Raw genomic sequence first — 114198 nt, 5'->3', positions numbered from 1 at the left:
TCGGCGACCGGGCACCTCAGGCCGCCGGCCTGAGCACCACCTTGGAGTAGCCCTCCTCGCGGCGGTCGAAGCGCCGGTACGCCTCCGGTGCCGCGTCCAGCGGCAGCTCCTTGCTCACCACGAAGCTCGGCGTCGCCCGCCCCGACATGATCAGGTTCCGCAGGTACTCGTTGTACGTCTTCACGTTGGCCTGCCCGGTCCCCATCCGCAGGCCCTTCTCGAAGAACTTGCCGACCGTGAACAGCAGCTCGCCCCGGCCGGAGTGCTGGTCGGGCGCGCCCGGGTCCTGGGCCAGGTAGAGCCCGACCACGCCGATCGCGCCGGTCGCCCGGACCACCTCGACGAGGCTGTTCAGCACCGAGGCCGGGTGTTCCTCGCCGCCCGCCCCGGTGGCCTGGTAGCCGACCGCGTCCACGCCGTGGTCGGTGCCCACCCCGTCGGTCCGGTCGCGGATCTGGGCGACCGGGTCCCCCTGCGAGAAGTCGACCGGGATCGCGCCGATCGACCCGGCCAGCCGCAGCCGGTCCGGCACCCGGTCCACCACGAACACCTCGGCCGCGCCCATCAGGATCGCCGAGTACGCCGCCATCAGCCCGACCGGCCCGCCGCCCATCACGGTGATGTTCTCGCCGGGACGCAGCCCGGTCATCGCCACCCCGTGGTAGCCGGTGGGGAAGATGTCGGCGAGCATCGCGTAGTCGGTCTCGTGCTCGGTGCCGGGCGGCAGCCGCAGGCAGTTGAAGTCGGCGTACGGCACCCGCAGGTACTCGGCCTGCCCGCCCCGGTACGGCCCCATCGCCACGTAGCCGTACGCGCCGCCGGCGAAGCCGGGGTTGACGGTGAGACAGAAGCCGGTCTTCTGCTCCCGGCAGTTGCGGCAGAACCCGCACGCCACGTTGAACGGCATCGACACCCGGTCGCCGATCTTGATCCGGTTCACCCCGGGCCCGACCTCGACCACGTTGCCCATGTTCTCGTGGCCGAGGACGATGCCCGGCTCGGCGAGCGTACGTCCCTCGTACATGTGCAGGTCGGAGCCGCAGATCGCGGTCGTGGTGATCTGCACGATCACGTCGTTGGGATGCTCGATCCGCGGGTCCTCGACATCACTGACCGTCACCTCGTGCGGCCCCTGGTACACCACAGCCCTCATGTCACCGACGCTAGGCGGGCGCGGCGGGTCGCGCGGGCGGTTCAACCGAGCCGGTCCACCACCTCCGGGGTGAGATCGTGCACCGAGGGGAGCAGCACGGCGGCCCGCGCCGCCGCGTCCGGGTCCAGCGGGTACGCCCCGTGCGGCACCGCGACCACCCGCATCCCGGCGGCGGCGGCCGAGCGGACCCCGTTGGAGGAGTCCTCGACGGCGACGCACCGGGCCGGGTCGACACCGAGCCGTTCGGCGACGGCCAGGTAGACGTCGGGAGCGGGCTTGCCCCGGGGGGTCTCCTCGGTCGACAGGGTCACCCGGAAGGTGCCGGCGAGGTCCGCGGCGGCCAGCGCCGCCGCGATCAGCCGGGTCGGCGAGGAACTGGCCAGCCCCAGCGGCCACCGCGCGGCCAGCCGGCGCACCACCCGGTCGGCGTCGTCGATCAGCGGTACGCGGACCGCGTACCGCCGGGTCATCTCGTCGACCACCTCCGTGGCGACCTGCCCGGCGGACCGGTCGACGCCCAGCTCGCCGCTGAGGTACCCGGCCCACTCGCCGGTGCTCATCCCCATCAGCCGGCGCTGGGTGTCGGGCTGCCAGGTGCCGCCGTGCGCCGCCACGTACGCCCGGCGGACCTCCTCCCAGACCGGTTCCGAGTCCACGATCACGCCGTCCAGGTCGAAGACCACCGCATCCACCGTCACGGGTCCATCCTCCCCGAAGCCCCCTCCCACCCCAGCCGGACCGCTTCCGCCGGCTCCCGACCGTCAGTCGACCCGCGTGCATCCTTTGGAGCGGATGACCCAAACGAGCCACCCGACCACATTACGGACGGTGGTTGGCCGCACCACCGGACCAGCCCCCACCGAAACCCCTGCCGCACCCCCTGCCGTGCCTCCCGGATGGCGCCGATGATCAAGAGAATTGCGTCGGAATCCGACCTCCGGGTGACACAAACCTCTTGATCACCGGGGTTTACGTCATCAGGTCCAAAAGCGTCTGAGAGTGGGTTGGTGTATCGGGGTGTTTCGACCCTTCCCGCCTGCCAGTCGGTTGACCTGCCCGCGCGGTGGCCTGGGGGTTGGTTGTGGCCGCCTGGTTGTCGGTCTCCGCGACGCCGTCGGAGTTGGGCTGCCGCGCGGTGACCTGCCTGCTCGGTCGGGTTGGCTGGTCGGGCGGGTGTCCCTTGGCGAGCGGGGGCCGGTCCGGGGCGTCCTGACCTTGGTGTGGGGTCAGGAGCGGAGGGCGGGGAGGCCGATCGGGCTGTCCGGCGGAATGACCGTGTGGCAGGCGCGGGCGACCGGGTCGAGCAGTTCGCGCAGCCGGTCGGTGCGGTCCGGGCCGAGGGACAGCCAGGGGCGGGCGGCGGCCCGGTCGGTGGCCTCCTCGACGGCCTGGAACCCGGCCCGTCCGGTCTGCGTGGGCTCCCCGTCGGCGGTCAGCCAGCCGCGTTCGACCAGCCGGGCTCGGGCCTCGGCCCACTGCTGCTCCGTCCAGCCCCGGCCGAGCAGGTGCAGCGCCGGCATGTCCACGGCGACCCGCCAGGCCAGCGTCTCCGCCGGGTCCAGGCCGGCGGCGACCAGGGCGGCGACGTGCCCGTCCCCGCGGAGTTCGCGCAGTGTGGTGGCGGCCTGCCAGAGCCGGGCCAGCGGGTACTCGCCGCGCGGCAGGGCGGCGTTGGCCGCGCCGAGCACCCGCCCGGCCGGGTCGGCCCCGGTGGCCGCCGTCTCCAGCAGCTCGGCCGCCTCGGCCAGGTGGGCCTCGGGTAGCTCGTAGGTGAGTTCGGCGAGCGCCTGCACCGCCCCGGTGAGCCGGGCGCGCAGCGCCTCGTCGGGGGTGGCCAGCCGCCAGATCGCCGGCAAGGCGCGGCTCACCATCGGCGGGGCGAAGTTGAAGAAGGCGGCGATCACCGGGGCGGCGTCGGTGGGGCCGAGCGGGGCGGTCCGGCCGGCGAAGTAGCCCCGCCAGTAGCCGCGCAACCCGATCGCCTCGTACGCGGCGCGGGCCCGGGGGTGGAAGTAGGTGACCGCGTGCAGGGGTTCGACGTGCGTCCACATCAGCCGGGCGGTCTTCCCGGGATCGTCCAGCGCCGGCACGTGCACCTCCGCGTCGGTGAGGGGTCACCGTGGCGCGGCGCGACCGCCCACGGTGACCCCGAACCTACTGCTGGTAGGTGTCGGCCGGAAGACCCCTGTGGCCTACTGCACCGCCAGCACGTCGACGATGAAGCGCAGCGGCCCCGCCGGTGCGCCGGGGCGCTGCGGCTTCTCGCCGTACGCCAGGTCGGCGGGGATGTCGAGCTGCACCCGGCTGCCGACGGTCTGCCCCTGCATGCCCTGGTCCCAGCCCGGGATGACGTTGCCCTGGCCGAGCATGAAGGAGAACGGCTCGGACCGCTTCCAGGAGGCGTCGAACTCCTCACCCGTCTGGTACGACACGCCCACGTAGTTGACGGTGATCTGCTGGCCGGCCTGGGCGGCCGGCCCGTTGCCCCGGATCAGCGGGGTGGCCTTCAGCCCGGTCAGCTCGCCCTCGCCCTTGGTGGCCTGCGGCTTGGTGCAGAGCGCCTGGTCGGCCCCCGCCGGCAGCTTGGGGAAGTCACCGGCGCAGCCGGCCGGAGCGGCGGCCGGCTGCGGGTCGTCCTTCTCCCCGTTGCGGACCACCACGAACACCCCGACGATCACCGCGATGACGGCCACGCCGGCGACGGCGCCCAGCCACGCCTGCCGGCGCTTGCGCGCCTCGGCGGCCTTCTGCGCCGCGAGCTGGGCGGCCAGCCGCCGCTCTGCCTTCGTTTCCGGGCCCTGGCCCGACGACCGGTTCTCCGTACGCTCGCTCACGTCCTCGACTCCCTGCTGGTGTGGGTGACCGGCCCGGCGGCCCGGTGCCATGGCCAGCGCACACGGTACCCGGATCGATGCCGTCGGGGTCCCGTCGCCCGCCCGCCGTGCTCGCGGATGGGACGGGCGTCCCTGTTCGTCCCGGTTCCGGCGGGTGCCGGGGCCGGTCCGGCGGTAGGTTCTCGACCATGGCGATCCTCACCGACGAAGACCGGGCCCTGCTCTCCGAGCCGCAGCTCGCCCACGTGGCGACCATCGAGGCCGACGGTACGCCGCACGTCACCCCGGTATGGGTGGACACCGACGGCGAGCACATCGTGTTCAACACCGCCAAGGGGCGGCGGAAGTACGACAACATCGCCCGCAACCCGGTGGTCGCGGTCTCCGTGGTCGACAAGGCCGACGACTTCCGCACCCTCTGGGTCAAGGGCACCGCCGAGTTCGTCACCGAGGGCGCCGACGCGCACATCGACCGGATGGCGAAGAAGTACCTCGGGCAGGACACCTACCCGTTCCGGCAGCCGAACGAGGAGCGGGTGATCGTCCGGATCACGCCGACCCAGAAGCTCGGCCGGGGCTGACCCGCGCGGAGGGGCCCGGCGGGACGGCGGTTCGTCGTCCGGGCCCTGCCGCGCGACGAACGACCCGCACCCGGCCGACCGGGCAATCCGGGCCGGGTCCCGCCCGGCCGGGCAGGGCCCGGAACGCGCCCGGTCAGGCGCTCTTGCGTGGGGCGGCCTTCTTCTCGGCCGGCTTCCGCGCGGGTGCCTTGGTGGCCTTCTTCTGCGCGGTCTTCTTCTCGGCGGTCTTCTTCGCCGGCTCCGCCTTCTTCGCGGGCGTCTTCTTCTCGGCCGTCTTCCTGGCGGCGGTCTTCTTCGCCGGCGTCTTCGCCGCCTGCTGCGCCGACCGGGCCGACGAGATCGGCGTCGGCTCGGCGGCCCCGCCGGACGGCGCCTCGCCCCGGGCGACCCGGGCCCGCTCGACGGACGCCTTCAGCGCCGCCATCAGGTCCACCGCGGCGGCCGGCGCGACCTCTTCCTCCTCCGGCTGCACCACCTCGCGGCCCTCGACCTTCGCGTCGATGACCTCCTGCAACGCCGCCCGGTAGTCGTCGGTGAAGGCGTCCGGCTGGAACTCGCCGGCCATCGAGTCGATCAGCGAGGAGGCCATCGCCAGCTCCGGCGGGCGGACCTTCAGATCCTCGCCGAGGAAGCCGAAGTCGGGGGTACGCACCTCGTCGGGCCAGAGCATCGTGTTGAGCAGCAGCACCCCGTCGCGGACCCGCAGGGTGGCGAGCTGTTCCCGCTGGCGCAGCGCCACCTTGACGATCGCCACCCGCTCCGAGTCGGCCAGCGCGTCGCGCAGCAGCACGTACGGCTTGGTGGCGGTCCCCTCCGGCTCCAGGAAGTACGCCTTGTTGTAGAGGATCGGGTCGACCTGCTCGGCGGGGACGAACTCCAGCACGTCGATCGCGCGTGAGCTGGTCAGCGGCAGGTCGGCGAAGTCCTCGTCGGTCAGGATCACCAGCTCGCCGCCGCCGAGGTCGTACCCCTTGGCGATGTCGTCGTAGGTGACCTCCTCGCCGCAGACCGAGCAGGTGCGCTTGTAACGGATCCGACCGCCGTCGTCCCGGTGCACCTGGTGGAAACGGATGTCCTTCTCCTCGGTGGCCGAGTAGAGCTTCACCCCGATCGAGACCAGCCCGAACGACACCGCTCCCTTCCAGATAGCCCGCATCCCCGTGCTCCTCTCACCGACCTGACCAGGATCGCAAACGATCGAAGCCCACGCACTACCTTCCGTACGCAACTACAGTCAGATAGTGCCCGGCGCGCCGCTGAAGCCGATGCTCGCGATGACCGGGCAGCTCCCGGTGGCTGACGGCTGGGCGTACGAGTTCAAGTGGGACGGGGTCCGGGCGCTGGCCGACCTGGTCGGCGGCCACCCGCACCTGTACGCCCGCTCCGGCGTGGAGATCACCGCCGCGTACCCCGAGCTGGTCACCCTGGCCGAACAGGTCGACGACGCGTTGCTCGACGGCGAGGTGGTGCTCTTCGACCCGGCCGGGCAGCCCTCCTTCACCGCGCTGGCCGAGCGGATGCACGTGCGGGACCGGGCGAGGGCGGCCCGCCTGGCGGCGACCATCCCGGTCACGTACATGATCTTCGACCTGCTGCGGCTGCGCGGCGAGGACCTCACCGGGTGGCCGTACCGCGAACGGCGGGCGGCGCTCGACGGCCTGGGGCTGGGCGCGGCCCGGTGGGCGGTGCCGCCCGCCTTCACCGACGGTGCCGCCACCTACCAGGCGGCCGGCGAGCACGGCCTGGAAGGGGTGATGGCCAAGCGGGTCGACGCGGTCTACCGGCCCGGGGTGCGCTCCCCGGACTGGTTGAAGGTCAAGCTGGAGGTGACCGGCGACTTCGTGGTCGGCGGCTGGCGGCCCGGCGCGCGGAAGATCGGCGGGCTGCTGGTCGGGGTGCCCCGCCCGGACGGGCGGCTCACCTACCGGGGGCGGGTCGGCGGTGGGATCGGCGCGGCGCTGGAACGGGAGTTGCTGCGCGAGCTGGAGCCGCTGCGCACCGGCGGGTCGCCGTTCGCCGGGGACGTCCCGCGCGAGGATGCCCGGGGGGCGATCTGGGTGACCCCGCAGGTCGTGGTGGAGGTCAAGTACGGACAGCGCACCCCGGACGGGCGGCTGCGGTTCCCCCGGGTGCTGCGGCTGCGGCCGGACAAGCCGCCGGAGGAGGTCGAGGATGCCTGAGCGGTTGAGGGTGGAGGTGGCGGGCCGGGCGCTGGACCTGTCCAACCTGGACAAGGTGCTCTACCCGGAGGCCGGGTTCACCAAGGGCGAGGTGATCGACTACTACACCCGGATCGCCCCGGTGCTGCTGCCGCACCTGGCCGACCGGCCGTTGACCCGGATCCGGTTCCCCAACGGCGTCACCGGCGGCTCGTTCTTCGAGAAGAACGCCCCCGCGGCCACCCCCGCCTGGGTACGCACCGAGACACTGCCGGTGCCCGGGTCGAGCAGGGGCCGGGAGACCATCGACTACGTGGTCGCCGACGACCTGCCCACCCTGGTCTGGCTGGCCAACCTCGCCGCCCTCGAACTGCACACCCCGCAGTGGAGGATCGGCGCGCATCCGGACCTGATGGTGGTCGACCTGGACCCCGGCCCGCCGGCCACCCTGCGCCAGTGCTGCCAGGTGGCCCTCCTGCTCCGCGACCGGCTCACCCTCGACGGGGTGACGTCGTACCCGAAGACCTCCGGCAAGAAGGGCATGCAGCTCTGCTGCCCGATCAGCGGCACCCAGTCCGCCGATCTGGTCTCCGACTACGCGAAGCGGATCGCCCAGGAGTTGGAGGGGCAGCACCCGAAGCTGATCGTGTCGAGGATGGCGAAGCAGCTACGGCCCGGAAAGGTCTTCATCGACTGGAGCCAGAACAACGCGGCGAAGACGACGGTCGCGCCGTACTCGCTGCGCGCACAGTCGATGCCGGCGGTTTCCACGCCGCTGACCTGGGACGAGGTCGAGGCGGGGGCGGCGGGTAAGCGGCCGTCGGTGAAGCCGTACGCGGCGGGGGAGGTGCTGAAGCGGGTGGAGAAGTCAGGCGACCTGCTCGCCGCACTGCTCGACGGCGGCCCCGAGTTGGCATAGGGAAGCGCCGGACGGCCCACCGGAGTGATCCCCCTTCCTGCTCCAGCCACAGTAGCGGCGGGCCCGGCGCGGTCAACGCCGCCGGCAAGGACGTGTTGTTCCTCGCCGAGAGCTATCTACGGCCGCAGTCGCGGGCGGCGCTGTACGAGGCCGCGGTAGCGGTGCCGGGTCTGCGCACCGTCGAGAACGCCACGGACGGCGCGAACCGGCCAGGCATCGGAATCGCCTGGCCGTCGACGACCGGAGAGGGTGAGATCGTGCTGGTCTTCGATGCCGAAACCTACGCCTTCCTCGGCGTCTCGGGCTCGTCTGCCGTGCTGGCCCTCACCGTCGTCGACGAGGTCGGTCGGACCGACTGAAATCCGGACCCGCCTGGGCTGGCCGGCACGGGGCGGCCCGCCCAGGCCGGTCGGTCCCGGCAGGGTGGGGGCGGTGTCCGCCCGCCCCCACCCTGCTCGTGCGGCGGTTCCCGTCAGCGCTGCCCGAAGACCTTCCGGAAGGTGCCGAGGCGCAGCAGGACGGTCTCGCCGGTGGCGTCCAGGACGCCGTCGTTGTCGGTGATCGCGTACACCTGGCCGTCGCCGCCCACGGTCAGCCCCTCCAGCTTCTCCTGGGTCCAGCCGTTGGTGGCGCGCAGCGCCGGCAGCACGTCGACGGCGAGGGTCTTCGGCAGCACCCGCAGCGGGCCGGCGGCGGCCGGACCGTCCGGCAGCGACACGGTGTAGATCCGCTTGATCGTGGCGGCCGGCCCGTTGAGCTTGTCCCGCTCGATCACGGCGAGCCGGTCGCCGACCACGGTGATCTCGGAGAGCCCGATCCAGTCACCGGGGACGCTGGTGCTCTCCAACTGGTAGCCGAACCAGCTCCAACTGTCGGCGGTCACGTCGTACCGGCCGATCCGGACGACGCCGGCCGGGTCGGTGGCGACCTCGCGCTGGAGCACCGCCCAGACGGTTTCCCGGCCGTGCCGGTCGGTGCTGGCGGAGACCCCCTCGAAGCCCTGCTTGCCCAGCCCGGCGGCGATCTCCGCCGGCAGCGGCACGGTCTGCCGGGTCACCCCGTCGCCGTCCAGCCGGACCAGCTTGTTCTCGGTGCCCTTGGCACCCTCGACGGCGAGCCAGAAACCGCCCTGCGGGCGGGCGAAGATGCCCTCCGCGTCGTACCCGACCGGCTTGCCGGCGGCGTCCTGCACGGGCAGGGCGTCCGTGACCACGGCCGGCGACTTGCGGGTGTCGACGGTCAGGATCCGGGTCGGGGTGTACGCCGCGTCGGTGACGCTGTAGAGCTGCTGCGGCTGACCCGGTACGGCGGACAGCGCGCCCAACGCCCCCCAGCCGATCGGCGCGCCCTGCGCGTCGTCGCCCGAGACGATGCTCGGGAAGCCGGGAGTGCCCTCACCCAGCTCGTAGAGCGACACCGAGGCGCGGACGCCCACCGAGGCGTCGTCGGTCTCGCTGGAGACCGCGAGCAGGCCCCGGGCGGGGATGGGCAGCAGGCCCTCCGGGCCGTTGGTGGTGGGCAGGACCTGGCGCAGCACCGGGGCGGTCGGCCGGCTCAGGTCGTAGACGGCGACGAAGTTGCTCCGCTCGGAGCCGACGAACGCGTACCGCACGCCGTGGTACTCGGCGATCGCCACGCCCTCCGGCTCGGTGCCCTTCTTCGCGGCCCGGTCGTTGTTGTGCAGCCCGTAGCGGACGGCCAGCCGCTCGAAGGTGTTGCCCGCGTCCCAGGCCACCTGGCCGGTCTTGCTGTCGAAGATCGACCAGCCCCGGGTGCCGCCCCGCCAGTCACCCTCGTTGGCGGTGGCCAGGTAACGGTCGTTGACCCAGGCCACCGCGTCGGGCTCGCGGGGGACGTCGGTGATCGAGCCGGTCAGGTCGATCCTGCCGTCCTTGACCGTGTCGATGCCGCTGACCGAGGCGGTGCCCGCGCTGAAGGCCCGGGTGATCCGGCCGGTGGGCAGGTCCACCAGGACGATGCCGTTGTTCTCCTGGAGGGTCACCGCGAGCTGGTTGCGCTCGTTGATCGAGACGTACTCGGGTTCCGGGTCGGTGGGCTCGGTGATCCCGGCGGCGGCCAGCACCGGCAGCGCCTGGCCGTCGGGGGCGGTCAGTGCGACGGTACGCAGCTTCCACCGCTGCGGCGTCGTCTTGCCGTCGAGGTCGACGATCTGCACGAAGCCGGCGGGGGCCTGGGGCAGGTCGCCCTTCTTCCGGCCGGGCGGGGTGGCCTCCTCGTCCCGCTCGTTCTCGATCGCGATCGCCGCGTACCGCTGGTCGTGGCTGATCGCGATGGAGTCCGGCTGGCCGCCGAGGTCGAAGCTGCGGACCCGCTGGCGGGTGGCCAGCTCGATCACGTCCAGCCGGCCGGACGGGGCGGTGAAGCTGGCGCTGGTGTTCACCACGACCAGGACGTACCGGCCGACGATCGCCACCGAGGTCGGCTCGTCGTCGGCGTCGCCGAGCTGGGCCAGGGAAAGGGTGCCGAGGCCGATCGGCTGCTTCGGCTTGCCGATGTCGAGGAAACCGATCCGCTTGGCCAGCGCGTCGGTGTAGACCAGGGTACGGCCGTTCGGGCTGACCGCGGAGATCTCGGCCACCGTCGCGGTGCTCGGGTCCTCACCGGCGGGCCGGTTCTGGAACACCGGGTAGGTGGCGGTGCGGTCGAAGGCGAGTTTCCGGTCGGGGTACTGCTGGGCGGCGTTCGCGTTGCCCGTGACGGTCAGCGCGGCCACCGTCAGGCCGGCCACCGCCGCCGAGACGAGCACTCTTCTCGCTGTCACTGCTCCTCCGTATGTTCGATTCGGACGGAGGCTGACAGGTACGACCGAGCGCAGGTTGGCCGGCAGGTGAATGGCCGGCAACGGGCCGGCGGTGAGCTGGCTAGGTCGGCTCGTCGTTTCGGCCTGTCCCGGCTGGTCGAAGCGGTGGGTGGCCAGGCCGACGCGGATCAGGTATCGATGATGGTTCCGTTCTCGTCGATGCCGTGGCTCCGCCAGTAGACGTCCCACTCGTCGTCGACCTGCTGCGGGACCTTGCCCTGCGGGTAGCGGACGTACGGGGCGGTGGGCTCCTGCCCGTCCGGGACGCAGGCACTGCCGCCCTGTGCGCCGACCGCGATCACCGGATACTCACCGTCGCCGCAGATGCTCTCCCGGTAGCCGCAGCCGCTGGTCACCATCAGCCCGCTCAGGCCGATCCCGGCAAGGGCGATCATGATTCGAGTTCGCATGGCCCAATCCTTGTCGCGGCGACGACCGCTGTCATCCGTACGGGTACTCAGCGTTCCAGTCCGCCCCGGTGTCGGATCGCCGTTCTGTCCACGGCGGACGCCCACCTGCCGCTCGACGGTGGATGGGCTCGGTAGGGTGAGGCGATCCGCCAGGACAGGAGGCCCGATGGCTGCCAGCCTTGCCGTCACCGCTTCGACCGACGCATTCCACCAGGTCCGGCCGCTGCTGACCTACTGCGACGACGCGACCGGTGAGCGGACCGGGCTGACCGCAGGCCAGCTCGGTGGCTGGGCGGCGCGCGCCGCCGGTCTGCTGCGCGACGGTTGCGGACTGGGGCCGGGCAGCCGGGTCGCGGTGCTGCTGCCGCCGCACTGGCGTACCGCCGCGGTGTTGCTCGGGGCCTGGTCGGTCGGGATGGCGGTGTCGTTCCGGCCCCGCGCCACCGCCGGGTTGCCGGTCCTGGAACCGGGTGGCGACCGGCCGTACGACGCGGTGTTCGTCACCCCGGAACGCCTCGACGACTGGCTGGAGGACGTGCCCGAGGGGGTGCACCGCTACCTCGTCGGCACCGGGCCCGGTCCGCTGGCCGACGTGCCGGTGGGCTGGCTCGACTGGTCCACCGAGGTGCTCCGGCACACCGACAATCCGCCCGACTACGCAACGATCCGTCCGTCGGACCCGGCCACCCCGGACGGCACCAGCTACGGCGCGTACGGCCGGATCGCCACGGAGATCGCCCAGCAGCTCGACCTGCGCGCCGGTGACCGCCTGCTGGTCGACGCGGCCGCGCACGAACAACCGCTGAAGTGGCTGCTCGCGCCGCTCACCGCCGGCGCGTCAGTGGTGCTCTGCGCCAACCTGGACCGGTCCACACTGGCCGCCCGGCTGACCGCCGAACAAGCCACCCGCCTCCTCTAACCCCTCCCCCCCGGCCCCCGGTCCCAACAATGTTGATCAAGAGGTTTGCGTCACCGCCCGGCCCGCCGGTGACGCAAACCTCTTGATCAACGCGGGCAGGGCGGGGTGCGGCAGGGCGCGGCTGGTGGGGTGGGGTGGTCGGGCGGGGACCGGGCCTCAGTCGACCGTGGGTAGCTTCGGGCCGAGGACGTCGTCGGCGTCCACGATGGTGTACGCGTAACCCTGTTCGGCGAGGAAGCGCTGCCGGTGGGCGGCGTACTCGGTGTCGATGGTGTCCCGGGAGACCACCGTGTAGAAGTGCGCCTGCCGGCCGTCGGCCTTCGGGCGGAGCACCCGGCCGAGCCGCTGGGCCTCCTCCTGCCGGGAGCCGAACGTGCCGGACACCTGGATCGCCACCGCCGCCTCCGGCAGGTCGATGGAGAAGTTGCCGACCTTGGAGATGACCAGGGTGCGCAGCTCGCCGGAGCGGAACGCGTCGAAGAGCCGTTCCCGCTCCTTGTTCGTCGTCGAGCCCTGCACGATCGGGGCGTCCAGGTATTCCCCGAGTTGGTGGAGTTGGTCGATGTAGCCGCCGATCACCAGCACCTGGTCGTTCGGGTGGCGGTCGACCAGCGCCTTGACCACCGGCAGTTTCGTCCGGGCGGTCGCCGCCATCCGGTAGCGCTCCTCGGCCTCCGCCGTCGCGTAGGTCATCCGCTCCGCGTCGGTGAGGGTCACCCGGACCTCGGTGCACTGCGCCGGAGCGATCCAGCCCTGCGACTCGATGTCCTTCCACGGCGCGTCGTACCGCTTCGGGCCGATCAGGCTGAACACGTCGCCCTCCCGACCGTCCTCGCGGACCAGGGTGGCGGTCAGGCCCAGCCGGCGGCGGGCCTGGAGGTCGGCGGTGAACCGGAAGATCGGCGCGGGCAGCAGGTGCACCTCGTCGTAGACGACCAGGCCCCAGTCGCGGGCGCCGAACAGGTCCAGGTGGGTGAACGCGCCGCCGCGCCGCGAGGTGAGCACCTGGTACGTGGCGATGGTGACCGCGCGGATCTCCTTGCGCTCGCCGGAGTACTCGCCGATCTCGTCCTCGGTCAGCGAGGTGCGGGCGATCAGCTCCCGCTTCCACTGCCGGCCGGCGACCGTGTTGGTGACCAGGATCAGGGTGGTCGCCTTCGCCTCGGCCATCGCCGCCGCCCCGACCAGCGTCTTGCCCGCGCCGCAGGGCAGCACCACCACTCCCGACCCGCCGGCCCAGAACGCCTCCACCGCCTCCCGCTGGTACGACCGCAGCGTCCACGGCTTCCGGCCGTCCTTGCCGGCCTCGGCCAGCTCGATCGGGTGCGCCTCGCCGTCGACGTACCCGGCCAGGTCCTCGGCCGGCCAGCCGAGCTTCAGCAACGCCTGCTTGAGCCGGCCCCGCTCGGACGGGTGCACGGCGATGGTGTCGTCGTCGATCCTGTTGCCGAGCATGCCGGCGAGCTTCTTGCTCTTGGCCACCTCGATCAGCACCAGCCGGTCCAGCCCGCGCAGCACCAGGCCGTGCACCGGGTCGTTGGCGAGCTGGAGCCGGCCGTACCGGTCCATCGTCTCGGCCACGTCGACCAGCAGCGCGTGCGGCACCGGGTAACGGGAGTACTTGATCAGCGCATCGACCACGCCCTCGGCGTCGTGGCCGGCGGCCCGGGCGTTCCACAGCCCCAGCGGGGTGAGCCGGTAGGTGTGCACGTGCTCCGGTGAGCGTTCCAGCTCGGCGAAGGGGGCGATCACCATCCGGCAGGCCTGCGCGTCGGGGTGGTCGATCTCCAGCAGCAGGGTCTTGTCCGACTGCACGATCAGTGGTCCACCGCTCACGCCAGGTCCTCTCCTCGGCCGGAACACCGTCGACCACCTGGGCGGATCCGCCGCAGGCCGACCATCCAGTGTTGCACGGGGCGGGGTGGTGACAGAAAATCTTCGCAACGGGTGCAACGTTTCCCAGACCGCACACGTCTATCAGAGGGACGACCGATCCGGGGAGGGCACATGAATCTTGTCCGTTGCAGAGTCCGGGTCGTCGCCCTGGCCATGGTCACGCTGGTCGGCGCCGGTGGGTGTGCGTCCGATCCGCAGGCCGACCCGGGTGGCACTGGTGGAGGGCTCGCCCCGGTCGGCAGGGCGGAACAGCTAACGGGGGCGGGTGCTGCCTCCCTGCCCGACCAGCTGACCGGGTCCACCGCGACGAAACCACAGCCGAGGACGGAGGTGGTCCGCGCCACGACCACCCCGAAACCGTCGAGCGGGCGTCGGCAGCCCACCCCGACGAAGGCCAACCTGACCCGCTGCGAGCAGGGCGAACACCAGCGCGAGGTGGAGACGTACCTGGCCCAGTTGGGCGGGTTCGGCAAGGTCACCGTCGACGGCCGGCAGTCCGACGCCGACTGCGTCGCGATCAAGAAGTTCCAGCAGCGGTACGACATCCGCCCCGCCGTCGGCCGGGCCGGCCCGCTGACGTACGAGGTGGCGAAGCGGCTGGCCACCACGGACGTCAAGCGCTGCTCCGCCGGTTCGGGCACCACCTTCTGCGTCGACCTGACCCGGCAGACCACCTGGGTGATGCGCGACGGCAAGGTGGTCGCCGGCCCGACGGTCACCCGCACCGGCATGGCCGGCTACGCCACGCCCGCCGGCACCTACAAGGTCAACTTCCGGAACCTCAAGGAGTGGTCCAACCCGTACGAGGTCTGGCTGCCCTACTGGCAGCGCTTCAACGGCGGGATCGGCTTCCACGAGACCACCACCTATCTGCACAACTCGGCGATCGGCTCGCACGGCTGCGTCAACCTGCTGCACGCCGACGCGGTGCGCTGGTGGGAGCTGGGCAAGGTCGGCTCCCGGGTGGTCCTGATCGGCCGCCGCCCCGGCACCTGAGCCGCCCGCGCGTCGGCATCCCGTCCCGCCGTCCGTCTCGGCCCGTCCCGTCGGTAGTTGTCGATAGGGGCCGGATCGGGGGTTTATCCCCCTGTCCGTCCTGGCGACCGGGTGCCACCCTGGAAGTCAGGGGCCGGACGGGGCGGGAGGGCTGGCATGACCGTCGACCGCGAGATGATCACCGACGATGCGATTCCGGACGAGCGGGCGGCACCGACCGACGAGGTCTCCACGGCGACGATGGTGGGGTACGCCGTCGCCGGGATCGCCGTCGTCGGTTGGTTCCTCTTCGGCTGGCTGGTACAGCGGCAGGGCTTCGTCGACTCGGTCGGCGAGGCCGCCGGCACCGGCTTCGGCCTGCTGCTCATCGTCTCCGTGATCGGCACCGTCCGCCGCAGCCGCCGCTGAAAGCCCACCGGCCGGCCGTCGGCCCACTGGCTGCGGCCGGCCGCGCGTGACGCGCTGCGGCCCGACTGCCGACATGCCATTGCGGCCCGGCTGCCGGCGTGGCGCTACGGCGCGGTCGTCGACATGGCGCTGCGGTCCGGCTGCCGGCGTGGCGTTGCGTCGCGGTCGTCGCGGAGGCGGTGGGGCACTGCCGCCGATCGGGGCTCTCAGTCCTCGCGTACGGCGGCGGTGATCCGGTGCAGGGCGAAGGTGTGCAGCATCTCCGTCCGCTCGTCCTCGGCGCGCAGGTAGCCGGCGCCGATCGAGACCGGCCGGACCAGCCGGGACGCCGTCGCCCCGTGGGCGTCGACGTAGCCGACCCAGACCAGCGCCTTGTCCCGGACCGCCTGCTGGAGCACCGCCAGCGCATCGGTGTGACTGTGCGCGGGCGCCGGGCCGGCACCCGTCCGGGCCGCCCCGCCGCGCACCACCGCCGGCGCCCGCCGGGCCGCCCGGGCTGCCGCGTCGCCCCGCCGGATCTGCTCCACCACACCCAGCAGCCGGGGCATCGCCAGTCGAGGCGTGGCCAGCGGGTCGAGCGCCCGGGTCGTCACCGGCACCCGGGCCGGGGCCCGCCGGGTCTTCGGCCGGGCCAGCACCGTCGCGCCGCTCGCGTCCTCCGGCACCGGGGCGTACCCGGCGTCGCGTAGCGCGGTCAGCATCCGTCCCACCTGGTACGGGGTGGCGAGCACCGTCGGGGCCAACCGGCGGAACGCCAGCGGCTCCAGCCGCCGGTCGGCCAGCACCTCGGCGAGCAACGCCTCGTCGTCGCTGCGCACGTACCCGCCGGCGGAGCCGACCCGCAGCCCGCCGTGCTTGCGCGCCACGTCGTCCACGAGATAGGTCAGCCCCTGCGGAACCGGGGTACGCGACCGGCGCCGGAACAGCTCGTGCAGGTCGTCGGCGGTGTAACCGGCGTCCAGGGCCCGGCGCACGCTGGCGGTGCTGACCCGGTGCACGCTGGCCCCGCCCGCCGACTCGTGCTCGGCCACCATGTCCAGTTCGGCGGCGAGGGTCGGATCGGGCGGGCCGGGCACCACCACGCTCAGGTCGGCCTGCACCAGGAAGTGGTCGACCGGGGCGGGCAGCAGGGCGTCCAGCGCCCGTACCGCGCCGGACGAATCGCCGCTCTCGGTGTCGGCGCGCAGCCCCAACGGGTCGTCCCCGCCCCGCTCGTCGGCGTCGGTGACGTCGCCCAGCAGCAGCCGCCCGTACGAGGTGAGTGCGCCGAGGCCGGTCACCCCGAGCAGGGCCGCCTCGGCCAGCACCTCCCGGTGCGCGGCCTCCCGCCCCCGGCTGCGCCGGGGAGCCCGCCAGTCGAGCAGCGCCAGCACCTCCTCGGCGGTGGGGGCGGTGGCCGGCTCCTGGTCGGCCAGCACCCCGAGCACCGCCCGGCGGGCGGCCGGCGCGCCGGCCCGCTCCGCCTCGGCGGAGAGCGCGTTGATCGGGCGGTCCCGGTCGTCGCGCTGCCCGACCAGGCCGACCTGACGGCTCATCGTCAGCCAACCCCGGGCGAGCTGCTCCCAGCGGTGGGCCAGCGACACCGCCCGCCACACCTCGTACCCGCCGGTGGGCAGCACCTGCTGGTCGGCGCCGTACCGGGTGGTGGTGGCACCGGGCAGGTCCATCTCCCCGAGCAGGCCGGCCGCGTACGCCACCTCGACCAGCAGCGCGGCGACCGGCTCGTCCAGGGCCACCGACCGGGCCAGGCGGCGCAGGTCGCGTACCCCGATCCCGCCCGAGCGGAGCACCGGCGCCGGCTCGGCGGCCAGCGCCTCCAGCAGCGCCTCGGTGTGCCGTACCACCTCCATGGTCTGCCCGGCCCCGGCGGAGTCGGCGGCCTTCGGCTCGCGGGGCGGCGAGCCGACCGGCGGCGGGCTGGTACGCAGCGGGCCGAGCGGGCCGCTGTCCCGGCGCAGCAGCAACCCCACCTCGCGGGGCAGCTCGACGGTGCCGGCGGAGACCGGCACCAGGAGCCGGGCCTCGACCAGCCAGCGCACCGGCGAACCGGTCGGCGCGCCGCCGTTGGTCGGGTCCGGGGGCAGCTCGTCCTCCGCGCCGAGCGCCGGCGCCTGGAGGGAACCGGGAGGCACGCTGCCGACCGGTGGGCCGGCGGCGAGGCGGTCCAGGATCGCGCGGGCCGAGGGGGGCGCGGCGAGCAGCGTCCGGCGCAGCTTCGCGGCGTCCGCGCAGAGGGCCGCCGTGCGCGGGTCCAGCTCGCCGGCCGGCCGGCCCAGCCCCGCCGGGTACGGGGAGACCTCGTCCACGCTGCCGGCGACCCGGAGCGCGTGCTCCGGGCCGTACAGCAGGAAGCGGGCGCGGAGCCGGTCCACCGCGCCCCGGACGGTGGCCGGGGCGGGCGGGTGCGGCCCGGCGGTGGCCATGGCGAGCACCGCCTCGCTGGCGGTGGTGCCGTCCTCGGGGTGCCGGGTGAGCCGGGCGGCGTCGAGAATCTGAAGGGTGAACTGGTCCAGCCCGTCGAGCGCGCGGGCCACCGAGACCCGCGACTCGGCCCGGAGGGCGAGCGCGGAGACGTCGGCCGGCACCGGCACGACGAGGTCGGGCCGCAACTGGAGCAGGGCGGCGAGCGACTCGTCGGGCAGCGCGCGCAGGTGGTCGGCGAGTGAGGTGGTCATCGTCGTTCCACGCTAGCCCGCTGCCGGGCGGTCGTGCCCATCGGACGTCCGGCTCGGTCGGGCCTGTCCGGGTACGTTCTCAGGATGTCCGCGCTGATGGTCGGTTTCGACCTCGACATGACCCTGGTCGACTCCCGCCCCGGCATCGCCGCCGCCTACCGGGCGCTCACCGCCCGGACCGGGGTACCGGTCGACGCCGAGCTGGCGGTCTCCCGGCTCGGCCCGCCGTTGCGCACCGAGATCGCCCACTGGTTCCCGCCCGAGCGGGTCGAGGAGGCGGTGACGATCTTCCGGGAGCTGTACCCGGCGTACGCGATCACCCCGACGGTGCCACTGCCCGGCGCCCGGGAGGCGGTGGACGCGGTCCACGCGTGCGGCGGCCGGGTGCTGGTGGTGACCTCGAAGGTCGGCCGGCTGGCCCGGCTGCACCTGGACCATCTCGGGCTGGCGGTCGACGAGCTGGCCGGGGACCTGTTCGCCGAGGAGAAGGCGACCTCGCTGCGGGAGCACCGGGCCGGCCTGTACGTCGGTGACCACGTGGCGGACATGGCGGCGGCGGGGGCGGCCGGCATCCCCGGGGTGGGGGTGGCCACCGGCCCCTGCACGGCCACCGAGCTGCGGGCCGCCGGGGCCCACCTGGTGCTCGACGATCTCAGCGGATTCCCGGCGGCGCTCCACCGGATCATCGGGCTAGCCTTGGAGCAGTAGACGTATCGAGTGAAGCAGGGGTTCTCAGGTGCCGACGGGTCGAGTGAAGTGGTATGACGCGGCCAAGGGATACGGGTTCGTCACCAGCGACGAGGGTGGCGACGTGTTCCTGCCGAAGGGCGCGCTGCCGGCGGGTGTCACCGATCTCAAGGGTGGTCAGCGGGTCGACTTCAGTGTGGTGGACAGCCGGCGGGGCGCTCAGGCGATGGGGGTCAAGCTGCTCGACGCGCCGCCGTCGATGGCGGAGCTGCGCCGGCGTCCGGCCGAGGAGCTGCACGGCCTGGTCGAAGACATGATCAAGGTGCTGGAGGCGAAGGTGCAGCCGGACCTGCGCCGGGGACGATTCCCCGACAAGAAGGCCGCGCAGAAGATCGCTCAGTTGGTCCACGCGGTGGCACGCGAGCTGGAGGTCTGAGGCACCAGCCCGGCGTCGGCGGCCCGGCCCAGCAGTGCCTCCACGGCGGCGAACCCCGCGTCCCCCAGGTCGGCGGTGAACTCGTTGACGTAGAGGCCGATGTGCCGGTCCACCACGTCGGGCTCCATCTCCTGAGCGTGCGAGAGCACGTAGCCGCGGCTGGCCTCCGGGTCGGCCCACGCCTGGCGTACCGACTCCCGGATCCAGCCGGCGGCCTCGACCGGGTCGACCGCGCCCTTGCGGGCCAGGATCGCGCCGAGCGGGATCGGCAGGCCGGTGTCGGCCTCCCACCACTCGCCCAGGTCGACCAACGCGGTCAGCCCGTGCCGGTGGTAGGTGAACCGCGCCTCGTGGATCACCAGCCCGGCGTCGTACCGGCCGGCCGCGACGCCGGGCATGATCTCGTGGAACGGCACCACCTCGATCCGGGCCGGTGGCCGCCCGGCGGACCAGAGCCGGAAGAGCAGGTACGCGGTGGTCCGGTCACCAGGCACCGCCACCGTGGCCCCGGTCAGGTCGACCCGGTCCGGCCGGCCGGCTTCGGTGGCTCGGGTGGCTTCGGGGAGGGTGTGGCCGGCGCCGGTGGTCTCGGGGGTGCGGCTTGTGCCGGTGACCTCGGTGGTGGTGCGGGTGGTGGTGCGCGTGAGCACCAGTGGGCCGCAGCCCCGGCCGAGCGCGCCTCCGCAGGGCAGCAGGTGGTAGTCGTCGAGCAGCCACGGCAGCGCCGCGTAGCTGACCTTCACCAGGTCGAAGGCACCCCGTTCGGCGGCGGTGTTGGTGACGTCGACATCCGCGTAGGTCACCTCGACCGGTGGTGCGCCGGGCACCCGCCCGTGCACCAGGGCGTCGAACACGAAGGTGTCGTTGGGGCAGGGAGAAATCGCCAGGGAGAGCGCCACGTCCCCACCGTAACCCCGCTCGCCGCCCCCGCTCACGGCCCCGTCCCGCTGCCGCCCTGCCGCGCCCGCCCTCCCGCCCTTCCGTTTCCGCCCTGCCGGCCGGCCGGTCGCGATGGCCCGGGAACGCCCGGTCAGCGCAGCGCCCGGGCCGCCTCGGTCAGCGCGGTGAACGCCTCCCGCATCCGCCAGCCGTCCCGGTCCCGGGGACCGATCGGGTTCGAGACGGTTCGCAGTTCGGCGAAGGGAAGACCGGCCTGGGTGGCGGCGACCGCCACGCCGTACCCCTCCATGGCCTCGGCCACGGCATCGGGGTGACGGGCGGCGAGGGTCGTGGTGCTCGCGGCCGTGCCGGTGACCGTGCTCACCGTCAGCACCGCTCCGACGACCGCCCCGGGGAGGGCGGCGCGCAGCGCGGCCAGTAGCGCCGGATCGGCGTCCACGGTGGGGCCGCCACCCAGCAGTTCCGGGGGCATGCCCAGTTCGTCGACCGGGATGAAGCCCGCCGGTGACTCGGCCCCCAGGTCGGCGGCGACGCTGCGGGAGGCGAGCACCGTACCGCCCACGGGTGCCCGACCGGCGAAGCCGCCGGCGATCCCCGCGCTGAGCACGGCGCGGTACGGGCGGCCGGCGGCCTCGGCCAGGGCCAGCAGCCGGGCCGTGCTGGCGCCGGCCACCGCCGGGCCCACCCCGACCGCCCGGACCGTCACCGTCGGATCGGTCAGTCCGGCCCGGACCGCCTCCGCCTCGGCCGGCACGGCGGTCAGCACCAGCAGCCCCGTCACGACACCGACCCCGGTGACTGCCGTCGCTGGTCGTCGTCCGCGCTGCCGCCACGGGGTACGGCCGACGACGGCCGGTAGATGTGGTACCCGGGCGGCGCCAGCCCGTCGTCGTGCCGGTCGGGGCCGGGCCCGTGCGGCGCGGGCGAGGTCGGTGCGGCCTGGGCGGCGGCCTCGGTCGCCGCGTCGTCCCGGTCGCCCGCGGAGTTTCGGTCGCCCGCGTGGTCCGGGTCACCCGCGTGGTCCGGGTCACCGGCGTGGTCCGGGTCACCCGCGTGGTCCGGGGGGCCCGGTTGGGCCGCCGCGTAGGCGCGGTCCTGCTCGGCTAGTTCCTCGCTGGTCAGCGGCCTGCCCATCAGCCGTTCGGTGCGGAGCCGACCGGCGACGAGGACGCCCCGGACGGCGGCGAGCAGACCCACCCCGGCGGCCACCGCGATGCCGGTCCGGCCCTCGAACGGGACGAGACCGAGCCCGCCGCCGGCCACGAAGGCGAGCATCAGGGCTGTCTCCGAGTGGGCGAAGGAACTGGCCCGCAACCGCTCCGGGATCCGCTCCTGGATCGAGGCGTCCACGGCCAGCTTGGCGATCCCGCTGGTCAGGGCGGCGACCAGGCAGAACAGCACCACCATCGGCAGGGAGAACTTCAGGGTGGCCAGGATCCCCACCCCGGCCACGATGATCATCGTGCTGGACTGGATCGCCACCGGCCGGTGGATGCGCAGCCGGGTGCCCACCGCGGTGGCCAGGAAGCCGCCGACCGCCAGCGCCCCGCCGACCAGGCCCAGCGCCGCCTGGTCGTTGAGTTCACGGCCGAAGAAGGTGGTGGTCAGGTCTCCCTTCTTCAGCGCGAACGCCAGGAAGAGCAGGAGGAAGCCGTAGAGCGCGCGTTGCGCCGCCGCGCCGATCAGGGTGGCGATCACCAGGCGTCCCGCCGGACGGCCCCGGCCCAGCGGCCGGTCCCCGCCCCGGCGCAACGCCCGCAGCGGCCGGGGCACCCGCTCGGGTGGCTCGGAGTCCGCCTTCGGCGGCAGGCGCAGCGCGATCACCATGCCGACCAGGAAGATCACCGAGGCGACCCGCAGCGGCCACTGCGGTCCGAACCAGAACGCCGCCAGCCCGAGCGGGGCCACCAGCGCGCCGGCCAACGTGCCGTAGACGCTGGCCCGCGCCCCCACCTGGGACAGCCCCAGGCCCTCGGGCAGCAGTCGGGGTACGGCGGCGGAGCGGGCCACCCCGTACGCCCGGGAGAGCGCCAGCACCCCGAACGCGGCGGGATAGAGCCCCAGGCTGCCGATGTAGTCCGAGATCAGCCAGGCCAGGAAGGCCCGGCCGAGCATGGTGGTGGCCAGGGCGTACCGCCGGCCGTGCCGGAAGTGGTCGAGCAGCGGGCCGACCACCGGCGCCAGCATGGCGAACGGCACCATGGTGACCAGCAGGTACAGCGCCACCTTGCTGCGCGCCTCGCCGAGCGGCACGTCGAAGAAGATCGTCCCGGCCAGGCCGATGGCGATCAGGGTGTCCCCGGCGCAGGAGACGGCGTGCAGGTCGAAGAGGCGGACCATGCCGACCTCACCGCCGGCGCCTCGGGTCCGGGCCGACCCGGCCCGCCGGGTCATCCAGCGTCCGCCGCTGACCGAACCGCGTAGCAGCAGGCGGGTGGCGCGGATGCCGGTGCCGGCGGTCCGTCCCAGTAGGGACCGCCCGGAGCGGGAGAACAGCGGCATGTGCACCATCCTCGCCCATCTGCTCCAGGTGTGCCGCACCACCGTGGGAAGACTCCCTCGGGGAGTGCCTGTCGGTCCGTGACGCGCATGGGGAACAATGGGCGGGTGACCAGGCCCGCTTCCGCCCGTGCCGCCCGCCTCGACCAGGTCTGCGCCGCCGCCGTCGAGGTGGCTCGCGACGCCATCACCGAGGTGGAGTCCTCCGACATCGGCGACCACCTGCGGGCCGTCGCCGACGGCGACCGGCTCGTCACCCACTACTTTGAATGCCGGCTCGCCGGTTACCGGGGCTGGCGCTGGGCGGTGACCGTCACCCGGGTCCCGCGCAGCCGGCACGTCACCGTCTGCGAGACGGTGCTGCTGCCCGGCTCGGACGCGCTGCTCGCCCCGGGTTGGCTGCCCTGGCAGGAACGGCTCAAGCCGGGCGACCTCGGCCCCGGCGACCTGCTGCCCACCCCTTCGGACGACGACCGGCTCGCCCCCGGCTACCTGCTCTCCGACGACCCCGCGGTCGAGGAGACCTCCTGGGAGCTGGGCCTCGGCCGGCCCCGGGTGCTCTCCCGCGAGGGTCGGGCCGAGGCGGCCCAGCGCTGGTACGACGGCGACCACGGCCCCTCCGCGCCGATCTCGGCCGCCGCGCCGGCCGCTGCCCGCTGCGGCACCTGCGGGTTCTACCTCCCGCTCGCGGGCGCGCTGCGTTTGGCGTTCGGGGCCTGCGGCAACTTCTACGCCCCGGACGACGGCCGGGTGGTCAGCGCCGACCACGGCTGCGGCGCGCACTCGGAGACCCTGGTGGAGGCCGCCGAGACCGCCGTCGACGAGCTGCCCACCGTCTACGACGACAGTGCGGTCGAGGCGATGTCGGTGAGCCGGGCGGCCGGTTCGGTCGAGGCGTCCGAGCCGGCGGAGCCGTACGGGCACTCCTGACCGGGCGGTTCAGCCCTGGCGGGTCGCCTCGCGCCGGTGACGGCGATGGGCGTCGTGTCGCATCATCACGGCCAGACCGGGAAAGCCCCACAGGAAACCGGCCAGGCAGGTCCAGAGCCAGTTCTGGTGCCCGTGGTCGGTGAGCCAGTCGCGGAAGAAGACCAGCAGGACCAGACCGGCCACCGCCCAGGCGATCAGCCCGGCGACCGCGAACGGGACCATCGGCGGGTCGAGGGGCTCGGGTCGTGGCGGCTGCTCCTGTGGCACGGGCAAAGCGTACGCGACCGCCTTTCGTCGCCGGCCGCTGATCTGGGACGATGCGCGCGACAACGGTAGATCACCTGCGAGGACCTGATGGCCATTGCGCCGCCGGACAACGGCACTCCGCCCGATCCCGCTCGCCCCCGTACCGGTTTCGACCGGTACTTCGAGATCTCCGCCCGTGGCTCGACGATGAGCCGCGAGGTACGGGGTGGCCTGGCGACCTTCTTCACGATGGCGTACATCGTGGTGTTGAACCCGCTCATCCTCGGCGGCGCCGCCGATGGCGACGGCAGGAAACTCTCGATTCCCGCACTGGCCGCCGCGACGGCGCTGGTGGCCGGGCTGATGACGATCCTGATGGGCGTCGTCGGTCGCTTCCCGATGGCGCTGGCCGCCGGTCTCGGCGTGAACGCGCTGGTCGCCTTCGAGATCGCCCCCGAGATGACCTGGGCGGACGCGATGGGGCTGGTGGTGATCGAGGGTGTGCTCATCGCGATCCTCGTGCTCACCGGGCTGCGTACGGCGGTGTTCCGCTCGGTCCCGACGCAGCTCAAGACCGCGATCGGCGTCGGCATCGGGCTGTTCCTGACCATCATCGGCCTGGTCGACGCCGGTTTCGTCCGGCGGGTGCCGGACGCGGCGAACACCACCGTGCCGGTGGGGCTCGGCATCAACGGCAAGATCGTCAGTTGGCCGATGCTGGTCTTCGTGGTCGGCCTGCTCGTGACGCTGGTGCTGGTGGTACGGCGGGTACGCGGGGCGATCCTGATCGGCATCCTGGCCTCGACCGTGCTGGCGATCATCGTGGAGGCGGTCGCCAAGGTCGGGCCGTCGTTCGTGAACGGCCAGCCCAACCCGAAGGGCTGGTCGCTCAACGTCCCGAAGCTGCCGGAGCGGATCGTGGACGTTCCCGACCTGTCGCTGCTGGGCAACTTCAACCTGCTCGGCTCGTGGAGCCGGGCCGGCTGGCTGATCCCGCTGATGTTCGTGTTCACCCTGTTGATCACGGACTTCTTCGACACCATGGGCACGATGGTCGCGATCGGCCAGGAGGGCGACATGCTCGACGAGCGGGGCACCCCGCCGCGGGCGAAGGAGATCCTGCTGGTCGACTCGATCGCCGCGGCGGCGGGTGGCGCGGCGAGCGTCTCCAGCAACACGTCGTACATCGAGAGCGCCTCCGGTGTCGCGGAGGGTGCCCGGACCGGGGTGGCCAACCTGGTCGCCGGCGCGCTGTTCCTGCTGGCGATGTTCCTGTCTCCGCTGTCGACGGTGGTCCCGTTCGAGGCGGCCTCGACGGCGCTGGTGGTGGTCGGTTTCCTGATGATGACCGCAGTACGCACCATCGACTGGACCGACTACGAGATCGCCATCCCGGCCTTCCTCACCATCACCCTGATGCCGTTCACCTACTCGATCTCGAACGGAATCGGCGCGGGCATCATCAGCTTCGTGGTGCTCAAGCTGGCGAAGGGCCGGGCGCGGGAGATCCACCCGCTGCTCTACGGGGTGGCGCTGCTCTTCGTGCTGTACTTCCTGCGCGGGCCGATCGAGTCCGCGGTGCTGTAGTCCCACCCGCCCCGCTCCGGGCCGGATGTCCGGCCCGGAGCAGCGGAAACTCCTCGTGAGCGTGGTCATATCGTATGTCGTTAGCCAGGCTCATTAGTTAAGCTAACTACTGTGACGGAGCGGACGGTGACGGCGAAACGCGTGCCACCGGCGCAGCTGGCCCCCCAGCTGCGTGATGCGATCACCCGACTCAACCGGCGGGTCCGGCAGGCCCGCCCGGTCGGCGACCTGACGGTCACCCAGCTCTCCGCGCTCACCAGCCTGCGGCTGGCGGGTGCGCTGACGCCCCGGGAACTGGCCGACGTCGAGCGGGTGCAGCCACCGACGATGACCAAGATCGTCGCGAAGTTGGAGGAGCGTGGCCTCGTGCAGCGCACCCCCCATCCGACCGACGGCCGACAGGTCATCCTGGCGGCGACCGAGGGGGGACGGGCCGTGCTCGACCAGTTCGAGCGGGCCCGCAACGAGTGGCTGGCCAGCCGACTGGCCGCGCTCACGGAGGACGAACGCGACACGCTGCGGCGGGCCGCCGAGATCCTCCAGCAGCTCGCCCGCGCCTGACCGCGCCACCGGGTCCGCGCCGTCCGCCGTCGATGACGCGTACGCGACCCGAGGAGGCGCACCAAGAGTGCAGGCGAAGCTGAGCACGATGTTCCAGTCCCTACGAGTCCGCAACTACCGACTCTTCGCCACCGGACAGCTGATCAAACTCGTCGGCGTCTGGATGATGTTCATCGCCCAGGACTGGCTCGTCCTTGAGCTCTCCGACAACTCCGCCACCGCGCTCGGCGTGGTCACCGCGCTCCAGTTCACCCCGGTGCTGCTGCTCACCCTGCTCTCCGGCCGCCTCGCCGACCGGTACGACAAGCGGATGCTGCTCTTCGTCGCCAACGCCTTCTGGACGGTGCTGGCCCTCGGCATGAGCATGCTGGTGCTCACCGGGCTGGTCCAGCTCTGGCACGTCTTCGCGTTCGCCGCCCTGCTCGGCGTCGCCAACGCGGTGGAGACCCCGGTCCGGCAGGCGTTCGTCAGCGAGCTGGTCGGCACCACCCTGCTGCCCAACGCGCTCTCGCTCAACGCGGCGGTGTTCAACTCCGCCCGGATCATCGGCCCGGCCGTCGCCGGTCTCGCCATCGCCGCCTTCGACGTCGGCCCGGTCTTCCTCTTCACCGCCGTCAGCTCCATCGCCCCACTGGCCAACGTGGTCCGGATGCGCCCGGCCGAGCTGCACCGCAAGGACCTCCTGCCGATCGGCGAACGGGACTCGGCGAAGGTCGTCGACGGGCTGCGCTACGTCGCGCGCCGCCCCGACCTGCTGCTCCCGATGGTGGTCATGTCGGTGATCGGGATGTCGCTGTTCAACTTCCAGCTCACCCTCGCCGCGCTCGCCAAGACCGTCTTCCACACCGGCGCGGCCTCCTTCGGCCTGTTCAGCACCGCGCTGGCGGTCGGCGCGCTGGCCGGGGCGCTCTCCGGCACCGGGCGGCGCAGCCGACCCTCGGTCTGGCTGGTGCTCGGCGCCGCGGTCGGCTGCGCGGTCTTCGGCACCCTGGTCGGGCTCGCCCCGGCGTACTGGCTGGTGGTGACGCTGCTGCTGCCGACCGGCTTCTTCATGGTCTTCTTCGCCCAGGCAGCCAACCAGCGGGTGCAGCTCGGCGTCGACGCCGCGTTCCGGGGCCGGGTGATGGCGCTGTGGGTGCTGGTGTTCCTCGGCACCAACCCGGTCGGCGCGCCGGTCATCGGCTGGGTCGCCGAGACCTACGGCGCCGGCGCGAGCATCTGGATCGGTGGGCTGGTCTCGCTGGCCACCGCCCTGCTCGCGCTCACCTGGCAGCTCCGCCGGGCCGGTGCCCGGCTCCGCTTCCGGGTGCTGCCGATGCCCCGGTTCTACGTCGTCTCCGCCCCGGACTGCTGACCCGGCCCGGGGCGTCCCGCCCGTCCACCGGTCCGTCCTGTCGTCCCACAGGACGGACCGGGGTGGCGTCCGGATACCGGCAAACCGGTGGCGCACCGCTTCGATGGGCCTTAGCGTCGATACGTGGGAGCCGGTAGCGCACTGACCCTGGCACTGGCGTTCCTCGCCGTCGCGTGCCTGCCGGCGGTGATCGCCCTCTGCTTCTGCTTCGACGAGATCGTCGACCGGGCGGCCTGCGGCTGGGCCGAGTGGCGGGAGCGCCGCCGCGAGCGCCGCACCATCGCCCGGCTGGACCGCGCCGTCGAGGCCGACGCGCTCACCCGCGACGTCGACCTGACCGAACTGGACCGGGCCGACCGGCAACCGCTCGAACTCATCGCCGCCGACCTGCGCCGGCTGGGCCGGCACCGGCTCGCCGCCGGTGGTCGCTCGGTGGTCTGGCACGGTTCGGTGATCGACGCGTACGACGATCGGCTCCGCGCCGCGTGCCGGGCCCTCGACCTCGCCGAGCATCTGGGCGAGCTGGCCGGTGTCGACCGGGAGATCGAACGGGTCCGGGTGGAGGGGCTGCTGGTCGAGATGGGGCTCCCGCTGCCGGCCGCCCGTGCCGGCCCCCGCCCCCGCGACCGGCGGGCGTGAGCGGAAATGTCGTTGTCCGGCGGCCACACCGGCGCCCGCCCCCGTGACCGGCGGGCGTGAGACTCTTCGTCGCGGTCTACCCGCCGCCCGCCGCCGTCGCCTCTCTGACCGCCCGGGTCGGCCGGCTACGGGTCGGCACGGCCGCCGCCGCCGGAGTCGACGTACGCCTCGCCGACCCGGCGAACCTGCACGTCACGCTGGCCTTCCTCGGCGAGGTCGAGACCGACCGGCTGGTGGAGGTGGAGAGCATCCTGGGGCTGGCCGCCGAGACCGCCCGCGCCGGGTGGGCCGGCCCACCCCGGCTGTGGCTGGGCGGGGGCGGCTGCTTCGGGCCGGGCCGGTCCACCGTGCTGTGGGTGGACGTGCACGGCGAGGTGGAGTCGCTGCGGACGCTGGCCCGGCTGATCCGCTCCGGGCTGCGACGGGCGGGCCTGCCGTACGACGGTAGGCCGTTCCGGCCGCACCTGACCGTCGCCCGTCCTGGGGACCGGATCGACCCGTCCGACGTGGAGGCCGATCGGCTCGCGCTCGGCGACCACACCGGCCCGGAATGGCCGGCGACGGAACTGGTGCTGGTTCGCAGCATCCCCGGCCCGCACCACGAACGGCTGGCCGCCTGGCCCCTCTGACGGCGGTAGCCGGCGATTCGGCGATGTGGCGGTGTCCCGGCGCTTCGGACACCGCCACATCGCCGTCACGGAGTCGATCAGCCCGGCCACCCAGCCGGGGGTGACCGTCTGATCAGGACGACTCGCGGGCCGCCGGGCCGGTGCCGAAGAGGACGTCGTCCCAGCTCGGCAGCCGCTTGCGGGGCTTGCCGGTGGCGTCGGTCGCCTCGCCGCCCGCAGCCGCCGCGCCCGTGCGGCGCGGCCGGAGCACGGCCAGCGACGGTACGGCCGGGACCTCCTTCGGCGTGTCCGAGTCGTCGTCGAACGCCGAACCCTGGCCCCCGCCGAGCAGGGCGGCGGCCCCACCGGCGACGGCCCGCTGCCGGGGCGCGTCGGAGCCGGCCATCGCGGCCGGGGTGCGCGGGTCGAGCCCCCGCCCGGAGGTGCCGCCCAGCGGCCGGTCGAGCGACGCGAGCAGGGCGTCCCGGCCGGCCCGGATCGGGTCCCGACCCGGGCGGGCGTGCTCGCCGGCGGCCGGCAGGCCGTGCCCGCCCCGGCTCGGCTCGCCGCGCGACGGGCCGGGCAGCGCGTGCCCGCCCCGCTCCGGCGCCGGCTCCTGGCCGAGGATCGGGGTGGGCCGCTCGGCGCAGAGGTACTGCGCCATGTCGTCGTGCGGGGTGACGTTCTGCCGGAGCTTGTCGAGGTCCCAGACCGCCTGCGCGGTGGCCTTGCCGGACGGCCAGGTGGCGACGATCCGCCAGGTGCCGTCGTCGCGCCGGTAGGCGTCCCAGGAGATCTTCTCGGTGTCGATGCCGTGCTGGGCCAGCCGGCCGTTGACCACCTCGGCCAGCGGGGTGGCCTTCTCGGCGCCCTTGAGCCGGGTGCGCCGGGCGTGCTGGGCGAGCATGGCCCGCTCCTGGAGCACCGGGCCGGCGTAGCGCAGCACCCGGTCGACGGGCACCCCGGCGATCCGGGCGACGTCCTCGGCGGACTCGCCGGAGCGGATCCGGGCCTGGATGTCCCGAGGGGACAGTGACGGGGTCGGGTCGGCGGTGGCGGCGGTGACGACGGCGAGCGGCGGCGCACCGGGCTCCGCGTGCAGCACGGTGGCGATGCGTTCGTCGATGGGGAGGGCGAGCAGGCGCCCGACCTCGTCGGCGAGCACCAGCGCCTGGCCGTCCTCGGAGAGGGCGACGAAGCGTACTGGGCGCATGGCGTAGCCTCCGTCCCGCTTCGCTGGCCGTCACGCCACGAGCCGGCCACCCGGGCGTCCTCGCACCACCGTACGCTCATCTGCCCACAGGTGGGGGATGCGACACCCGCATGTCACGACTGAGCTGCGGCGATGATCACGGTGGGTGGCCTGCGGAGGCCGCTGCGGCCACCCACCGTGACACCCGTGACTAGAGTCGCTCGACCACGTAGTCGATGGCGGCGGTCAGCGCCTCCACGTCGGCCGGCTCCACCGCCGGGAAGAGCGCGACCCGTAGCTGGTTGCGACCGAGCTTCCGGTACGGCTCGGTGTCGACGATCCCGTTCGCGCGCAGCACCTTGGCGATCGCCGAGGCGTCCACCCCGTCGGCGAAGTCGATGGTGGCGACCACGTTGGAGCGCAGTGCCGGGTCGGTGACGAACGGGGTGGCGAACCCGGCCCGCTCGGCCCAGCCGTACACGATCCCGGCGCTCTCGGCGGTGCGCTTGGCCGCCCAGCTCAGGCCGCCCTGCGAGTTCATCCAGTCGGTCTGCTCGGCGGCCAGGAAGATGGTCGCCAGCGCCGGGGTGTTGTACGTCTGCTCCAGCCGCGAGTTGTCGATCGCGGTGACCAGGTCGAGGAAGGCCGGGATGTAGCGGCCGGACGACTTGATCTCGGTGGCCCGCTCCAGCGCGGCCGGCGACATCAGGGCCAGCCAGAGGCCGCCGTCGGAGCCGAAGCACTTCTGCGGGGCGAAGTAGTAGACGTCGGTCTCGCCGACGTTGACGTCCAGGCCGCCCGCGCCGGAGGTGGCGTCGACCAGCAGCAGCGAGCCCGGGTCGGCGCCGGCCACCCGGCTGATCGGCACGGCGACACCGGTCGAGGTCTCGTTGTGCGGGGTGGCGTAGACGTCCACCCCGGCCTCGGCCGTCAGGGTCGGGGCGCTGCCCGGCTCGGCCTTGCGCACCGTCGGCTCACCGAGGAACGGCGCGTCCTTGACGGACTTGGCGAACTTCGCGCCGAACTCGCCGAAGCTGGCGAACTGGGCCCGGTCCCGGACCAGGCCGAAGGTGGCCACCTCCCAGAAGGCGGTGGTGCCACCGTTGCCGATGATCACCTCGTGGCCCTCGGGGAGGGCGAAGAACTCGGCGATGCCCCGGCGCAGCCGGGCGACCTCGTCGCGGACCGTCTTCTGCCGGTGCGAGGTGCCCAGGTAGCTCGTCGCGACGTCGGCGAGTGCGGAGACCGCCGCCGGACGGACCTTGGACGGCCCGCAGCCGAACCGCCCGTCGGCGGGCTTGATGTCGTCGGGAATCCGGATGGTCGGTGCGTCAGCCACGGTTTTCTCGATCCTTCCGCATGGGCGAGGGCGGGCCCGTCTCAACGGGCGCGGACCGACGGCGAACTCGCGCGCGGGCGCGGGGGAGCCGGGATCCGAGCCCGGTCCGGCGGCACTGCCGAGCCCCCATCCTCGCACCCGGCCGGGCCGGTCCGGCTGCTGATCCCACCGCCGGAGGCTGAGGTGTGCGCCACACGACCCGGCCGGCGGCGGGATCCCGCACCGGGGGACGGACCCTCCCGGGCCGGGCCGGCCGGTCCCCGCCGCCGGGACCGGCCGCGCTCGATCCGGCCCGTTCCCGGACCGGCCCGGCGTCCGGTTCGGGTGGTGGGACAGACGGGAAGGGCCCCGTCCGTCGGACGGGGCCCTTCCTCGGGTACGCGGATCAGACGCCGTGCGGGATGGCGTCCCACCCCTCGACCTGCCGCGGCTTGCGGGTGCCCGGCCCGACGTAGCGGGCGGACGGCCGGACCAGCCGCTGGAGCTTCTTCTGCTCCAGGATGTGCGCGCTCCAGCCGCCCATCCGGGCACAGGTGAACATCGAGGTGAACATGTGCGCCGGCACCTCGGCGAAGTCCAGCACCACGGCCGACCAGAACTCGACGTTGGTGGCGAGGACCCGGTCCGGGCGGCGGGCCTGGAGTTCGGCCAGGGCGGCCTTCTCCAGTGCCTCGGCCACCTCGAAGCGCGGCGCGCCCAACTCACGGGCGGTGCGGCGGAGCACCCGGGCGCGCGGGTCCTCGGCCCGGTAGACGCGGTGGCCGAAGCCCATCAGCCGCTCACCCCGGTCGAGGACGCCCTTGACGTAGCCCTCGGCGTCGCCGCTGCGCTCGACCGCCTCCAGCATGGTGAGCACCCGGGACGGGGCGCCGCCGTGCAGCGGCCCGGAGAGCGCGCCGATGCCCGAGGAGATGCAGGCCGCCGCGTCGGCGCCGGTGGAGGCGACGATCCGGGCGGTGAAGGTGGAGGCGTTCAGGCCGTGCTCGGCGGCCGAGATGAAGTACGCGTCGACGGCCTTGACGTGCCGGGGGTCGGGCTCACCCCGCCAGCGCTTCATGAAGCGCTCGACGATCGTCTCCGCCTTGTCGATCTCCTTCTGCGGCACGGCCGGCAGGCCCAGGCCCCGGGCGGACTGGGCGACGAAGGACAGCGCGGTGACCGAGACCCGGGCCAGGTCGGCGCGGGCCTGCTCGTCGGAGATGTCCAGCAGTTGGCTCAGCCCCCAGTACGGGGCCAGCATGGCGACCGCGGACTGCACGTCGACGCGGATGTCGCCGGAGTGCACCGGCACCGGGAACGGCTCGGCCGGCGGCAGGCCCGGGCCGAAGCGCCCGTCCACCAGCAGCGCCCAGACGTTGCCGAAGGAGACCTGGCCGATCAGATCCTCGATGTCCACGCCCCGGTAGCGCAGCGCGCCACCCTCGCGGTCCGGTTCGGCGATCTCGGTCTCGAAGGCTACGACGCCCTCCAGGCCCGGTTTGAAGTCGGACATGTCGTCTCCTGGCTTCTGGCTCGGCCGCGGGCTCAGTCCGGCCCGGCACCTTAGGCGACCCTCAGGGATGTGTTCGTGACATCTTGCCTGCTGAGTAACCGAGTGCGCGACCCACTGCGACTGTGCTGCACGCGACATCCCCGCCGGTGGACACCGCCACGGCCTCGGTGAGACTGGTCGGTGGGGGCTGGCCAGCGTCGGGGGACGTGTGGCACCTGACGAGGGAGAGAAGCGACGTGACGGGCGACACACCGGCTCCGGCGGCCATGCGTAACGAGTACGCCGCCGACCTGGGCCTTTCCGAGGCGGCCCTGGCGGCCGACTGGCACACCCAGTTCGACCGCTGGTTCGCCGACGCGATCGCGGCCGGACTGCCCGAGCCGAACGCGATGATCGTCGGAACCGCCGACGCCGCCGGCCGGCCCAGCGCCCGTACCGTGCTGCTCAAGGGGTACGACCCGGCGGGCTTCGTCTTCTACACCAACCACGGGTCGCGCAAGGGCGTCGAGCTGGCCGCCAACCCGTGGGTCAGCCTGGTCTTCCCCTGGTTCCCGATGCACCGGCAGGTGGTGGTCACCGGCCGGGCCGGGCACGTCGACCGGGCCGAGACCGAGGCGTACTTCGCCAGCCGGCCGCGCGGCTCGCAGCTCGGCGCCTGGGCCAGCACCCAGTCCCGGGTCGTCCCGGACCGGGGCGCGCTGGACGAGGCGTACCGGGCGGTGGCCGGGCGCTTCCCGGACCCGACGCCGATCCCGGCCCCGCCGCACTGGGGTGGGTTCCTGGTCCGGCCCGAGTCGGTGGAGTTCTGGCAGGGCCGGGCCAGCCGGCTGCACGACCGGCTGCGGTTCCGCCGGGTCGACGGTGGCGACTGGGTCACCGAGCGGCTGGCACCGTGACCGACGTCCAGCAGGCCCGACCGCGCGGGGCGCGGCGCTGGGCGATCGACCTGCGTCCGCTGCGGGTGCCCGCGTTCCGCCGGATGTGGCTCGGCAACACGGTGGCGATGTTCGGGTTCCAGTTCACCGCCGTCGCGGTGCCGGTGGAGATGTACGCGCTCACCCGGGACTCGTTCTGGGTCGGGCTGCTCGGCGTTGCCGGCTTCGTGCCCCTGCTGCTCTTCGGGCTCTGGGGCGGGGCGGTGGCCGACGCCCGGGACCGGCGTCGGGTCCTGCTGGTCGGCTCGGCGCTGCTCTGGGCGTCGATGCTCGGCCTGCTCGGGCACGCGCTGTCCGGGATCGGCAGTCCGATCCTGCTGCTGGCGTTGGTGACCGTGCACTCGATCGCGTTCGCGATCAGCTCGCCGGCCCGGTCGGCGATCCTGCCCCGGCTGCTCCCGCCGGAGCTGGTCCCGGCGGGCAGCACGCTGAACTACACCACCTTCACCGCCGCCTCGGTCGTCGGCCCGTTGGCCGCCGGCCTGATCTTCGCCGCCTTCGGCACCGGCACCGGACTGCCGGTCGCGTACGCGGTCGACGCGCTGCTGTTCACCAGTCTGGTGGTCGCGACGCTGCGGCTGCCCGCGATGCCGCCCCAGCCGCCCGCCGAGGGAGAGGTCCGCCGGGGCGGCCTCGCCGGTATCCTCGACGGCTTCCGCTACCTCGCCACCACGCCGGTGCTGCTGCTGTCGTTCGCCATCGACCTGATCGCGATGATCCTGGCCATGCCCCGGGCGCTCTTCCCCGAGGTGGCCCAGGAGCGGTTCGGTGGCGGGGCGGCGGTGGGCTGGCTGTACAGCGCCATCGCCATCGGCGCGATGCTCGGCGGGCTGACCTCCGGCTGGATCGGCCGGCTGCGCCGGCAGGGGCTGGCGTTGGTGCTGGCCGTGGTCGGTTGGGGCGTGGCCATCGCGCTGGCCGGGCTGGCCCGCCAGCTCTGGCTGGTGGTGCTGCTGCTCGGGCTGGCCGGCGCGGCCGACCTGGTCAGCGCGGTGCTGCGGCAGTCGATGCTGCTGATCTACGCGCCGGACCGGATGCGCGGTCGGCTCCAGGGGGTGAACACCGTGGTGGTGGCGGGCGGTCCGCGCCTGGGCGACCTGCGGGCCGGCGCGGTGGCCGCCGGGTTCGGCACGGGTGTCGCCTGGGTCGGCGGCGGCCTGCTCTCCGCCGCGCTGGCGGTGCTGCTGGTGGTGGCCTTCCCGGCCCTGCTGCGCTACCGGGCGACGACCGGGTCGGCCCCGGCGGAGGGCGACCGGGCCTGACCAGCAGTGCGGCGGCTCGACGGTGCCGACCGGCCGCCGGGTGCGGCCGACCGGGGTGACCGGAGGGCCGCCGGTGCCGGCGCGCGGGCGGTGTCCGGCGGGTCCGGCGCGAGGCGCGGAGCACCGACTAAGGTCGCCGCATGGACAACGCCGCGCAGCGCCCGCCGTCCGGGACACAGTGGACCATCGCCGCCGACGGCCACGAGGCCGTCATCGTCGAGGTGGGCGGTGGGGTGCGGACGTACCGGCGGGACGGGGTGGACTACCTCGACGGGTACGCCGAGGACGAGATCTGCCCCGGCAGCGCCGGGCACGTGCTGGCCCCCTGGCCGAACCGGATCCGGGACGGCGAATACCAGTTCGCCGGCCGGTCGTTGCAGCTCGACCTGACCGAGCCGGCCCGGGGGGTGGCCATTCACGGCCTGGTCAACTGGGTTCCCTGGCGGCTGGTCGAGGAGTCCGCCGACGCGGTCACGGTCGGCTACGACCTGCCGCCCACCCCCGGCTACCCGTGGCCGCTGCGGCTGCGTACCCGGTGGAGTGTGGGGGCGGGCGGGCTACGTGCCGCGCACGAGGTGACCAACACCGGGGCCGAGGACGCGCCGTTCGGTTTCTCCGTCCACCCGTACCTGCGGCTGCCCGGGGTGGCGGTGGACGACGCCGTACTGCGGGTGCCGGCCCGGACCCGGCTCCAGCTCGACGCCCGGCTGCTGCCGATCGGGGCCACCCCGGTGGCCGGCACCGAGTTCGACTGGACCAGTTCCCGACCGATCGGCGCGGCGCGGCTCGACGTCTGCTTCGGCGACGTGCTCCGGGACGACGACGGCGGCTCGGCGGTCACCCTCGGCGCCCCCGACGGTACGGACGCGGTGCGCCTCTGGGCCGACCGGGAGTTCGGCTGGTGGCAGGTCTTCACCGGGGACTCGCTCACCGGCGAGCGGCACCGCCGCTCGGTGGCGGTGGAGCCGATGACCTGCCCGCCGGACGCGTTCCGGTCCGGACGGGACGTGGTCAAGCTGGGCCCGGGGGAGACCTGGCGGGGCGCCTGGGGCGTCCGGCCCGGGGTCTGAGCATGGAGTTCGGCGAGGTCGTCCGGCGTCGCCGGATGGTACGCAACTACGACCCGGACCGGCCGGTCCCGCCGGAGGTGGTGGACCGGCTGCTCGACCACGCCGTCCGCGCGCCGTCGGCCGGGTTCGCCCAGGGCTGGGGGTTCCTGGTGCTGGAGGAGCCGGCCGACCGGGAGCGGTTCTGGGCGGCGGCCACCCCTGGTGGCGGCGGCCGGGAGCGGTGGCTGGCCGGGATGCGCCGGGCGCCGCTGATCGTGGTGCCGCACGCCAACCGGTCGGTCTACCTGGAGCGGTACGCCGAGCCGGACAAGGGCTGGGCGGACCGGTCGGCCGAGCGCTGGCCGGTGCCGTACTGGTACGTCGACACCGGCTTCGCCGCGCTGCTGATGCTGCTCACCGCCGTGGACGAGGGGCTGGGGGCGTGCTTCTTCGGCATCCCGCCGCAGCGGCTGGCGGCGTACCGGGAGGCGTTCGGGGTGCCGGAGGAGTACCAACCCATCGGCGCGGTGACGGTCGGTTACCGGGCGGCCGACCATCGGTCACCGTCGCTGGGTCGGGGGCGTCGGCCGGTGGGCGAGGTGGTCCGGCGCGGCCGGTGGAGTTGAGGCAGGTTCGTACCGTCCGGGGTGGGTAACGACGGTCTCGAAACCGACATGGGGGAGCAAAACGCGGTGTGGTGGGGGCGGATAGGCTGGCATGGTCATCAGTGCCGCGCGACGCGGCGACTCGGCGTGACCCGGCTCGACGCCGTGGGTCGGCCCGGCCACGGGGAGGGGAGCGTGCCGTGATCTTCAGAGCGGTCCGGGACGGGCGTCCCTACCCGGAGCACAACCTCACGCTCAAGCAGTGGGCGGAGATTCCGCCGCGCCCGCTGCGGCTGGACCAGCTCATCACCACCAAGCGGGAACTGGCGCTGGACAAGCTCCTCGCGGAGGACTCCACCTTCTACGGCGACCTGTTCCCGCACGTGGTGCAGTGGAACGGCGGTCTCTACCTGGAGGACGGCCTGCACCGGGCACTGCGCGCGGCGTTGCAGCAGCGCAACCAGATCCACGCCCGGGTGCTGATGCTCAGTGGCCAGCCCGAGTGACGGTGGCCTGAAGAGTCGTTAAGGTGGCGGTCATGGGCACTGCGCTGGACCTGCTGGACGTCGACGCGTCGCTGAGCGAGGAGGAGCGGCAGATCCGGGCCGTCGTCCGCCGGCTCGTCGACGACCGGGTCCGCCCGCACGTCGCCGGCTGGTACGAGGACGGCCGGGCCCCGGCCCGCGAACTGGCCCGGGAGTTCGGCAAGCTCGGCCTGCTCGGCATGCACCTGACCGGGTACGGCTGCGCCGGCGCCTCGGCCGTCGGGTACGGGCTGGCCTGCCTGGAGCTGGAGGCCGGTGACTCGGGCGTCCGATCGCTGGTGTCGGTGCAGGGCTCGCTGGCCATGTACGCCGTCTGGCGGTACGGCAGTGAGGAGCAGAAGCAGCGCTGGCTGCCGGCGATGGCGGCCGGCGAGGCGATCGGCTGCTTCGGGCTGACCGAGCCGGACCACGGCTCCGACCCGGCCTCGATGGCCACCCGGGCCCGCCGGGACGGCGACGACTGGATCCTCGACGGCGCCAAGATGTGGATCACCAACGCGCCGATCGCGGACGTGGCGGTGGTCTGGGCGCGTACCGACGAGGGGGTGCGGGGTTTCCTCGTGCCGACGGACACCCCCGGGGTGGGCACCCGGGAGATCGGCCGGAAGATGTCGCTCCGGGCGTCCCTCACCGGCGAGATCGCGCTCGACGGCGTCCGGCTGCCGGCGGACGCCCGGCTGCCGGCGGCGATCGGGTTGAAGGCACCGCTGAGCTGCCTGACCGAGGCCCGGCACGGCATCGTCTGGGGCGCGCTCGGCGCGGCCCGCGACTGCCTGGAGACCGCCCTGTCCTACGCCACCACCCGGACCCAGTTCGGCCGGCCGCTGGCCGGCTTCCAGCTCACCCAGGCCAAGCTCGCCGACATGGCCGTCGAGTGGAACAAGGGCCTGCTGCTCGCCCTGCACCTGGGGCGGCTCGCGGACGCCGGAAAGCTCCGGCCGGAGCAGGTCAGCGTGGGCAAACTGAACAACGTCCGGGAGGCGCTGGCGATCGCCCGGCAGTGCCGGACGATCCTCGGCGCCAACGGCGTCTCCGGCGAGTACCCGGTGATGCGGCACGCCAACAACCTGGAGAGCGTGCTCACCTACGAGGGCACCTCCGAGATCCACCAGCTCGTCATCGGGCAGCGGCTGACCGGCCTGTCCGCCTTCGCCTGAGCCGACCCGTCACCCGTTCGGGGCGCTCGCCGCGCGAGCGTCGCACGGGGGCCGTAACGTCATCGACAGATGGACGTGTCTGACGAGGACGGTGAGGGCGATGGCCCGCGACGGTGAGACCCCCAAGAGCGAGTTCCCCGGCTACCCGACCGCCGACACACTGCCCAGCCGGTCGGGCGACCCCACCGAGCCGCCGGCTGGCCGACCGGCGCCCTCCGGCGGCCCGGTGCGGGGGCTGCTCTGGCTGCTCGGCGCGGCGGCGCTGGTCGTGGTGGTGCTGCTCGGCACCCAGGTGACCGGCATCTTCCCCGACTTCCGCAACCCGTTCGCCAAGGAGCAGACCGACCGCAGCCAGCCACCACTGCTCAAGTCGATCCAGGACCTCAGCCGCTACGTCGCGGCCGAGGGCAACTTCCAGGTCGTGGTCGACCTGCAGAACGACCGCAACAACGTGCCGGAGTTCCTGCTCAACCAGCGGACCCTCTTCGTCGGGGCGGGCAGCGTCGAGGCGTACGTCGACTTCGGCAAGATCTCCGAGGGGGCGGTAGTGCCGTCCGCCGACGGCAAGTCCGTCGAGATCAAGCTGCCCGCGCCGCAGCTCGGCCAGACGAACCTCGACATGGACAAGAGCTACGTCTTCGCCGAGGAACGTGGCCTGTTCAACCGGATCGGCGAGCTAGTCAAGGGCGATCCCAACCGGCAGCAGCAGGTCTACCGGATGGCCGAGGAACGGATCACCGCAGCGGCCCGGGACAGCGGGCTGACCCAGCGCGCCGAGGAGAACACCCGCAAGATGCTGGAGGGGCTGCTCCACTCACTCGGCTACGAGAAGGTGACCATCACCTACACGGCCCCCTGACGATTCAGTTGCCGATACCCCCGGTCTCGGAGACCGGGGGTATCGGCAACTGGCGGCGCTACTGGATGGCGGCGCCACTGCCGGTGGCGGTGACGCCCACCGGCGCTGCCCGCTCACGCGCGGTCGGCCGGCGCGGTCAGTGGTTGGTCGCCGCGTACCGGTCCTCGTTCGGCATCAGGATCCACAGCACCAGGTAGACGATCACCTGCGTGCCGGGCAGCAGCAGCGACAGCAGGAACAGCAGCCGGATCAGGTTGGCCGAGGTGTTGAACCGGCGGGCCAGGCCGGCGCAGACACCGGCGAGCATGCGCCCCTCGCGGGGTCGGACCAGTTTGCGACTCATCGTCTGTACTCCCACTCTGCGGCGATCCGCCGCGCTGCGTTCCACGGTAGGAAGGAGCGACCACCGTGCCCTCCGTCCCGAGAGTGATCCGGTGACCCCGTACCCGTAGGTGGTTACCCGCCTCGGCCTCAGCCGACGCCCCAGGGTGACTCCGCGCCGTACCGTGCCGTGCCGTGGGGTCGTGCCGTGCAGCCGTGCCGCCGCGCCCGTACGCCCGGGACTGGTGGTGATGTCGCCGTTCGCACGGTCGCGGGTGATCCTGGCGCTACCAAGATCGCGCTCGATCGTGGAAGTAGTGGCCTCGCGGCGTGTCGGATGCCACCACTTCTTGGAAGTAGCACGATCTTGACGCGGGGCACAGGGCACAGGACGATACAAGGGGCGTGAGCTGGGCGGGTAGGCTCGCCGGTCGACATCCGCCCACACCCCGGGCGGCATCAGCAGGTCGCCCGGAACCCGGGCGGCCACGAACCGGGCCGGACCCCGCATCATCGGGCTGACGGCGAGGAAGTGCAGCCATGATCAGTGTTTTTGACCTATTCAGCGTCGGTATCGGGCCGTCGAGTTCGCACACGGTGGGTCCGATGCGGGCGGCGCGGATGTTCGTGGCGGGGCTGAAGGCGGATGGGTTGTTGGCTGATGTGGTGCGGGTACGGGTGGAGTTGTTTGGTTCGTTGGGGGCGACGGGCCATGGTCACGGTAGTGATCGGGCGGTGTTGCTGGGGTTGGAGGGTGAGTCGCCGGAGGTGGTGGACACCGATGGTGTGGGCGCTCGGGTGGCGGCGATTCGGGCCGCCGGACGGTTGTCGCTTTTCGGGGTGCGGGAGGTGGATTTCGATTTAGGTCGGGATCTGGTGCTGCATCGTCGTCGGTCGTTGCCATTCCATCCGAACGGGATGACGTTCGTGGCGTGGGATGTGGCGGGGGTGGTGGTGCGGGCGCGGACGTACTACTCGGTGGGTGGTGGGTTCGTGGTGGACGAGGAGGCGGCGGGGGCGGACCGGATCAAGGCGGACGGTACCCGGGTCCGGTATCCGTTCGGTACGGGTGCCGAGTTGCTCGGTGTGACTGCTGCCACCGGTTTGTCGATCAGTGGGGTGATGTTGGCCAACGAGTTGTCGTGGCGGGGTGAGGGGGATGTGCGGTCGGGGTTGTTGGATATCTGGCGGGTGATGCGGGAGTGCGTGGCGCGGGGCGGCGAGCGGGATGGTGTGTTGCCGGGTGGGTTGAGGGTGCGTCGTCGTGCCGCCGAGTTGCGTCGGAGTCTGACGGCGGAGGCGGGTTCTGCTGATCCGTTGCGGGCGATGGACTGGGTGACGCTGTTCGCGTTGGCGGTGAATGAGGAGAACGCGGCCGGTGGGCGGGTGGTGACGGCGCCGACGAATGGTGCGGCGGGGATCATTCCGGCGGTGTTGCACTATTACACGCGGTTCGTGCCGGGTGCCTCGGATGAGGGTGTGGTGCGGTTTCTGTTGGCGGCGGGGGCGATCGGGGTGTTGTTCAAGGAGAACGCGTCGATCTCGGGTGCCGAGGTGGGTTGTCAGGGGGAGGTGGGCTCGGCGTGTTCGATGGCGGCTGCGGGGTTGGCGGAGGTGTTGGGCGGGACGCCTGAGCAGGTGGAGAACGCGGCGGAGATCGGTATGGAGCACAATCTCGGGTTGACGTGTGACCCGGTCGGGGGGCTGGTGCAGATCCCGTGTATCGAGCGGAACGCGGTGGCTAGCATCAAGGCGATCACGGCGGCCCGGTTGGCGTTGCGTGGTGACGGGGTGCATCACGTCTCGTTGGACAAGGTCATCAAGACCATGCGGGAGACGGGCGCGGACATGAAGGTCAAGTACAAGGAGACGGCACGCGGCGGCCTGGCCGTCAACGTGATCGAGTGCTGAGGGGCGTTCGTTCACCGACTGCTAACCTGTCGTCCGTTCGGCGAGGCGGGAGGCGACGGTGACCACAGGCGTCACGACGTTGTGGTCGCACCGTAACTCGTTGCGCATCCTGGTCAGGCGCGATCTCGCGGTGAAGTACCAGCAGTCGGTGCTCGGCTACTTCTGGTCGCTGATCGAGCCGCTCGGCATGGGTGCGATCTACTTCTTCGTCTTCGGCGTGCTCTACTCCGGGCCCACCAACCGGCACCTCGGCGAGGCCGCCGGGTCGTACCCGCTGTTCCTGATCACCGGGATCTTCGCCTGGATGTGGACCAGTTCGGCGCTGAGCGAGGCGACCAACGCGCTGACCGGGCAGTCCCGCCTGATCACCACGATGAACGTGCCCCGGCAGGTGTTCCCGATCGGCCGGGTCACCGGCCGGTTCGCCGAGTACGTCGCCGGCCTGCCGATCCTGCTGGCCGTCGCCGCGGCCTACGCCGCGCACGGCCGGATCCAGCTCGGTTGGTCGCTGCTGAGCCTGCCGTTGGCCGTCGCGGTGCAGGCCGCCCTGCTGGTCGGGTTGTCCCTGCTGCTGTCCGCGGTGAACGTGCTGATGCGCGACGTCGAGCGGTTCATGCGGCTGGTCATCCGGGTGCTCTTCTACGCCACGCCGATCATCTATCCGCTGAGCCTGGTGCGGGAGTCCGGGATGCCGGGCTGGGTGAAGGTGGCGTACGAGCTGAACCCGCTGGTCGGCATCTTCCAGCTCCAGCACGCCATCTGGTACCCGGACGAGTTCCCGGACGCCCGCCTGCTGGTCACCACGATCGCCGGCAGCCTGCTGGTGCTGGTGGCCGGCTGGTGGGCGTTCCGCCGGCTCGAACCGGCCGTGCTGAAGGAACTGTAGGTGGCGCCGATCATCGAGGCGCAGGGCCTCGGCATCCGTTTCGTCCGCAACCGGCGTCGGCAGCTACGGCTGCGGGAGTTCTTCATCCACCGGGGCGGGCGGGCGGCCGCCGCCGGGCAGTTCTGGCCGCTGCGGGACGTCTCCTTCACCGTCGAGCCGGGCGACACGCTCGGCGTGATCGGCCGCAACGGCACCGGCAAGAGCACCCTGCTGCGGCTGATCGCCGGGGTGCTCATCCCGGACGAGGGGCGGATCCGGGTCTCCGGCGACGTGGCCCCGCTGCTGGAACTCTCCGCCGGTTTCTCCAACGACCTGACCGGGCGGGAGAACCTCTACCTGGTCGGCGGGCTGCACGGGCTCTCCTCGGGCTACCTCAAGCGGCACTTCGACGACATCGTCTCGTTCGCGGGCGAGCAGGTGGAACGGGCCATCGACACCTCGGTCCGGCACTACTCGTCCGGGATGAAGGTCCGCCTCGGGTTCGCGATCATCTCGCACCTGCCGCACCCGATCCTGCTGATGGACGAGGTGACCGCGGTGGGTGACGCGGAGTTCCGCAAGAAGTGCTATTCGACGATCGACCGACTGCTCGCGGAGGGGCGCACCTTGGTGCTGGTGTCACACAACGAGAAGGACCTGACCCGGTTCTGCCGTCGGGGGCTCTACCTCGACGGCGGGCGGCTGACCGTCGACGGGACGGTCGCCGAGGCGCTCGACGCGTACCACGCCGCGGTGCCGCGGTGACCCTCGCGATCGTGCTCGCCGCCGGTGCGCCGGCCGCGGGCCTGCCCACCGGCACGGGTGAACCCCTCACCGACCGGCTCGCCGACCAACTGCGCCGGGCCGGGGCGGACCGGGTCGCGGCCGTGGCCGACCTGGACGAGCTGGCCGCCCTGGTCGACACCGTCACCGGACCGGTCGTCGTGACCGGCGCCGACCTGGTGGCGCACACCGCCGTACTGAGGCATCTCGCGACCAGCCCGGTCGGTCCCACGGTGGCCCTGGTGCTCACCGACCCGCCGGCCGCCGGCCGGACGGCGGTGCGCGAGGAGCGCGGCCAGGTGGTCGAGGCCGGTCCGGCCCTGGCCGACGCCACCGGCGTCTTCGGCGGCGCGCTGCGGGTCGGCGCGGACGACCTGCCGGCGCTGGCCGCCGCCGCGCGGGCCGCGAGCAGCACCGCGCCGGCCCGGGACGCGAGCGGCACCGCGCCGGCACGGGACGCCAGCGGCACCGCGCCGGCACGGGACGCGAGCGGCGCCCCGGCGGCCGGGCCCGCCGTGGACCGGCTCTTCGCCGCGCTCACCGACCTCGGCACCCTGACCTTCGCCCAGCGGGTACGACTGCTCGTGGCGCACCGGGTCACCGAGCCGGCCGAGCTGGCCGCCGCCGAGGCGGCCGTGGCCGGGGTGGACGAGGACCGGGCGGAGCTGCGGCTGTCGGTGAAGGAGCGGGACGACTTCTTCACCAGTTACTTCGTCAGCACCTGGTCGCCGTACGTGACGAAGGGGTGTGCCCGGCTCGGCCTGACGCCGACCGGGGTCACCATGGTCTCGGTGCTCTTCGCGCTGGTCGCGGCGGTGCTCTTCGGCGCGGGTGGTCGGCCCGCTCTGGTGGCCGGGGCGGTCCTGCTCTACCTGGGCTTCGTGCTGGACTGCGTGGACGGCCAGTTGGCCCGCTACACCCGGCACTTCAGCGCCTGGGGCGGCTGGCTGGACACGATGGCCGACCGGGCGAAGGAGTACCTGGTCTACGCGGGCCTCGGCTACGGCGCCACGCACGCCGGCTTCCGGTACGGCTGGGCGCTCGCCATCGCCGCGATGACGTTGCAGACCGTCCGGCACATGACCGACGCCTGGTACGGCGTGCTGCACGACGAGGCGGCCCGGCGACCCCGCCCGGCGGCGTCCGGCGGCGGGATCGGCGGGAAGCTGAACGCCGCCTCCACCCGGGTGCAGGCGGACACCGGCTCGGTGTCGTACTGGTTGAAGCGGACGGTGGTCTTCCCGATCGGCGAGCGGTGGGCACTGATCGCGGTCACCGCCGCGCTGTTCGGGCCGCTGGTCAGCCTGGTCTCGGTGCTGGTGTGGGGCGTGCTGGCGTTCGCGTACACGGGTGCGCTGCGTACCCTGCGGGCGCGCTGGATGTGGGTGCCGGTGCTGGACACCGTCGACGCGACGCTGCACCGCGACGACGGGCCGCTGGCCGCCCGGCTGCCGGTGGTCCGCCCGATGGGCCCGCTGACCCTGGCGGTGATCGGGGCGCTCGGGCCAGCGGCGCTGCTGGTGGTGGGGCTGCTCCGGCTGGCCGGGGACGGCGACCCGGGCGGGCTGCGCTGGTGGTTGCCGGTGGCGTTGCTGGTGCTGCTGGTCGCCGGGCTGGGGGCGGGCGCGGCGCACAACGGGCCGCTGGACTGGCTGGTGCCGGCGGCGCTGCGGGCCGGCGAGTACCTCTTCGCCGCCGTGGTCGGGGTGGTCGGCGGGGTGCCGGCCTGGCTGATCTTCGGGTACGTCTTCGTGCTGACCGTGCACCACTACGACCTGACCGCCCGGTTGGAGAAGCGGCAGGCGGCACCGCCGCTGCACCCGTGGACGCTGGGTTGGGAGGGGCGTTCGGTGCTGCTGACGATGGCGGCGATTGCCGGATTTGCCGCCCTCGGCATGGCTACACTCGGTACGTACCTTCTTGTGGTTTTCGTGGCGAGTGTCGTCCTGGCCTGGGTCGTCCTGCCGGCCCGGGCCACCCGGACGGCGGCCGTGCCGGTGCGGGGTGGTTCGCCGGGCTGACGACAGGGGCGGCCGGATGACGCTGATCAGCTTCGTCGTACCGGCCTTCCGGGTGCAGGGCTACCTGCGTGAGTGCCTGGACTCCCTGCTCGACCAGCCGTACCGCGACATCGAGGTGATCGGCGTCGACGACGCCTCGCCGGACGCCTCCGGCGACATCCTCGACGAGTACGCCGCCCGCGACCCCCGGGTCCGGGTGCTGCGGCTGCCGGAGAACGTCGGGCTCGGTCCGGCCCGCAACGCCGGGCTGGACCGAGCCACCGGCGCGTACGTCTGGTTCCTCGACGGCGACGACTGGCTCGCCCCGGACTGCCTGCCGGAGGTCGCCGACCGGCTCACCGCCACCCGCCCGGACGTGCTCCTGGTCGACCACGTCCGGGTGCACTGGGACGACGTCGTCACCCACAGCGCCCTGCCGGAGGTCTTCCCCGAGCCGCCCGGCCCGGCGACGTTCCGGTTGCCGGACCGGCCGGAGAGCCTGTGCCTGCTGCACACCGCCTGGAATCGGCTGGTCCGCCGGGAGTTCCTGGTCGACCTCGGGCTGCGCTTCGCCCCCGGCTGGTACGAGGACGTGTCGTTCAGCTACCCGGTGCTGATGGCCGCCGGGCGGATCGGCGTGCTGGACCGGGTCTGCGTCAACTACCGGCAGCGGCGGGCCGGTGCGATCACCCGGACCCGGGGCGACCGGCACTTCGAGGTCTTCGCGCAGTGGCACCGGGTGTTCCGGTTCCTCGACGACCGACCGGAGCTGGCCGGGCTGCGCCCGGCGGTCTTCGAGCGGATGATCTGGCACTACCTGACCGTGCTCGGCAACGGCGAGCGGATCGCCCCCGAACTGCGGGCGGCCTTCTTCCACCGGATCACCGCCGATTACCGGCGCTTCCGCCCGGCCGGGGACCGCCCGCCGCCGGCCGGCCTGGAAGGGCTCAAGCACCGGCTCGTCGCGGCGGGCCGGTGGCGGACGTTCAGCGCGCTGCGCGCCGCCAACCAGGCCAGGGAGACCGCGCGGGCGGCCCGCCGACGGGCGCTGCCGGTGACCCGGCGTACCGCCCGGCTGACCCGGGACGTCCTGCTGCGCCAGTACTACCGGGCCGAGCTGCGCAAGCCGGTCGACCCGACGCTGGCCCTGTACGCCGCCTACTGGTACCGCGGGTACGCCTGCAACCCGGCCGCGATCGACGCCGCCGCCCGCCGGCTGGCCCCACACCTGCGCGGGGTGTGGGTGGTCCGCCGGGACCGGGTCGACACGCTGCCGCCCGGCACCGAGTACGTGGTGGCCGGCACCCGCGACTACCTCCGGGCGCTGGCCCGGGCCCGGTTCCTGGTCAACAACGTGAACTTCCCCGACTTCGTCCGCAAGCGACCCGACCAGGTGCACGTGCAGACCCACCACGGCACGCCGGTCAAGGTGATGGGCCTGGACCAGCAGCGCTACCCGGTCGGCGCGGTCGGGATGGACTTCGCCGGGCTGCTGCGCCGGGTGGACCGGTGGGACTACAGCATCACCGCCAACAGCTTCTCCACCCAGTCGTGGGACCGGGCCTACCCGGCGGACTACGTCCGGCTGGAGGTCGGCTACCCGCGCAACGACCGGCTGGTCACCGCCACCGCCGAGGAGGTCGCCGAGGTGCGCGGGCGGCTCGGGGTCGCCCCGGACGAGCGGGTGGTGCTCTACGCGCCAACCCACCGGGAGCACCTGCCGGGCTACCACCCGCCGTTCGACCCGCACCGGCTGCTCGACGTGCTCGGGCCGGCCGGGCGGCTGCTGGTGCGCAGCCACTACTTCGACGACCGGGACGGCCGGGCCCGCCGACGGACCGGTGGGCGGGCGGTCGACGTCAGCGACGTCGGCTGCGTCGAGGACCTCTACCTCGCCGCCGACGTGCTGGTCACCGACTACTCGTCGGCGATGTTCGACTACGCCGTCCTGGACCGGCCGATCGTGCTCTACGCCCCGGACCGGGACGCCTACCGGCTGGCCCGGGGGGTCTACTTCGACGTGACGGCCGAGCCGCCGGGAGCGGTCGCGCTCACCTTCGACGACCTGCTGGAACTGTTCCGCTCCGGTGCGGTGACCGGGGAGCCGGCCAACCGGGCCCGGCAGCGGTTCCGGGACCGGTTCTGCGGCTGGGACGACGGGCACGCGGCGGAACGGGTGGTCCGGCGGGTCTTTCTCGACGAACCCGGCTGATCCGGGACGGCCTTCGTACTGGCGCGTAATAGACCTGTCATGAGCCGAACATGGCACGTTTACCCGATGTGCTAACCGGATGATCCTCGTCACAGTCAACCCGGGGTTCGGCCGAGCTGGGGGAGGAGACGGTGACCACCGTCGCGCTCAAGGATGTCACCAAGGTTTTCCAGGACGGGACACTGGCCGTCGACAACGTCAGTCTCGACGTCAACGACGGCGAGTTCATGGTGCTGCTCGGCCCGTCCGGATGTGGGAAATCCACCGTGCTGCGGATGGTCGCGGGCCTGGAGGACCCGACCATGGGCGCGGTGCTGCTCGACGGTGAGGTCGCCAACGACCTGCCGCCTCGGGAGCGCAAGATCGCCATGGTCTTCCAGGACTTCGCGCTCTACCCGCACATGACGGTCGGTGACAACATCGGCTTCCCGCTGAAGCTGTCCGGCGTCGAGCCGTCGCCGCGCGGTGAGCGGGTGCAGGACGTGGCCAGCGCGCTCGGTATCGGTGACGTGCTCGGCCGCAAGCCGAGCCAGCTCTCCGGCGGCCAGCGCCAGCGGGTCGCGATGGGCCGGGCGATCGTCCGCCGCCCGGGGCTGTTCCTGATGGACGAGCCGCTGTCCAACCTGGACAGCGGTCTCCGCGCCGAGCTGCGTGCCGAGATCTCCGGGCTCACCCGCGAGCTGGGCGTCACCACCATCTACGTCACCCACGACCAGGCCGAGGCGCTGACCATGGCCGACCGGGTCGCCATCATGCGCAAGGGTGTCCTCCAGGACGTGGGCACCCCCACCCAGGTGTACGGCCGGCCGGCGACCCTCTACGTCGCCGCCTTCCTGGGCAGCCCGCGGATGAACCTGCTGGAGGCGTCGGTCTACGTCCACCTCGACCGGTACGTCACGCTGACCCTCGGCGATCAGGCGATCTACCTGCCCTGGGACGACATCCGCAGCCGGGCGGTGGCGCACTACCACGGCGAGCGGATCGTGGTCGGGATGCGCGCCGAGGCGCTCACCCCGGTCGCCCCAGACACCCCCGGCGACGTGCTCCAGGGTCGGGTGCGCTACCTGGAGCACCACGGGCACGAGTCGTTGGCCTTCCTCGACATCGGCGCCACCGCGATCATGGTGGACGAGATGAGCACGCCGGCCGACGACGCGACCTCGGGGCAGCGTGGGCTGCGCCGGTTCGGCCAGGTCATGCAGCGGCTCACCGGGCGGGCCGCCGATTCCGGGCCGACCCTGCCCGTGTCGGGCGGTAACCGGACCAGCGTGCTGAACGATCCCGGCCGGCACCACCGACGCCCGGCCGAGTTGGCGGTCCGGCTGGCTCCGTACCCGGCGATCTCGGCGGGGCACCCGATGTCGGTCGCGGTGCGGATGGACGCGCTGCACTTCTTCGACGAGCGCGGTGACCGGATCGACGTGGGTTGGCGCTGATCAGGGTGCCCCTTGCCGGAGAAGTTACCGGCTAGTAACGTCGGGGCATGTCCATCGACTCGCGCCAGGTGGCGGCCGGGATGCTCCGGGCCGTACCGTTCGCCCGCACGCTCGGCTTCGAGTTCGTCGAGGTCGCGCCGGAGGCCGAGGGTGGGGTCCGGGCGGTCGTCCGGCTGCCCGACTCGCCGGCCACCCACAACCACGTCGGCGGCCCCCACGCCGGGGCCATGTTCACCCTCGGCGAGACCGCCTCCGGAACGGTGGTGATGGCCGCGTTCGGGCCGGTGCTCGACCGTGCCGTGCCGCTCGCCGTCCGGGCCGACATCGCGTACCGGAAACTGGCCGTCGGGCCGGTGCTCGCCACCGCCCGGCTCGGCCGCACCCCGACCGAGGTGCTCGCCGAGCTGGACGCCGGGCAGCGCCCGGAGTTCCCGGTCGAGGTGGAGATCAGCACCGAGGACGGCACCGTCACCGGCACGATGACCGTCGTCTGGACGCTGCGCCCGAACCACTGACCCAGCACGCCACGCCCGGGAAACGGGTTTGCCCGGCGGGTCCGGTGGATAGATTCGTACCGTGCTGGGCCTACCTGCTCATGTGACCGCCTGTCTCTTCGACCTGGACGGTGTGTTGACGCAGACCGCCAAGGTCCACAACGCCGCCTGGAAGCAGACCTTCGACGACTTCCTGCGCCGGCACGCCACGGCCACGGGTGAGCCGTTCCGGCCCTTCGACCCCGGCCCCGACTACAACCGGTACGTCGACGGGCGACCCCGGGCCGACGGGGTGCGCTCGTTCCTCGCCTCCCGGGGCATCACCCTGCCCGAGGGGAACCCGGACGACCCGCCGGAGGCGGACACCGTCAACGGGGTCGGCAACCGCAAGAACGTCGTCCTGCTCGACCGCATCCGGCACGACGGCGTCGAGGTCTACCCGGGTTCGGTGCGGTACCTGCGGGCCGCCGAACAGGCCGGGCTGCGCCGCGCGGTCGTCTCGGCCAGCGCCAACTGTCGCGCCGTGGTCGCCGCAGCCGGCCTCGAACCGCTGTTGGAGGCCCGGGTGGACGGGCTGGTCGCCCGCGCCGAGGGGCTACGCGGTAAACCGCACCCGGACACCTTCCTCGCCGGGGCGGAGCTGCTCGGGGTCGCACCGGCCGACGCCGCCGTCTTCGAGGACGCCCTCGCCGGGGTGGCGGCCGGTCGGGCCGGCGGCTTCGGCCACGTGGTCGGCGTCGACCGGGTCGGTCAGGCCGCCGAACTGCGCGCCCACGGCGCCGACGTGGTGGTCGCCGACCTCGCCGAGCTGCTGACGGAGCCGGCCGCATGATCCGCGAACGCGCGTACCCGGTCGAGCCGTGGCACGTCCGGGAGACCCGGCTCGACATGGACGTGCTGGCCCAGTCCGAGTCGGTCTTCGCGCTCTCCAACGGCCACGTCGGGCTGCGCGGCAACCTCGACGAGGGTGAGCCGCACGGGCTACCCGGCACCTACCTGAACTCCTTCTACGAGCTGCGCCCGCTGCCGTACGCGGAGGCCGGGTTCGGCTTCCCCGAGTCGGGCCAGACCATCGTGAACGTCACCAACGGCAAGCTCATCCGGCTGCTGGTCGACGACGAACCCCTCGACCTGCGGTACGGCGAACTGCTGAGCCACGAGCGGATCCTCGACCTGCGCGCCGGCACCCTGCACCGGGAGATGCACTGGCGGTCGCCCGCCGGCCGCGAGGTGAAGGTGCGCAGCACCCGGCTGGTCTCCTTCACCCAGCGGTCGGTCGCCGCGATCCACTACGAGGTGGAGGCGGTCAGCGGGCCGCTGCGCCTCATCCTCCAGTCCGAACTGGTGGCCAACGAGAACCTGCCGGCGCAGAGCCGCGACCCCCGGGTTGCCGCCGTGCTGGAGTCACCGTTGCAGGCCGAGGAGGAGCTGACCACCGCCGACGGCGGGCTGCTCATCCACCGGACCAAGGTCAGCGGGCTGCGGGTGGCCGCCGCCATGGGGCACGACGTACAGGCCCCGACCAAGGCCACCGTCGAGTCCGAGGGGTACGAGGACTGGGTGCGTACCACCGTCGGGTGCGTGCTCAAGCCCGGCGAGACGCTGCGGGTGGTCAAGTACCTGACGTACGGCTGGTCCAGCCGGCGGTCGCTGCCGGCGCTGCGCGACCAGGTCGGCGCGGCGCTGACCGCCGCCCGCCTGGACGGCTGGGACGGGCTGCGCCGGGAGCAGCGGCGGTACCTCGACGAGTTCTGGGACGCCGCCGACGTGCGGGTGGAGGGCGACCCGGAGGTGCAGCAGGCCGTCCGGTTCGGGCTGTTCCACGTGCTCCAGGCCGGTGCCCGGGCCGAGCGCCGGCCGATCTCCGCGAAGGGCCTGACCGGCCCCGGGTACGACGGGCACGCGTTCTGGGACACCGAGATGTTCGTGCTGCCGGTGCTGACCTACACCCAGCCGAGCGCGGTCCGGGACGCCCTGTACTGGCGGCACTCCACGCTCGAACAGGCGCACGACCGGGCCCGGACGCTCAACCTGGCCGGCGCGGCCTTCCCGTGGCGGACCATCGAGGGCGCGGAGTCGTCGGCGTACTGGCCCGCCGGCACCGCCGCCTTCCACATCGCCGCCGACGTCGCCGACGCGCTGCGCCGCTACGTCCTGGTCACCGGGGACGAGCAGGTGGAACGGGACATCGGCCTGGAGCTGCTGGTGGAGACCGCCCGGCTCTGGCGGTCGCTGGGGCACCACGACCGGTACGGTCAGTTCCACATCGACGGCGTCACCGGCCCGGACGAGTACACCGCCGTCAAGAACGACAACATCTACACCAACCTGATGGCGCAGCGGAACCTGCTCACCGCCGCCGAGTGCGCAATGCGGCTGCGGGACCAGGCCCGCGACCTCGGGGTGACCGACGAGGAGGCGGCCGCGTGGCGGGACGCGGCGCAGTCCATGAACGTCCCGTACGACTCGGACCTCGACGTGCACGAGCAGGTGGAGGGCTTCACCCGGCTCCAGGAGTGGGACTTCGCGCACACTCCGGCGGAGAAGTACCCGCTGCTGCTGCACTACCCGTACTTCGACCTGTACCGCAAACAGGTGGTCAAGCAGGCCGACCTGGTGCTGGCCATGCACTGGCGGGGGGACGCCTTCACCGACGCCGAGAAGCTGCGCAACTTCCTCTACTACGAGCGGCGCACCGTGCGGGACTCCTCGCTGTCGGCCTCCACCCAGGCGGTGCTGGCGGCCGAGGTGGGCCACCCCGAACTGGCCCACAGCTACCTGCGCGAGGCCGCGCTGATGGACCTGCACGACCTCAACGAGAACACCCGCGACGGCGTGCACATGGCCTCGCTCGCGGGTGCCTGGATCGCGCTGGTGGCCGGCTTCGGTGGGCTACGTGACCACGACGGCACGTTGTCCTTCTCGCCCCGGCTGTCCAGCCGGCTGAGCCGACTGGAGTTCTCGTTGCAGTGGCGGTCGATGCGGCTGCGGGTGGACGTCCGGCCGCACCAGACCACGTACTCGCTGCGCAACGGCGGCCCGGAGACGGCGATGGAGCTGCGGCACCACGGCGAGACGGTGCGGGTCACCTCCGCCGTGCCGGTGACCGTGCCGGTCCCGGAGGCGCACCCGGGCGGACCCGCCCCGGAACAGCCGCCCGGCCGGGCCCCGCTGCTCCGCCTCCCGGAGACCCGCATCTGACTCCGGCGTGGCCCGTCGACCGACCCGGAACCGGCCGGAGGGTCAGAACTGGCGGCCGTTGGAGGGGCGGCCCGCGGCGTCGCGCGGAGTGGAGGCGCGCGGGTCGTCCGCCGTACGGGCCTGCGCCGCCTCGTCCGCCCAGTCCGGGCTGCGCTCGGCGTCCTGTTCGCGGTTCTCCTGCTCGGCGGTCCGGGTCTGCTGACGGGCCTTCTGCTTGGCCATGGCGATCCTCGCGATCTGTCGGGGCGCGGCTGCGCCCTTGGTCACCCCGGCCTTCCCGCTCGTCCCCGGGCACAAACGGCCCCGGCGTCACCCCGCCAGGTGGCGGGCGAAGCTGAGCCGCAGGTGGCTCTTCGGCCGGGAGCCGACGGTCGACCCGACCAGCGCGCCGCCGGAGAAGACCAGCAGGGTGGGCAACGACATCACCCCGTACGTCCTGGCGGTCGCGGGATTCTCGTCGGTGTCGAGGGTGGTCACCAGCAGCCGGTCGCCGAACTCCCCGGCCAGCTCGGCGAGGCTGCGGGAGACCGCCACGCAGGGCGGGCACCACCGCGCCCAGAAGTCGACCACCACCGGCCGGTCGGCGGCCAGCACCGTGTCGGCGAAGGTGGCGTCCGTGACGACGGTCAGCGTTCCGTCCGTGGTCCCCTGAAGCATGTTTCCTCCCGTTGTGTGATGGCTTGGGCGAGTTGTTCGTGCAACTGCCGCCGCACCGTGCCGAGCCGGTCGAGATAGGCGTCCACCTCGGCGAGCTTGCGGCGCAGTACGGCGACCGAGTCCGGGCAGACGTCCCCGGAGGCGTGGCCGGCCCGTAGGCAGGCCACGAACGGCCGGATGTCGTCCAGGCCGAACCCGACCGCCAGCAGCGCCCGGATCTCGTGGACGACCCGCAGCTCCGCCTCGTCGTAGACCCGGTAGCCGTTGGCCGAGCGGCGCGGCCGGACCAGCCCGTGCGTCTCGTAGTACCGCAGCGTGCGGGTGCTCGTGCCGGCCCGTTCCGCCAGCTCGCCGATCAGCATCCGACCTCCTCGGCCCGTTCCTGGCGTCACGCTAGACCTTGTCGCCGGTGTCAAGGCAACGGGTGAGGGAGGCCACCCGGTGGGTAACCGGGCACCGGGCCGGCCGTGAGCAGGTCGGCGACCGCCGCCCACCGGACGAGCAGGGAGGGGAACACCATGGGGGTACGCGCGGAGGTGACCGTCCCGCTGGGTGCCGCCAGGTTGCCGGCGGACGTCGACGGGCCGGACGACGCGGCGGGCGTGGTGCTCTTCGCCCACGGCAGCGGCAGCTCCCGGCACAGCCCACGCAACGTGGCGGTGGCCCGGGTGCTCCAGCGGCGCGGACTGACCACCGTGCTGGCGGACCTGCTCACCCCCGAGGAGGACGCGGTGGACGCCCGTACCGCCGAGCTGCGCTTCGACATCGGACTGCTCGCCGGGCGGCTCGCCGGCATCATCGACTGGCTCGCTGCCAACCCGAGACTGGGACGGATGCCGTTCGGCCTGTTCGGGGCGAGCACCGGCGCGGCCGCCGCCCTGGTGGCCGCCGCCGGACGTCCGCAACGGATCGCCGCGGTGGTGTCCCGGGGTGGCCGGCCCGACCTGGCCGGCGCCGCGCTGTCGGGGGTACGCGCCCCGACCCTGCTGCTGGTGGGCGGCCTGGACGAGCAGGTGATCACGCTGAACGAGCAGGCCACCGACGCGCTCACCGCCCCGCACGAACTGCGGATCGTGCCCGGCGCCACCCACCTGTTCGAGGAGCCGGGCACCCTCGACCAGGTCGCCGCCGACGCCGCCGACTGGTTCGCCCGCCACCTCCCCGTCCCCGCCTGACAGGTCGCCGGCACTGCCCCGGCGGTGTCCACGCCGTGCTGGCACGGCCCCGGGCTGACCATTCCGGCGATCGCGCTGGCCTCCATCTGGCTGCCTCCCGATCTTGCGGGTGCGGGGTGGAGGGTGGGGGTGCGGGGTGGGGTGGGTGGGTCAGGCTGGGGTGGCCCGGCGTGGGCCTGGTCGGTCATCCGGCGGCGGTGCGGCGGCCTGGTCGCGGTGTCGTTGGACGGTGTCGACCACCCGGTAGGTGACGGCCGCGACCGGTACCGACACGAACGCGCCGGCGATGCCGGCGATCAGCGTGCCGGCGGTCACCACCACCAGGATCACCGCCGGGTGCAACTGCACCTGCCGCTTCATCACCAGCGGCTCCAACAGGTTGCCCTCGATCTGCTGTACGGCGATCACCGCGGCCAGCACCAGCAGTGCCGTGGTCGGGCCCTTCGCGGCCAGCGCCACCAGCACGGCGACCGCGCCGGCCACCGTGGCCCCGATGATCGGGACGAAGCCGCCCAGGAAGGTGATCAGTGCCAGCGGCAGCGCCAGTGGCACCCCGAGCAGGACCAGCGCCAGCCCGATGCCGATCGCGTCGATCGCCGCGATGATCATCGTGCCCCGGCTGTACGAGCCGAGGGTGCGCCAGCCGACCCGGCCCGCCTCGGCGGTCACCGTACGGTTCGGTCCGGTCAGCCGGCGCAGCACCCACTGCCACATCGACCGGCCGTCCTTGAGCAGGAAGAAGAGCAGCACCAGGGCGAGCAGGGCGGAGCCGGCCACCTCGGCGGCCGTCCGGGCACCGCCGACCGGGTCGGGGGCGCTGCCGCCCAGACCGTCCCGGAGTTGCCGGACCAGCTTGTCGAGCTGGGCGTCGCTGACCGGCAGGGTCCCGGTGGCGAAGTCCCGGCTGCGTTGCAGGCCCTCGTCGAGCTGCTGACTCAGCTCGCCGAACTGGGCGGCGGTCAGGTTCCACACCAGCGCACCCACCCCGACCAGGATGCCGAGCAGCAGCAGGACGGTCAGCAGCGCGGCCGGGGCGGCCGGCACCCGCAGCCGGCGCAGGCCCAGCAGCACCGGGTCGAGCAGCGCGGTCAGGAAGAGGGTGACCGCCAGGGCGATCGCCAGCGGCGCCAGCAGCATCGCCACCCGCCCCAGCAGGTAGAGCCCGAACACCACGACCACCAGGCAGGAACTCCACACCACCGCCGTACGCACCAGCCAGGGCAGCGCCGCCCAGGCCTGCCGTGGCGTCGTGCGGGCACCCGCCGCGGTCACCTCGGGCGTACGCCCGTCACCGTCCTCGACCACGTCGATCCTCCTCGGTCTCGGCGGGATCGATACCCGACCGGTGTGGCCACGACACCCGATGGCTCGATGTCGGGTCGGCCCGCCGCTGCCGACCAGGACAGACCCGGCCAGGTGGCAGCGCCTGCGCGCGCCTGCCCGCCCGGCCGAGCCCGGCCAACGCTGCCGGGCACCTGGATCGGGCGACTCGGCGGCACTGTGTCAATGGACGCTCACCCCTGGTCACCATTGAGATCTGTCGCTACTATCCGCAGTCGGGGCATGACTCTTTGTCGGGTCGTGCGGAGTGGACCGGCCCGCCGGGCACCGCGGGCCGCCGACGAGAGGAAGCCACCCCGGTGACCGAGACATCCCAGGCCGCGATCCCGCAGCAGTACCCGTTCACTGACCCGCACCGACTCGACGTCGACCCCCGCTACGCACGGCTGCGCCGCGAGCAGCCGCTGACCCGGATCCGGCTGCCGTTCGGCGAGCCGGCCTGGCTGGCCACCCGGTACGCCGACGTGCGTACCGTGCTCGGCGACCCCCGGTTCAGCCGGGCCGCGTCCGTGGGGCGGGACGAGCCGCGCAGTACCCCACGCCGCCAGGAGAGCGGCATCCTCGCCATGGACCCGCCGGAACACAGCCGGCTGCGTCGGCTGGCGGCGAAGGCGTTCACCGCCCGCCGGGTCGAGGAGCTGCGACCGCGTACCCGGGCGCTGGCCGAGGAGTTGGTGGGCGGCATGGTCGCCGCCGGGTCCCCCGCCGATCTGGTCGCCCACCTCGCCACCCCGCTGCCCATCCGGGTCATCTGCGACCTGCTCGGCGTGCCGGTGGCCGACCAGGACCGGTTCCACACCTGGTCGGAGGCGATCGTCTCGACCACCTCGCTCAGCCCCGAGGTGGCGCAGAGCTATCTCGACCAGCTACTGGCGTACATGGCGGGGCTGATCGCCCAGCGGCGGGTGACGCCCACCGACGACCTGATCGGGGCGATGGTCCGGGCCCGGGACGACAACGCCGACCGGCTCACCGAGGACGAGATGGTGCGGCTGGCGGCGGGGCTGCTGGCCGCCGGTCACGAGACCACCGTGACCCAGATTCCCAACCTGGTCTACGTCCTGCTCACCGAGCCGGGCGCCTGGGGCCGGCTGTGCGCCGACCCGACCCTGGTGCCGTCCGCGGTGGAGGAACTGCTGCGCTTCATCCCGCTCGGCGCCACCGCCGCGTTCGCCCGGTACGCCCTGGAGGACGTCGAACTCGGCGGGGTGCTGGTGCGGGCCGGCGAGCCGGTGATGGTCTCCATCCCGTCGGCGAACCGGGACGAGACGGTCTTCCCCGACGCCGACCGGTTGGACCTCGGCCGGCAGGCCAATCCGCACCTCGGCTTCGGGCACGGCCCGCACCACTGCATCGGCGCACAGTTGGCCCGGATGGAACTCCAGGTGACCCTCCAGACGCTGGTGGCCCGTACGCCGGGACTTCGACTGGCGGTTCCGGAGTCGGCGCTGACCTGGAAGAGCGGACTACTGGTACGGGGTCTGACCGCGCTGCCGGTCGGCTGGTAGCGGAGGGAGCGGGGACATGGGGGAGAACGGCTGGCGGGTCCACGTGGACCCGACCAGGTGCATCGGGTCGGGGATCTGCGCGAGCTATGCCCCGGCCCACTTCGTACTGGTGGACGGCCTCTCCCGCCCGCTGGCGGAGCGGATCGACCCGGCTGACGCGGTGCTGGACGCCGCCGAGTCCTGCCCGATGGAGGCGATCGTGGTGTCCGACGCGGCGGACGACACTCGGATCGCCCCCGAGCCGTGACCGGTCGACGGGGCCACCTGCGGCGGGGCCGGCCTCCCCGGGTGGGGAGGCCGGCCCTCGGTGCGGTCGTGCCGGATCAGGAGCTGTAACCGCGGCCCGCGATCCAGTTGGCCAGCTCGGTGACGTCCATCCAGTACTCCTGGTGCACCGGGTCGGCCGGGTCGGCGATCTTCACCGTGTTGCCGCCGTCCTTGTACTCCACCACGGTCAGGTAGTGGCCGGGGTAGCTGTGCGCGACGCCGTCGACGTCCAGGGCGCTGCCCAGGATGTTGGCGACCACCGGGTCACCCGCGTCCACCGCGGCCTGCACGTCCGCCCGTAGCCGCTCGATCTGCTCCTTCGAGGCGACGTCCGAGCTGATCTCGGTGGTCTTGTACCGGCCGCCGGTGTACTCGTTGAGAACCCGGGTGATGTCGACGGCCGAGTCGGTGCCGTTCTCGGTGGTGCCCAGCTTGTCCGCCAGTTCGTCCTGGCTGACCGTCTTGCCCTCGGCCGACAGCGCGATCCGGGCCGACGCCGGGCCGCAGTAGTAGAAGTTCGGCTGCGCCTGGTACTCGTAGCTGGCGCTCCGCTCGCCCCTGTCGGCGACGGCGGCGGTGGTCGGCGTGGCCGGGGCGGCGTGCGCGGCCACGGCCGGGCCGGCGACGGCACCGCCGGTCAGGACCAGGCCGGCGACGGAGAGGATGCTGTTCCGGAAGATCGTGTTCATGGTCGAAGCTCCGTTCGGGGGTCTGCCGCCCGGTCGGGGACACGGGCGCAAGCACCGGGAAGGGGCGCTCGGCTCACTCGGGTGACCGGGGCCTGCGGCTCCTCGGCTCACCGCCGTACGGAGGGTGTAACGAGCGGGACCACCCGTCGATTCCGCCCGAGGGGTGTCGCCGGTCACCCGACTGATCGGGACGAAACGGGTCTAACCCGGCAATCAGGTCAAGTCAGCCAATAGGGATGAACCGGACGGACGGCTCCGACTGGGCGGTCGACCAGACCGGCCACTGCCGTGACGGCCGTGGCGACGCGCGGTCGCCGACCAGGTCCGACCCCCGTCCGGTGGGCGGCGCGCTCCCGGTCCGGCCCCGATCACGACACCGGCCGGCGGACCCGGTCCTGGTCAGGGGGAGTGCCGGGCAGCCGCCGGTCGGCCGTACGGCGCTGGTGGGCCAGCCGGGTCAGGTAGATCAGCGCCCCGGCGAGCACCCCCATGTCGTCCAGGTAGATCGGGTCGGGCAGCACGTCGACCGGGAGGATCGTGTAGATCAGCGCGCCGTAGAAGGCCACCTTGCCGCCCATGCCGAGCGTGCCCAGCAGCCGTCGGGTGCGGACCACCCGTACCGCCAGCACCACCGCGCCGACCAGCGTCGCCAGCGCCAGGATGCCGCCGACGACGACCACCACCCACATCTCCCGGGACATGCCCGCAACGCTAGCCCAGCCCCGCCCGCTCCGCCGGAAACGTGACCGCCCCGCTCACTCCAGCCCTGCCCGCGCCGCTGGCCCGGCGGGGCGCGGGCCGGTGCTGCCCGGTCGGCTGCGCTGCCGGTGACCGGGCCGGTGGCGGGTCAGACGGCGGCGACGGCGGCCCGGCCGCGCGCCGCGCCGGTCGTCTCCCGGGCCGGCTCCGGCGTCGGGCGGCGGTTCTCCGGCATCGGCACCACCGAGTCCGTCTGCTCCGGACGCCGGTCCAGCGCGGCGAACGCCTCGTCGCGCAGGCTGCGGGCCGCCGTACCGGCGAGGTCGGCCGCCCGCCAGGCCGCCTGCTCCCGCTCGACCGCCGCCCGGTGCCGGGCCGCCAGGTGGTCCCGCGCCGCCCGCCGCAGCACCAGTTCCTGCTCCACCGGGTGCCGGCGCGGGTCCCAGCCGTTGCGGTGCGCGAACACATCGTCGAGTTGCGTGTTCGACAGCTCGCCCCGCCGGTGCGCGGCGACGGCCGCCTGGTGCAGCCAGCGCTCCCGGTCGGCGTACTCGGCCGGGGTCCGTACGGTACGTGGCAGCGGCATGGTCGCGGCGGCGGCGAGCCGGCGGACGTCCGCCTCGGCCGACTCCAGCGCCTGCCAGGCCGACTCGACCTCGTCCTGGACGGCCAGCCACTCGGCGCGCAGCCGACCGGCGGTGGCGGTGGCCCGGTCGGCGGCCACCGCGACCTCGCCGGCGTACCGGGCGCGTTCCCGGTCCTGCTCGGCGCGTTCCGGGTCGGCGGGGAGCGCGGCCTCCCGGAACCGGCGGGCGACGGCCAGCCGCAGCCGGTCGGGGCGGACGACCAGGGCCGCGACGGCGATCGCCGCGACGGCGAGCAGGACCAGCCAGATCAGGGCGGCGGCGGGGACGTCGGGCAGGACGGCGGAGAAGACGGTCTGCATCACCAACACCTCACGGTGGGAACGATGTGGACGGAGGGGAGCCCGATGGGCGGCGGAGCGGGTGGGCGGCGTACCCGGGGAGGTCGGCGCGGGGCGGGCCGGGACGGCCCCCGACACCTCGACGGTGCGGCGCGGCTCAGCTCCGGGGTGGACCGCGCCGGCCGGTGCCGTCCCGGGCCGGGTCCGTGGTCGCCGGGCCAGCCGGCGTGGCGGGCCGGGCGGCGGGGACGGCGGCGCGCCGGGCCGGGACCGGCCGGGCGGGTGCCTCGACGGCCTGCTCGGCCTCGGGCCGGGTGCCGGCGGGCAGCTCGGCCACCCGGGAGGCCACCACGTTCGGGCGGCCGGCGGACGCGGCGGCGGCCGGGCCGCCGCTCGCGGCGAACAGGCCGCCGATGCCGACCGCGAGGACCAGCGCGGTGACCGCCAGCCGGGTCAGGTCGCGCAGCCTCGACACCCAGACGGGCCGGGTGGAAGCTGCCGGGATCACCCGTCCAACCTATCCCCGTCCGGCCGTCCGCGCAGCGTCACCGACCCGACCGGGCCGGTGACCCGGGCCACGGTGTGCCCTGTGGACGAACGACTTCCGACCCGGACGCGCCCGCTGACCTGCCCCGGGATACCGCGCCGATGTCGGGCACGATCGGCCGGCGGCGCGCCCCGACAGCGGCGGCCCGCGCTGACCCACCACACCCGACAGCCCGCGCCGCGCCGCCCGGCCGGGCCGCCAGGTTCAGGCCCCCGAGTCGGCGGGTTCGGGGGTGAAGAGGGTGAGCAGGTCGCCGACCTGCCGGTCGGCCTCGGCCGGGTGCCGGAAGTGCCCGCTCGGGTTGATCGTGTACTCGTTGCGCCGGCCGACCCGGGTACGCCGCAGGTAGCCCCCGGCCTCCAGGTCCGCGACGATCGCCTGGGCGGCCCGCTCGGTCACCCCGACCTCGTCGGCGACGTCGCGCAGCCGGGCGGTGGGGTTGCGGGCGATGGCGAGTAGTACGTGACCGTGGTTGGTGAGGAAGGTCCAGTTCCGGGTGCTCCCGTTCTCGCCTGTCGTCGCCATGCCCGCCATCGTATGGCCCCTTCCGGTCCGGACGGACCCCCGGCCGACATCGCGCCGACCAAAGCCTGAAATCTGTATCACGAAATCTTGACGCACCTTTCGCAGCGTGTGACCGTGGGATCACGGCCGTCGCCGCTGTTCGGCGGGCGTGACCAGGTGCGATCACGGACCGAGGTGAGGCAATGGCCCAGATCACTCCCACCCAGGCGCTCGCCGAGCTGCACGCCGGCAACCGGCGTTTCGTCACCGGGGTGCCCCGCCACCCCAACCAGGACGCCGGCCACCGGGCCGCCGTCGCCGACGGCCAGCACCCCTTCGCGGCGATCGTCGGCTGCTCCGACTCCCGGCTCGCCGCCGAGATCATCTTCGATCGGGGGCTGGGCGACCTCTTCGTCGTCCGGACCGCCGGGCACACCGCCGGCCCCGAGGTGCTCGGCAGCGTCGAGTACGCGGTGACGGTCCTCGGCACCCCGCTGGTGGTGGTGCTCGGGCACGACTCCTGCGGCGCGGTGCAGGCCGCCCGGGACGCCGCCCGCACCGGCACCCAACCCCCCGGGCACCTCTACTCGGTCGTCGCCGCCGTCGGCCCCAGCCTGCGCCGCGCGGCCCAGGAGGGCGTGCACGACATCGACGGGATCGTCGACATCCACATCGCGCAGACCGTCGAGGTGCTGCTCGGCAACTCCCCGGTGATCGCCGCCGAGGTCGCCGCCGGGCGGTGCGCGGTGGTCGGCATGTCGTACCGGCTCGCCGCCGGCGAGGTGCGGACGGTGGCCTCCGCCCCGGACCCGGCACCGGCTCCCGCCCCGGTCGACGGCCCGGCCGTGACGCTGCCCGGCCCCGTCGGCCAGCCGGCCGCCGTCGCCGGCTGACCCCGCTGACGACGAGGGCCGCCCCGCGAGACGCGGGACGGCCCTCGATGCGGCGCGGGGGTGGTTACAACAGCGACACGTGTACGTGGTCGGTGTGGTTCGACGGTCCGGAGTACGACTTCCAGCCGCTGGCCGGGAACCAGATCTGCCGGTTCCAGATGACGTAGTAGATGCCCAGCCGGTCCGCGTTGCGGATCAGGAACGCGGCGAGGTTGTTGCCGTACATCCGGGTGTCGTTGTTGTGCCACGGGCTGAAGCCGCTGTTCTGCAACGACCAGTCGCAGGCTTTGCCCTTCGGGTGCTCCCACGGCCCACCCGAGCGGTAGCAGCCGACGAAGCGGCTGAAGCCGGCCCGCTTGACCTCCCTGTACATGTGCAGCGTGCGCGGCGTGACGCAGCCGGAGGTGGTCGGGTCGTTCTCGCTGCACGACTCGCCGCGCCACTCGCCGTCGGACGTCCGGCCCGGGGCGACCCGGGCCACCGGCGAGGTGGCGTTGACCAGGCCGCCGGTGAAGCCCTTGCCCCCGACCAGGGCGAGCGCCTTGTCGGCCTCGGTCTTCTTCTTGGCCATGATGTTGGTCTGCTTCTGCTGCTCGCGCACCTCGGCGTCGAGCGCCAGCTTCGCCTGCTCGGCGCGGGTCTTGACCTCGTTGACCTCGGCCAGCTTGCCGGCGTTGACCATGTTCAGCTCGTCCAGCGCGGCGGCCCGCCGGACGAAGGCGTCCGGGGCGTCACTCTCCAGCAGCGCGGCGACCGGGCCGACCCGACCCGTCCGGTACGACTGGGCCGCGATTTCGTTGACCTGCGGGGCCAGCGCGTCCAGCTCCTGCTGTGCCTTCGCCACCTCGATGGCGAGCTGGAGCTGGCGCTTCTTGGACTTCTCCAGCTTGGTCTTCGCCGCCGAGTACTCACGGTTCGTGGTCTCGATGACGTCGGTGAGTAGCTGTGGCTCCTCGTCCTCCTCGTGCCCCGAGGGGGTGGGGGTGTTGGGCGCGGCCGTCGCCGGGGCGGCCGGCCCGGTGACGATGGCCAGGGCGGCGACTACGGCCACCACCGGTGTCAACCAGCGGCGCAGGGGTGCCGTCACAGTTTTCCCTTCCGTCGACCGCCGACCGGGTTAGCTGACGGGTTCGGGGCGGAAGTGGCCCCTACCGCTGGTGCGGATTCACCCCAGGTGCTCGGTTCCCCGGTTCGCCGTACGGCGATTGGGCGGTGGCCCCGCTGGCGCCGGTGCGCGCCTTCGGCGGTGACCGGCAGCGAGGTTACCCGAGAGTCGTCCCGAGGATCTACGTCCAGAACCCGACTAAATGCGTTATTTCCCGATGGCGGTGCGTGACCAGTGACGCGGCCGACAGCCGCGAACTCGCCTCTGGTCACGCAGAGGAGTGTCACCATGCGGTGTCCGTGCTCCTTTCCGGATCTGGCCACCCTGCGGGGGCCGGGGTGGACGGACCGCCGTGCCGGGGGGCGCTCAACGCCTCAAGCGCCGTGGCACGGTCGGGGGCGGGGCGAGGGGTGGGCGCCGGCCCGCCCGGCGGGGCGTCGGCGGGGCCACGCCCGGCGGTGCTGACCAGGGCGGCCAACCCGGTGGTCAGCGGCACCGCCGCCACCAGGCCGAGCGTCGCCACCGCGCTGCGGACGATCTCCTGGGCCAGGAACTCGCTGGTCAGGATCTCGCCGACCGGCCGGCTGTCGGCGGTGAGCAGGAGCAGCAGCGGGAGTGAGGCGCCCGCGTACGCCAGCACGATGGTGTTGACCGTCGACGCGATGTGCGCCCGCCCGACCCGGGTGGCGGCCCGGTAGAGCTGCAACCGGGACAGCCCCGGGTTGGCGTGCGCCAGCTCGGTGACGGTGGCCGCCTGGGTGACGGTGACGTCGTCCAGGACGCCGAGCGAACCGATGATGATCCCGGCCAGCAGCAGGCCGTGCAGGTCCACGTCGCGCTGGTACATCGACAGTGTGGTGGCCTCCTCGCTGCCGTACCCGGTCAGGTGGGTGGCGGCCGTGGCCAGCGTGCCGAGGACGCCGGTCAGCACCAGGCTGCCCAGGGTGCCGAGCACCGCCACCGAGGTCTGCGCGGTGATCCCGTGGGTCAGGTACAGCACCACGAACATGATCAGCGCGGAGCCGGTGACCGCGATCGGCAGCGGCGAGCCGCCCGCCGAGATGCCCGGCACCACGAAGGTCAGCAGGATGGCGAAGCTGGCCCCGAGGCCGGCCAGCGCGGCCAGCCCGCGCAACCGGCCGAACGCCACGATCGCCGCCGCGAAGAGGGCGACCAGCCAGAGCAGCGGCTTGCCGCGCTGGTGCTCGGCGATGTTGTAGCTGCTCGCCGAGGGATCGGTCGGGTCGGTCAGCTCGACCAGCACCACCTCGTCGCCGACCGCCACCCTGGGCGCACCCGGACCCGACGGGACCGGCGTCTCGACCTGCCGGCCACTGTCCGGCCCCTGCTCGACGGTGACCGTCACCGTGCCGCACGGGCCGTCGGCGGCCCTCGGCGTGCCCTCGGGCGTGGCCGGGCCGGGTGGGCAGGGCTCGGTCACCACCCGGGTCACCGTGCCGTGGAAGCGGGGCACCTGCCCGCCCTGGTCGGGCTCCCGGGTGTGCCGGGGCCAGAGCACCAGCGCGGCGATCACCGTGACGACGATCAGCGGGACCACGGTCACGACGAGGATCCGTCGCACCCCGGGCGGGGTGGACGGAGCGGGACGGGTGTGGTCGGCGCCCATGTGTGCGAGTTCTCCCAACGATCCGGGACGGGATACGTGTCAACCGGCCGGCCGGTTCACCACCGGGCGACGACGGCCGGGACCGAAGCCCCGGTGTCGTCCCGGGGTGCCGGCACCGTCACGTACGGCGAGCGGGCGACCCGGGCGTCCACCCCGGCCCGGCCCTGACGGGGCGCACGGTGGTGGCGGCGGACGGCGGGTCATCGTCGGACGATGGTAGCCAGCACCCCGCCCGCCCCGCGCGGTTCGCCGTGCCCCGGCGCGCGAACTTACCTTCAGCGGCCGGTCGGGGAGCGGTGCCGACACGCCGTGCCCGGCGCGTGCGAGCCCACCGGTCCCCGCCCGCCGGTCGGCGGGGCCCGCTAGCGTGGAACCGTGCGGCTGGCGAGGACGATGGCGACGACCGGGTGGTGGCTCCGGCTGCTGCTGCTCGTCGGCACCCTGTTCGGCCTGGCCGCGATGCACACCCTCGGCCACGACGCGCACGTCGTCGGCGGTCACCGGGCCGGGCACGGCGCGTCGACCGGGACCGGCCACACGGTCGGCCGGTTAACCATGGTGCCGGATGTGGGCCAGGGGTGTGCCGGGGACGGCTGCGCCACGGCCCGGCCCGCCGGGCAGCCCGGTGCGCCGTCGCCAGGCTGGAGCGTCTGCCTGGCGATGCTCGGCGCGCTCACCGTGGCGGTGCTGCTGGTCCTGCTCTTTGCCGTCCGGACCAGGCCGGCCGCGGTGGCCCGCCCACCGTCGCGCCCCCGGGAGCCGCGCGCCCCGCCGCCCCGCCCGGTCGGGCTCCGCCTCGCCTCGGTGTCGGTACTGCGCAGATAGGACGCCCCGGCGCGGCTCCGCCGCGTCCGCCGTCCGTTCGCGTACGTCCCCACCCACCGAAAGGTCCGATCGTGTCCACTCGTACCCTCGCGCGCCGTGCCGCCCTGGCCGGCGTCAGCCTGACCGCCGCCCTCGCCCTGGCCGGCTGCGGCGGTGACCACTCCACCGGCGCCGGCCACGGCAGGCCCGCTGCCGGCAGCACCGGTGGCACCCCGGCGAACGCGTCCACCGGCGTCGCCGACGCCGACGTGATGTTCGCCCAGATGATGATCCCGCACCACCAGCAGGCGGTACGGATGTCCGAGCTGGCGGAGAGCCGGGCCCGGGATCCCGAGGTCAAGCAGCTCGCCGCACAGATCAAGGCCGCTCAGGCCCCGGAGATCGCCACCATGACCGGCTGGCTCACCGCCTGGGGGCGGCCGGTGCCGTCCGGCAGCCCGGCGGACGGGCACCGACCCGGCGGGATGGACCACGGGATGCCCGGCATGATGTCCGACGCCGACCTGGTGAAGCTGGAGAGCGCGGCCGGTCAGGAGTTCGACCGGCAATTCCTGACCATGATGATCGCCCACCACGAGGGCGCGGTCAGCATGGCCCGGACGGAGTCGACCGACGGCGCGCACCCCGACGCCAGGGCCCTGGCGGAGCGGATCGTCACCGGTCAGCAGCGCGAGATCGACACCATGACCAGACTCCTCGCCCGCCGCTGACCCCACCCCGCCCGCGTGGTCATGAGGTTGACGGCACGTCGAGCTGTTCCCCTGCCGTCAGCTTCATGATCACCGGGCCGGGGCCGGCCGGTGGGTCAGCCGCGCTTCATCAGGCGGCCGACGGCGGCCATCATCTCGCCGGCCATCTCGTCGGCGCGGCCCTCGGCGGCGCCCTCGTGCATGCAGTGTCGGGCGTGGCCGTCGAGCAGGCCGAGGGCGACCTTGTCCAGGGCGGCCTGGATGGCCGAGATCTGGGTGAGCACGTCGATGCAGTACCGGTCCTCGTCGACCATCTTCTCGATGCCCCGGACCTGCCCCTCCACCCGGCGCAGCCGGGCGAGCAACTGGTCCTTGCTGGCGGTGTAGCCCCGGATCGGGCTGCTCGGTGTGGTCATGGCGACCAGGATAGCGTACCCCTGGGGGGTATGCTACGGTCGCTGGGCGACGTACCCCAGGGGGGTATGGATCCGGATCGGAAGGGGAGCTGCCATGGTCAGCACGTACCAGGTGAAGGGCATGACCTGCGGGCACTGCGTCAACGCGGTGAGCACCGAGGTGGGCGCGATCGAGGGCGTCACCGCCGTCCAGGTGGACCTGGCCTCCGGCCGGGTCACCGTCACCAGCGACAGCCCGTTGGACACCGACTCGGTGCGCGCCGCGGTCGACGAGGCCGGCTACGACCTCGTCGAGGCGTGACGGGCCGCCGGCCCCGCAGGGAACGAGGTACCCGATGAACACGGCGACGAAGCTGAGCGGTTTCGCCCTCGGTCTCGCGGCGGTGTTCGGCGCGGCGTACGGGGCCGGCCACCTGGCCGGCCCCGTCACCCCGACCGCCGAGACCCGCCACGACCCCGCCGGCACCCACGACCCCGGCGACCCCGCCGGCACCCACGACCCCGGCACCCAGGGTGCCACCGCCCACCTTCCCGGCGGCCTGCTCGTCTCCGACCGGGGCTACACCCTGCGACCGGTGGACGCGCCGGCTGGGCAGTTCGCCTTCCGGATCACCGGCCCCGACGGTGCCCCGGTGACCCGGTACGACGTCGCCCACGACAAGCGGATGCACCTGATCGTCGCCCGACGCGACCTCTCCGGCTTCCGGCACGTGCACCCCGAACTGGACGCCGGCGGCACCTGGCGGGTCGACTCGCCGCTCGCCGGCCCCGGCGTGTGGCGGGCCTTCGCGGACTTCACCCCGTCGGGCGGGGAGCCGCTCACACTCGGGGTCGACGTGACCCGCCCCGGCGCGCTCGCTTCCCGGCCGCTGCCCACCCCGGCGACCAGCACCACGGTCGACGGCTACACGGTCAGCCTCGCCGGCACGGCGCAGCCCGGCCGCACCAGCCCGCTCACCCTCACCGTCAGCCGGGACGGCCGACCGGTCACCGACCTGGAGCCCTACCTCGGGGCGTACGGGCACCTGGTGGCGCTGCGCCAGGGCGACCTGGCGTACCTGCACGTGCACCCGGAGGGCGGGCCCGGTGACGGGCGGACCCCGGCCGGTCCGGCGGTCACCTTCTCCGCCGAGGTGCCGTCGACCGGCACCTACCGGCTCTACCTGGACTTCCGGCACGGCGGCGCGGTACACACCGCCGAGTTCACCGTGGTCGCCGGTGACCCGATCGATCCCACCCCGACCGCCGGCCCCGGCGGGCCCGGTCACACCCACGGCTGACAGGAGGTGCCGCGATGACATCGACCGCGAAGTCCCTGCCGACCGCACCGCACCGGATCGAACTCGCCATCGGCGGGATGACCTGTGCGTCCTGCGCGGCCCGGATCGAGAAGAAGCTCAACCGGATGGACGGCGTCGAGGCCACGGTCAACTACGCCACCGAGAAGGCCACCGTCCGGTACGTCGACGAGGTCACCCCGGACGACCTGATCGCCACCGTGGAGCAGACCGGGTACACCGCCGTCGTACCGCCCCCGCCCGGTCCGGTCGGGGCGGCACCGGCCGCCGAACCGGTGGACGAGCTGCGCGGTCCGCGTACCCGGCTGTGGGTGTCGGCGGCGCTGACCGTGCCGGTGATCGTGCTGGCCATGGTGCCGGCCTGGCAGTTCACCTACTGGCAGTGGTTGTCGCTGACGCTGGCCGCTCCGGTGATGGTCTACGGTGGGCTGCCCTTCCACCGGGCCGCCCTGGTCAACCTGCGGCACGGCGCGGCGACCATGGACACCCTGGTCTCCCTCGGCACCCTCGCGGCCTTCGGTTGGTCGCTCTGGGCGTTGTTCCTCGGCGACGCCGGGATGCCCGGGATGACCCACCCGTTCCGGCTCGACATCACCCGTACCGACGGCGCGGGCAACATCTACCTGGAGGCCGCCGCCGGGGTGACCGTGTTCATCCTCGCCGGCCGATACTTCGAGGCCCGGTCCAAGCGGACCGCCGGGGCCGCCCTGCGTGCCCTGCTGGAACTGGGCGCCCGGGACGTCGCGGTGCTGCGCGACGGTCGGGAGACCCGCGTCCCGGTGGACCAGCTCGCGGTGGGGGACCGGTTCGTGGTCCGCCCCGGCGAGAAGATCGCCACCGACGGGGTGGTCGACGAGGGCACCTCCGCGGTCGACGCCAGCATGCTCACCGGGGAGTCGGTGCCGGTCGAGGTCGGCCCGGGCGACCGGGTGGTCGGCGCGACCGTGAACGCGGGCGGCCGGCTGGTCGTCACCGCCACCCGGGTCGGCGCGGACACCCAACTCGCCCAGATGGCGAAGCTGGTGGAGGCGGCGCAGACCGGCAAGGCGGCCGTGCAGCGGCTCGCCGACCGGATCTCCGGGATCTTCGTGCCGATCGTGATCGCGTTGGCGGCCGGCACGCTGGGCTGGTGGCTGGGCACCGGGGCCGGCCCGACCGCCGCGTTCACCGCCGCGGTGGCCGTGCTGATCATCGCCTGCCCGTGCGCGCTCGGTCTGGCCACCCCGACCGCGCTGCTGGTCGGCACCGGGCGCGGTGCCCAACTCGGCATCCTGATCAAGGGGCCGGAGATGCTGGAGTCCACCCGGCAGGTCGACACGGTGGTGCTGGACAAGACCGGCACCGTCACCACCGGCCGGATGACCCTGGTCGACGTCCGCCCCGCCGAGGGGCAGGACCGCGCCGAACTGCTCCGGCTCGCCGGGGCGCTGGAGGCCGGTTCGGAGCACCCCATCGCCCGGGCCGTCGCGGCCGGTGCCGCCGAGGCCGGCGAGCTACCGCCGGTCACCGGTTTCGCCAACGCCGAGGGGCTGGGCGTCGCCGGCACCGTCGACGGCCGGGACGTGGTCGTCGGCCGGCTGCGGCTGCTCCGGGAGCGGGGTATGGACGTACCGGGGGACGTCGCGCGGGCGGTGACCGACGCGGAGGCCGCCGGGCGGACGGCGGTGGTGGCCGGTTGGGACGGCCGGGTCCGGGGCGTTCTCGCGGTCGCCGACGTGGTCCGGCCGACCAGCCGGGCGGCGATTGCCGGGCTGCGCGGCCTGGGCCTCACCCCGGTGCTGCTCACCGGCGACAACGCCACCGTCGCGGCGGCGGTGGCCGCCGAGGTCGGCATCGACGAGGTGACCGCCGAGGTGTTGCCGGCCGACAAGGTGGACGCCGTCCGGCGGCTCCAGGCGCAGGGGCGGACCGTCGCCATGGTCGGCGACGGGATCAACGACGCCGCCGCGCTGGCCCAGGCCGACCTGGGCCTGGCCATGGGCACCGGCACCGACGTGGCGATCGAGGCGTCCGACCTGACTCTGGTCCGGGGTGACCTGACCGCCGCGGTGGACGCGATCCGGCTCGCCCGGCGCACCCTCGCCATCATCAAAGGCAACCTGTTCTGGGCCTTCGCCTACAACGTGGCCGCCCTGCCGCTGGCCGCCGCCGGCCTGCTCAACCCGATGATCGCCGGGGCCGCGATGGCCTTCTCGTCGGTCTTCGTGGTGGCCAACAGCCTGCGGCTGCGGCGCTTCCGTACGGCCGCCTGACCGGCGGGCGCGCTGGCCTCCCGGCACCCCGGGGGGCCAGCACCGTGCTCACCGTCGGTGATCTCTGGGGCCGGGTGTGTTTCCGCGACGAGGGGCGGGGGTACCACTTCGATGTCGGAGGAACGTGTAATCCAGGAGGCTCTCATGGGGTTCGACGAGAAGATCGGCAACACGACCGAGAACACCACCGGCAAGATCAAGGAAGGCGTCGGCCGGGCTACCGACAACGAGCGGCTGGAGGCCGAGGGTAGGAGTGACCAGGCCAAGTCCAACCTCAAGCAGGCCGTCGAGAAGGTGAAGGACGCCTTCAAGAGCTGACCTACGCCGTACCGTCACGCCGGGCCGACCCACCGTCCGCCCGGCGTGCCGGGCGTCCGGGCCGGTACGCCCGGCAGGCTCGTCGTCGCCGCCGGCGTACCCCGCCCCGGGCCGGTCCGTCGACTACCGATGGTGACCACCGGCACCCGCCCGACGGGAGTTCACCCGGTCGGACCGGGTCGACGACGGTCGCCCAGCCGGGCGGCCCGCAGCTCCAGGTAGCGCTGCTCCGGCCGGCTGGTGGTGCGCCGCGCCGCCAGCCGGTACGCCTCCCGCGCCGCCGCCGGCTCCCCGGCCAGCTCCAGCAGGTGGGCCCGGACGGCGGCCAGCCGGTGATGGCCGGTGACCCGCTCGTCGGCGTCCAGCGGGGCGAGCAGCGCCAGCCCGGCGCGCGGCCCGTCCACCATGGCCACCGCGACCGCCTGGTTGAGGGCGACCATCGGGCCGGGGGCGACCGCCGCGAGCACCCGGTACAGCGCGACGATCTGCCGCCAGTCCGTCTCGGCGGCCGACCGCGCCTCGGCGTGCACCGCCGCGATCGCCGCCTGGAGCTGGTACGGCCCCGGCGGCGACCAGGTCAGCGCCTCGGTCACCAGGGCCACCCCCTCGTCGACGGCCAGCCGGTCCCACCGGCTGCGGTCCTGCTCGGCCAGCGGCACCAGTTCCCCGTTCGGCCCGGTCCGGGCCGCCCGGTGCGCGTCGGTGAGCAGCATCAGCGCCAGCAGACCGGCCACCTCGCCGTGGTCCGGCAGCAGCCGGCGGAGCTGCCGGGCCAGCCGGATCGCCTCCCCGGTCAGCTCGACCCGGTGCAGGTCGCCGCCGCTGGAGGCGGTGTGACCCTCGTTGAAGATCAGGTACAGCACCTGGAGCACGGCGCGGAGCCGGCCGTCCCGTTCGGCCGGTGTCGGCAGCGCGAACCGGGCCCCGGCCGCCTCGATCCGCTGCTTGGCGCGGCGGATGCGCTGGCTCATCGTCGCCTCCGGCACCAGGTGGGCCTGGGCGATCTGCGCGGTGGTCAACCCGCCCACCGCGCGCAGGGTCAGCGCCACCTGCGCCGACCGGGGCAGCGCCGGATGGCAGCAGAGGAAGAGCAGGGTGAGGCTGTCGTCCCCGGTGGACGGCTCGTCGTCGGCCGGCGGCGCGACCCCCGCGTACGCCGGCTCGCGCAGCGCCACCGCGACCTCGCGCTCCCGGCGGGCGCGCTCGCTGCGCCACTCGTCGGTGAGCCGGCGGCCGGCGACGGTGAGCAGCCACCCCCTCGGCTGCTCCGGCACGCCCTGCGTGGGCCACCGGGTGGCCGCCGCCAGCAGCGCCTCCTGCACGGCGTCCTCGCAGGCGGCGAAGTTGCCGTGCCGGCGGACGAGGACGCCGAGGACCTGCGGCGCGAGGGTACGCAGCAGGTCCTCCACCGCCCGGCTGGTCACATCTCGGTCCCGGCCTGGTTCATCAGCGGACGCACCTCCAGCACGCCGAAGCCCCGGTGCACGTCGGGCCAGCGGCCGGCGATCTCGGCGGCCCGGTCCGGGCCGTCGCAGTCGATCATCAGGTAACCGGCGAACTGCTCCTTGCTCTCCAGGAACGGCCCGTCGGTGACCTCCGGCCGGTCGCCGGCCAGCCGTACCGTCCGGGTCTGCGACGGGTCGGCCAGCGCCTCACCGCCGACCAGCTCACCGGACTCGGTCAGCTCCTTCATGATCTCGTCGACCTCGCCGAAGAGGGCGGTGCGTTCCTGCTCGGTGAGCCCGTCGACGAACCCGGGCCGGTTCCAGATCAACAACATGTACTTCACGACTGACGCTCCTCGGGCGCGGCCACGGCGTGGCCTCTCGGCAGGGGATCGGAGCCGGCACGGCCGATCCGACACCCGTACCGGGATCTTCTCCGACTCACCGTCGGCCGGGGATCGACCGGGCCGGCGGCACGCCGACGCCCAGCGACGCCCGGTCGGCGGCGGAGGTGCCGGAGTGCCAGCCCTCGGCGTCCCGGACGGTCAGCCGGGCCCGGGTCACCCCGGGGAAGAGGGTCTCCATCCGCTCCCGCACCGCGCCCGAACGGGCGGCGAGCACCGGCAGCAGCCGCTCCGGGCCGGCGGCCTCCACCGCCTGCCGGTTCGCCTCGTCGGCCGCGCCCCGCAGCCGCTCGCCGATCCGCAGCGCGAACGCGTGCAGGAACGACTCGTCGTACGCCTTCGTCCGCCGGCCGCCGCCCCGGCGTTCCCGGCGTCCGCGCAGCATCCCGGCGGTGGCCTGCACCAGCAGCGAGGTGTGCAGCAGTTCGACGGCCTCCAGGTCGGCCGGGAAGCCGAGCACGGTGGCGAAGCCGAGGTCGTCCGACCAGACCGACTCGCACCGGTTCGCCGCCGCCACCTCCTGCACCAGCAACGCCTTCGCGCCCGCGTACGGGGCGTCGGTGCCGATCCGCACCCCGCCCGGCCGGTCCGGGTGGGCGGCGGTCGCCTCGACCAGCGCCCGTTCCAGGCTGTGCCGGGCGATCAGCTCCTGTGCCTTGCCGGTGAGCGCCTCCGCCTCGGCCGGGAAGGTGGTCGACTCCGCCTTGGCCAGCAGCGCCCGGACCCGGTCGAGGATCCGGGACCCGCTCGGCCCGGCCGGGCCGGTCGCCACCGCGCCACCCGGGCCGCCCGGCGGCGGACGCAGCACCGCGACCGGCGGCAGGCCGGCCAGCAGCGCCAACACCTCGACCGCGTCGCGCAGCGCGGTGATCCGGTCCTCGCCCTCCCGGGCCGCCCAGCCGACCAGCCAGCCGGCGTCGTCGTTCCAGCGGACCCGAGCGTCCAGGCCGGCGAGCTGGTCGTCCCACCACTGCGGGACCGGACCGGCCTGGTCCCGCCGCTGGGCGGCGAGGGCGTCCACGGCCAGCCGGCCGGGGCGCGCGCCGAGCCGGCGGTCCACGATCCGGGCCACGTCGACCGGCTGCCAGCCACGCGGCCAGAGCCGGCCCAGGCCGGCGGCCAGGCGGCCGAGCAGGGCGGCGTCCACCACCCCCGGGCCGTCGACGGTGCCGACGACCAGCCGGTCCAGCTTCCGCTCCGCGTCGCGTACGTCGGTGCCGCGCACCGCCGCGACCGCGTCGGCGATGAGGGCGTCGGCGTCCGGCACGGGTGGTCCTTCCTCGGGGGCTGACGGCCGGGTGGTGTCCGGATCGTCGGGAGTGTCTGCCGGGCAACGGTACCCGGGCGCGGATTGCCCACCCGGACCCCTCATCCGTCCACGCCCCACGCCCGTACTCCTGCCCGGAGCGGACCGAGGCGGGACGGAGGCGAGGGTGGGCACCATGACGGTGAGTGAGGTCACCGACCGGGGCCGGTACCGGGGACGTCGCCGGGGCGCGGGCCGGTTCGGCGTCCTGACGGCGGCGCTGGTGGCGGTGGGCCTGGGCGCGGGCGGCCTGGTGCTGGCCCAGCGCGGCGGCGTCGACCTGGGCGACCTGGTCGGCGACGTACGCCGGGACCCGGCTCGCCCGGCCGCCGCCGCGGTGCCGCCCGTGCCGTCCCGGTCCGCCGGGCCCGCGCCGGCCGCCGCGCCCGGCTCGGCGGTGCTGCGCTACCCGCAACGGGGCACCGGCACCTGGCGGACCGCCACCGCCCGGGGTGCGGTCGCCGGGCGGGGCGGTGAGCTGCTGCGCTACCGGGTGGCCGTGGAGGGCGGCATCGACGACGTCGACGTGGAACGGTTCGGCCGGGAGGTGGCGGTGGTGCTCGCCGACCGCCGGGGCTGGACCGCCGACGGCCGGTGGCGGCTGCAACGGGTCGGCGCTGCCGACCCGGCCGACTTCACCGTGCTGCTGACCACCCCGGTCACCCGGGGTGAGCTGTGCGGGGACATCTCCGACCGTTACACCTCCTGCCGTAACGGCGACCGAGTGGTGATCAACGTGGCCCGGTGGGCGCGGGGCGTACCCGGTTTCCGGGGCGACCTCGCCAGCTACCGGTCGTACGTGCTCAACCACGAGGTGGGGCACCGGCTGGGCCGGGGCCACGAGCGCTGCCCGGCGGCGGGCGGGCCGGCGCCGGTGATGCAGCAGCAGACCCTCGGCCTGCACGGCTGCCTGCCCAACGCCTGGCCCCGGATCGGTGGTTCCCTGTTCAGCGGCCCGGCGGGCGAGTACGACGACCCGGTACCGGCCGGCGACTGAACCCGGCGGGAGCGGCGGGGATCGGGGTGGCTTCCCGTCCGGGGCCGGTCAGCGGCGGGCGAACGACGCCCAGATGTTCTTGGTGCGGTCGGTGGCGTACCAGCCGACCTGCAACGAGACCGCCGTGGCGATCTGCAGGCCCCGTCCGCCGGCGCCCAGCGGGCGGGTGTCGGCCAGCTCGGGGATGGAACTCAGGTCGTGGTCGGCGACGTCGAGGATGAGCGCGTCGTCGGCGGCCAGCAGCCGGATGATGGTCGGCGGGATGCCGTGCCGGAGGGCGTTGGTGGCCAGTTCGGTGGCGACCAGCACGATCAGTTCGGGGACCTCGCCCATCCGTTGCCCGTCGATCAACCGCTCACCGGTGAGCGCCTGGTGCAGCGACGCGCGCAGGGCGCGTAGGCCGGCAGGGTCGGCCAGCTCCCACCGTCGCAGCTCGGTGGCCTGCGGTGAGGGTGGGGAGGTGCGCAGCTTTCCCATGATCCCGCTTTACCCTGCGTAGCCACTTCCTATGCCGCCCCGGCGTGTCGGTGATCCGTCGGCCCGGGACGGTGACCGCCCAGGTGGCGCGGGTGTCCCACCCGGACCGACGGCAGGGGTCGGGTAGTCACCCGATTCGGGGTCTGCGTCAGGGCCTGCCGTCGCGTAAAGTCCGCACACTGAACGGGCCATGTCGGCGACGGGTCCGCCCCGCAACGGGCACCTGTCCGCCACGGTTTTGGGCGCATCCCCGCGCCGGCTCACGGACCGCCGAGGAAGAGCGATGACCACCAGTACGAATGCTCCCAAGGTGACCGTCGTGGTCCCCGCGTACAACTCCGGGCCGCACATCGAGAAGCTGGTCACCTCGCTGCTGCACCAGTCGCTGCCGGCCGGCGAGTTCGAGGTCATGTTCGTCGACGACGGCTCGACCGACTCGACCGGTGCGCGGCTGGACGAGCTGGCCGCCGCCCATCCGCACTTCCGGGTGCTGCACATCGAGAACTCCGGCTGGCCGTCCCGGCCCCGCAACCTCGGCGTCGACCACGCCCGGGGCGAGTACGTCTTCTTCGCCGACGACGACGACTGGTTCGGCGAGGAGGCGCTGGAGCGGCTGTACGCCTGCGCGACCGCGCACGACGCGGACCTGGTGGTCGGCAAGATGGCCGGGCACCGGCGGTCGGTGCCGCGTGAGCTGTTCCGGCGGAACCGGTTCCCGGCGACGCTGGAGAACTCGCCCCTGATCGACAGCCTCACCGCGCACAAGCTGTTCCGGCGTTCCTTCCTCGTCGACCACGAGCTGCGGTTCCCCGAGGGCAAGCGGCGGCTGGAGGACCACGTCCTGGTCACCCGGGCCTACTTCCTGTCCCGGCGCACCTGCGTACTGGCCGACTACGTCTGCTACCACCACCAGCGGCGGGTCGACGCCGGCAACGTCACGGCCACCGCGCTGGAGCCGGCCGGCTACTTCGTCAACCTGCGCGAGGCGCTGGACATCGTCGACGCGCACACCGAGCCCGGCCCGCTGCGGGACCGGCTGCACCGGCGCTGGCTGCGCAACGAGATGGTCGCCCGGCTGCGCGGCCGGCGGCTGCTCGACGCCCCCACCGCCTGGCTCGACCAGCTCGTGGCCGAGTCGCAGCGGGTGATCCGGGAGCGGTTCGGCCCCGGCGTCGCCGCCGGCCTGCCGCCGCTGCAACGGATCATCACGCACCTCACCGAGCAGGGCCGGACGGCCGACCTGCGTCGGCTGGCCGGCTGGGAGGCGGCGGTCCGGGCCGAGGCCACGGTGGAGCGGGTCGAGTGGGACGGCGCCACGCTCACCGCCACGCTCACCGCCGGCCTGCGCTTCGGCGAGCAGCCGCTCACCGTCACCGTCGAGGGTGAGCGACACCTGCTGGTCGTCCCGGTCGACGACGTGCCGGCCGAGCTGCGCGACGCGACCACCCGGATCACACAGTCCAAGCTGGACGTGGTCGCCCGGCAGCGGGACACCCGGGAGGAGTGCTTCGTACCGGTCTCCGGCACGATCGAGCTGGTCCCGGCGGGCGACGGCCGGCTCCGGGCCGTGCAGCGCGGCACCGCCCGGCTCGACGTCGGTGTGCTCAACGGCGGCCGGAGCAAGGGCACCTGGGACCTGAAGGCCCGGGTCACGAGCTGCGGCTGGACCGAGGACGTCCTGCTCCCGCTGGCCTTCCGGTGCACGTCCGACGGGGCCCACCCGGTCACCGTGCCGCACGCGGGCAGCCTGCGTTTCCGGCTGCGGAGGGCGGTCGCCCGCCGGGTGCCCGAGTCGATCCGCCGAGCCATCCACCGCTGACCTCCCCGCCGGCCCGGCTGTCTCCGGCCCGGCTGTCTCCGGCCCGGCTGTCTCCGGCCCGGCTGTCTCCGGCCCGGCTGTCTCCGGCCCGGCTGTCCCCGGGCCGGCCGTCCCCGGGCCGGGGCGTCGCACGCTTGCGTCCCTGAGACCGCGTGCCGGTCCGTCCTTCCCGCTTCCCGAGGTCCACGACCGGTCGCGGGACGACGCCGTCGCGACACGTCCGCCCGGCGTAGCGGTTCCGTGGCTGCCGTCGACCCGGTGACCGCCGTCACCCCGGTCGGTGGGCAGCGTGAAGAACGCGTCAAGAAACGGCCGCCCGCCGTCACGGTCGCGTTATGGACCCTGTCCGTCCGCGTACCGGGGCGTTGTGATTGCTCGGCGCGGCCGGAAGGCGGTCGCGGCGGTCGGGTCCGGTAAGAGGAGTCAGCGTGTCTGACGTGGTGTTCGTGCTGGTGACGGCGGCGCTGTTCGCGGTGCTCGCCCTCGTGGTGAGGGGCGTGGAGAAGCTGTGAGCGCCGTCAACGCCGTCGGCCTTGTGCTGGCGATCGGCCTGGGAGTGTTCATGGTCGTCGCGCTGTTGTTCCCGGAGCGCTTCTGATGACCACGACAACAGCCGGCGTCGTCTTCGTCCTGTCGCTGGCGGTGGTGCTGGTCGCCGTGCACCGCCCGTTCGGCGACTACATGTTCCGGGCGGTCGCCGGCACCCGGCAGTCCCGCGTCGAGCGTGGTGTCTTCCGCCTGGTCGGGGTGAACCCGGCGGCCGAGCAGTCCTGGGGCGTGTACGCCCGCAGCCTGCTGGCCTTCTCCGCCGTCTCGATCCTGTTCCTGTACGCCTTCCAACGGGTGCAGAACCACCTGTGGCTGTCGCTGGGCTTCGACCCGGTGGTCCCGCACGGGGCCTGGAACACCGCCGTCTCCTTCGTGACCAACACGAACTGGCAGTGGTACTCGGGAGAGTCGACCATGGGTCACCTGGTGCAGATGGCCGGGCTGGCGGTGCAGAACTTCGTCTCCGCGGCCGTGGGCATCGCCGTGGCGGTGGCCCTGGTCCGGGGGTTCGCCCGCAGCCGTACCGGCGAGCTGGGCAACTTCTGGGTCGACCTGGTGCGGATCACGCTGCGGATCCTGCTGCCGATCGCGGTGCTCGGCGCGCTCGTGCTGATGGCCGGCGGCGTGGTGCAGAACCTCTCCGCCGGCACCGACGTCGGCACCCTGACCGGCGGCGGCCAGACGATCACCGGCGGCCCGGTGGCCAGCCAGGAGGTCATCAAGGAGCTGGGCACCAACGGCGGCGGCTTCTACAACGCCAACAGCGCCCACCCGTTCGAGAACCCGACGGCCTGGACGAACTGGATCGAGATCCTGCTGATCCTGTTGATCCCGTTCAGCCTGCCCCGCGTCTTCGGCCGGATGGTCGGCCAGACCCGGCAGGGCAACGCGATCGTCGCGGTGATGGCCGTCCTGGCGCTCGCCAGCATCACCCTGACCAACGCCTTCGAGCTGGCCGGACACGGCACCGTCCCGCAGGCGGTGGGTGCGGCCCTGGAGGGCAAGGAGGTCCGGTTCGACGTGTCGAACTCGGCGACCTTCGCCGCCGCCACCACGCTCACCTCCACCGGCGCGGTGAACTCGTTCCACGACTCGTACACCGCGCTGGGCGGGATGATGACGCTGGGCAACATGATGCTCGGCGAGGTCGCCCCCGGTGGGGTCGGCGCGGGCCTGTACGGCCTGCTGATCCTCGCCGTGATCACGGTGTTCGTGGCCGGCCTGATGGTCGGCCGGACCCCGGAATACCTGGGCAAGAAGATCGGCTCCCGCGAGATCAAGTTCGCCTCGCTGTACTTCCTGGTCACCCCGGCGCTGGTGCTGATCGGCACCGCCGCCGCCTTCGCCAGCGGCAACAACTCGACGGCGTTGAACGTCGGTCCGCACGGCCTGTCCGAGGTGCTGTACGCGTTCACCTCGGCGAGCAACAACAACGGTTCGGCGTTCGCCGGGATCACGGTGAACACGGCATGGTGGAACACCGCGCTCGGACTGTGCATGCTGCTCGGCCGGTTCCTGCCGATCATCTTCGTACTCGCCCTGGCCGGCTCGCTCGCCCGCCAGGCACCCACCCCCGCCTCCGAGGGCACCCTGCCGACCCACCGACCGCTCTTCGTCGGGATGGTCGTCGGCGTCGCGGTGGTCCTGGTGGCGCTCACCTTCCTGCCCGCGCTCGCGCTCGGCCCGCTGGCCGAAGGGCTGTGACCAGCATGAGGAACGAGGACATGTCCCTCACAACCGTGACAACCGGCAGCGGCGACCAGGCGACCGCCGGTACCCCCGCTACCCAGGGCAACCGGGTCGGCGGCGGCCTGCTGGACCCGGGGCAGCTCGTCCGGTCCCTGCCCGACGCGCTGGGCAAGCTCGACCCGCGCACCCTGTGGCGCAACCCGGTGATGCTGATCGTGGAGATCGGCGCGGCCTTCACCACCGTCCTCGCGGTGACCGACCCGTCGGTCTTCGCCTGGGCGATCACCGGCTGGCTCTGGCTCACCGTGCTGTTCGCCAACCTCGCCGAGGCGGTCGCCGAGGGCCGGGGCAAGGCGCAGGCCGCCACCCTGCGCCAGGCCAAGCGGGACACCATCGCCACCCGGCTGGTCGGCTGGGCTCCGGGCGCCGCCGCCAACACCTACACCGACGAGGCGGTCCCCGCGCCGGACCTGCGCCAGGGGGACGTCGTCCTGGTCTGCGCCGGCGGCGTCATCCCCGGCGACGGGGACGTCGTCGAGGGCATCGCCAGCGTCGACGAGTCCGCGATCACCGGTGAGTCCGCGCCGGTGATCCGGGAGTCCGGCGGCGACCGCAGCGCGGTCACCGGCGGTACGAAGGTGCTCTCCGACCGGATCGTCGTGCGGATCACCCAGAAGCCGGGGGAGAGTTTCATCGACCGGATGATCGCCCTGGTCGAGGGGGCGAACCGGCAGAAGACCCCGAACGAGATCGCGCTGAACATCCTGCTCGCCGCGCTCACCGTCATCTTCCTGCTGGCCGTGGTCACCCTCCAGCCGTTGGCGATCTTCTCGAAGGCGTACCAGGCCGCCGCCCCCGACACCGGGGCGATCACCGACGCCGGGGTGACCGGGGTGGTGCTGGTGTCGCTGCTGGTCTGCCTGATCCCGACCACCATCGGGGCGCTGCTGTCGGCGATCGGCATCGCCGGGATGGACCGCCTGGTCCAGCGCAACGTCCTCGCCATGAGCGGCCGGGCCGTGGAGGCGGCCGGCGACGTCAACACCCTGCTGTTGGACAAGACCGGCACCATCACCCTCGGCAACCGGCAGGCCGCCGAGTTCCTCCCGGTCGAGGGGGTCACCGCCGCCGACGTCGCCGACGCCGCGCAGCTCGCCAGCCTCGCCGACGAGACGCCCGAGGGGCGGTCGGTGGTCGTCCTGGCCAAGAACGGGTTCGGCCTGCGCGAACGGGAGCCGGGCCTGATGCCGCACGCCACCTTCGTGCCGTTCACCGCCCAGAGCCGGATGAGCGGCGTCGACCTGGACGAGGCCCCGGGCCATGCCGGACCTGCCCGGCGGATCCGCAAGGGCGCGGCGGCGGCGGTGATGAAGTGGGTGCGGGAGAACGGCGGCCACCCGACGGAGCAGGTCGGCCAGGTCGTCGACGAGATCAGCGGGATCGGCGGCACCCCGCTGGTGGTGGCCGAGCACGTCGACGGCCAGCCGGCCCGCGCGCTCGGGGTCGTCCACCTCAAGGACGTGGTGAAGGCCGGCATGCGGGAGCGGTTCGACGAGATGCGCCGGATGGGCATCCGGACCGTGATGATCACCGGTGACAACCCGCGTACCGCGAAGGCGATCGCCGACGAGGCCGGGGTGGACGACTTCCTCGCCGAGGCCACCCCGGAGGACAAGCTCGCCCTGATCCGCAAGGAGCAGGAGGGCGGCCGGCTGGTCGCGATGACCGGGGACGGCACCAACGACGCCCCGGCCCTGGCCCAGGCCGACGTCGGCGTCGCGATGAACACCGGCACGTCGGCCGCCAAGGAGGCCGGCAACATGGTCGACCTGGACTCCGACCCGACCAAGCTGATCGAGATCGTGGAGATCGGCAAGCAGTTGCTGATCACCCGGGGTGCGCTGACCACCTTCAGCATCGCCAACGACGTGGCGAAGTACTTCGCGATCATCCCGGCCATGTTCGCCGGCATCTACCCGAGCCTGGACACCCTCAACGTGATGCGGCTGGCCAGCCCCGAGTCGGCGATCCTCTCGGCGGTGATCTTCAACGCCCTGGTGATCATCGCGCTCATCCCGTTGGCCCTGCGCGGCGTGCGCTACCGGCCGTCGGCCGCGTCGAAGCTGCTCGGCCGCAACCTGCTGGTCTACGGCCTCGGCGGGATCATCGTGCCGTTCGTCGGCATCAAGCTCATCGACCTGCTCATCCAGTTCGTCCCGGGGATCTCGTGATGCGCCTACCCACCTGGCTCGCCCAACACCTCGCCGCCCTGCGCGCCCTGCTCGTGTTCACCGCGCTGCTCGGCGTGGCCTATCCACTCGCCCTGGTCGCCGCCGGCCGGATCCCGGGCCTGGACGCGAAGGCCGACGGGTCACTGCTGACCGTGGACGGCCGGACCGTCGGCAGCGCCCTGATCGGGCAGTCCTTCACCGACCCCGACGGCAATCCCGTCCCGCGGTACTTCCAGTCCCGTCCGTCGGCCGCCGGCGACGGCTACGACCCGACCGCCACCGCAGCCGCCAACCTCGGCCCGGAGAGCGTGGTCGACACCCTCGCCGCCGACCCCGGGTCCTCGACGCGGAGCCTGCTCACCCAGGTCTGCGCGCGCAGCCGGGCCGTCGGGGACTTCGACGGCGTCGACGGGCGGCGGCCGTACTGCACGCCGGACGGGGTGGGCGCGGTGCTGGCCGTGTTCCGCGCCGACGGGCTGACCGGCCGGATCACCCGGGTGGTCAGCGTCAACCAGACCGCCCCGGCCACCCCGTTCGTCACCTCCTGGCAGGGGGTGCCGGTGGAGCTGGCGACGCCGGGCGAGGACTACGTCGCCGCCGGTGGGCTGGTCACCCCGGTCCGGGGGGACGCCCCGGCCCGGCCCGCCGTCCCCGCCGACGCGGTCACCGCCAGCGGCAGCGGCCTCGACCCGCAGATCAGCCCGGCGTACGCCGAGATCCAGGTGGCCCGGGTGGCGCGGGAGCGCGGCGCGGACCCGGCGGCGGTCCGTCGCCTGGTACGGGAGCACACCACCGCTCGGACGCTGGGCTTCATGGGCGCCCCCGGGGTGAACGTGCTGGAGCTGAACCTGGCCCTGGACGAGCGGTTCCCCGCCCGCTGACCGGTACGGCGAGAGGATGGTCCCGTGCCCCGTGGAGAACTGCGCATCTACCTGGGGGCCGCCCCCGGTGTCGGCAAGACGTACGCGATGCTGGAGGAGGCCCGGCGTCGCGCCGAGCGCGGCACGGACGTGGTGGTCGGCCTGGTCGAGACGCACGGTCGTCCGCACACCGCGGCGATGGTCGGCGACCTGGAGGTGGTGCCCCGCCGGCCGATCACCTACCGGGGCACCGGGTTCACCGAGATGGACCTGGACGCGGTCCTGGCCCGCCGCCCCGAGATCGCCGTGGTCGACGAGTTGGCCCACACCAACGTGCCCGGCTCCCGGCACGAGAAGCGCTGGCAGGACGTCCAGGAACTGCTCGACGCGGGCATCTCCGTGCTGTCGACGGTCAACATCCAGCACCTGGAGTCGATCAACGACGTGGTCGCCCAGATCACCGGCACCACCCAGCGGGAGACCGTCCCCGACGCCGTCGTCCGCGCCGCCGAGCAGGTCGAACTGGTCGACATGACCCCGGAGGCGCTGCGCCGCCGGATGGCGCACGGCAACATCTACCGGTCCGACAAGATCGATGCCGCGCTGGGCAACTACTTCCGGATCGGCAACCTCACCGCGCTGCGCGAGCTGGCCCTGCTCTGGCTGGCCGACAAGGTCGACGACCAGCTCGACCGGTACCGGGCCCAGCAGGGCATCTCGGCCACCTGGGAGGCCCGCGAGCGGGTCGTGGTGGCGCTCACCGGCGGCCCGGAGGGGGAGACGCTGATCCGCCGGGCGGCCCGGATCGCCGCCCGGAGCAAGGGCGCCGACCTGCTCGCCGTGCACGTGGCCCGCAACGACGGGCTGGCCGGCGCGGACCCGGCCCAACTCGCCCGGCAACGGATCCTGGTGGAGAGCCTCGGCGGCACCTACCATCAGGTGCTCGGCGGCGACGTGCCGGCGGCCCTGCTCGACTTCGCCCGGGGGGTGAACGCCACCCAGTTGGTGCTGGGGGCCAGCCGGCGCGGTCGGTTCGCGCAGCTCTTCTCGCGCGGGGTCGGGGTCACCACCACGGCCCTGTCCGGGGCGATCGACGTGCACCTGGTCACCCACCCGCAGGCCGGGCGGGGCCGGCAGGGGGCCGGCATGCCGGCGGCGCTGTCCCGGCGGCGGCGGCTGCTCGGGTACGCGCTCGCCGCGTTCGGCATGCCGCTGCTGACCCTGCTGCTGGCGACCCTGCCGGACCTGATGCTGACCAACGACATCCTGCTCTTCCTCGCCGGGGTCGTCGGGGTGGCGCTGGTCGGCGGGCTGTGGCCGGCGCTGGTCGCCGCGCTCGGCGGTTCGCTGCTGCTGAACTGGTTCTTCACCCCGCCCTTCCACACGCTGACCATCGCCGAGGCGGACAACCTCCTCGCCCTCGGCGTCTTCGTCGGGGTGGCGGTCGCGGTGAGCTGGGTGGTCGACGTGGCGGCCCGGCGTACCCGGGAGGCCGCCCGGGCCGCCGCCGACGCGCAGACCCTGGCCACCGTCGCCGGCAGCGTGCTGCGGGGCGAACGGCCGCTGCCGGCGCTGCTCGACCGGCTCCGGGAGACCTTCGCGCTGCGGGCGGTCAGCGTGCTGGAACTCGTCGCCGACGCCGAGGGGCGGCCCGGCCGGGCCCGCGAGGAGGGCGCCTGGCGGCGGGTGGCCAGCGTCGGCGACGCCCCGGCGGGCAGCCCCAGCGCGGGTGAGACCGCGGTACCGGTCGACGACCGGTTGACCGTCGTGCTCAGCGGTCGCCGGCTGGAGGCCGCCGACCGGCGCATCGTCGAGGCGTTCGCGGCCCAGGCCGCCGTCGCGCTGCGCCAGGAACGGCTCGCCGAGGAGGCGGCCACCGCCCGGCCGCTCGCCGAGGCCGACCGGATGCGCACCGCGCTGCTCGCCGCAGTCAGCCACGATCTGCGTACGCCCCTCGCCTCGGCGAAGGCGGCGGTGAGCAGCCTGCGCAGCCCCGACGTCGAGTTCGACCCGGAGGACCGGGCCGAACTGCTGGCCACCGCCGACGAGTCCCTGGACCGGCTCGGCCGGTTGGTGGCGAACCTGCTCGACATGAGCCGGTTGCAGGCCGGCGCGCTCGGCGTCAGCCGGACCCCGATCGGCCTGGAGGACGCCGTACCCCGGGCCCTGGACGAGCTGGGACCGGTGGCCGCCGACGTCCGCACCGACATCCCCGCCGACCTGCCGGCCGCCAGCGCCGACCCGGGCCTGCTGGAGCGGGTGCTGGTGAACATCGTCGCCAACGCCCTGCGGCACAGTCCGTCCGGGCAGCCGCCCACGATCACCGCCAGCGCCCACGCCGGGCAGGTGGAGCTGCGGGTCATCGACACCGGCCCGGGCATCCCCGAGGACCAGTGGGAGCACGTCTTCCTGCCGTTCCAGCGGCTCGGCGACCGGGACAACCAGACCGGCGTGGGCCTCGGACTCGCGCTGTCCCGGGGGCTGGCCGAGGCGATGGGTGGCAGCATCACCCCCGAGACCACCCCCGGCGGCGGGTTGACCATGGTGCTGCGCCTGCCCGCCGCCGGGCAGACCGCCCCCGGAGGGCCGCCGCAATGACCCGCATCCTGGTCGTCGACGACGAACCGCAGATCCTGCGCGCGCTCCGGATCAACCTGCGTGCCCGGGGGTACGACGTCGAGGTCGCCGGGACGGGTACCGCCGCGCTGAAGGCCGCCGCCAGCCATCCGCCCGACCTGGTGGTGCTCGACCTCGGCCTGCCCGACCTCGACGGCACCGACGTCATCCGGGGCCTGCGCGGCTGGACGACCGTCCCGATCATCGTGCTGTCGGGCCGGGCCGGCAGCGAGGACAAGGTCGCCGCCCTCGACGCCGGTGCCGACGACTACGTCACCAAGCCGTTCGGCGTGGACGAACTCCTGGCCCGCATCCGCGCCGTCACCCGCCGCCTCGCCGCCTCGCCGGTGGACGCCACGGCCGCGCCCCGGGTGGGCCGGCACACCGTCGACCTGGCCGACCGTACCGTCACCCGGGACGACGGCACCGAGGTCCGGCTCACCCCCACCCAGTGGGCGATGTTGGAGAAGCTGTTGCGCCACCCGGGGAAGCTGGTCAGCCAACGCCAGCTTCTGCACGACGTGTGGGGGCCGGGGTACCAGCACGAGACCAACTACCTGCGGCAGTACATGGCGCAGCTCCGGCGCAAGCTGGAGGACGACCCGGCCCGGCCCCGGCACCTGATCACCGAACCGGGCATGGGCTACCGCTACCGGCCGTAGCCCGGAGCGGCCACGGTCGGGCCGCCGTCAGGTGAGGTCGGGGCGGCCGGGCAGGATCGGGTCGACGAGCTTCGGTTGCGGATGAGGCGGCGGGCCACCCGGGACGACCCGGGTGGCCCGCTCTCAGCGTCATCACTGTCAGAGGGTCAGGGTCCAACTGTTGAGGTAGCCGGTGTCGAGGCTCGCCGCGTCCTGGACCCGCAACCGCCAGCTCCCGTTCGCGGCCTCGGTGGAGAGGTTCACGGTGTAGATCTGGTCGATGTTGTCGGTGCTGGAACCGGTGCGGTTGTGCAGCACGTACGTGCTGCCGTCCGGTGCGACCAGGCTGACCACGAGGTCACCGATGTAGGTGTGCACGATGTGCACCTCGACCTTGCTCGCCGTGGAGGGGGTCGCCGCGCAGCCGCTGATCACGATCGTGCTCTCCACCGTCGTGTTGTCGGCGATCGGCACGTCGGTCCCGTTGGTGCCGGAGCAGCCCGGCAGCCCGTTCACCGTCAGGCTCAGGGTGGTCGTCCGGGCGACCGACGGGGAGGTGCCGACCACGGTGATCGCGAAGGAACCGCTGCCGGCCGTGGCCGAGGCACTGACCGTGAGGGTGGTCGACCCACCGGCGGTGACCGACGGCGGGTTGAACGAGACGGTCACGCCCGCGGGCAGCGGGCCGGTCGAGAAGGTCACCTGCTCGGCCGTGCCCCGGACGACCGTGGTGCCGACCGTGGCGGTGGCCGAGGTGCCCGGGTCGACGGTCACCGTCGCCGGGGCGACCGAGACGGAGAAGTCGTTGTCGGCGCAGGACTCGGAGCCGACCACGTTCACCGCGGTCCAGGCGGCCTGCACCGCCTTGTACTCGGTGCTGCAGAGGCCGTACAGGTCGGTGGCGGCCGACAGGGTGTGCAGCCGCGCGGTGTTCGTCGGCTGGGCGGTGTTCACGTAGCGGGTGTTCGAGACGAAGTACACGTCCAGGGCGCGGAACCAGATCTTCTCCGCCTTCTCCCGGCCGATCCCGGTCACCGGGGGAGCGGATCCGCAGAGCGGCGAGTTGCCGTACGGGGTCGCCCCGGTGCCCACGGCCAGGTTGAAGAAGAAGTGGTTGGCCGGGCCGGAGGAGTAGTGCACGTCGATGCTGTTGGTGCTGGTCGACCAGCAGCCGTGCGACGAGCCGTCCAGCGTCGGGTTGTACATGTAGCGCAGCGGGACGCCGGTGCCCCGGATGTCGATCTTCTCACCGACCTCGTAGTCACCGGGGTCGGCGGTGGTGTTCGCGTAGAACTCCACCATGTTGCCGAAGATGTCGCTGGTGGCCTCGTTCAGGCCGCCGGACTCACCGGAGTAGGTCAGGCCGCCGGGCACCACGTTGGCGGTGACGCCGTGGCTCATCTCGTGGCCGGCCACGTCGAGCGAGACGAGCGGCTTGGTGTTGCCCGCGCCGTCGCCGTAGGTCATCTGCGCGCCGTCCCAGAAGGCGTTGACGTAGGCGTTGCCGTAGTGCACCCGGCTCGGCACGCCGGTGCCGTTGCCGAAGATGCCGTTGCGGCCGTGCACGTTCTTGAAGTAGTCGAACGTCTTGGCGGCGCCGAAGTGGGCGTCCACGGCGGCGGACTGCCGGTCGGAGACCGTGCCGTTGCCCCACACGTTGTCGGCGTCGGTGAAGGTGGTGCAGGTCGAGGTGCCGTTGTTCATGTCGCAGGTACGGCCGCTGCCGCGCGTCGGGTCGACGAGGCTGTACGTCGAACCGGACTGGGTGGTGTCGACCACGACCGGGCCGGCGTAGACGCTGTTGCCGGTGCCGACGACGGACTCGACCTCGTCGTACGAGCCGATCAGCGAGCCGGTCAACGCGTCACTGATGACGTGCAGCTTCGAGGGGGTCTGCCCGTCCGGTGCCCAGCCGGCCACCACGGTCTCCCAGGCGAGCCGCCCGGTCCCGCTGCTGGCGTCGACGAAGAGTTCCGCCGGGCCGGTGCCGGTGATCTTGCCGGAGAACTCGGCGGTCGCCGCCTTCCGGGCCCGTTCCGCGCTGACCTTCGGGGTGGTGCCGAGGCTCAGCGGGGCCGCCAGGCCGACCGAACTGCCGGCGAAGTCGCCGTCGGCCTCGGTGCGGATGACGAAGTCCCCGCCGTGGACGCGCAGCCCGTCGTACGTCCGGCTGTAGCGGACCACGCCGCCGCCGTTCGCGTCCCGCTTGCTGCTGTGGACGGCGTACCGGTCCTTCGTCGAGGCCTTGACGGTCCGGGCGTTGGCCTTCAACGCCGCGTCGGCGGCGGTGACCAGCGCGGGCCCCGGTGTGGGTGGCGGGGCGGCGGACGCGCTCGTGGCGGTGACCACGAGACCGCTGCTGGCAAGCATGGTGATGCCGGCCAGCGCAAGGGCTGATCTCAAGTTGACCTCCCCAATCCGAGATGCTTTCGCATCGATCGATATCGAAATCTTCGTCCTCATTGGAGAGTCTGGGAAGGAGCCTGGTGGCGGGATTCCATATCGAGTTCCTCATGCCCTCGCCGATATGGAAACCGAGATTCCGTAAAAGATGTTCCACTCGCGTTACGAACGCAACACATTGACAACGATCATCTAACATGATGACCGATATCGATGGGTCTCCGAATCCCCCGCGATCGGGTCGGAGCGGCGTCGTCGACACCGGGTCCGGGGCACCCACCAGGGCCCGGGACCCACCGGATCAGGCGGCGGCGCGCAGCTCACCGAGGAGTCGCGCGACCCGGGCGCGGATCTCGTCGCGGATCGGGCGGACGGACTCGACGCCCTTGCCGGCCGGGTCGTCCAGCTTCCAGTCCTCGTAGCGCTTGCCGGGGAAGACGGGGCAGGCGTCGCCGCAGCCCATGGTCACGATGACGTCCGAGGACTGCGCCGTCTCGTACGCGAGAAGCCTGGGGGTCTGGTCGGTGATGTCGATCCCGACCTCCCGCATCGCCTCCACCGCGGCCGGATTGACCGACTCGGCGGGGGCGGAGCCGGCGGAGCGGACCTCGACGGAGTCGCCGGCCAGGTGGCGCAGCCACCCGGCGGCCATCTGCGACCGGCCGGCGTTGTGGACGCAGACGAACAGGACGGAGGGCCTGGTGCTCATGGGCTGCCTTTCGGGCCGGACGGGTCGCCAGGCCGGCTGGCCGGCGGCTGGTCGACAGGTGGGTCAGGGGTGACCGGCGGGGGATCCCGGGCGTTGGTCGACCGCCGTCTCGTCGGTGGGCACGACGACCCGGTCGGCGGCCTGCCCGACGTCGGGGTAGAGGGCCCTCAGCAGCCCCGCGCCGACGGCGAGGCCGGCGAGCTGCGCGACGACGAAGCCCGGCACCGAGCCCGGGTGGATCCCGGCGAAGGTGTCGGTGAACCCCCGGCCGATGGTCACGGCCGGGTTGGCGAACGATGTCGACGAGGTGAACCAGTACGCCGCGCCGATGTAGGCGCCGACCGCCGCGGGTGCGGTGGCGGCGCGACCGGACCGGGCCAGGGCGAAGATCAGCAGGATCAGGCCGGTGGTGGCGACGACCTCGCCGAGCCACAGGTGCCCGGCCGCCCGGTGTCGGGTCGACCAGGTCACGGCGGGCAGGTCGAACATCAGGTTCGCCAGGATCGACCCGCCGACCGCCCCGAGGATCTGGGCGGCAACGTAACCGCCGAGGTCCCGGCCGGTCAGACCGGTGTGGGTGCGGCGGCCGAGGAACCAGTCCGCGACGGACACGACGGGGTTGAAGTGCGCTCCGGAGACCGGGCCGAAGATCAGGATCAGGGCACCCAGGGCGAGGGCGGTGGCGATCGAGTTCTCCAGCAACTGCAGCCCGACGTCGTTCGGGGAGAGCGTGCTGGCCATGATGCCGGAGCCGACCACGGCGGTGACCAGGAGGGCGGTGCCGGTGAACTCGGCGAGCAGGCGACGCCAGGGTGCGACGGTCATCGGTGGGTTCTCTCCGGGTCGTGGTCCGGCCGACGGCAGGAGCCGTGACCGGGCGGCTGGCGGGCGACGGCGGGGGTGAGGCGGTCGACGCGGTCGGCGAGGTCGGTGAAGGCGGCCTCGAACGCGGCGTCGGTGTCGACGCGGACCGGGTCGGGCACCGACCAGTGCAGCCGTGGCCGGATCGGGCCGGTGAGTTCCTCGTGGGCGTTGTCGCAGACGGCGATCAGCAGGTCGTCGTCCCGCGCGACGTCCGCGACCTGTGCCGTACCGGTCGGATCGAGGTCCAGGCCGTGCCGACGAGCCACCGCGACCGCGCGGGGATGGACGCGGCGAGCCGGCCTCGTCCCCGCGGAGGCCGTTGCGCTGTGGGTGCGGTCGGACCAGAGTGCGGCGGCGAGCTGCGAGCGGGCGGAGTTGTGGGTGCAGACGAACACCACCCGGCCCACCCCGGCCAGTGGCGGCGGGTTCAGCGTGGCGAGCGCCTCGGGCCGCAGCCGCAGGTAGGTGCGGCGGCGGTCCCCCTCGGAGCGGCCTCGGGTGACCAGGCCGGCGTCGGTGAGGACCTTGACATGGTGGGCGACCAGGTTGGTGGGCATCTTCAGGGTGCCAGCGATCTCGCCGGGGGAGGCGTCGCCGAGGGTGAGCGCGTCCACGATCGCCAGGCGCGCCGGATCGCCGAGCGCGGCGTGGATCCGGGCCCGCCCCGGCAGGGAGGAAAGCTCAGCATTCATTGAGTCAACTATCGCTGAGTGAAAGCCGGATCGTCAAGCCAGGGGGCCTGCTGGCGACGCGGGCGAGCCGACGTCAGTCCGTGGCGTCGTCGACCGTGAGCAGTGCGGCGAGCTGGCGTAGGACGGCCGGCCGGGCCCGGTAGTAGACCCAGGTGCCCCGGCGCTCGGCATCGACGAGGCCGGCCTCGCGCAGTGTCCTGAGGTGGTGGGAGATCGTCGGCCCGGTCAGGTCGAACGCCGGCGTCAGGTCGCACACGCATGCCTCGCCGCCCTCGGCGGAGGCGATCATCGACATCAGCCGCAGGCGTACCGGGTCGCCGAGGGCCTTGAACGCGGGGGCGAGGACGGCGGCGGTCTCGGCCGGTACCCGGTGCCGCGCCAGCGGCAGGCAGCAGGACGCCTCGGCGTCCAGGTCGAGGACGGGGAGCGCCACCGATTGCTTCGACATTCCTCTAGCTTCACAGATGTCAAATCAGCGGGCAACCGGCTGACCCGACGGGCGTCGCGGCAGGTGACGCGTGCTGCGGCAGCCCGGCCCAGGTGTCGTACCGGCTAGGATTCGATGGTCTGTCGGCGATCGACGATGAGAGGTGCGGTGGCGGACGAGTTGCCCGCTCCGGTGCCGACCGGAGCCTGCTGATGGCCGACATCACCGTCCGCCCCATGCGCGCCGGCGACGCCGACCGGGTCCTGGCGATCTACCAGGCCGGCCTCGACGGTGGCAACGCCAGCTTCGAGACCGTCGCGCCCACCTGGCCGGCGTTCGACGCCGGCAAGCTACCCGACCACCGCTTCGTCGCCGTCGACCCCGGCGGCACGCTGGTCGGCTGGATCGCCGTCTCCCCGACCTCGACCCGCGCCGTCTATGCCGGAGTGGTCGAGCACTCCGTCTACGTCGACCCCGCCGCCCACGGGCGCGGCGTGGCCCGGCTGCTGCTCGACGCGCTGATCGCCGCCACCGAGACGGCCGGCATCTGGACCATCCAGTCCGGCGTGTTCCCCGAGAACACCGCCAGCCTCGCCCTGCACCGCCGGGTCGGGTTCCGGGTCATCGGCGTCCGGGAACGGGTCGGCCGCCACCACGGCCGGTGGCGCGACGTCGTTCTCCTCGAACGCCGCAGCCCCGCCATCACCTGACCAGCGGCGGCCACCCGACGCCGCCTCACCGCAGGTGGAACCGCTCGTCCACGGCGAGGGACGCAAGCTGCCGCACCGAGAACGGCAGCCCGGTCAGGCTCGGCCGCTCGTCGCCGAGGTCCGCGCCCTGCGCCACGAACACCACCACACCATCCGGGTGCCGGTAGGCCGCCCACTGGTCGAACCGGTCGTCGAGGCCGGGTCGGACCACCACGCCGACCTGCGCCGCCCCGACGGTCACCAACTGGCACTCGCCCTGCATGCCCCAGAACCGGCGGGCCAGCGCGCACGGTTCGGCCGGTAGCTGATTGCCCGCGGTGTGCACCTCGACGAGCAGACGCCCCATCCGGTCCCCCTCGGCCAGGGTGGCCGACGACAGGTAACTCCACACGTCGACGCCGTTCACCCTCTCCTCGAACTGGGCCTGGTGCGACCGCAGCGGCATGTCGCCAGCGGGCTGGTCCGCCCGGTTCTCCGGCGCGGTGTAACCGGCCGGCACCACGGACGTGATCTCGTCGAGTAGCCGGACTCCCTGGTCGTACCGGGAACCCGCCCGCGCGGTCCGGTCCTCCTGCGGGTGGCCGTCCGGGCCGGTCGGCCACGGCTGCGCGGTGTCCTTCGCCGACGGATGCGGGGTCACCTGCGGCGCGGGGCCCGCCGGCTGGTAGCCGCCGGCACCGGGGGTGATGGCCGTGGCGATGCCGACCACCGCCAGCACTGTCGCCGCCGAGCCGGCACAGGCCCCGATCGTGCGGCGACGGATGCGCGCGCGCCGGGCGGTGCTCAGCATGGCGGTCGCACTCAGCGACGGCGGCGGGCTGGTCGCCGCCATCTCGCTGTGCAGCGTGTCCCGCAACTCTTCTCCGTTCATCGTTCCCCCTTCGTGGTCCCGCTGTGTGTGGGTGACAGGAGGCCCCGCAGCGTGTCCAGGCCACGAGACGCCTGGCTCTTCACCGTCCCCGGCGAGCAACCCAGAAGGGCCGCCGTCTCCTCGACCGACAGGTCCTCCCAGTACCGGAGAACCAGCACCGCCCGCTGGCGTGGCGGTACGACGGCCAGCGCCTGGAGCATCATCAACCGGTTCTCCGGTGAGTCGGGCGGTGTCGGCCGCTCGGCGTCGTTCCCGCCCACCCGCTCCCGCCGCCACCAGCCCCGGCGTCGCTCGTCGAGGAAGGCCCGGATCAGGATCTGGCGTACGTAGGCGTCCAGCACCTCGTGCCGCGAGACCCGGTTCCAGACCAGATAGAGCTTGGTGAACGCGGTCTGGACCAGGTCCTCCGCCCGGTGCCAGTCGCCGCAGAGCAGGTACGCGGTGCCGCGCATCGCGTCCGACCGTGCCGCAAAGTACTCCGCGAACGCCGTGTCGCGATCGCCCATCCAGGCCTCCGATCCCCGTTTCGAGATAGTCACGTGGGGCCCGGCTCCCAGGGTTGCTCCCGGCGACGAACTTTCTTGTGACCCGCCCTACCACCTGGAGCGTCGCGTATCGGCCACACCGCGATGCTGGCGGGCCGCCGTAACCGCAGGGACAACCGCGCCGGCGCCGTTCGTCGCCACGCAGGCCGCGGTGCGCCAGATGTCGGCCGGCGGGCGGATCATCAACATCGGCAGCAACGTGGCCGAGCGGGCGGTCTTCCCCGGCTTCTCGCTGTACGCGATGAGCAAGACCGCCCTGATCGGCCTGACCAAGGCGCTCGGACGCGAACTCGGCGGCAGGGCGATCACCGTGAACCTGGTAAATCCAGGGGCCACGGACACCGGACTGAATCCCGCCGACGGCCCGAACGCCGACACGATCAACGGGTTCACCGCCCTCGGCCACTACGCGGAGCCAGCCGACGTGGCCGCCGTGGTGGCGTTCCTCGCCAGCCCGGACGGGCGTCACCTCACCGGGGCGACGGTCAACGTCGACGGCGGCTTCACCATCTGATCGTCGCCTCACCGCCGTTCTGTCCACCCGTGCGCACAGCTACGGCCGCGCCTTGCCGCGATTCGGTCGATCGGGGCGGGTGTTCCATCGGAAGCCCAGCGGCGGCGGTGGCGCGGGGCGCGCGGCCCGCGCGGCCACCCCAAGGGATGCGTCGCGAGCGACGGCCGCGAGCCACCGCCTCAACTTCCCGCAGGTTCACGCACTCTGGAGGGTGCCGGCAGTCGATCACCTTCGGCAGTCTCGTGGCGTGGGCCTCTCCCATCGCATTCCGCTGACGGCTTACCAGTCTGAACTCTGGTTTGCCAGCTCGCTGCATCCCGATCTTCCGCAGTTCAACACGTTTGTCTACGAGCGACTGACCGGAAAACTGGATCTGCCTCTCCTGAAGGCGTGTGTCGAGCGGGTCGTACGGCGCAACGACGGGCTGCGGCTTCGGTTCGACGAGGCGGACGGGACGCCGTACCAGTGGGTGGATGACGACGTCCCGGACATCGAGGTCGTCGACCTGTCCGGTGACCGGGACCCCCGTCAGGCGTGCCTGTCGTGGATGCGGCGGCCGTTCTCCCGCGCGTACTCCCTCAAGCGCGCCAGGATGTTCGACGTGGCTCTGCTCAAGGAGGGCGAGTCCAGCGTCTACGTCTACCTCAACGTGCACCACCTGGTGTGCGACGGGTGGGGAATCTACCTGCTGATCAGCCAGATCAGGGCGGAATACCAGCAGGAGTCGGCCAATCGGGCGCCGTCGTACCTGGATTTCGTGACCGAAGCGGGCCGTTACCTGAACTCCGACGAACGTGCCGCGGACATCGCGTTCTACCGCCAAGAGCTCGCCGGAGTCCAGCCGGCGTTGTTCACGAGGAAGGCACCGGGTGGCTCGTACCGGACCGGCCGCCACACGTTCACCGTCGAACGGGCCCGGACCGGCGAGTACGGCTCGATGTTCGCCATTGTCGCCGCCGCGTTGACGATCTACCTGTCCCGCATTCACCGCACCGACGACGTCGTCTTCGGCGTCCCGCTGCTGAACCGGCGCAGCGATGCCGAGCGGAACACCGTCGGGCACTTTGCCAACGCGATGCCCCTGCGGATGAACACCACCGGGCGGGACACGTTTCGGGAGTTGGTGACGCGCCTTCGCGGCTCCACCCGCGCCATGCGCGCACACGAACGCCTGCCGGCCGGCGAACTGCTCCGGGAGCTCAAGCCTGCCGACTCCGGGCCGCGCCACCTGTTCGACGTGACCCTGTCGTCCATGCGGTGGCCCAGCTCCGCGGAGATTCCCGGAGTGGTACGGGAAACCATGGTGTACGGCCACGCCCACGAGACCGACGCGCTGGCGATCGTCGTCAACGAGTTCACCGCGGACGGCCCGGTCGTCATCGACATCGACTACGCCGCGGACGTGTTCGACGACGACTTTCCCATCGAGTCGCTGGCCGGCCATCTCACCACGTTGATCGGCAACGCGTTGGACGCGCCCGACGCGCCGGTGTCGAGTCTCCCGATGCTGGCGCCGGCCGAGCACGCACGCCTCGTACAGGCAGCGAACCCGGCGCGGATCGGGTACCCGAGGCACCAGACGTTGTGCGGCCTGTTCGAGGAGCAGGCCGCACGCACGCCCGACCGGACAGCGGTCGTGACCGGCGCCCTCACCTACGCGGAGTTGGACGCTCGCGCCAACCAGGTGGCCCGGGCCCTGCGCCAGGACGGGATCCGGCCGGACGACCGGGTGGCCGTGCTGATCGAGCGTGACGCGACGATGCTCACCGCCATCCTCGGCGTGCTCAAGGCCGGCGGTGCCTACGTGCCCATCGATCCCAGCTACCCGGCCGACCGCATCCGGTTTCTCATCGAAGACAGCGGCGCCACGGTCGTGCTCGTGTCCGGCGCGACCAGGCCGCCCGCCGTGGACGCGGCGGTGCGCGACGTCGACGCGCTGACCGGTTCGCGAGCGCCGGTCGAGCCGCTGGCGACCGCCGACAACCTGGCGTACGTCATCTACACCTCGGGCTCGACCGGCAAGCCCAAGGGCGTGATGGTGGAGCACCACTCGGTGGTGAACCGGTTGGTGTGGATGCAGCGGCGCTATCCCATCGGCGGCGCCGACGTGGTGCTGCAGAAGACACCCATCTCCTTCGACGTCTCGGTGTGGGAGCTGTTCTGGTGGACCATCGCCGGAGCGGGGCTGGCGCTGCCACCCGCCGGCGCGGAGAAGGATCCGGAGGCGATCCTCGGCGCGATCGCCGCACACGGCGTCACCGTGATCCATTTCGTGCCGTCCATGCTCGGACCGTTCCTCGACCTGATCGAGCGTTCGCCACGGCTGCGCGACTCCGCCGGCACGCTGCGGCTGGTCTTCTGCAGCGGCGAGGAGCTGACGCCGGGCAGGGTCGAGCAGTTCACCCGGATATTCGGTGCCGGCGGCCCGAAGTTGGTGAACCTGTACGGGCCGACCGAGGCCACGGTCGACGTGTCTGCCTTCGACTGTCCGCCGGGGCCGGTGTCCCGGGTGCCGATCGGCCGCCCGATCGACAACATCCGGCTGTACGTGCTGGGTCGTCACGGCGAGGCTCAGCCGGCCGGGGTCGCCGGCGAGCTGTGCGTGGCGGGTGCCGGTGTCGCCCGGGGTTACCTGGACCGCCCGGAGCTGACCGGGGAGAGGTTCGTCGAAGACCCGTTCCACCCGGGCGAGCGGATGTACCGCACCGGCGATCTCGCGCGCTGGCTGGCCGACGGCAACCTTGAGTTCCTGGGCCGTATCGACGGTCAGGTGAAGATCCGGGGCAATCGTGTCGAGCTGGGGGAGGTGCGCGACAGCCTTGCCACGTTCCCCGGTCTGCGCGACGCGATCGTGGTCGACCACCGGTCCGAGGCGCGGGGCACCTATCTCGTCGGGTACTACGTCGCCAGCGACGAGGTCGACCCGGCGCGGCTCCGGACGCACGTGGTGAACACGTTGCCGGAGTTCATGATTCCCGCGTTCTTCGTACGGCTCGATCGGATCCCGCTGACGCCGAACGGAAAGCTGGACCGGGCCGCGCTCCCGTCCCCGGCGGCCGTGGACGTGCCGGACGAGCCGCCGCGCACCGAGATCGAGGCGGCGCTCGCGGCGATCTGGTCGGATGTGCTGGGCGTCGGGCGGATCGGCATCCACCGGAACTACTACACCATCGGTGGTGACTCGATCCTCGCCCTGCGGGTCAGAGCCGAGGCCGAGAAGCGGGGGCTCTACTTCGAGCTGGCCGACCTGGTGCGGTATCCGACCATCGCCGCCCTGGCGCACCGCGTCTCGACCGGGGCGCTGACGGACTCGATCCCGGACCTCGCCCCGTTCCAGCTCGTATCGGGGTTGGACAGGTCGCGATTGTCCGGCGTCGAGGACGCCTACCCGGCTACGCAGCTCCAACTGGGCCTGCTGTACCACAGCACGGAACACGACGGGTCGGCCGTCTACCACGACGTCTTCCGTTACACGGTCCGGATGCCGTGGCGCGAAGAGCCGTTGCGGGAGGCGTTCGACCGGCTTGTCGAGCGGCACCCGGTGCTGCGGTCCTCATTCGACGTGGGCAGCTTCTCCGAGCCCCTCCAGTTGATCCACCCGCGGGCGCACGGCGGGCTGGAGGTAGCCGATCTCCGCGCGGCCGGCGAGGACGCCGCCGAGGCTGAGGTCGCCGCGCACATCGAGCAGCGCTGCCGCCACCGGTACGAGTTCGACCGGGCCCCGCTGTACCTGATCCGCGCGCACGTCCGGCAGACCACGGTGGACCTGGTGTTCAGCTTCCACCACGTGATCCTGGACGGCTGGAGCGTCGCGAGCCTGATCAGCGAGCTACTGCGCGACTACCTGCACCTGTCCGGTGTGGCCGTCGCACCGGTCCCGGCCGCCGCGCCGCCCTCGGCGGCGGCGTACGTGCTCGACGAGCGCCGCACCATCGAGTCGGCCGCCAGCAAGCGCTTCTGGCGAGAGGCACTCAAGGGTGCCGAGCTGACCCAGCTCGACGGCTTCCGCCAGTACGAGCCGCCCGGTGACGACCAGGTGAATACCCGCTGGGTCAGCTTGCCGGACGGGCTCGACACAGGGGTGCGGCAGTTTTCCGGATCCCACGAATTGCCGGTGAAGTCCGTACTGCTCGCCGCACACTGCCTGACGCTGCGGCTACTGAGCGGGACGGACGACGTCACCACGGGCCTGATCACGCATGGCCGCCCGGAGCGACCCGGAGCGGAGAGCATAGCCGGCCTGTTCCTCAACACCGTGCCGCTGCGGGTCGGCCCGGCGTCGCAGACCTGGCTGGAAGTGGTGGGCCAGGTCTACCGCCAGGAGCGGGAAATCCACCCGCACCGGCGCTACCCGCTGCATGCCATCCAGCACGACCGGGGCGGCGCACCGGTGCTGGAGACCGTCTTCAACTACGTCCACATGCACGTGCTCACGCCGATCTTCGAACTGCCCGGCATCGAGCTGCTGGATTTCCAGACCCGGGAAGAGACCAACTTCACGCTGCTGCTCAACGCCGTCGTCAGCCCGACGGACGGGCACATCTCGTTGCGGGTGGACACCGACGGCCGCACGATCACGCCGGCCCAGACCGACCTTTTGATCGACTACTACCTCGCGATCCTGCGCCGGATCGTCGACGACCCGCACGGCGCGCTGGACTTCGCGTTCCTGGCCGACCCGCCGGCCAAGCCGCTGCCCGCCATCGAGCCGCCGAGCGACATCGTGCGGCGGCTGGAGCGCCATGCGGCGCGCACCCCGGACGCCATCGCCGTGGCGCATGGGACCGAGCGGTGGACGTACGCCGAGTTCGACCGGATCGTCAATCGGGTGGCCTGGCGGCTGGTGTCGCTCGGCGCGGGTCCGGGCACGTGTGTCGGGATCGCCATGGACAGGTCGCCGGAGATGATCGCGACCATCTACGGCATTGCCAAGTCCGGTGCGGCGTGCGTGCCGATCGACGTCACCTACCCGCAGGAGCGGATCACGGCGATGGTCGAGCAGGCCGCACCCGTGCGGATCGTCGGGCATGCCCAGCGTGCCGGCCTGATCGTGGATCCGGCCCTGCTCGTGACCTACGAGTCCATCATGGCGGACGCCGATCCGGTCGCGCTTCCCGCGATCCATCCGGAGAGCCTCGTCTACATCCTGTTCACGTCCGGGTCGACCGGCACCCCGAAGGGGGTGGCCCAGCCGCACCGCGCGCTGGACAACTATCAGGCCTGGCAGACGAACGTGCCCAGCGGCGCGGTCGGTGGCACGACCCTGCAGTTCGCGCCGCTCAGCTTCGACGTGTCGTTCCAGGAGATCTACACGACGATCAGCGGCGGCGGCACCCTGCGGATCATCGACGAGGAGCAGCGGCGAGACATGCCGAGCCTGCTGCGCCTGCTCGACCGCGAGGGGGTCGAGCGGATCTTCCTGCCCTACGTCGCCCTCCAACAACTCGCCGAGGCCGCGACCATGCTCGGCATCGTTCCGAGCAGGCTTCGCGTGGTGATCTCCTCGGGCGAGCAGCTACGGGTCACGGCCGAGATCCGGCAGTTCATGGCCGCCCTGCCCGGTGCCGTTCTCGAAAACCAGTACGGCCCGACGGAAACGCATCTCGTCACGGCGTACCCGCTGGCCGGCGACCCCGCGGAGTTCCCGAATCTGCCGCCGATCGGTCCGGTCATCAACGACGTCGGGCTCTACCTGCTCGACGAGCGGCTGCGCCCGGTGCCGCGCGGAGTGCTGGGCGAGCTGTACTTCGGTGGAATCGCGTTGGCCGACGGGTATTACGGTCGGCCGGAGCTGACCGCGCAGCGTTTCGTCGCGAACCCGTACGGCGAGCCGGGCAGCCGGCTCTACCGCACCGGTGACCTGGCCAGGGTGCTGCCCAGCGGAGACCTGGTCTGGGCCAGGCGGACCGACACCCAGACCAAGATCCGTGGCTACCGGGTGGAGCCGCTTGAGGTCGAGGTCGCGATCATGGCTCTGGCGCAGCGCTTCCCGGGCATCCGGGAGGCCGCGGTCGTCGCGCGGCGGCGGGATGGCGCCGACTCGTTCCTCGCCGCGTTCCTGGTCGGTGACGCGGGTGCGGTCGACCTGAACAAGGTGCGTGCCCTGCTGCGTGAGTCGTTGCCGGACCATTTGGTGCCGTCGCACATCACCTGGCTGGACCGGATGCCGCTGACGTCGAGCGGCAAGCGCAACGACGCGGAGCTGCGCCGGATCCCGTTGGCTGCCGTCAGTGCCGCCGAGCAGGTCGCACCGCGCGACGCCTACGAGCGTTCCCTGGTGGAGATCCTCACCGAGCTGCTCCACCTGCCCTCGCTCGGCGTGCACGACAACTTCTTCGAGATCGGCGGTACGTCGCTGACGGCGATGCGGCTGGTCGTGGTGCTGGAGAAGCGGTTCGGGGTGAGCGTGCCGCTCTCCGCGTTCGTCGCCACGCCCACCGTCGCCGGGCTGGCGGCGCTGCTGCGTTCGGGCGGCGCCAGCCTGACCTACGACCCGCTGGTGCCGATCCGCGCGGGCGGCGACCGAACACCGCTCTTCCTCGTGCATCCGCTGGGCGGCAACGTGCTCTGCTACCTGCGCCTGGCCAAGCACCTGCCGGCCGGGCAGCCGGTGTACGGATTGCAGGCGGCCGGCAGCGACCCCGGGTCCACGCCGCTCGGGTCGATTCCCGAACTCGCGGGTACCTATCTTGAGGCGATCCGGCGGGTCCAGCCGAGCGGCCCGTACCGCATCGGCGGCTGGTCCTTCGGCGGTGTCGTCGCATTCGAGCTGGCGCGCCAACTTCGGCGCGAGGATCCAGCAAGTGTCGAGCAGCTCATCCTGCTCGATCCCATCGCCCGCCGGCCGGGCAAGCGCGACCCGGTCGCCGACAACGCCTTGCTGGAATGGTTCTTCTGGGAGCTGATCTGGCTTGAGCGCAGCGGCAACGCACCCGTCGAGGCCATCCCGGACGGGCTCGCCGAGGAGGAGAAGTTCGACTTCATCATGGCGCGCGCGACCGCTGCCGGGGTCTTGCGGCCGGGCAGCTCGCGGGCGTCGGTACGCCGGCTGTTCCGGATGTTCTCCGCGCACTGGGAGGCGCTCATGGCCTATGAGCCCGGAGTCCTCGACCAGGACCTCACCCTGGTCCGGGCCAGCGACCGGCTGCCGATGGTGCTGCTGCCCATGCACACCGCCGCCGGGACCCTCCACACCGACCCCGCCAACGGCTGGGCGAGGCACACCAGCGGGCGGATCGACGTCGTCGATGTGCCGGGCGACCACCTCGTCCTGATGGAGGAACCCTACGTGGCCGAGGTCGCGCGGCGGATCGCCGAGGCGTTGGACAGCCGGGAGGCGGCGGCGTGAAGGCGATCATCATCGGCGCCGGCATCGGCGGCCTCGCGGCGGCGGCGAGCCTGCGCCAGGTCGGTGTCGACGCCGAGGTCTACGAACGGGCCGGCGAGCTGCGCCCGGCGGGGTCGGCACTCTCGCTGTCGATCAACGCGCGGACCGCCCTGCGTACCCTGGGGATTGAGCTCGACGTCGAGCGGCGGGGCAGCGTCTACCACAGGTTGGACTTCCGCACCGCCCGGGGTCGTCGGATCCGGCGGGTCCCGTTCGGGCACATCGGCGAGCGGCTCGGCGCGCAAAACGTCGCCATCCACCGCGCGGATCTGCAGCAGGCGCTGCTGGAGCACCTCGACGCCACGGCGGTCCGGCTCGGCGCCACCGCGACCGGGTTCCAGGTGGACGCCGACGGTGTCCGGGTCGACTTCGCGGCCGGCGGTGTGGCGCGCGGTGACGTGCTCATCGGGGCGGACGGCTTCCACTCGGTGATCCGGCGGCAGCTGGTGGGACCGGAGGAGGCCCGGGAGCCGGGCTACGTGTGCTGGCTCGCCACCGTGCCGTTCCGACACCCCACCGTGACCGATGGGTACTGCGCCCACTACTGGGGCCGGGGGCAGCGGTTCGGGCTCGTCGACATCGGCGGCGGGCGGATCTACTGGTGGGGCACCAGGAACGTCCCGGATGCCCGCGGATGGGCCGGGGGCAAGGACGAGATCCTCCGCGCCTACGCCGGGTGGGCACCGGAGGTGCGGGCCGCGATCGCCGCGACACCGGCGGCGGCCATCATCAGTGTGCCGGCCCAGGACCGTCCGTTCCTTGAGCAGTGGGGGACCGGGCCGGTGACGTTGCTCGGTGACGCGGCACACCCGATGCTGCCGAGCCTGGCGCAGGGGGCCGCCCAGGCCGTGGAAGACGCCGTCGTCCTCGCGCACCACCTCGGCGACGCCGCCGATGCGGACAGGGCCCTGCGGGGGTACGAGGCGGAGCGCCGGGAACGGGCCAGGCTCATGGTGGACGGCTCCTTCGCGTTGAGCCGCGTCGAGCAGCTCGACCGGCCGGTCGCCAGCTTGCTCCGCAACCTCTACATGCGATTCGTGCCGCGATCGGTGCTCGACGGCCGCAACGAGGCGGCGATGACTTTCGACGCGCGACCGCCGGCGGTGCATGATCATGGCCATTGAGGCTTCGCCCCGGGCTGTGCTTCCGGTGGTCCGCCGGCCGTTGAGCCCACTTGAGCGCTGGTACTGGATCGCCGACCAGGTGTCCCCGCTCAACGTCATCGCCCGCGTCCGGGTCACCGGCCGGCTGACCCCGTCATTGCTCCGCCAGGCGCTCGACGCGTTGCGGGTGCGTCACCCATTGCTGCGCGTCGCGATCGAGGCCGGTGCGGACGGTCCCTGCTTCGTGCCGACCGACGCGCCCATCCCGCTCCGCCGGGTCGCGGGCACAGCCGACGACGACTGGCTTCGCCAGATCAACGAGCACGAGGTGGTCCGGGCCGTCGACTGGCGTACCGGCCCGCTGTGCCGCACGGTCGTCGTGACCAACGACGACGTACACGACCTGATCCTGACGCTGCCACACTGCATCGCCGACGGCACGACGGTCTTGTCACTCGTCAAGGACTGGCTCACGCTCGCCGCCGGCCTGGGGTCGGAGGTGCGCGAGCCCGGTCTGCCGGCGTGCGAGGAGATGTTTCCACCACGGCACCGTGGCCGGGCCGGTGCGCGTCGCCTGCGGTGGCAACGAAGTCGCGACGACCGCCGGCTGCGGCGCCTGCGGCCCGCCAGGGTGGAGCCGAGCGAGTTCGTGCCGTTCCCCGCCCGCCGGACCCGCGTGGTGCACCGGTCGCTCTCGGCGGACCAGGTCGACGCGCTGCTGCGGGCCTGCCGCCGCGAGCGCACCACCGTGCACGGCGTGCTCGCCGCCGCCATGGTCGCCGCCGTGGCCGGCGACGGCCCGGAAAGCCCCGCCGGCGTGGCGATCGGCTCGCCGATCAACTTCCGCGACGGGCTCGTGCCACCGGTGCCGGACACCGCCGTCGGCACCTATGTCGCCACCGTCGGATCGCTCGTCCCAGTCGAGACGTCGCTCTGGTCGATGGCCAGGACCATCAGCCGGGACCTGGTCAGGCGTAAGCGCCGCGGTGAGCACTTCGGCATGGTCAACCTGGTCGGCGGCTCGTGCCCGATGACCATCGAGGAGAGCGCGCCGCTGTTCGAGTTCATCGAGACGCAGGGCCCGGTCAACCTCTGCATCTCCAACATCGGACGGTACGACTTCCCGGCCAGCATCGGGCCGTGGCAGCTATCCGGCGCCCAGTTCCTCGCCGGCCTGTCGGTGGTCGGGTACTTCGTCGCCACGGTCAACACGAGCCATGACCGGCTGCACTGGAACTTCAGCTACGTCGACGGCGGGCTGACGCGGGATCGGGCCGAACGCCTCGTCGCGGCAAGCCTCGACGCGGTCCTCGGTGCACTGGGAGAGGAGTAGGGCGTGTTCAGAAGGCCAAAACCGCTGTCGCCGAACGGAAAGTCGGTGGTCATCACCGGTGCGTCCTCCGGGCTCGGCCGGGCCGGAGCCGCCCATCTGGAGCAGCGCGGCTTCCGGGTGTTCGCGGCCGTACGGCGCACCGAGGACGGCCAGAAGCTCCTCGCCGAGTCACGGTACGACCGCATCTCCCCGATCATCCTGGACGTCACCAAGCCGGACGAGATCAGCTCGGCGGCCGACGAGGTGTCCGCCGCGGTGGGTTCCCCGGGGCTGTGGGGTCTTGTCAACAATGCCGGCATCAGCGTTCCCGCCCCGCTGGAGTGCCTGCCGGCCGAGCAGTTGCGGCTGCAGTTGGAGACCAACCTGGTCGGCCAGCTCGCGGTGATCCAGGCGTTCCTGCCGCAGCTTCGCGCCCGCCGGGGCCGGATCGTGAACGTGACGTCCGGCCTTGGCCGCATCGCCCTGCCCTACCTCGGCGCGTACGCCGCCTCCCAGTTCGCCAAGGAAGGCATGAGCGACGCGCTGCGCCGCGAGCTCGCGCCGTTCGGGGTGTCGGTGTCGGTGGTCCAGCCGGGTGCGATCCGGACCCCGATCTGGGAGAAGATGGCCAGCGCCGGCCGGGACATCATGGCCACGGCCCAACGACGTGACCTGTACCGGGGATCGTTCGACCGATTCCTCGCGATCAACGCGCATCAGCTCGAGGTTTGCCGGACCACCCCGGACGACTTCGCCGCGGTGGTGGCCGAGGCCCTCACCGCGCAGCGGCCCAGGACCCGCTATCCGGTCGGTGCGGACATGCGCAGGACGCGGGTGCTGACCCGGCTGCTCCCCGACTCCGCGCTCGACAGGCGGCTGTCCCCACTTGTCTCGACCGACTGAGGAGGACCCATGAGTGACCAGGAGATCCGTACGCGGGCGCAGGAGGCGTTCGCTCGAAACCTGGAGTACATCGAGGCCGACAAGATCCGGGAATGGGTCGATCTGTTCACGCCGGACGGTGTGCTGGAGTTCCCGTACGGCCCGCCGGGTGTGCCGTTCCGCTTCGCCGGCCATGACGCGTTGTACGCGCACATGAAGAACTTCCCGGAGCTGCTCCGGGTGCGCTTCGCCGACCTGGTCTTCCACGACACGGTCGACCCCGAGCTGGTGATCGCCGAGTTCCGGGCGGACGGCAAGGCGGTCCCCACCGGCCGCGACTTCCACCAGACCTACATCTCGGTCGTACGGACCAGAAGCGGGAAGTTCGTCCACTTCAAGGACTTCTGGAACCCAATGCCGGTCATCGAGGCGCTGGGGTTGGACACGATCGAGCAGATCGACGCCGCGTAGGCCGGCCCGCGCGACCGCGTTCCGGAGTGGACACGCGAGGAAGAGAACCCGTTGCTGTCGCCGTGCGGGCCGGACGGGATCCGGTTCCGGCCGGCACCCGCCGGGTCCCGGGCCGAGTTGGTCGAGGCAGTCGACCCGGGCCGGGTACCGGCCCGGCTGTCCAACGAGGTGCTGGAAGTCGCGGCCTAGGGAGGGGCACCAATGCGGTTGGCCGACAAGATCATTATCGTTACCGGCGGCACCCGAGGCCTCGGCCGGGCCATCGCCGAGCAGTTCCATGCCGAGGGCGCAACCGTGATCTGTGCGGCCCGCAACCCCTACGACATCGGGGAGGTGACCACCGACCGCCTTGTCTACCAGCGGGTCGACGTGACGGAGGAAGAGTCCGTCCGCGACCTCATGCGGTCCACGGTGGATCGCTTCGGACGCATCGACGTGCTGGTTGCCAACGCCGGCGTGAGTCGGGACGGCAAGATCGTCAGGCTTCCCCTCGACGACTGGGACACCACCGTCCGCACCAACCTCACCGGCGTCTTCCTCTGCACCAAGGAGGCCGCCGCCCACATGACCACCCGTGGCGAGGGCAGGATCATCACGGTCTCCTCGTGCGTCGCGACCAAACCCGTCCCCGGCGCCGCCGCCTACAGCGCCACCAAGGCCGCGGTGGAGGCATTCACCCGCACCGCGGCCATCGAGCTCGGGCCCAAGGGTGTCACCGTCAACTGCCTGGCCCCCGGCTACATCAACGGTGGGATGGGTCGCCGGCTCGCCGCCGTACCCGAACGCTGGCAGCGCTACCAGTCCCGGCTCGTCCTCGACCGGCTCGGCACCCCGGAAGAGGTCGCCGCCGCCGCGATCTTCCTCGCCTCCCCCGCCAGCTCCTACATCAACGGCCACATCCTCGAAGTCAACGGCGGCCTGCGGTGGATAGCCTGACCGCCGGTCGGCACGTCCGGCTCGACGGGCGGCGGTCACGGCCTGCGCGCCCAGCTCCACCCGGGTCAGTGCGGCGACCCACCGCTCCCGGGTGGCACCGAGCCGGGCCCGGGCCTGCTCGACGGCCTGCTCCGCCTCGCTGATTTCGTGGGCGGTGCGGCCACGTCGGCCAGCACCGCGTCGGCGCCGACACTGTCGCGCAGCGTCCGGTACGCCTCCGCCTTTGTCCCGATGCCGGGAACGGGCAGTACGGGCGGCGTCCTGTGCGGCGGTCAACCGGTCGACCGCCTCGTCGTGCCGCTGCCGCGCCTGGTCCTCCTGCTCGGGCGGCGGCCGGCCGCGCGCTCCAGGCGTACGCCGCGCTTCTCGAAACGGTCCACCGCCTCGGCGGTGTCGTCGACCCGGTCGACCGGTAGCGACCGATCCGCAGCCGTCCGGCGCAGGGCGGTCGCCGTGGCGGCTCGCGCGGCGAGGGGTCTGGTGTGCGCTGCTACGCCACGAACGAGGAGGCGAGCGCCGGTCTGGCTCCTCGCGCGTCGCGCGGCGTCGACGCAGCCCCGTCGCCCAGACCTGGGCGAGCGTTGGCACCCGAACGCGCCCGCTTCCTCAACGACGAGTCTTCACATCTTGGCAGCGGCGCGCGGCTCCACTACCGTCCATGGAAACGCTCCCATAAACCTAGAAACATCGATGTGATCAGGAGGCAACACGTCGTGGCTATGCTCCCCTCGCTCCGCCGCAGATCGGCGGCCACCAGCGTGGCGGCCGTCGCGGTCGCCACCGCCGTCGGCGTCTGCCTCGCCGTCGGCAGCGCCTCCGCCGGCACGCTGTCCGGATCGCTCTACCGCGATCCGAGCTCGGCCGTCGTCCGCTGGGCCGCCGCCAACCCCGGCGACTCGCGTACCGCCGTCATCCGCGACAAGATCGCGAGTCAGCCGCAGGCCCGCTGGTTCGCCAACTTCAACCCGTCGACCGTGCAGTCCGAGGTCTCCGGGTTCATCGGCGCCGCCAACGCGGCGCAGCAGATCCCGGTGCTCTCGGTGTACGAGATCACCAACCGGGACTGCGGCGGAGCCAGCGCGGGTGGGGCACCCGACCTCAACCAGTACCAGACATGGGTGTCCAACTTCGCCAGGGGGCTGGGCAACCAGACCGTCGTCATCATCCTGGAAACCGACTCGCTCGCCCTGCTGACGTGCCTGAACAGCAGTGAGATCAACGCGCGCAACCAGGCGATCACGACGGCCACCCAGACCATCAAGTCGGCCAACCCCAACGCCAAGGTGTACCTCGACGGCGGCCACTCCACCTGGAACAGCGCGGGCGAGACGGCCAACCGGCTCCGGGCGGCCGGCGTGCAGTACGCCGACGGCTTCTTCACCAACGTGTCGAACTTCAACTCCACCTCCGGCGAGGCGAACTTCGGTCGGGCGGTCATCTCCGCCCTCGCCGGCATGGGCATCCCGGGCAAGCGCCAGGTCATCGACACCAGCCGCAACGGGGGCGCCAGCGGAGACTGGTGCGGCGACGACAACACCGACCGGCGTATCGGGATGTACCCGACGACCAACACCGGCGACAGCAACATCGACGCCTACCTTTGGGTGAAGCCGCCGGGAGAGGCGGACGGCTGCCGCTACACGGCCGGTTCGTTCCAGCCGGACCTGGCCTACAGCCTGGCCAACGGCGCGCCCAACCCGCCCACCACCGCGCCGCCCACCACCGCTCCGCCGACCACGACCCCGCCGACCACCGCGCCGCCGACGACCCCGCCGCCGACCACGGCTCCCCCCACCACCACGCCGCCGCCGACGGGTAACGGCTGCTTCGCGTCAGTGTCGGTCAACCAGTGGTCCGGCGGCTTCACCGCGAGCGTGACGGTGACCGCCGGCTCTGCGGACATCAACGGCTGGACCGTGACCATCACGCTGCCCGGCGGCGCCACGGTCACCAGCGCCTGGAACGCCCAGGCCAGCGGCACCAGTGGGACCGTCCGGTTCACCAACGTGAGCTACAACGGACACGTCGGCGCCCGGCAGTCGACCAACTTCGGCTTCCAGGGCACCGGCACCGGCCCGGGCGCGACGGCCACCTGCGCGGCCGGCTGACCCCACCCGATGCCGCAGGCCCGGCGCGGAGGACCACTCTCCGCGCCGGGCCTGTCCCCGCCATGCGGTACGGGCCGGCCGGCACCGGAATGACGGGTGAGCAAACGTCACCGTCCGGCGGCCAGGACGACGGCCGCGACGGCCATGGTCAAGCCGATCCTGCCAGCGCGGGTGTCCCACTCGCGCTGGCGGTAGCGGTCGGACGCCGTGATCGGACGGCACCGCAGTACGCGGTGTGTCGCGCAGGGGCACTCGTGGCAGGCGGGCTCGTGCGGGCTCACCTCCGGGATTTCAGCAACGTCAACCTCGCAGCCTGGCGCGGCTGGGTCGAAGCCGTGTGCTACCAGCGGCCGACCACCGGGCGCGGTCGTGTGGTCGACGGGTGGTCGGCAGCCGCCCGGACGAACGGTGCCACCGCAGGTGAACGTGTGCCACTCCCTGCCACTCCGTACCAACCCGCAGGCCGCTAGACTGGGCCCTCGCGCCCTCGTAGCTCAGGGGATAGAGCATCGGTTTCCTAAACCGTGTGTCGCAGGTTCGAATCCTGCCGGGGGCACCACCGCGAGTCTCTGACCAGCCACTACCCCAACCCGGTGTTAGATCTCTGCCTATGAGGTTTTGAACCGTCCCCCGAAAACCCGGTAACACGTGTAAGCGATCAGGTTTTGGTGGATCCGCGCTGTGGGGTGTCGATGGCTATCCCTGCGTGTCTATCCCACGCCAGTGCTGGCCTGCTACCACGCCGGTGGCCTGGTAGCAGGCGGCGATGACATGCTGGCCAGTGGTGTCGGTAGTGCGGGAGCCCGCGCCGTGTCTCGCCGTCCTCGGCGATTCGCGGCGTCGGTGGTCCGCTCTGTCCGCTGCCAAGCGTCGCCCATCACGCCCTTCTTCCCCTTCGAAGCTTGACGGGACCGACTCGCGGCGGACCTCGCCCGGATCTTTGGACCTCTGCGCGGACACCCCAGGCGGTCGGGGTTGGCGCGACGACGGGGCCAGGACGACGACGGGCCGGGCGGTCAACCGCCCGGCCCCTCGAGGACCGCTCAGGCCCGTTCTCGGTCAGCCGAAGGACTTCACCGTTCCCCAGTCCTGCTCGATGACGATCTTCACCGGTCCGCCGGTGTTGGTGCTGGACGGGTGGTAGATCCGCAGTTTCCCGTCGGAGGAGAACCGGGCCCAGAAGTCGGGCACCCGGTCCCCGTTCACGTCTGGAATACCGATGAGCGTGTCGATGGCCGCCTCTGTCCAGCCCGTCCCGTACGAGACGTCTCCGTCGCGGGAGTTGACGGCGGTCTTGAGTGAGTCCAGGTTGACGCTGCCGGGCACCGTGCCCGGCTTGCCGTGCCGCACGTACATGTTGCCGTTGTCCAGGTTGCGCCAGAGCAGGTCCGGCGTGCCGTCCAGGTCGATGTCCGCCATGTTGACGACCTCTCGGCGGGACCAGGCGGTGCCGTCCATGAGGGTCGCGGACTGGAAGCTTCCGCCGGTGTAGCCGTTCAGCACCCAGAACTGGGTCCCGGAGCGGACGACCAGTTCCGGCAGCTTGTCACCGTCGAGGTCGCCGACCGCTTTGATCTGCGTCCAGGTCGCCGGGGCTGGGAGGGTGGGCGTGCCGGTCGGCAGCAGCACCCGCAGCCGACGGTCCACCGGGAAGCTGCCGTACCCGTCGCCGGGGTAGAGCCAGAAGCCGCCGTCCGGGGTACGGGCGAAGAGGTCGGTGGTGCCGTCGCCCGGGTAGGTGTCGCCGTACTTGGTGATTAGCGCGGCTGGGCCGACGCGGAGTTGCCAGTGTCCCGGCGGGTTGAGTGTGCCGTCGGCAGCGTACGAGCTGGTGAGGGATTCGTGTAGCTCGCCGCCCTCGTCGCCGGGGTAGGGTGCGCAGCTCACCGCCGAGGGTGATCGTGAGCAGGTCGGGGATGCCGTCGCCGCCGGTGTCGCCGGGCCCGTCGGCCTGGTCCGACGGCGGCAGGTAGAAGGTGTAGCGAGTAGGTTCGCTGCGATTGCCGGCCGCGTCGTAGGCGTACACCTCAAGCATGTTCGGACCGGTGTGGCGAGGTTTGAGGTCGGGCACCTCGGCGACGCCGTTGGTGGCGGTCACCGGGACGCTGCCGACGCCGCCGAAGGAGTAGGTGAACCGGGTTGCGCCGGTAGCACTGAACTTGACCCTGCCCGTTTCGCCGAACTTCACCGTCGCCCAGGTCGCCCCGTCGTCGGTGGCCTCCTTGAAGACCTCGCTGGTCACCTCCGGTGCCGGCGGCGCGGCGGCGTCGACGGTGAGCCGGCAGGGCTCGGCCCCGGTCGGGAAGTACGCCGACTCCGCGCCCGAGGTGTCCTCGGCCCGGACGTTCCAGGAATAGACGGCCTTGTCCTCCAGCGTGCCGGCGACGACGGTCAGGGTGGCCTTGCCGGCGCTGTTGGGGGTGACCAGGGTACCGGCGGGCACGGTCGTGCCGTTCTTCCAGAATCGGAAGCGCAGCGACTTGAGGTTGCCGTCGGGGTCGGCGGCGGTCGCCGAAAGCACCAGGTTGCTTCGAGCGACGGTGACGCCACCGCCCGGCCCGGGCACGCAGTTGCCACCGGGGGACGAGGTGACGTTCGTCGGGATGCCGGGCGGCCGGTTGTAGACGACGGTCAGCTCCGCCGAGGTGGCCTTGAACTTGCGCCAGGTCAGCGTGTCGGACTCGCTGGTGGCCTGCATGCCGAAGGTGAGGTTGGCCAGGCCGTTGTCGGCACCCTGCTGGGCTGCGTTCCGTACGTCGAAGCTGACATAGTCGTCGGCGCAGTTGCTGCCGTAGCCATACGCGAACGACTTCTTCTGCTGCAACGTCTGCCAGCTCGGCTGGGAACTCCAGGTGGTGCCGGAGGAGATCGCTCCGGTGAGCCAGAGCTGCATCTCCCGTGTGGTGCAGGACCACGAGTGGTTGTTCAGCACCTTGAAACTGGCGGAGCTGATCGCCGCGCCCCTCATATCGGTGCGGTACTGCATCCGCCAGAACGAGCGGGTTCGCAGTGGGGTCTGCTGCTCGTAACCGACTCGGGCATCGGAGGTGCCGGAGTTGAAGTTGGTGCCGTTCCAGGTGTTGGTCTTGGGGTGTTGCGAGTAGACGGTCGCCCAGGCGAGTGTGCCGCTGATCAGGGTCGGGTCGAGGAAGACGGGGAAGGTGACGGTCGGATCGGTGAGCAGACCGGTGCCGGCGGCGTCCAGGTGCAGCCGGGCGTTACCGGTGCCGTCACCGTCGAGCCGGGTGCGGATTGGGGCCTGCCGAGCGCCCGGTTCACTGCCGGCGAGGCCGGACAGCCGCAGCACGTCGGCCGGGGTGTCCACTGCGGTACGCGGCACCGCCTGGGGATTCTCGGCGTCCCGCCCGGCGGAGTCCCAGGCGAAGGGGGAGGGAACCGAGGCGACCTCCCGACCGTCGGCCGGGTCGAGGGCCTGGACGCCGCCGGTTTTCGGGTCGTGCCGGAAGATCGCCGTCGTGGAGCGGAGTCCGTAGCTGAGCGCACCGACGGCCCGGACTGTCTCGGGGGCGTCGTTCTTGACTATCAACAACTGACCGAAGCCGCCTGCCTCGCGGGCGACGACGAGCAGGTCCACCCCGGGCAACACTTCGGGGTAGAGGGCGCGCGGGCCGTCGAGCACCGGCTCCGGCAGCGGGCCTGGCCAGGTGTAGGTGAGGGTATGTCCGTCCGTCTCCAGCTCGGCCAATACGCTGGTGACGTCCGCGCTACCGGCTGTACGAACTGACCGGTGAGACGAAGTCGGTCACCTCGAACAACGGTGACGAGCAGGCACTGACCTGGACGTACGACGGCAAGGTCGAGCGGATCACCGGCCTGGGCAGCAAGGGACGGACCCCGTACGTCGGCCTGGCCGACAAGTGTCTGGACCTCAGCTCCGGCCTCGCCCAGGCCAACCAGCCAATCCAGCTCTACTCGTGCAACGGCTCGCCCGCCCAGAAGTGGACCTTCGCCCCGGTGCCGGGCATGAACCAGAACGATCCGAACCTGGGCACCCTCGCCGGTCCCGAGGGCTGGTGTGTCCAGCCGGCGGCCACCACCGCCGGGTCGACGCTGCGCCTGCAGAAGTGCGACCGGTCGGCTGCCCAGCACCTGGTGCGCTCGTCGACCGGCCAGCTCAGGCACGTCGCCTCCGGGCTGTGCCTCGCCGTGCAGAACGCGGCCCCGACCAACGCCACCCCGATCGTGCTGGCCGCCTGCGACGGCGTCCCCGCGGCCCAGCAGTGGGAGGCACAGTCGGAGACCCGGCACGTCTACGGGCCGGGCGGCAACCGCCTGCTGACCATCCAGGGTCGGCAGGCCACCCTCAACCTGGGCGAGTCGCAGGTCACCGTCGGCAGGGGCGGCGCGCTGGTGAACACCCAGCGCACGTACGCCGCCCCCGGTGGTGCGGTGGTTCGCTACGCCCACGGCGTCAACGCCCCCGGCCTGGTCGCCCTCGCCGGGGACCACCAGGGCAGCCCGTATGCGGAGGTGGGCCTGTCCAGTGGGATGCCGGTGCGGATCCGTAAGCAGGACCCGTTCGGCAACCAACGTGGCGCGGCCGATCTGGGCGCGAACATGCAGACGAACACGGGTTTCCTCGGCGCGACCCGGGACGACGCCTCCGGGTTCGTGCCACTCGGCGCGCGCCTGTACGACCCGTCGGTGGGTCGGTTCCTGTCGGCTGACCCGGTGCTGGACTTGACGGACCCGCAGCAGAACAACGGCTACACGTACGCACACAGCAATCCGGTGACGCATTCGGACCCGTCGGGTCTGTCGGTGGCGTTGACGGCATCGGAGATGGCGGCGGCGCTGGCAGGTGCGGGTCTGTCGGCGGCGCAGGTGTCGCAGGCGCAGGCCAACATGGGCCGGTCGTTGATGTCGGTGATCCTTGACTCGGCCTGGTACATGCTGAAGGAGTTCATCGGCATCAATGACGCCCTGAACTGCTTCGGTGGCGACATGTGGGCGTGCGGCAGCCTCATCATCGGGGCGATCCCCTGGGCCAAGCTCGGCAAGATCCCCGCCGTGATCAGAGCTATCGACCGGACGATCGCCGCGATCCAGGCATGGCGGACAGCGAAGCGGGCCGCCGAGGTGGTCCTAGCGGCGGCGCGAGCGGCCGAGACGGCGGCGTTGAACGCGAAGAAGCTGGCGATCGAGCGGGCGAAGAAGGCCGCGCAGGCGGCGGCGAAGAAACCGGTCGACAAGGTCAACACGACAAGCAACGCGGCGGCGCAGGCGGCGCGGAAGACGGGTAACCCAGTTCAGAAGCAGGCGCAGGCCAAGGGCAACCCGAAGGCGTCCTCGGCCGCCGCGTCCGGCGGTGGTGGCAAGAAGCCGTCCTCTTCTGGCGGGGGCGAATCGAAGTCGGGTGGTGCGTCGGGTGCGACCGCACGCAGCAACGGCGGAGCCAGCGGTGGCGGCGCCGGCGAGGCCTGTACTCGGCCCAGTAGTTTCCTTCCCGGTACCCGGGTGTTGATGGCCGACGGGTCGACCAAGCCGATCGAGCAGGTCAAGCCGGGAGACAGGGTCAAGGTCACCGATCCGCAGACGGGTCGGGTCGAGGTGGAGACGGTCACCGCGGCGGTCACCAGCCAGGGTGTGAAGAACCTGGTGAGGATCACGGTCGACGCCGACGGCAACGGGCCGGAGCCGGCCGACCTGATAGCGACCGAGGCGCACCCGTTCTGGGTGCCCGAGCTGGGTGAGTGGATCCACGCCACGGACCTGCGGTCGGGACAGTGGCTACGGACCAGCGCCGGCACCCTCGTCCAGATCACCGCCATCGAGCGGTGGACCGTCCTACAGACCAGAGTCCACAACCTCACGGTCGCCAACACCCACACGTACTACGTGGTCGCAGGGGACACGCCAGTCCTGGTCCACAACTGCGGGGACAACGTAACCGTTTATCGAAAGCAGGACACTTCGATCCCAGAAACGATGCGACTGTCGGTCGGTGCCGATGGCAACATTTCTCATTCTGGCTCGGGCCAACTGTATTTGAACATGACTGGGGATATTTCACATTCAGCAGCGTTTAAGGGTGACCAGCTCGTAGCATTCGATGTTCCGCGATCCTATGTCGATCAGATTGCTAGCGAATCACTGCCTCAACGCATGCCGCGCGGATGGCCTGGGACGAGAAGAGACTGGAACCAGGCGCGTAAGATGGCTCCTGATCAATCTGATGGCCCTGGGCTCTTGGGCTCCCGGACCCACTATATCGACGGATTGCTGGATGCGGTTATTCCTGGATCGGGTCGACTGATATGACGGAGTGTTGAGGATGAATCGTTATGATCTAGCCAGTGAGGCAGCCCGCGTCATGCATCGGCCTGGCGAGGGGCCGGTTAGATCATTAGCCCTGCTAGTGGTCGTGCCTGCGGCGGGTCCGGAGGCATACGCTCAGCGTCTCCGCACCCTTATCGGAGCTGCCATCGATATTGTGCGGTCGGCTGACTTCGATCAGGAAGATGTGCCAGTTGATGCCTTGCCTCAATGGTTCATAGAGTTGTCAAATGAGGAGTCGGTAACCGGTGGAAACGATGACGCTGGCAACGAAGGAAAACGGCGATACCTGCTGACGCGGGATAGTCGTCCCTGGGGAAGCGGGGATTGGATTTATTGCTTTGAGCCTGGTCTTCGTGCATGGTCATGGTGGGATGTGACCCTGGGCGTGGACGGCCGAGTGAATGTGTGGGTTGACACGAAAGGCGAGGCCCATATTGCATGTGAAGAGCTGTGGTGGGCCGTCCATGTTTCTGGTGCATTGATGGTGGAGCCAATCGTTTTGGAGTCTGCCGAAGTTTGGCGCGGACAGGAGAGCCTTCCGGCAATTTCGTAGACCCAAAGGACGACTCCGAAGCGTATTTGGCTCGTCACGTTGTGCATCGACGGGCGTGACAGTTCGCTCGGGTTGCCGTCACGGTTGCCGTCAGGCAGGTCGCATCTATGTAAGATCGTCGATGTGATTGCCCAATGTGGACAGGGGGCTGTCGCGCCTGGCCGCTGGCGTTCGCTGGGGGACTGGGCGAAGGTGTTCGGTGGCGTGCCGCGTAGCGGTGCGGCGTCGATCGCCAGTAGCCGCCGCTCGGCCTGACCGTCGAAGCGATCGTCACGGCCGTGCGCGCGAGATGGTGCCGCTTCCGTCTTCAAGCGTTCGTTGCGTGGGCGCGTGCGCGCGGGGCCGGGACGGCTGTAGCGCGTGCGCGTGCGTCCGGCGTAGCCGGGCGCTCTTGATCCTGTAAAGCAGTTTTGAGCCAGTCGGATCTTGGTCGAGGGCCTTGGTTCGGCTGGCTCACTGCTTTGGTGCGCGGTTGCGGCTGCTGCGGGGGCGCTTGTCGGGTGGCGGGGCGTGCTCGTCGTTGCTGGGCCTACGGAGGTGTTCGGGCTGTTGGGCGAAGTTGCCTCGGTCGGCCTGGTATTTGATCACTTCGTTGATGAGGTCGCTGTTGGTGTCGGTATGGCGCAGCAGGTCGTGTAGGGCTGCGTTCTTGTCGTCGGCAGTGCGGGCACGGTGGTAGCGCATGGTGATGGCCTGCTGGTCGGCGAGGTAGGCGGTGACTCTGCGGCGCAGGTCGGGGTCGTCGATGGGTTCGCGCAGAACGCCG

At 72.5% G+C, this 114198-nt stretch carries 100 protein-coding genes, 1 tRNA gene, 3 pseudogenes and 1 riboswitch; of the genes and pseudogenes, 62 read left to right on the top strand and 42 right to left on the bottom strand.

All coding sequences use genetic code 11. The annotated features are described in order from the left end of the window. Positions 1-16 precede the first annotated feature (16 nt). The 4 genes from ACIQG9_RS22270 to ACIQG9_RS22255 all read right to left on the bottom strand — a co-directional run bounded on the left by ACIQG9_RS22270 (position 17) and on the right by ACIQG9_RS22255 (position 4038). Positions 17-1153 (bottom strand): glutathione-independent formaldehyde dehydrogenase, encoded by a 1137-nt coding sequence (locus tag ACIQG9_RS22270; protein ID WP_400405456.1) that lies wholly within the window; start codon positions 1151-1153, stop codon positions 17-19. 41 nt (positions 1154-1194) lie between these two features. Further along, the gene (locus ACIQG9_RS22265; protein ID WP_400405453.1) at positions 1195-1851 is read right to left on the bottom strand and encodes an HAD family hydrolase; all 657 of its coding nucleotides are present in this window, start codon (positions 1849-1851) and stop codon (positions 1195-1197) included. Positions 1852-2379: 528 nt separating this feature from the next. Further along, positions 2380-3204: a hypothetical protein gene (locus ACIQG9_RS22260; protein WP_400405645.1), complete on the bottom strand. Its 825-nt coding sequence runs from the start codon at positions 3202-3204 to the stop codon at positions 2380-2382. Positions 3205-3345: 141 nt separating this feature from the next. Further along, on the bottom strand, positions 3346-4038 hold the full coding sequence (locus ACIQG9_RS22255; RefSeq protein ID WP_400405451.1) for an FKBP-type peptidyl-prolyl cis-trans isomerase: 693 nt from the start codon (positions 4036-4038) through the stop codon (positions 3346-3348). Positions 4039-4175: 137 nt separating this feature from the next. Between ACIQG9_RS22255 and ACIQG9_RS22250 the strand changes: the two genes are divergently transcribed. After that, positions 4176-4568, top strand: a complete 393-nt coding sequence (locus tag ACIQG9_RS22250; RefSeq protein WP_400405448.1) for a PPOX class F420-dependent oxidoreductase — start codon at positions 4176-4178, stop codon at positions 4566-4568. 133 nt (positions 4569-4701) lie between these two features. On the opposite strand, the gene ACIQG9_RS22245 is transcribed toward ACIQG9_RS22250, so the two are convergent. Continuing rightward, positions 4702-5724, bottom strand: coding sequence for a Ku protein (locus ACIQG9_RS22245; protein ID WP_400405445.1), 1023 nt, complete (start codon positions 5722-5724; stop codon positions 4702-4704). Between the two features lie 85 nt (positions 5725-5809). Between ACIQG9_RS22245 and ligD (ACIQG9_RS22240) the strand changes: the two genes are divergently transcribed. The 3 genes from ligD (ACIQG9_RS22240) to ACIQG9_RS22230 all read left to right on the top strand — a co-directional run bounded on the left by ligD (ACIQG9_RS22240) (position 5810) and on the right by ACIQG9_RS22230 (position 8005). Beyond that, complete coding sequence (gene ligD, locus ACIQG9_RS22240) at positions 5810-6748, top strand: non-homologous end-joining DNA ligase (protein ID WP_400405442.1); 939 nt, start codon at positions 5810-5812, stop codon at positions 6746-6748. Beyond that, positions 6741-7646: a non-homologous end-joining DNA ligase gene (ligD, locus tag ACIQG9_RS22235; protein ID WP_400405439.1), complete on the top strand. Its 906-nt coding sequence runs from the start codon at positions 6741-6743 to the stop codon at positions 7644-7646. The genes ligD (ACIQG9_RS22240) and ligD (ACIQG9_RS22235) overlap by 8 nt, the downstream gene beginning before the upstream one ends. A gap of 92 nt (positions 7647-7738) precedes the next feature. Next, positions 7739-8005 (top strand): hypothetical protein, encoded by a 267-nt coding sequence (locus tag ACIQG9_RS22230; protein WP_400405437.1) that lies wholly within the window; start codon positions 7739-7741, stop codon positions 8003-8005. Positions 8006-8118: 113 nt separating this feature from the next. Here ACIQG9_RS22230 and ACIQG9_RS22225 read toward each other — a convergent pair whose 3' ends face one another. Both ACIQG9_RS22225 and ACIQG9_RS22220 read right to left on the bottom strand, forming a co-directional pair. Then, a complete protein-coding gene (locus ACIQG9_RS22225) occupies positions 8119-10428 on the bottom strand; it encodes an esterase-like activity of phytase family protein (RefSeq protein WP_400405434.1) in 2310 nt (769 codons plus the stop codon). A gap of 167 nt (positions 10429-10595) precedes the next feature. Beyond that, the gene (locus ACIQG9_RS22220) at positions 10596-10877 is read right to left on the bottom strand and encodes an SCO0607 family lipoprotein (RefSeq protein WP_400405432.1); all 282 of its coding nucleotides are present in this window, start codon (positions 10875-10877) and stop codon (positions 10596-10598) included. 166 nt (positions 10878-11043) lie between these two features. Here ACIQG9_RS22220 and ACIQG9_RS22215 point away from each other — a divergent pair, with 166 nt between their 5' ends. After that, on the top strand, positions 11044-11796 hold the full coding sequence (locus tag ACIQG9_RS22215; protein WP_400405430.1) for a TIGR03089 family protein: 753 nt from the start codon (positions 11044-11046) through the stop codon (positions 11794-11796). Positions 11797-11952: 156 nt separating this feature from the next. Here ACIQG9_RS22215 and ACIQG9_RS22210 read toward each other — a convergent pair whose 3' ends face one another. Continuing rightward, on the bottom strand, positions 11953-13632 hold the full coding sequence (locus tag ACIQG9_RS22210) for a DNA repair helicase XPB (RefSeq protein WP_400405427.1): 1680 nt from the start codon (positions 13630-13632) through the stop codon (positions 11953-11955). Between the two features lie 390 nt (positions 13633-14022). On the opposite strand from ACIQG9_RS22210, the gene ACIQG9_RS22205 reads away from it, so the two are divergent. Both ACIQG9_RS22205 and ACIQG9_RS22200 read left to right on the top strand, forming a co-directional pair. Then, positions 14023-14688 (top strand): L,D-transpeptidase family protein, encoded by a 666-nt coding sequence (locus ACIQG9_RS22205; protein WP_400405424.1) that lies wholly within the window; start codon positions 14023-14025, stop codon positions 14686-14688. Between the two features lie 174 nt (positions 14689-14862). Beyond that, complete coding sequence (locus tag ACIQG9_RS22200; protein ID WP_400405642.1) at positions 14863-15096, top strand: hypothetical protein; 234 nt, start codon at positions 14863-14865, stop codon at positions 15094-15096. 206 nt (positions 15097-15302) lie between these two features. On the opposite strand, the gene ACIQG9_RS22195 is transcribed toward ACIQG9_RS22200, so the two are convergent. After that, entirely contained in the window at positions 15303-17771 is a 2469-nt protein-coding gene (locus ACIQG9_RS22195) for a helicase-associated domain-containing protein (protein WP_400405422.1), read from the bottom strand. An 84-nt stretch (positions 17772-17855) separates the two neighbouring features. Here ACIQG9_RS22195 and ACIQG9_RS22190 point away from each other — a divergent pair, with 84 nt between their 5' ends. Beyond that, the gene (locus ACIQG9_RS22190; protein WP_400405419.1) at positions 17856-18479 is read left to right on the top strand and encodes an HAD family hydrolase; all 624 of its coding nucleotides are present in this window, start codon (positions 17856-17858) and stop codon (positions 18477-18479) included. A 28-nt stretch (positions 18480-18507) separates the two neighbouring features. Continuing rightward, positions 18508-18894, top strand: a complete 387-nt coding sequence (locus ACIQG9_RS22185; RefSeq protein WP_400405416.1) for a cold-shock protein — start codon at positions 18508-18510, stop codon at positions 18892-18894. On the opposite strand, the gene ACIQG9_RS22180 is transcribed toward ACIQG9_RS22185, so the two are convergent. The 3 genes from ACIQG9_RS22180 to ACIQG9_RS22170 form a co-directional block, all read right to left on the bottom strand. Continuing rightward, entirely contained in the window at positions 18855-19733 is an 879-nt protein-coding gene (locus ACIQG9_RS22180) for a 1,4-dihydroxy-6-naphthoate synthase (RefSeq protein ID WP_400405639.1), read from the bottom strand. The genes ACIQG9_RS22185 and ACIQG9_RS22180 overlap by 40 nt on opposite strands. Positions 19734-19924: 191 nt before the next feature. Beyond that, complete coding sequence (locus tag ACIQG9_RS22175) at positions 19925-20575, bottom strand: futalosine hydrolase (RefSeq protein WP_400405413.1); 651 nt, start codon at positions 20573-20575, stop codon at positions 19925-19927. Beyond that, positions 20572-22296, bottom strand: coding sequence for an MFS transporter (locus ACIQG9_RS22170; protein ID WP_400405410.1), 1725 nt, complete (start codon positions 22294-22296; stop codon positions 20572-20574). The genes ACIQG9_RS22175 and ACIQG9_RS22170 overlap by 4 nt, the downstream gene beginning before the upstream one ends. Positions 22297-22383: 87 nt before the next feature. On the opposite strand from ACIQG9_RS22170, the gene ACIQG9_RS22165 reads away from it, so the two are divergent. Continuing rightward, positions 22384-23223: a DUF3027 domain-containing protein gene (locus ACIQG9_RS22165; RefSeq protein ID WP_400405408.1), complete on the top strand. Its 840-nt coding sequence runs from the start codon at positions 22384-22386 to the stop codon at positions 23221-23223. Between the two features lie 9 nt (positions 23224-23232). Here the strand turns inward: ACIQG9_RS22165 and ACIQG9_RS22160 are convergent, their stop codons facing one another. Beyond that, positions 23233-23490: a DUF2530 domain-containing protein gene (locus ACIQG9_RS22160; RefSeq protein WP_400405405.1), complete on the bottom strand. Its 258-nt coding sequence runs from the start codon at positions 23488-23490 to the stop codon at positions 23233-23235. An 87-nt stretch (positions 23491-23577) separates the two neighbouring features. On the opposite strand from ACIQG9_RS22160, the gene ACIQG9_RS22155 reads away from it, so the two are divergent. The 5 genes from ACIQG9_RS22155 (at position 23578) to thpR (ending at position 28239) form a co-directional block, all read left to right on the top strand. Further along, on the top strand, positions 23578-25056 hold the full coding sequence (locus ACIQG9_RS22155; RefSeq protein WP_400405402.1) for an NCS2 family permease: 1479 nt from the start codon (positions 23578-23580) through the stop codon (positions 25054-25056). Between the two features lie 111 nt (positions 25057-25167). Next, complete coding sequence (locus ACIQG9_RS22150; RefSeq protein ID WP_400405399.1) at positions 25168-25617, top strand: MarR family winged helix-turn-helix transcriptional regulator; 450 nt, start codon at positions 25168-25170, stop codon at positions 25615-25617. 67 nt (positions 25618-25684) lie between these two features. Beyond that, positions 25685-26971, top strand: a complete 1287-nt coding sequence (locus tag ACIQG9_RS22145) for an MFS transporter (RefSeq protein WP_400405396.1) — start codon at positions 25685-25687, stop codon at positions 26969-26971. A 123-nt stretch (positions 26972-27094) separates the two neighbouring features. Continuing rightward, positions 27095-27610, top strand: a complete 516-nt coding sequence (locus ACIQG9_RS22140) for a hypothetical protein (RefSeq protein ID WP_400405393.1) — start codon at positions 27095-27097, stop codon at positions 27608-27610. A gap of 56 nt (positions 27611-27666) precedes the next feature. Next, on the top strand, positions 27667-28239 hold the full coding sequence (gene thpR / locus ACIQG9_RS22135) for an RNA 2',3'-cyclic phosphodiesterase (protein ID WP_400405390.1): 573 nt from the start codon (positions 27667-27669) through the stop codon (positions 28237-28239). Between the two features lie 112 nt (positions 28240-28351). Here thpR and sepH read toward each other — a convergent pair whose 3' ends face one another. From sepH to ACIQG9_RS22120, 3 genes are all read right to left on the bottom strand, one after another. Then, entirely contained in the window at positions 28352-29431 is a 1080-nt protein-coding gene (gene sepH / locus ACIQG9_RS22130; protein ID WP_400405387.1) for a septation protein SepH, read from the bottom strand. Positions 29432-29621: 190 nt separating this feature from the next. After that, positions 29622-30749: a phosphoserine transaminase gene (gene serC, locus ACIQG9_RS22125; RefSeq protein WP_400405385.1), complete on the bottom strand. Its 1128-nt coding sequence runs from the start codon at positions 30747-30749 to the stop codon at positions 29622-29624. A gap of 385 nt (positions 30750-31134) precedes the next feature. Further along, positions 31135-32241: a citrate synthase 2 gene (locus ACIQG9_RS22120; RefSeq protein WP_400405383.1), complete on the bottom strand. Its 1107-nt coding sequence runs from the start codon at positions 32239-32241 to the stop codon at positions 31135-31137. A 266-nt stretch (positions 32242-32507) separates the two neighbouring features. On the opposite strand from ACIQG9_RS22120, the gene pdxH reads away from it, so the two are divergent. The 7 genes from pdxH (at position 32508) to ACIQG9_RS22085 (ending at position 38653) form a co-directional block, all read left to right on the top strand. Further along, positions 32508-33137 (top strand): pyridoxamine 5'-phosphate oxidase, encoded by a 630-nt coding sequence (pdxH, locus tag ACIQG9_RS22115; RefSeq protein WP_400405637.1) that lies wholly within the window; start codon positions 32508-32510, stop codon positions 33135-33137. After that, positions 33134-34438 (top strand): MFS transporter, encoded by a 1305-nt coding sequence (locus tag ACIQG9_RS22110; protein WP_400405380.1) that lies wholly within the window; start codon positions 33134-33136, stop codon positions 34436-34438. The genes pdxH and ACIQG9_RS22110 overlap by 4 nt, the downstream gene beginning before the upstream one ends. Positions 34439-34578: 140 nt before the next feature. Beyond that, positions 34579-35508, top strand: coding sequence for an aldose 1-epimerase family protein (locus ACIQG9_RS22105; protein WP_400405378.1), 930 nt, complete (start codon positions 34579-34581; stop codon positions 35506-35508). Between the two features lie 2 nt (positions 35509-35510). Continuing rightward, positions 35511-36113 carry a nitroreductase family protein gene (locus tag ACIQG9_RS22100; protein WP_400405375.1) on the top strand — a complete coding sequence of 201 codons (603 nt, stop codon included), beginning with the start codon at positions 35511-35513 and terminating at the stop codon, positions 36111-36113. A gap of 179 nt (positions 36114-36292) precedes the next feature. Further along, a complete protein-coding gene (locus tag ACIQG9_RS22095; RefSeq protein WP_400405372.1) occupies positions 36293-36598 on the top strand; it encodes a type II toxin-antitoxin system VapB family antitoxin in 306 nt (101 codons plus the stop codon). A 32-nt stretch (positions 36599-36630) separates the two neighbouring features. Beyond that, positions 36631-37794 carry an acyl-CoA dehydrogenase family protein gene (locus tag ACIQG9_RS22090; RefSeq protein ID WP_400405370.1) on the top strand — a complete coding sequence of 388 codons (1164 nt, stop codon included), beginning with the start codon at positions 36631-36633 and terminating at the stop codon, positions 37792-37794. A 100-nt stretch (positions 37795-37894) separates the two neighbouring features. Beyond that, complete coding sequence (locus ACIQG9_RS22085) at positions 37895-38653, top strand: DUF4230 domain-containing protein (protein ID WP_400405367.1); 759 nt, start codon at positions 37895-37897, stop codon at positions 38651-38653. Between the two features lie 136 nt (positions 38654-38789). Here the strand turns inward: ACIQG9_RS22085 and ACIQG9_RS22080 are convergent, their stop codons facing one another. Beyond that, positions 38790-38996 (bottom strand): PspC domain-containing protein, encoded by a 207-nt coding sequence (locus tag ACIQG9_RS22080; RefSeq protein WP_400405364.1) that lies wholly within the window; start codon positions 38994-38996, stop codon positions 38790-38792. 518 nt (positions 38997-39514) lie between these two features. On the opposite strand from ACIQG9_RS22080, the gene ACIQG9_RS22075 reads away from it, so the two are divergent. From ACIQG9_RS22075 to ACIQG9_RS22035, 9 genes are all read left to right on the top strand, one after another. Beyond that, positions 39515-40885 carry an L-serine ammonia-lyase gene (locus tag ACIQG9_RS22075; protein ID WP_400405361.1) on the top strand — a complete coding sequence of 457 codons (1371 nt, stop codon included), beginning with the start codon at positions 39515-39517 and terminating at the stop codon, positions 40883-40885. 58 nt (positions 40886-40943) lie between these two features. After that, positions 40944-41771: an ABC transporter permease gene (locus ACIQG9_RS22070; RefSeq protein WP_400405358.1), complete on the top strand. Its 828-nt coding sequence runs from the start codon at positions 40944-40946 to the stop codon at positions 41769-41771. After that, on the top strand, positions 41772-42515 hold the full coding sequence (locus tag ACIQG9_RS22065; RefSeq protein WP_400405355.1) for an ABC transporter ATP-binding protein: 744 nt from the start codon (positions 41772-41774) through the stop codon (positions 42513-42515). Next, positions 42512-44554, top strand: coding sequence for a DUF5941 domain-containing protein (locus tag ACIQG9_RS22060; RefSeq protein WP_400405352.1), 2043 nt, complete (start codon positions 42512-42514; stop codon positions 44552-44554). Before ACIQG9_RS22065 ends, ACIQG9_RS22060 begins: the two co-directional genes overlap by 4 nt. A 16-nt stretch (positions 44555-44570) precedes the next feature. Continuing rightward, entirely contained in the window at positions 44571-46745 is a 2175-nt protein-coding gene (locus ACIQG9_RS22055; protein WP_400405350.1) for a CDP-glycerol glycerophosphotransferase family protein, read from the top strand. A 131-nt stretch (positions 46746-46876) separates the two neighbouring features. Next, positions 46877-48181, top strand: a complete 1305-nt coding sequence (locus ACIQG9_RS22050) for an ABC transporter ATP-binding protein (protein WP_400405348.1) — start codon at positions 46877-46879, stop codon at positions 48179-48181. Positions 48182-48228: 47 nt separating this feature from the next. Further along, on the top strand, positions 48229-48696 hold the full coding sequence (locus tag ACIQG9_RS22045) for a DUF4442 domain-containing protein (protein WP_400405346.1): 468 nt from the start codon (positions 48229-48231) through the stop codon (positions 48694-48696). Between the two features lie 61 nt (positions 48697-48757). Further along, positions 48758-49507 (top strand): beta-phosphoglucomutase family hydrolase, encoded by a 750-nt coding sequence (locus ACIQG9_RS22040; RefSeq protein ID WP_400405343.1) that lies wholly within the window; start codon positions 48758-48760, stop codon positions 49505-49507. After that, positions 49504-51876 (top strand): glycoside hydrolase family 65 protein, encoded by a 2373-nt coding sequence (locus ACIQG9_RS22035; protein WP_400405341.1) that lies wholly within the window; start codon positions 49504-49506, stop codon positions 51874-51876. The genes ACIQG9_RS22040 and ACIQG9_RS22035 overlap by 4 nt, the downstream gene beginning before the upstream one ends. A gap of 42 nt (positions 51877-51918) precedes the next feature. Here ACIQG9_RS22035 and ACIQG9_RS22030 read toward each other — a convergent pair whose 3' ends face one another. From ACIQG9_RS22030 to ACIQG9_RS22020, 3 genes are all read right to left on the bottom strand, one after another. Next, positions 51919-52098, bottom strand: coding sequence for a hypothetical protein (locus tag ACIQG9_RS22030; protein ID WP_400405635.1), 180 nt, complete (start codon positions 52096-52098; stop codon positions 51919-51921). Between the two features lie 87 nt (positions 52099-52185). Next, positions 52186-52533, bottom strand: coding sequence for a thioredoxin family protein (locus tag ACIQG9_RS22025; protein WP_400405338.1), 348 nt, complete (start codon positions 52531-52533; stop codon positions 52186-52188). Then, positions 52503-52895, bottom strand: a complete 393-nt coding sequence (locus ACIQG9_RS22020) for a MerR family transcriptional regulator (RefSeq protein ID WP_400405336.1) — start codon at positions 52893-52895, stop codon at positions 52503-52505. Before ACIQG9_RS22020 ends, ACIQG9_RS22025 begins: the two co-directional genes overlap by 31 nt. Positions 52896-53051: 156 nt before the next feature. Here ACIQG9_RS22020 and ACIQG9_RS22015 point away from each other — a divergent pair, with 156 nt between their 5' ends. Then, complete coding sequence (locus ACIQG9_RS22015) at positions 53052-53708, top strand: dienelactone hydrolase family protein (RefSeq protein ID WP_400405633.1); 657 nt, start codon at positions 53052-53054, stop codon at positions 53706-53708. A gap of 150 nt (positions 53709-53858) precedes the next feature. On the opposite strand, the gene ACIQG9_RS22010 is transcribed toward ACIQG9_RS22015, so the two are convergent. Further along, complete coding sequence (locus ACIQG9_RS22010) at positions 53859-55013, bottom strand: AI-2E family transporter (protein WP_400405334.1); 1155 nt, start codon at positions 55011-55013, stop codon at positions 53859-53861. Between the two features lie 335 nt (positions 55014-55348). On the opposite strand from ACIQG9_RS22010, the gene ACIQG9_RS22005 reads away from it, so the two are divergent. After that, positions 55349-56557: a cytochrome P450 gene (locus tag ACIQG9_RS22005; protein WP_400405331.1), complete on the top strand. Its 1209-nt coding sequence runs from the start codon at positions 55349-55351 to the stop codon at positions 56555-56557. 16 nt (positions 56558-56573) lie between these two features. Beyond that, positions 56574-56804 (top strand): ferredoxin, encoded by a 231-nt coding sequence (locus ACIQG9_RS22000; protein ID WP_400405328.1) that lies wholly within the window; start codon positions 56574-56576, stop codon positions 56802-56804. Positions 56805-56880: 76 nt separating this feature from the next. Here ACIQG9_RS22000 and ACIQG9_RS21995 read toward each other — a convergent pair whose 3' ends face one another. The 5 genes from ACIQG9_RS21995 to ACIQG9_RS21975 form a co-directional block, all read right to left on the bottom strand. Beyond that, a complete protein-coding gene (locus ACIQG9_RS21995; protein WP_400405325.1) occupies positions 56881-57513 on the bottom strand; it encodes a C39 family peptidase in 633 nt (210 codons plus the stop codon). Between the two features lie 368 nt (positions 57514-57881). Continuing rightward, positions 57882-58214 (bottom strand): hypothetical protein, encoded by a 333-nt coding sequence (locus ACIQG9_RS21990; protein WP_400405322.1) that lies wholly within the window; start codon positions 58212-58214, stop codon positions 57882-57884. A 146-nt stretch (positions 58215-58360) separates the two neighbouring features. Beyond that, positions 58361-59158 (bottom strand): hypothetical protein, encoded by a 798-nt coding sequence (locus ACIQG9_RS21985; RefSeq protein WP_400405320.1) that lies wholly within the window; start codon positions 59156-59158, stop codon positions 58361-58363. A 136-nt stretch (positions 59159-59294) separates the two neighbouring features. Continuing rightward, the gene (locus ACIQG9_RS21980; protein WP_400405317.1) at positions 59295-59645 is read right to left on the bottom strand and encodes a hypothetical protein; all 351 of its coding nucleotides are present in this window, start codon (positions 59643-59645) and stop codon (positions 59295-59297) included. A gap of 243 nt (positions 59646-59888) precedes the next feature. Beyond that, positions 59889-60218, bottom strand: coding sequence for a helix-turn-helix transcriptional regulator (locus tag ACIQG9_RS21975; RefSeq protein ID WP_400405314.1), 330 nt, complete (start codon positions 60216-60218; stop codon positions 59889-59891). A gap of 173 nt (positions 60219-60391) precedes the next feature. On the opposite strand from ACIQG9_RS21975, the gene ACIQG9_RS21970 reads away from it, so the two are divergent. Continuing rightward, positions 60392-61081: a carbonic anhydrase gene (locus ACIQG9_RS21970; RefSeq protein ID WP_400405311.1), complete on the top strand. Its 690-nt coding sequence runs from the start codon at positions 60392-60394 to the stop codon at positions 61079-61081. Positions 61082-61145: 64 nt separating this feature from the next. Here ACIQG9_RS21970 and ACIQG9_RS21965 read toward each other — a convergent pair whose 3' ends face one another. After that, entirely contained in the window at positions 61146-62168 is a 1023-nt protein-coding gene (locus tag ACIQG9_RS21965) for a coiled-coil domain-containing protein (protein ID WP_400405309.1), read from the bottom strand. A 3-nt stretch (positions 62169-62171) separates the two neighbouring features. After that, positions 62172-62303, bottom strand: a riboswitch (cyclic di-AMP (ydaO/yuaA leader). 166 nt (positions 62304-62469) lie between these two features. Continuing rightward, positions 62470-63813, bottom strand: a complete 1344-nt coding sequence (locus ACIQG9_RS21960; protein ID WP_400405307.1) for a YibE/F family protein — start codon at positions 63811-63813, stop codon at positions 62470-62472. A gap of 375 nt (positions 63814-64188) precedes the next feature. Here ACIQG9_RS21960 and ACIQG9_RS21955 point away from each other — a divergent pair, with 375 nt between their 5' ends. Both ACIQG9_RS21955 and ACIQG9_RS21950 read left to right on the top strand, forming a co-directional pair. After that, positions 64189-64638 (top strand): hypothetical protein, encoded by a 450-nt coding sequence (locus ACIQG9_RS21955; protein WP_400405304.1) that lies wholly within the window; start codon positions 64189-64191, stop codon positions 64636-64638. Positions 64639-64709: 71 nt separating this feature from the next. Further along, entirely contained in the window at positions 64710-65348 is a 639-nt protein-coding gene (locus ACIQG9_RS21950) for a DUF305 domain-containing protein (protein ID WP_400405302.1), read from the top strand. A gap of 95 nt (positions 65349-65443) precedes the next feature. Here ACIQG9_RS21950 and ACIQG9_RS21945 read toward each other — a convergent pair whose 3' ends face one another. Next, positions 65444-65743 (bottom strand): metal-sensitive transcriptional regulator, encoded by a 300-nt coding sequence (locus ACIQG9_RS21945; RefSeq protein WP_400405300.1) that lies wholly within the window; start codon positions 65741-65743, stop codon positions 65444-65446. 94 nt (positions 65744-65837) lie between these two features. Between ACIQG9_RS21945 and ACIQG9_RS21940 the strand changes: the two genes are divergently transcribed. The 4 genes from ACIQG9_RS21940 (at position 65838) to ACIQG9_RS21925 (ending at position 69611) form a co-directional block, all read left to right on the top strand. Beyond that, positions 65838-66044 (top strand): heavy-metal-associated domain-containing protein, encoded by a 207-nt coding sequence (locus tag ACIQG9_RS21940; protein ID WP_400405297.1) that lies wholly within the window; start codon positions 65838-65840, stop codon positions 66042-66044. 34 nt (positions 66045-66078) lie between these two features. Beyond that, positions 66079-67023, top strand: coding sequence for a hypothetical protein (locus ACIQG9_RS21935; RefSeq protein ID WP_400405294.1), 945 nt, complete (start codon positions 66079-66081; stop codon positions 67021-67023). 14 nt (positions 67024-67037) lie between these two features. After that, positions 67038-69293: a heavy metal translocating P-type ATPase gene (locus ACIQG9_RS21930; protein WP_400405291.1), complete on the top strand. Its 2256-nt coding sequence runs from the start codon at positions 67038-67040 to the stop codon at positions 69291-69293. A gap of 144 nt (positions 69294-69437) precedes the next feature. Then, positions 69438-69611, top strand: a complete 174-nt coding sequence (locus ACIQG9_RS21925; protein ID WP_400405631.1) for a CsbD family protein — start codon at positions 69438-69440, stop codon at positions 69609-69611. Between the two features lie 161 nt (positions 69612-69772). Here ACIQG9_RS21925 and ACIQG9_RS21920 read toward each other — a convergent pair whose 3' ends face one another. The 3 genes from ACIQG9_RS21920 to ACIQG9_RS21910 form a co-directional block, all read right to left on the bottom strand. Continuing rightward, positions 69773-71035 (bottom strand): RNA polymerase sigma factor, encoded by a 1263-nt coding sequence (locus tag ACIQG9_RS21920; RefSeq protein WP_400405288.1) that lies wholly within the window; start codon positions 71033-71035, stop codon positions 69773-69775. Next, entirely contained in the window at positions 71032-71391 is a 360-nt protein-coding gene (locus ACIQG9_RS21915) for a YciI family protein (protein WP_400405628.1), read from the bottom strand. Before ACIQG9_RS21915 ends, ACIQG9_RS21920 begins: the two co-directional genes overlap by 4 nt. Before the next feature lie 106 nt (positions 71392-71497). Next, the gene (locus ACIQG9_RS21910; RefSeq protein WP_400405287.1) at positions 71498-72727 is read right to left on the bottom strand and encodes a DUF2786 domain-containing protein; all 1230 of its coding nucleotides are present in this window, start codon (positions 72725-72727) and stop codon (positions 71498-71500) included. A 175-nt stretch (positions 72728-72902) separates the two neighbouring features. On the opposite strand from ACIQG9_RS21910, the gene ACIQG9_RS21905 reads away from it, so the two are divergent. Next, positions 72903-73763 (top strand): DUF3152 domain-containing protein, encoded by an 861-nt coding sequence (locus ACIQG9_RS21905; protein ID WP_400405284.1) that lies wholly within the window; start codon positions 72903-72905, stop codon positions 73761-73763. A 48-nt stretch (positions 73764-73811) separates the two neighbouring features. On the opposite strand, the gene ACIQG9_RS21900 is transcribed toward ACIQG9_RS21905, so the two are convergent. After that, entirely contained in the window at positions 73812-74240 is a 429-nt protein-coding gene (locus ACIQG9_RS21900; protein ID WP_400405282.1) for an ATP-binding protein, read from the bottom strand. Positions 74241-74523: 283 nt separating this feature from the next. Between ACIQG9_RS21900 and ACIQG9_RS21895 the strand changes: the two genes are divergently transcribed. The 7 genes from ACIQG9_RS21895 to ACIQG9_RS21865 all read left to right on the top strand — a co-directional run bounded on the left by ACIQG9_RS21895 (position 74524) and on the right by ACIQG9_RS21865 (position 84666). Next, positions 74524-76059 carry a glycosyltransferase family 2 protein gene (locus ACIQG9_RS21895; protein WP_400405279.1) on the top strand — a complete coding sequence of 512 codons (1536 nt, stop codon included), beginning with the start codon at positions 74524-74526 and terminating at the stop codon, positions 76057-76059. A gap of 508 nt (positions 76060-76567) precedes the next feature. Further along, positions 76568-76657, top strand: coding sequence for a K(+)-transporting ATPase subunit F (gene kdpF, locus ACIQG9_RS21890; RefSeq protein ID WP_073839165.1), 90 nt, complete (start codon positions 76568-76570; stop codon positions 76655-76657). Further along, positions 76657-78312 carry a potassium-transporting ATPase subunit KdpA gene (gene kdpA / locus ACIQG9_RS21885; RefSeq protein WP_400405276.1) on the top strand — a complete coding sequence of 552 codons (1656 nt, stop codon included), beginning with the start codon at positions 76657-76659 and terminating at the stop codon, positions 78310-78312. Before kdpF ends, kdpA begins: the two co-directional genes overlap by 1 nt. Positions 78313-78332: 20 nt before the next feature. Next, positions 78333-80528, top strand: a complete 2196-nt coding sequence (gene kdpB, locus ACIQG9_RS21880; RefSeq protein ID WP_400405274.1) for a potassium-transporting ATPase subunit KdpB — start codon at positions 78333-78335, stop codon at positions 80526-80528. Further along, complete coding sequence (locus ACIQG9_RS21875) at positions 80528-81409, top strand: potassium-transporting ATPase subunit C (RefSeq protein ID WP_400405272.1); 882 nt, start codon at positions 80528-80530, stop codon at positions 81407-81409. Before kdpB ends, ACIQG9_RS21875 begins: the two co-directional genes overlap by 1 nt. A 24-nt stretch (positions 81410-81433) precedes the next feature. Continuing rightward, positions 81434-83986: a DUF4118 domain-containing protein gene (locus ACIQG9_RS21870; protein WP_400405269.1), complete on the top strand. Its 2553-nt coding sequence runs from the start codon at positions 81434-81436 to the stop codon at positions 83984-83986. After that, positions 83983-84666, top strand: coding sequence for a response regulator (locus ACIQG9_RS21865; protein ID WP_400405267.1), 684 nt, complete (start codon positions 83983-83985; stop codon positions 84664-84666). Before ACIQG9_RS21870 ends, ACIQG9_RS21865 begins: the two co-directional genes overlap by 4 nt. 138 nt (positions 84667-84804) lie before the next feature. On the opposite strand, the gene ACIQG9_RS21860 is transcribed toward ACIQG9_RS21865, so the two are convergent. The 5 genes from ACIQG9_RS21860 to ACIQG9_RS21840 form a co-directional block, all read right to left on the bottom strand. Beyond that, positions 84805-87048 (bottom strand): M4 family metallopeptidase, encoded by a 2244-nt coding sequence (locus ACIQG9_RS21860; RefSeq protein ID WP_400405265.1) that lies wholly within the window; start codon positions 87046-87048, stop codon positions 84805-84807. A gap of 301 nt (positions 87049-87349) precedes the next feature. Beyond that, entirely contained in the window at positions 87350-87757 is a 408-nt protein-coding gene (locus ACIQG9_RS21855; RefSeq protein WP_400405262.1) for an arsenate reductase ArsC, read from the bottom strand. Between the two features lie 63 nt (positions 87758-87820). Next, entirely contained in the window at positions 87821-88582 is a 762-nt protein-coding gene (locus ACIQG9_RS21850; protein WP_400405260.1) for an aquaporin, read from the bottom strand. Then, on the bottom strand, positions 88579-89313 hold the full coding sequence (locus tag ACIQG9_RS21845; protein WP_400405257.1) for a helix-turn-helix domain-containing protein: 735 nt from the start codon (positions 89311-89313) through the stop codon (positions 88579-88581). The genes ACIQG9_RS21850 and ACIQG9_RS21845 overlap by 4 nt, the downstream gene beginning before the upstream one ends. Positions 89314-89386: 73 nt before the next feature. Next, complete coding sequence (locus ACIQG9_RS21840; protein WP_400405254.1) at positions 89387-89761, bottom strand: ArsR/SmtB family transcription factor; 375 nt, start codon at positions 89759-89761, stop codon at positions 89387-89389. Between the two features lie 191 nt (positions 89762-89952). Between ACIQG9_RS21840 and ACIQG9_RS21835 the strand changes: the two genes are divergently transcribed. Further along, positions 89953-90450, top strand: a complete 498-nt coding sequence (locus ACIQG9_RS21835) for a GNAT family N-acetyltransferase (protein WP_400405251.1) — start codon at positions 89953-89955, stop codon at positions 90448-90450. Positions 90451-90475: 25 nt separating this feature from the next. On the opposite strand, the gene ACIQG9_RS21830 is transcribed toward ACIQG9_RS21835, so the two are convergent. Both ACIQG9_RS21830 and ACIQG9_RS21825 read right to left on the bottom strand, forming a co-directional pair. Continuing rightward, a complete protein-coding gene (locus ACIQG9_RS21830) occupies positions 90476-91321 on the bottom strand; it encodes a hypothetical protein (RefSeq protein WP_400405249.1) in 846 nt (281 codons plus the stop codon). After that, positions 91318-91827, bottom strand: a complete 510-nt coding sequence (locus tag ACIQG9_RS21825; RefSeq protein ID WP_400405246.1) for a SigE family RNA polymerase sigma factor — start codon at positions 91825-91827, stop codon at positions 91318-91320. The genes ACIQG9_RS21830 and ACIQG9_RS21825 overlap by 4 nt, the downstream gene beginning before the upstream one ends. A 163-nt stretch (positions 91828-91990) precedes the next feature. On the opposite strand from ACIQG9_RS21825, the pseudogene ACIQG9_RS21820 reads away from it, so the two are divergent. The 10 genes and pseudogenes from ACIQG9_RS21820 to ACIQG9_RS21775 all read left to right on the top strand — a co-directional run. After that, positions 91991-92380: pseudogene (locus ACIQG9_RS21820) on the top strand (SDR family oxidoreductase); the annotation flags it as partial. Positions 92381-92627: 247 nt separating this feature from the next. After that, positions 92628-99728, top strand: a complete 7101-nt coding sequence (locus ACIQG9_RS21815) for an amino acid adenylation domain-containing protein (RefSeq protein ID WP_400405243.1) — start codon at positions 92628-92630, stop codon at positions 99726-99728. After that, positions 99725-100891, top strand: a complete 1167-nt coding sequence (locus ACIQG9_RS21810; RefSeq protein ID WP_400405240.1) for an FAD-dependent monooxygenase — start codon at positions 99725-99727, stop codon at positions 100889-100891. The genes ACIQG9_RS21815 and ACIQG9_RS21810 overlap by 4 nt, the downstream gene beginning before the upstream one ends. Beyond that, the gene (locus ACIQG9_RS21805) at positions 100881-102203 is read left to right on the top strand and encodes a hypothetical protein (RefSeq protein ID WP_400405237.1); all 1323 of its coding nucleotides are present in this window, start codon (positions 100881-100883) and stop codon (positions 102201-102203) included. Before ACIQG9_RS21810 ends, ACIQG9_RS21805 begins: the two co-directional genes overlap by 11 nt. 3 nt (positions 102204-102206) lie before the next feature. Continuing rightward, on the top strand, positions 102207-103085 hold the full coding sequence (locus ACIQG9_RS21800; RefSeq protein ID WP_400405235.1) for an SDR family oxidoreductase: 879 nt from the start codon (positions 102207-102209) through the stop codon (positions 103083-103085). A 9-nt stretch (positions 103086-103094) separates the two neighbouring features. Beyond that, the gene (locus ACIQG9_RS21795) at positions 103095-103535 is read left to right on the top strand and encodes a nuclear transport factor 2 family protein (RefSeq protein WP_400405232.1); all 441 of its coding nucleotides are present in this window, start codon (positions 103095-103097) and stop codon (positions 103533-103535) included. A gap of 51 nt (positions 103536-103586) precedes the next feature. Continuing rightward, positions 103587-103724 carry a hypothetical protein gene (locus ACIQG9_RS21790; RefSeq protein ID WP_400405229.1) on the top strand — a complete coding sequence of 46 codons (138 nt, stop codon included), beginning with the start codon at positions 103587-103589 and terminating at the stop codon, positions 103722-103724. Positions 103725-103736: 12 nt separating this feature from the next. Then, positions 103737-104471, top strand: a complete 735-nt coding sequence (locus ACIQG9_RS21785; protein ID WP_400405227.1) for an SDR family NAD(P)-dependent oxidoreductase — start codon at positions 103737-103739, stop codon at positions 104469-104471. 719 nt (positions 104472-105190) lie between these two features. Continuing rightward, positions 105191-106579 carry a glycoside hydrolase family 6 protein gene (locus tag ACIQG9_RS21780; RefSeq protein ID WP_400405625.1) on the top strand — a complete coding sequence of 463 codons (1389 nt, stop codon included), beginning with the start codon at positions 105191-105193 and terminating at the stop codon, positions 106577-106579. 483 nt (positions 106580-107062) lie between these two features. Then, positions 107063-107138, top strand: a tRNA-Arg gene (locus ACIQG9_RS21775). A gap of 500 nt (positions 107139-107638) precedes the next feature. Here the strand turns inward: ACIQG9_RS21775 and ACIQG9_RS21770 are convergent. After that, a pseudogene (locus ACIQG9_RS21770) lies at positions 107639-110300 on the bottom strand (FG-GAP-like repeat-containing protein); the annotation flags it as partial. Positions 110301-110563: 263 nt separating this feature from the next. On the opposite strand from ACIQG9_RS21770, the gene ACIQG9_RS21765 reads away from it, so the two are divergent. Together ACIQG9_RS21765 and ACIQG9_RS21760 are read left to right on the top strand one after the other, a co-directional pair. Further along, complete coding sequence (locus ACIQG9_RS21765; RefSeq protein WP_400405224.1) at positions 110564-112861, top strand: polymorphic toxin-type HINT domain-containing protein; 2298 nt, start codon at positions 110564-110566, stop codon at positions 112859-112861. 13 nt (positions 112862-112874) lie between these two features. Further along, a complete protein-coding gene (locus ACIQG9_RS21760) occupies positions 112875-113432 on the top strand; it encodes a hypothetical protein (RefSeq protein ID WP_400405222.1) in 558 nt (185 codons plus the stop codon). Between the two features lie 453 nt (positions 113433-113885). On the opposite strand, the pseudogene ACIQG9_RS21755 reads toward ACIQG9_RS21760, so the two are convergent. Then, positions 113886-114198: pseudogene (locus ACIQG9_RS21755) on the bottom strand (GntR family transcriptional regulator); the annotation flags it as partial.

Source organism: Micromonospora sp. NPDC092111 (assembly GCF_044755745.1).
Lineage (GTDB): Bacteria > Actinomycetota > Actinomycetes > Mycobacteriales > Micromonosporaceae > Micromonospora.
The sequence above is the reverse complement of the archived record's forward strand: the minus strand, read 5'-3'. Positions and strand labels throughout refer to the sequence as shown.

Coding starts and splice junctions, on each gene's coding strand:
- ACIQG9_RS22270 (WP_400405456.1), bottom strand. CDS start 1,153: ATGAGGGCTGTGGTGTACCAGGGGCCGCACGAGGTGACGGTCAGTGAT.
- ACIQG9_RS22260 (WP_400405645.1), bottom strand. CDS start 3,204: ATGTGGACGCACGTCGAACCCCTGCACGCGGTCACCTACTTCCACCCC.
- ACIQG9_RS22255 (WP_400405451.1), bottom strand. CDS start 4,038: ATGGCACCGGGCCGCCGGGCCGGTCACCCACACCAGCAGGGAGTCGAG.
- ACIQG9_RS22250 (WP_400405448.1), top strand. CDS start 4,176: ATGGCGATCCTCACCGACGAAGACCGGGCCCTGCTCTCCGAGCCGCAG.
- ACIQG9_RS22245 (WP_400405445.1), bottom strand. CDS start 5,724: ATGCGGGCTATCTGGAAGGGAGCGGTGTCGTTCGGGCTGGTCTCGATC.
- ligD (WP_400405439.1), top strand. CDS start 6,741: ATGCCTGAGCGGTTGAGGGTGGAGGTGGCGGGCCGGGCGCTGGACCTG.
- ACIQG9_RS22220 (WP_400405432.1), bottom strand. CDS start 10,877: ATGCGAACTCGAATCATGATCGCCCTTGCCGGGATCGGCCTGAGCGGG.
- ACIQG9_RS22215 (WP_400405430.1), top strand. CDS start 11,044: ATGGCTGCCAGCCTTGCCGTCACCGCTTCGACCGACGCATTCCACCAG.
- ACIQG9_RS22200 (WP_400405642.1), top strand. CDS start 14,863: ATGATCACCGACGATGCGATTCCGGACGAGCGGGCGGCACCGACCGAC.
- ACIQG9_RS22195 (WP_400405422.1), bottom strand. CDS start 17,771: ATGACCACCTCACTCGCCGACCACCTGCGCGCGCTGCCCGACGAGTCG.
- ACIQG9_RS22190 (WP_400405419.1), top strand. CDS start 17,856: ATGTCCGCGCTGATGGTCGGTTTCGACCTCGACATGACCCTGGTCGAC.
- ACIQG9_RS22170 (WP_400405410.1), bottom strand. CDS start 22,296: ATGCCGCTGTTCTCCCGCTCCGGGCGGTCCCTACTGGGACGGACCGCC.
- ACIQG9_RS22165 (WP_400405408.1), top strand. CDS start 22,384: ATGGGGAACAATGGGCGGGTGACCAGGCCCGCTTCCGCCCGTGCCGCC.
- ACIQG9_RS22155 (WP_400405402.1), top strand. CDS start 23,578: ATGGCCATTGCGCCGCCGGACAACGGCACTCCGCCCGATCCCGCTCGC.
- sepH (WP_400405387.1), bottom strand. CDS start 29,431: ATGCGCCCAGTACGCTTCGTCGCCCTCTCCGAGGACGGCCAGGCGCTG.
- ACIQG9_RS22120 (WP_400405383.1), bottom strand. CDS start 32,241: ATGTCCGACTTCAAACCGGGCCTGGAGGGCGTCGTAGCCTTCGAGACC.
- pdxH (WP_400405637.1), top strand. CDS start 32,508: ATGCGTAACGAGTACGCCGCCGACCTGGGCCTTTCCGAGGCGGCCCTG.
- ACIQG9_RS22105 (WP_400405378.1), top strand. CDS start 34,579: ATGGACAACGCCGCGCAGCGCCCGCCGTCCGGGACACAGTGGACCATC.
- ACIQG9_RS22100 (WP_400405375.1), top strand. CDS start 35,511: ATGGAGTTCGGCGAGGTCGTCCGGCGTCGCCGGATGGTACGCAACTAC.
- ACIQG9_RS22090 (WP_400405370.1), top strand. CDS start 36,631: ATGGGCACTGCGCTGGACCTGCTGGACGTCGACGCGTCGCTGAGCGAG.
- ACIQG9_RS22085 (WP_400405367.1), top strand. CDS start 37,895: ATGGCCCGCGACGGTGAGACCCCCAAGAGCGAGTTCCCCGGCTACCCG.
- ACIQG9_RS22080 (WP_400405364.1), bottom strand. CDS start 38,996: ATGAGTCGCAAACTGGTCCGACCCCGCGAGGGGCGCATGCTCGCCGGT.
- ACIQG9_RS22075 (WP_400405361.1), top strand. CDS start 39,515: ATGATCAGTGTTTTTGACCTATTCAGCGTCGGTATCGGGCCGTCGAGT.
- ACIQG9_RS22055 (WP_400405350.1), top strand. CDS start 44,571: ATGACGCTGATCAGCTTCGTCGTACCGGCCTTCCGGGTGCAGGGCTAC.
- ACIQG9_RS22045 (WP_400405346.1), top strand. CDS start 48,229: ATGTCCATCGACTCGCGCCAGGTGGCGGCCGGGATGCTCCGGGCCGTA.
- ACIQG9_RS22035 (WP_400405341.1), top strand. CDS start 49,504: ATGATCCGCGAACGCGCGTACCCGGTCGAGCCGTGGCACGTCCGGGAG.
- ACIQG9_RS22030 (WP_400405635.1), bottom strand. CDS start 52,098: ATGGCCAAGCAGAAGGCCCGTCAGCAGACCCGGACCGCCGAGCAGGAG.
- ACIQG9_RS22025 (WP_400405338.1), bottom strand. CDS start 52,533: ATGCTTCAGGGGACCACGGACGGAACGCTGACCGTCGTCACGGACGCC.
- ACIQG9_RS22020 (WP_400405336.1), bottom strand. CDS start 52,895: ATGCTGATCGGCGAGCTGGCGGAACGGGCCGGCACGAGCACCCGCACG.
- ACIQG9_RS22015 (WP_400405633.1), top strand. CDS start 53,052: ATGGGGGTACGCGCGGAGGTGACCGTCCCGCTGGGTGCCGCCAGGTTG.
- ACIQG9_RS22000 (WP_400405328.1), top strand. CDS start 56,574: ATGGGGGAGAACGGCTGGCGGGTCCACGTGGACCCGACCAGGTGCATC.
- ACIQG9_RS21995 (WP_400405325.1), bottom strand. CDS start 57,513: ATGAACACGATCTTCCGGAACAGCATCCTCTCCGTCGCCGGCCTGGTC.
- ACIQG9_RS21990 (WP_400405322.1), bottom strand. CDS start 58,214: ATGTCCCGGGAGATGTGGGTGGTGGTCGTCGTCGGCGGCATCCTGGCG.
- ACIQG9_RS21985 (WP_400405320.1), bottom strand. CDS start 59,158: ATGCAGACCGTCTTCTCCGCCGTCCTGCCCGACGTCCCCGCCGCCGCC.
- ACIQG9_RS21975 (WP_400405314.1), bottom strand. CDS start 60,218: ATGGCGGGCATGGCGACGACAGGCGAGAACGGGAGCACCCGGAACTGG.
- ACIQG9_RS21970 (WP_400405311.1), top strand. CDS start 60,392: ATGGCCCAGATCACTCCCACCCAGGCGCTCGCCGAGCTGCACGCCGGC.
- ACIQG9_RS21960 (WP_400405307.1), bottom strand. CDS start 63,813: ATGGGCGCCGACCACACCCGTCCCGCTCCGTCCACCCCGCCCGGGGTG.
- ACIQG9_RS21945 (WP_400405300.1), bottom strand. CDS start 65,743: ATGACCACACCGAGCAGCCCGATCCGGGGCTACACCGCCAGCAAGGAC.
- ACIQG9_RS21940 (WP_400405297.1), top strand. CDS start 65,838: ATGGTCAGCACGTACCAGGTGAAGGGCATGACCTGCGGGCACTGCGTC.
- ACIQG9_RS21935 (WP_400405294.1), top strand. CDS start 66,079: ATGAACACGGCGACGAAGCTGAGCGGTTTCGCCCTCGGTCTCGCGGCG.
- ACIQG9_RS21930 (WP_400405291.1), top strand. CDS start 67,038: ATGACATCGACCGCGAAGTCCCTGCCGACCGCACCGCACCGGATCGAA.
- ACIQG9_RS21925 (WP_400405631.1), top strand. CDS start 69,438: ATGGGGTTCGACGAGAAGATCGGCAACACGACCGAGAACACCACCGGC.
- ACIQG9_RS21915 (WP_400405628.1), bottom strand. CDS start 71,391: ATGTTGTTGATCTGGAACCGGCCCGGGTTCGTCGACGGGCTCACCGAG.
- ACIQG9_RS21905 (WP_400405284.1), top strand. CDS start 72,903: ATGACGGTGAGTGAGGTCACCGACCGGGGCCGGTACCGGGGACGTCGC.
- ACIQG9_RS21900 (WP_400405282.1), bottom strand. CDS start 74,240: ATGGGAAAGCTGCGCACCTCCCCACCCTCACCGCAGGCCACCGAGCTG.
- ACIQG9_RS21895 (WP_400405279.1), top strand. CDS start 74,524: ATGACCACCAGTACGAATGCTCCCAAGGTGACCGTCGTGGTCCCCGCG.
- kdpA (WP_400405276.1), top strand. CDS start 76,657: ATGACCACGACAACAGCCGGCGTCGTCTTCGTCCTGTCGCTGGCGGTG.
- kdpB (WP_400405274.1), top strand. CDS start 78,333: ATGTCCCTCACAACCGTGACAACCGGCAGCGGCGACCAGGCGACCGCC.
- ACIQG9_RS21875 (WP_400405272.1), top strand. CDS start 80,528: ATGCGCCTACCCACCTGGCTCGCCCAACACCTCGCCGCCCTGCGCGCC.
- ACIQG9_RS21865 (WP_400405267.1), top strand. CDS start 83,983: ATGACCCGCATCCTGGTCGTCGACGACGAACCGCAGATCCTGCGCGCG.
- ACIQG9_RS21855 (WP_400405262.1), bottom strand. CDS start 87,757: ATGAGCACCAGGCCCTCCGTCCTGTTCGTCTGCGTCCACAACGCCGGC.
- ACIQG9_RS21850 (WP_400405260.1), bottom strand. CDS start 88,582: ATGACCGTCGCACCCTGGCGTCGCCTGCTCGCCGAGTTCACCGGCACC.
- ACIQG9_RS21845 (WP_400405257.1), bottom strand. CDS start 89,313: ATGAATGCTGAGCTTTCCTCCCTGCCGGGGCGGGCCCGGATCCACGCC.
- ACIQG9_RS21840 (WP_400405254.1), bottom strand. CDS start 89,761: ATGTCGAAGCAATCGGTGGCGCTCCCCGTCCTCGACCTGGACGCCGAG.
- ACIQG9_RS21835 (WP_400405251.1), top strand. CDS start 89,953: ATGGCCGACATCACCGTCCGCCCCATGCGCGCCGGCGACGCCGACCGG.
- ACIQG9_RS21830 (WP_400405249.1), bottom strand. CDS start 91,321: ATGAACGGAGAAGAGTTGCGGGACACGCTGCACAGCGAGATGGCGGCG.
- ACIQG9_RS21825 (WP_400405246.1), bottom strand. CDS start 91,827: ATGGGCGATCGCGACACGGCGTTCGCGGAGTACTTTGCGGCACGGTCG.
- ACIQG9_RS21805 (WP_400405237.1), top strand. CDS start 100,881: ATGGCCATTGAGGCTTCGCCCCGGGCTGTGCTTCCGGTGGTCCGCCGG.
- ACIQG9_RS21795 (WP_400405232.1), top strand. CDS start 103,095: ATGAGTGACCAGGAGATCCGTACGCGGGCGCAGGAGGCGTTCGCTCGA.
- ACIQG9_RS21785 (WP_400405227.1), top strand. CDS start 103,737: ATGCGGTTGGCCGACAAGATCATTATCGTTACCGGCGGCACCCGAGGC.
- ACIQG9_RS21780 (WP_400405625.1), top strand. CDS start 105,191: ATGCTCCCCTCGCTCCGCCGCAGATCGGCGGCCACCAGCGTGGCGGCC.
- ACIQG9_RS21765 (WP_400405224.1), top strand. CDS start 110,564: ATGAACCAGAACGATCCGAACCTGGGCACCCTCGCCGGTCCCGAGGGC.
- ACIQG9_RS21760 (WP_400405222.1), top strand. CDS start 112,875: ATGAATCGTTATGATCTAGCCAGTGAGGCAGCCCGCGTCATGCATCGG.